The organism is Psychrobacter sp. C 20.9, from assembly GCF_001921765.1.
GTDB classification, from domain to species: domain Bacteria; phylum Pseudomonadota; class Gammaproteobacteria; order Pseudomonadales; family Moraxellaceae; genus Psychrobacter; species Psychrobacter piscatorii_B.
Window position 1 is genome coordinate 1 of sequence record NZ_MRYC01000002.1, and the last position, 115,343, is coordinate 115,343.

Consider the following 115,343-nt stretch of genomic DNA (forward strand, 5'->3'; position numbering starts at 1 on the left):
GGGCTGATGCTAAAATTGCCCCATACTGCGTTACAAATCTCGCTAAGGCATCTGCATTATCGTCGCTTTGTGCCTTGTCTGGAACAATTTTAGCGATCAGCAGTGCCTATTTGCGAATGTTCAACACGCCCTAGGCATTAATATAAAGTTATTGTCTTAAAAAATGACTGCATACCTGAATGAAAAGACACCAGTGCGTGTCTTTTTTTATGCCAGAGTGTTTACCAGTCATATGAGCAGTTAGAGGTATATAACCATGGTTGATAAAGGCGAACGCATGAGTATTTTGGCAATACGTCAGGCTGTGCTAATCTAATTTATCTTTTATTCATTATCAAATTTTTAGTTCTATTTATTTATAACCATATATTCATAACAATTTATCTATAACAACAATCGAGACCTGATTATGAGCAAGCAAACCTTTACCGGCACTCAAAATTATATCGCCACAGACGATTTACAACTGGCAGTGAATGCGGCCATGACGCTACAAAAACCCCTCCTGATTAAAGGGGAGCCGGGTACGGGTAAGACATTGCTTGCAGAAGAGGTTGCTGAGAGTCTAGGGATGCCGCTCATCACATGGCACATCAAGTCGACGACTAAAGCCGAGCAGGGTTTATACGAGTACGATGCGGTATCGCGCCTGCGTGACTCGCAGTTGGGTGATGACAAGGTTTATGAGATTGGCAATTACATCAAGCCGGGCAAGCTGTGGGATGCCTTTACTAGCACTGAGCGCAGCGTACTACTAATCGATGAGATCGATAAAGCCGATATCGAGTTTCCTAATGACTTGCTGCATGAGCTGGATAAGATGTCGTTTTATGTATATGAGACGGGCGAGACCATTACCGCCGCGCAGCGTCCAGTAGTAATCATTACATCAAACAATGAAAAAGAGCTGCCCGATGCGTTTTTGCGTCGTTGCTTCTTCCATTACATCGACTTTCCAGAAGAGCAAACCATGCGCCAAATCATAGAGGTGCATTTCCCCGATATTCAAGAAAAACTGGTCAACGACGCGTTGGATATATTCTACAAGCTGCGTAACATTCAAGGCCTTAAAAAACCACCATCAACGTCTGAGTTGGTCGATTGGTTGACATTATTGCTCGCTGATGACATGGCTCAGAATGAGCTAGAAGAAAACTTACGCGGTGAAAAATCTATCCCGCCATTATATGGTGCATTGCTGAAAAACGAAGCCGATGTGAATTTACTGCAGCGTTTTGCCAACATGATGCGTCGTTAAGCGCGTCTAAGTGTTCAGTGCTTTTTTTGTTTTACGTCAATCAGTGGTGCGTCTCTTATGTTCATAAAACTATTCTATACCTTGCGGACTTACGGCGTACCAGTCAGTACGCGTGAGCTGCTTGATCTCAATGCCGCGTTAGATAAGGGCCTGATGATGCAGCCGCATCCTGAAGATCCAGCACTGGCGACTTTTGCGAGCCGTGAGGATATGTATCGGTTGATTCGGCTGTGCATGGTCAAAGACGAGCGCCATTTTGATAAATTTGATCGGGCAATGGCGGACTATTTTGAAGGGGTGGATAGTCTCGATATGGATGCGCTGTTGGCTAAGCTGACGGACGTGCCAAAAGAGTGGCTGGATCTAAAGCTTGATCCAAAAAACTTGACCGAAGAGCAAAGACGCCTACTAAAAAAATACGGCTCGCTTGAGGAGCTGATGAAGGCGTTAGAAGAACGGTTAAAAGAGCAAAAAGAGCGTCATCAAGGTGGGAGTAAGTGGGTAGGAACGGGCGGCACCTCACCATTTGGTGCTTATGGCGACCATCCAGAAGGAGTACGCGTCGGCGGGGAATCTCGTAAACGTAGCGCTGCGAAAGTTTGGGAGCAGCGTAAATATAGCAATCTTGATGATGACAATCAACTGGGTACCCGTCAAATCCAAATGGCACTACGCAACCTACGTCAGTTTGCGCGCACAGGCAGTGCTGACGAGCTTGATATTCATGAAACGATTAAACGTACTGCCAAAAAGGGTGTGCTTGATATACATATGCAAGCTGAGCGCCGCAACCGTGTCAAAGTATTAATGCTATTTGACGTGGGCGGTAGTATGGACATCCATGTTGAAGCACTTGAGAAACTGTTCTCTGCGGCAAAGAATGAATTTAAAACATTAGAGTTCTTTTATTTTCATAACTGTCTATATGACTATGTATGGAAAGACAATAATCGTCGCCATAGCGCACCGATGCCAACGTTTGAGCTACTCAATAAATATGGGCGCGAGTATCGCGTCATCTTCGTCGGTGATGCATCGATGTCACCTTATGAGTTGATGACAGTCGGTGGTAGCGTAGAGTATATGAATAATGAAGCGGGCATCGTTTGGTTAAAGCGTGTACTGGAGCATTTTGATAAAGTCACTTGGCTCAATCCTGAAAACCCGTCGTATTGGCAATATACGCAAACCATCGTTGAAATTAAAAAGCTATTCGAAGATAAGATGTATCCGATGACGCTACATGGTGTTGAAGAAATGACTCAATATATGGCACGGTAATTTTGATATTCAGCCCGATTGATGAATAAATAAAGCCTGTTAACACAGAGTAAATCATTATAACAACAGCCGTTATGACAACATAGCGGCTGTTTTTTTATCGATGCAAATAAGCTCGATATTGATTGTATATTAGTATGCTTAGTAAAGTGTGATAAAATTCATTTAAAATGAATGTTATAAATATTCTGAATTGGGCGGTTAAAAATTTTGATGACTACTGTAAAAAGGTCTACTCATTATTGCTAGTTTAGACGGATTATGTTTAACATCTCAATTTATCAATGAAGTTAATGACTAAGAGAAACAACATGGCCTCACCAAAAACGTTAGAAATCGTCACCGCAACTGTTCCTGTACTTGAAGAGCATGGCGTTGCGATTACCACTGTGTTTTATAAAAATATGTTTAATGAGCATCCTGAGCTGTTAGATATTTTTAATGAAACCAATCAAAAATTGGGAAGACAGCAGACGGCGCTAGCAACGACAGTATTAGCCGCTGCCAAGCACTTGGACAAACTGGCTACGCTATTGCCACAAGTGACCCAGATTAGCCATAAGCATAGAGCGTTACAGATATTGCCTGAGCATTATCCTATCGTTGGTAAGCATCTAATTGGGGCGATAAAAGAAGTATTAGGTGAGGCGGCTACCGATGACATTATCGACGCTTGGACAGAAGCTTATGATGAAATTGCCTCAGTATTTATCCAAATTGAACATGGTATGTATGAAGAAGCAATGTGGCAGGGGTTTGCACTGTTTAAGGTCACTAAAAAAGAAGCAGTTGCTACAGATATCGCAGCCTTTACCGTGGTACCAGTCGATAAGAGTGAGAACAATTCGGGCAATGATTCAGCAAACGCTTTAGAGATTGATTTGAGCAAGTTGATCTTAACCGCTGGTCAATACATCACGGTGAAAACAGACCCAAAAGACAGCGACCATATAGCCTTACGTCATTATTCTTTATACTCTGCCAGTACCGATACGGGCATTCAGTTTGCGGTTCGACGTGATAACCGTAATGAACATCATGGGTTGGTTTCTAACTATATGCATGATCAACTAGAAGTAGGTGATACGGTTTTATTATCGGCGCCAGCTGGTGACTTTGCGCTCAATCAAGATTTGATACAGCAAAATGATATTCCATTGGTGTTGATGAGTGCAGGAGTCGGGGTGACGCCTGTACTGTCTATGCTAGAGGCGCAAGTATTAGCCAATCCTAAACGTCCTATTATTTGGGTTTATGCATGTCAAAATATCGCTCATCATGCTTTTTCTGATCAAGTTAGTAAGTTACTCGAACAGGCTGAGAGTGTAGAAAAGCATATATTTTACTTTGAGTCTGGGCAGTTATTGGATGCCGCGTGGCTTGCTACCTTGCCTAATCCTGCCGATATCTATGTGTGCGGCTCGATGCCATTTATGGAGAGCATGATTGATGGGTTAGTAGCATTAGATCATGGTGTCGATAGCGTCCACTACGAACCATTTGGCCCTAAGATGAGCTTGGGTGGCTAGTTTTTAACATATAGTCGGTGAACTACTAAACCGCTACGTCGTTACCCTCCTTAGATGGACTATTTGTACTATTTGCAGTCGGCTGCCTTGTACCCATTTTAGAGTTCTTTGACTATAATATTCAAAATAAACGTTTATAAAAAAGCACTTAGCGTGATTATTTTACGCTAAGTGCTTTTTTAATCTTAGTTGAAAATAAAGCGTATTAGGGTACATTACTCTTTATTTTCAACCAATCCAATCATTACGCCCATCTCTTTTTTGTCTTGCTTATCGATACTGGGTGCATACAGTGCTGAGGCAATGCCGCCATCCAAAAATAGCGCATTTGGACAACCTAACTCGTCTTTGAATAGAGTCGCAAACTGATAAAACGTCACAGGCTCATCTGTATTGACGAATTGTATGCTGCCATCTCGGCAAATGCCTGCACCATTACGCAGTTTGATGGATGTGCTATCAGGATTGAACTGCGGATGTATCTCATCATTGATGACTAGCATAGGACCAGATTGCGTCGCATACCAATGCTGTGCGTTGCCATTGTTTATCTGTTCATCTAAGGCGTGGCTTTCGGTGATTTGTACGTGACCAGCTTTGTCCCACCACATAACGCCATTGGGTAATAAATGAAAATTGCCACCACCTTCTTTTAGATTGAGCGATTTGACTTCTTCGCCTTTGATGACGGTGTAACCAATTGGTGCATAGTTTTCGTTGTACATTCCTGCGTTCATGGCAAAGTTTAGAGTTTCAGTCTTTGGTAAAGTGGACAACAATGTATCAAAGGTTAGTAGTGGTTGGTCATTAGAGGCTTGCCAAAACAGCTGCAGTGAATAACGATCGCTTGTTAATCCACTTGCATCCACACGGCAGACGCTATAAGTAAATGGCGAGTCTTTTGTCTGACACGACCAACTGTCTGTATCGAGGTTAGTCGTGTCAGTGTCTGTCTGCTGGCAAGCGCTAAGGCCAAGCGCAAGCACTATCAATGATAACGATAAGGTCAAAATGGAGGTTGGCATCAATCACACGTCTTTTACAGAGGGTATTTATGGTTTATTTGCTACTGCTTCATATATAAATCTTGGGTACTCGCTTTTAGTCGCTACTGGACGGATAGTCACGGAAAGTATTATTCACATTGCCGATGAGTTGTCCACCATCGGTCATGATCGAGTGGTCGGAGCTGTATGGAGAGCTATATCCAGCGCGGTGTTCGGTTGGTGCGCTAGTCTCTTTGCCTTTATCACGAGAGTCTTTGTTATAAGCAATTAGCGCATCATTATTGGCTAAGAAACTATCAGGATTGGCCATCACCCACATTTGATTGAAAATATCCGCACGCGCGCTATTATCAAGTAATGCGCCCTTATCCGTAAAGTAGAAAAACTTAGATAGCAGCTTAATCTGCCCGTCATCTAGACGGCGGGCGATATGATAAGGTTGCAGCTGACTCGGATGCTGTAAGCCCACCGCGCCGACGATGCTGGCCAATGATTTGAGTGTGTTTTTATGGAAGCTTGCCACGCGCTCTGCTTTACTAGGCACATCGAGCGCCTTTTGACGGTAAGGGTCTTGGGTAGCCACGCCTGTCGGGCAAGTATTGGTGTGACAAGAGCGCGACTGAATACAACCAACCGCAAACATAAAGCCACGCGCCGAGTTACACCAATCGGCACCTAGCGCAATCATCCGTGCAATATCAAACCCTGAGACAATCTTGCCACTGACACCAAGTCTGATCTTGTCACGAATGCCTGCACCGACCAAAGTATTGTGAACAAGCAAAAATCCTTCGACCATCGGCATGCCGACATTGTCCATAAACTCAACAGGCGCCGCACCTGTACCGCCTTCGGCACCATCAATAACAATAAAATCAGGATAGTTATCCGTCTCGATCATGGCTTTGACAATCGCCATAAACTGCCAAGGCTGACCCACGCATAGCTTAAAGCCAACAGGCTTGCCGCCAGATAATTCGCGTAGCTGCTGCCAAAAGGCGACAAGCTCACGCGGTGTACTAAACGCGGTGTGCGAAGCGGGCGAAATACAGTCTTGACCCGTCGGCACTTGGCGAGTATCGGCAATCTCTTGAGTGATTTTGCTCGATGGCAACACGCCGCCTTTACCCGGTTTGGCACCTTGCGACAGCTTGATCTCAATCATTTTGACTTGCGGATCGACGGCTTTTTCGGCGAAAGACTGTGGGTCAAAATTGCCTTCGGCATCACGGCAGCCAAAATACCCTGTACCCAACTCCCAAATCAGATCACCACCGAACTTACGATGATAAGGGCTGATCGCGCCTTCGCCCGTATCATGCGTAAATCCGCCTATTTTTGCGCCTTGATTGAGTGCCATAATGGCGTTTGCGGACAGACTGCCAAAACTCATCGCGGAGATGTTAAATACCGACATATCATGCGGCTGCTTACAACGCTCGCCGCCAACAGTGATACGAAAGTCTTTGTTTTTTAGCGGTTGACTGATGGCAGATTGCAAAAACCATTCTTTACCATGAGTATAAAGATTGTCTAGCGTACCAAACGCATTGGTATCGCTGACGTTCTTTGCCCGCTGATACACTAGCGCGCGCTGCTGGCGTGAAAATGGCACCTGCTCTTTGTCATCTTCAAGCAAATACTGACGAATCTCAGGACGAAAATCCTCTAGTACGTAGCGTATATGTCCTGCTATCGGGTAGTTTTTTAGCACTGAATGCTTGGACTGAATCAGATCATAAATACCGAGTCCTACGCCAAAACCTCCAATCACAATTAGCCAACCGTGCATCAGCAGCAATCCGGCTAATAATAGACAAATGGCTGCACCCAGCGTGCTATAGCGCAGCAGCAACCCGACAAAATACGGCGAGCTGGTTTTGGGTTCAGGGTGTAGATTGGTACGAGATTCAGGCATAACGAGGCTCAATAGTCATTGTAAATATAGATAAGACGATCAAATTTGTCGCGTATATCATACACCGATGCTATCGCCACGTCGGTATCATTGGGTAACAGTATACTAATGCTGGCAAATTTTAGCAGGTGATTCTGACTAATATTTGCTCATCGTCTATAGCATCAAACGTGATCGCAACGGGTAAAAATTGCTCAATGAGCCATGCTTGGGTTTTGCTATGCTCGCTAATAACCCGCGCGCTAAATGTACCACCGCCTGATAAGGCTAACGGTAATAGCAGCTGATCGGTTAAATATTCATCAATCAGCGCATCGGTGTCAAACAAATAACGCTTTACTAAGCCTGACAAACGACCACCTATCTTTTCTGCTGAGCTGCGTTTTTCTCCTAGTAACGTAAATATTTCAGAGTGATATTCTTTGTGATTTTGGATACTAATACTCTCGTGAGTGACTTTTGCATAGCAGGTATTGCCTTCACCAATGCCGTATAATTTATTACCGCGTGTTGTAATAAGCGCCTCATCCATACCCGCTTCAATCAACGCGGCCTTGGCGCTGGCAAGCTCGCGTTTGCAAATATCGTATTCTAGATTGAGCACGCTTGCGACCAGCTCCGTGCTGACAAGCTTACCGCGTTCCGTGAGGTCTAATCGTGAAGCATTAGCACGGCGCACAAATGGCGCAATAGTTGCTTTAATCGCGCCGCCGCCGATAGGGGCAAAGCCCGCTTGCAAGCATTCAATATCCACCTGCATGCTGAGCTTGGCAAGTAGCGGCACAAAGGCGTGCTGCAAAAAGTCGGTGGTTGGCGCTAACGGATTGTGCGTGCCGCCTATGATGGTAACGGTGGACTTGTTGCTTGAGTCAGCATTGGCAAAGAGTAGGGCAGGCAGTAGCGTCTGTAGCACCAGACTGGTACTGCCTGCCGAGCCGATATCAAAGGCATAATCGCCCGCCTGTACAGTACTTGGCGTAAAAGTAAATGCCATACTGCCCAAATGCGCGCCCGATACGCTAGCGTTTGATATCTGTTGTGACGCTTGTACACACATCAAATGCTGACGCATCAATCCGGGTTTGGCGCGTCCAGCACGAATATTGGTGATTTCAATTGGCGTACCAGTGAGCATCGATAATGACAGTGCCGTACGAATGATTTGTCCACCGCCTTCGCCTGTGCTGCCGTTAATTTTTAGGGTTTTATGTGTTGATGCTGGCATGATAAATGTCTTTATGATTTGTATGACTATTGATTGGTAGTGTTGTTAATGGACATAATAAAATGCTTCCCAATACTTTTCGGGTCGCATTTAAAATAAGATTGAAACCGACTGTCAGTGTCTGGTGCTAAGGTCTAAATGGTGCATTGTGCCAAGTGCCATGTGCGGGGCATAAGTGGTAAAAAATGCGCCTGCCCACAACGCGTAGCAGCCACGACAGTATATTTTCAACCCCCTGCTGTGGATACGCGGGGTCTGACACTCGCCCAATCGGTTCCAAAAGGGGAGTCTGTCCATTATCAGACAGACAAAGCTAAAAAAGGTTTACAAAGCTAATCCACAAGGTCAATCTGCCAGTTATTGGCTTGAATGACAATGTTAAGCTGACGCAGCTTCATGGCGATATCGTCCGCTTGCTTTTGCAATGCACCGACCGAGACCATCACTTGCCATTTAATCTCGCGCGGGCTATAGCGATCGACCTCGGTTTCGGTCGCCGCTATCGACTCGGTCAACAGCTTGTGGCGCATCTCAAGGGTATCGCGCGCAACGAGCAGCGCCAGCATCGATTGATTGTTGTCCGTCATCGCCACCGCGTTGGTGCGCTGAATGCGGGCGATAAGCGCGGACAGCTCAGTAATCAGCTGGCTCGCGTCCACTAACAGCTGATTGGGGTCTTCGCTTGGCGTATCGCCGTCTTGGACTTTGACATTATTGCGAATGCGTCCTTTGATTTGCGCCAGTTTTTTTTGCATATCGCTACGGATGAGTAGGGCTTCTGCAAGTTTCATATTGGTTTTCTCTTATTTTAATTTATTTTAAAATTTCATATGTATAATTGATATAAAGGAAGCTAAGTCTATATAAATAATGCATCTACTATTTTATTTAAAAACTCAGATTTTTTCTTATAAAAGATAGAAATACTATATTTAAATAAAAATTATGAGAGTGTACAAGAATATTTGGCTTGACTACCCATTGAGTAAAGAAATTTTCCATTTTTAGTGTTAATAAATGCAATTCCATTAATAATATTTCCCCAGTGTGTAGTTTTTATGCTATATTCATAAAAAATAAAATCATCTAGTTTTGTGTTTAAATTGTTATATATAATAAATCTAGAAATCATGTGAATGCAGCGATTTATTGTAGTCAACCCCATAGTGCTAGTCATTTTATTACCAGCTAATGAATAGCCACTATTAATTACCATATAAATATTCCCATTGTCTAATTTAATAGCTGAGTTTATATTGTCGTTTCTGAGGTGTTTTAATTCTTCGTCAGAAGGTGAATGGGAAATATCTATAGCATTAATTAGACCGTGACTAATTAATTCAGGTGTATGGCTGTCAAGTTTTTCTATTAACTTCTGTTTTGTCCAATCTCCATGTTTACCAATGGCAATGATATAAGCAGTTTTTTCGTGAAATTTTATAAATACTAGTTCTTTAGTTCGTCTAACATACTTTCATGTATTATCTAATTGGCTACCAAGATGGAAATGAAGTATACCCCAGTCATTAAACATAGCATCATTATTTCCTCTAAAAATACCTTTGCTCATGTATTTATCAATATCTTTTCCACTAGTAAGAGCTTTTTTAAGGTTTTCATAACCAGCTTTTAGTTCGGGAGGACATTTTAGGTTCGGAAGCTCTATGCATTGTCAAGGTTTATCCTTAATTCTCAATATATCTATAAAATCTAAATACTTAACTAGACTTAATTCGTAGGTATTTGGTAACGTAGAACTCCAGCCTTTAGATAATAAAAATTTATTGCAAGCTGTCTTTATTTTCAACTCTAAATGACTTTCAATCTCTTTTACTGTATTAGCCATGACTAATTTCCTTATTTCTTAATGTGGATATACCTGTTTTAAGTTTATATTATGAAATGTGGAACCAACTTTTGAGATTATATAGTCTTAAGTATCTCATGCTCACCCCTTAACACAAACCACTTGTCGCAAAGTATGCACCACTTCCACCAAGTCGTTTTGGGCTCTCATCACGTCTTCAATGTTTTTGTACGCCGCTGGGATTTCGTCAATCACGTCCGCGTCTTTACGACATTCTACGCCTTCGGTCTGGGCAATTTGGTCATCGATAGTAAAGACTTTTTTCGCCTCAGTGCGTGACATCACGCGGCCTGCGCCATGCGAGCAAGAGCAAAACGACTCTTGATTGCCTTTACCTTTGACGATAAAGGATTTTGCGCCCATCGACCCTGGAATGATACCGTATTCGCCGACGCGGGCACGTACCGCACCTTTACGTGTGACAAAGACTTCCTCGCCGTAGTGCTCTTCTTTTGCCACATAGTTGTGGTGACAGTTGACCGCTTTTACCGCAGCATCGAACGGTTTTGGCACGATAGTGCGTAGCGCTTGGATGGCTTTTTCCATCATGATTTCGCGGTTTTTAAAGGCAAAGCGCTGCGCCCAGCCAACCGCAAACCAATAATCATCAAAGTGCTCAGTGCCCTCGGCAAAGTACGCCAAGTCTTTATCAGGCAGGTTAATAAACCATTTGCGCATGTCTTCGCGCGCCAGCTCAATAAAGTAGCGCCCGATGGCATTGCCTACGCCGCGCGAGCCTGAATGCAGCATAATCCACACTTGATTGGTCTCATCAAGGCATACCTCAACAAAGTGATTGCCTGTGCCCAGCGTCCCCAAGTGGGTTAGGTTGTTGGTGTTTTTTAGTTTGGGATGCTTTTGGGTCAGATAATTAAAATCATCGACCAGCGTGCCCCAGCCATTCATCACGCTGTCATCAGGGTTCGCCCACGCGCCCACGTCACGGCGCGAACCGCGACCGCGCGTTTTGCTGCGACCGTGCGGAATGGCTTTTTCCAGCTCGGTGCGCAGTCCGTGCAAGTTGTCGGGCAAATCATCTGCGGTTAGCGTGGTTTGCACCGCCATCATCCCGCAGCCAATATCGACACCGACGGCCGCAGGGATGATCGCTTCTTTGGTCGGCAGCACCGTACCGATTGTCGCGCCAATACCGACATGGACATCAGGCATCACCGCGAGCCATTTATAAATAAAAGGCATCTGTGAGGCTTTGATCAGCTGGTCGTGGGCTTTTGGGTCGACAGGCACGCCTTTGGTCCATAGGCGGATAGGGGTACCACCGTCTTGAATGATGTTGTGATTGATAGGCTGCATAGTGTGCTCCTTAGCTTTTCATAAAAATGTTCTGTCTGTACTTTATATACTGCTAAGGGTGTGCCAGTTTTGCTAAAGATAAATTTTATTTTTATAAGTATTTGATATTGAATAATAAAAAATATTTTAAATTCTTTTTTTGTAAAATAATGAACTTTAATCAAGTAAACAAAGATATAATTTATTCTATAAATATAGTTTTTATTCTATTCTGACGTTTATAGAATTGTAAGATTTGGCTAGAAGGCTACTAGCGCATACGTGATGCCAATCAGTGAGCAGCAATGTGTTATTTATGAAGCGCAATGTGATACTCAAGATATAGCACACGTCTACGAGATGCTGCTAATGCTGACATCTGAGCTGGACTGTAGCGCATTGGGCGTGCTTAATCATGATGATGATTTGCTGCTTACCATATTGTGTAATAAAGGCAAGCTCATAGCAGATTATAGCTGCGGCATGAGCTTTGAAGAAATGTATGCTGAATATGATGACGAGCTGCCAGATATGGACGAAGAAGCAGATGAACCGCAGGGACAGCAAAAGGAAGAGCAAGCTCGTGTGATGGTTGATTCCTTATCTGAGGCATTTGATGAGGTGAATAAAGAGCCGCTACTTGAGGTACTGATGCAAGATTTCGTATTTGCTATTGAAGCGCACGAAAAGTTGGTCGAAGTAGTGGGGCTGCCTGAATGTTCGATTGGGTTGGGGTATAACCATATCAATGAAGGTCAGATAGAAGATCAATTGGACAGTAAGCAATTAATGCAAATTGGTAACTGATTAGAAAAGGTGTGATAAATAGAGGTTAATAAAGTGCAGCGTAAAAAATCCGCCGTTATCGGCTTTCTCGGTACGACCTTGGACAACGGCTTTAATGACAAGCGTTGGCAGCGCTGGCGTCCGACCGTCAGTCTGTGCCTGCATGATGACCTGCTGGTCGATGAGCTGCATATCCTCTATAGCAAGCGCGACAAGCGACTGTTTAACGTCATTGTTGATGATGTGGCGCAGGTCAGCGCCGATACCAAAGTCATTGGGCATCGGGTGACGCTGGCGAGCCCATGGGATTTTGCTGATGTCTATGCTGAGCTGTATGACTTTGTCACAGGCTTCGCCTTTCGTGAAGACACAGACTATCTGCTGCATCTGACCACAGGCACGCATGTCGCGCAGATTTGCTGGTTTTTGCTGGTTGAAGCGGGGTTTTTGCCTGCTGATTTGATTCAGACCTCGCCGTGTCCCAAGCCTGACCAATACGACCCACAAGGCCGCTACCAAATCATTGATTTAGACGTGTCGCGTTATGACAGCTTGCGCGCGCGTTTTGAAGCAGAAAAAGCTCAGCACTGGCAAACCCTGCAAGCCAATCTCGTCACCCAAAACGCCGCCTATCAACAGCTGATTGCGGATATTGAAAAGGTCGCCACGCGCTCTAACGCCCCGATTTTGCTGATGGGCGCGACAGGGGCAGGCAAGTCGCAACTGGCGACGCAAATCTACGCGCTCAAGAAAAACAAAGCCAACAACAAACAGCCACTCGGCGCGTTCGTCGAGGTCAACTGCGCCACCTTGCGCGGTGATACCGCTATGAGTGTGCTGTTCGGTCATGTCAAAGGCGCGTTTACGGGCGCGGCGTCGAGCCGTGAGGGTCTGCTCAAATCAGCGGACGGCGGCTTGCTGTTTTTGGATGAAATCGGCGAGCTGGGGCTGGACGAACAGGCGATGCTCTTGACCGCGCTTGAGGCACAGCGCTTTTATCCGCTTGGTAGCGATACGCCCATTGATGTGTCATTTCAGCTGATGGCAGGGACAAACAAGGACTTGCGCCAAGCGGTCGCGGATGGTGAATTCCGTGCCGACTTGTTTGCGCGCCTGAACACGTGGACGTTTTTTTTACCATCGTTAAAAGACCGTATCGAGGACTTGCCTGCCAATATTGATTACGAGCTGGCGCGTCTGGGCAGTGAGCAGCAGTACCAGTACCGCTTTGAGCCTGAGGCGCGGGCGTACTTTGAAGCCTTTGCCACAAGTTCTGAGGCGACGTGGCAGGGCAACTTTCGTGATTTGAGCGCCAGCATGACGCGCTTAACGACATTGTGCGAAGGCAAAGTGATTCGTATGCCCGATGTTAAGGCAGAAATTACCCGCCTTAAGCATTTGTGGGCATTGCCCAATAGCGCGCAGAATCAAGCGGACAAGGCGTATGCGCCCAGCCCAACCGAGCAGCAAGCGCACGCGGATACGGTGCTGAGTCGTCATCTATCAAGCGACGACAAAGACGCGCTCGACCCCTTTGATGCGGTGCAGCTGGCATATGTGATTGAGGACTGCTATCAGCATAGCAGCCAAGCGGCGGCAGGGCGCTATCTGTACGCCAACTCCCGCGACAAGCTGAAAAATCCTAATGATAGCGACAGACTGCGTAAGTATTTAATGAAATTTGGGCTAAGGTTTGATGAGCTGAAGTTTGATGGATTGGATAATGGCTTTAATCAGTCAGTAGGTCAATATAGATAATAAGCCTATAAAAGTACATGAAAAACGCTGCTAATTTCATTTCAAAAAACGATGACGTATTTGGTCGTATCGCTATCTAGAATGTCACAGAAAAATATTAAATCAGCCACCCAAACAGGTGGCTTTTTTATGTCCGATAAAACAGTTGGGTATGAGGCGGCTTATAAAACTAGTGCTTTAGCAGTAGTAGGCTTCTTTGTCTTTTAGCGCGTCTTGCAAATAAGCAACCAATAATTTGAGCTTTTGATCGGGCTGTTTTGATTTGGGATACACCGCAAACATCCCCATACGCTTGCGGGTAAAATCTTGCAAAATTTGGGTTAAAGTCTGGCGCTGAAAGGCTTTATACACTAGTGCTTGCGGCAAAAAAGCAATGCCCAAATCACTCAGCGCAGCATGTTTGATCGCGCTTAAATGATTGCTATAAAAGCGGCCACTGACGGGCAGCAGCAGCTCAGCACCATCCTCATATAACGGCCACAAGTCGCTACTGGTGTTATCAAATTTATAGATGAGGCAATCATGATTTTGCAGTTGGGCGGGGGTTTGCGGCGTACCATATTTGTTGAGGTAATTTTGGGTGGCGCAAATCACCCATTGACTGTCTATCAGGCGTTTGACAATCAAGGAGGAGTCTTCAAGCTCCGCCGTTCGGATGGCCAAATCAAAGCCATCTTCGACCAAATCAATCAAACGGTTGGTGATGTATAGCTCTACGGTTATCTCAGGATATTTTTTACAAAATTCAGCGATAGCCGTGCTGAGTAGTAAGTCAGAAGAGACCACAGGGGCGGTGACGCGGATATAGCCTTTCATGTTTTCGCCATAGCCGATGACAGCATTTTCCGCTTCTTGAAAGGCAAGCTGAGCCAATTTGGCTTTGTGATACAGCGTTCGGCCGGCATCGGTCAAGCTGAGTTTTCGGGTGGTTCGGTAGAGCAATTGTGCATTTAAGTTGGCTTCTAGGCGCGCGATACGTTTGCTCACTACAGAATTGGTCAGCGCCAGTTTGTCAGCAACTTTGGAAAAAGAGCCTTCATCGACCACCAAAACAAACAAAACCATGTCATCAGCTTTAATCATACCGATTCTCTAATCAGGGTAATATATTTCGCATTATAGCAAAAAAGGAAAATAACCTTGTCTGATCATGCTGTTTATCTTTGCCCTTGTAAAGCGTAGAGTGTGTGAATTCTACCCTAAGCACAATGAGGCTGTTAATCTGAGCGATTGAGTGGCTGTATGTAAGGACTGTGCTTAAGGGCGGCGTTTAAGAGTGGTGTTCAAGGATGCACAGACGATAACAGGGAGAGGGAATTTTGAATCAGACTGTCTATGGGTTACTTGCCCTATTGCCAATCATACTCAGTGGCGTATTTCTTATTGGTCTACAATGGTCGGCCAAAAAGACCATGCCGATCATTTTGGCGGTGACTGCCGCGCTCGCACTTTTTATTTGGGACATGACGTTTAACCGCGTGTCGTCCTCTATTCTTCAAGGGACCGTGATTACGATATCGGTATTGTGGATCGTATTTGGTGCCCTGTTCTTATTAAATACTCTAAAACACACGGGCGCTATTGCAGTGATTCGCGCAGGTTTTATCAACGTATCGCCTGACCGCCGAGTGCAAGCCATCATCATTGCATGGTGTTTTGGGACGTTTCTTGAAGGTGCGGCAGGCTTTGGCACACCGGCTGCAATTGCGGCACCGCTGCTGGTCGCGATAGGGTTCCCTGCATTGGGTGCGGTGCTTATGGGGATGATGATCCAAAGCACGCCCGTATCGTTCGGGGCGGTCGGTACGCCGATTGTCATTGGGGTGAATAAGGGTCTAGATACCGTGGCCATCAGTGCGCTGCTGGCGCAAGAAGGCATGCAATGGGAAGAATTTTTACAACTGATTACCACCCAAGTGGCGATTATTCACGGTGTGATTGGGACGTTTATGCCGCTCCTGATGGTGATGATGCTCACCCGCTTTTTTGGTAAAAATAAAAGCTGGAAAGAAGGCTTAGCCATTTGGCCCTTTGCCATCTTTGCAGGGTTGGCCTTCACTGTACCTTACGCTTTAACGGGTATTTTCTTGGGTCCTGAATTTCCATCGTTGGTTGGTGGACTGGTCAGTGTGGCGATTGTCATTCAGGCGGCTAAAAAAGGATTTTTGGTACCAAAGACCACGTGGGACTTTGAAGCCAAAAGCAGCTGGCCAAGCGATTGGATGGGTAAACTGGTGGTCAGCAAAGAAGATGTGGCCACCCCAGCAGGCAAGACCATGTCTACGCTGATGGCATGGTTTCCTTACTTGCTAGTGGCGCTGCTACTAGTGTGTTCGAGAATGTTTGCTGACTTTAAGGACTTGCTCAGCAGCGCCACGCTAGATTTTAATACGATTTTGGGCGAGGCCGATATCAGTGCAGGTTTTAGTCCTTTATATTTGCCCGGCGGCCTGTTGTTAATCAGCGCCTTAATCGCAGCTTTTGTGCAAACTAAAAATCCAACACGTGCGCTGGGTGATGCTTTGAGCGAATCAAGCAAAACCGTCTTAAGCGCTGGGTTTGTGCTTATTTTTACCATCCCTATGGTTCGGATTTTTATCAACTCTGGGGTCAATCTATCCGATGTCGCGAGTATGCCAGTTGCCAGTGCTGAGTTGTTTGCAGGCACGTTTGGCAGCGCCTTTCCGCTGATCAGCTCAACCATCGGTGCCCTAGGTGCGTTTATCGCAGGCTCGAATACCGTATCAAACATGATGTTCAGTCAGTTCCAGTATGAAGCGGCCATGAGCTTGCACATCTCGCCCTCACTCATCATCGCAGCACAAGCGGTTGGCGCCGCGGCGGGTAACATGATTGCCATTCACAATGTGGTGGCCGCATCAGCAACCGTTGGGCTGCTTGGGATGGAGGGCGCGACGCTGAGACGCACCATCTTACCAACCATCTATTATGTGTTGTTCAGTGGCATCATCGTTATGGCAGCCATTTATCTCTTTGGCTTTCAAGGACCGCTAACCTTATGAATGCACAGCAAAAAAAAGAGCAAGTAATGAACCGTTATCGATCGACCGCCTCCTATACAAGCCAGCTACCATCAGATCAGGTGTTGGTTAAATTGATCAAAATACTGGGCGCTGCCAATATACAGGCAGATCCAGCAAAAAATGAGCACTACCGCATGGGCTGGCGCTCAGGCGGCGGTATCGCGCTGGCAGTGTTGTTTCCGCAAACGCTGCTTGAGATTTGGCAATGTCTGGAAGTGTGTGTTGAGGGCAACTGTATTATCATTATGCAAGCGGCCAAAACAGGTCTGACAGAAGGCTCAACGCCCAGCGGTGATGACTACGATAGACCCGTGGTGGTCATCAATACGCTGGCGATAAATAAGCTGTATTTGATCAATGATAATGAGCAAATTATCAGCCTACCGGGTACGACTTTGCATCAACTGCAAAACGAGTTAAAAGCGGTCAATCGAGCGCCGCACTCGGTGATTGGCTCATCGACTTTGGGCGCGTCAATCGTCGGTGGTGTCTCCAATAATTCGGGCGGCGCGCTGGTCAAACGAGGCCCTGCTTACACAGAGCTGTCGCTGTTTGCTCAGATTAATGAACACGGTCAGCTGGTACTGGTGAATCATTTAGAGGTCGATTTGGGCGATACGCCCGAAGAAATCCTCACCAATTTACAAAACGGCTATTTTGACAAGTCACAGTTATCCCAAAGCAACAAACTGGCCTCAGACAAAGAGTATGTCGCCCGAATACAGGATGTCAATGCCGACACGCCGAGCCGCTTTAATGCGGATAAGCGCAGGCTGTATGAAGCCAGTGGCTGTGCAGGCAAGTTGGCCGTTTTTGCCGTTCGCCTGGATACGTATCCCACCGCGACCAAAGAGCAAACCTTTTATGTCGGTAGCAATAGTGTGCAGGAGTTGGCACTACTGAGACGACAAATACTATCGAGCTTTAAAAACGTCCCTGAAGTGGGCGAATATATGCACCGCGATATATTTGATGTGTCTGCCAAGTACGGCAAAGACACCTTTTTGAGCATCAAGCATCTGGGTACCAATGCTTTGCCCAAGCTGTTTTCTATCAAAGGCAGTATTGATGCCAAACTGAGTAAATGGTCATGGGTGCCCAATCATTTGACCGATAAAGTTATGCAAATGATCGCCCAAATATTGCCGCAGCATTTGCCCAAGCGCATGCTGGAGTACCGCAACCAGTATGAGCATCACCTGATTATCAAAATGAGTGATGAGGGCATCTATGAGGCGCAGTCTTTTTTAGAGTCGTTTTTTGCAGACTCAGAAACGGGTAGTTATTTTACCTGCACGCAAGCTGAGTCAGACAGCGCCTTTTTGCATCGCTTTGCTGCTGCAGGGGCCGCCATACGTTATGAGGTCATGCATGAAGAGACCGCCGGAGAGATACTGGCGCTCGATATTGCTATCCCGCGTAACACGCTTGATTGGCTGGAAAATTTGCCTGAGAGCATCACTCAGCACTTAGAAAAAAAGCTGTATTACGGTCACTTTTTTTGTTATGTGTTTCATCAAGATTATATTTTAAAAAAGGGCAGTGATGCCAAGCAGGTCAAAAAGATGATGCTTGAGCTATTAAACAAGCGCGGTGCCAAATACCCTGCTGAGCATAATGTCGGCCACTTATATGAAGCCGAACCTGATTTGCAGCAATTTTATGAGCGCCTAGATCCTACCAATACTTTTAACCCTGGTATCGGTCAAATGCCAAAAACCAAACGCAACTGCGCGTGCTGTTTATAGCCATTTATAATGGTGATGAGGCTTGAAGTGACAGTCGCTTACTTTTACGCATCACCACCGCCAATCCGCTCCGCCAACGCCTGCAATTTTGGCACTATGATTGCCGCATAGTCGTCCGCCTCCCAATTAGCGCTTGGTACACTGGCATTGAGCGAATAGGCGTATTGCCCAGTCGCGACATCGTATACCCCAACCGCGACTGCCAAGATATCAGTAGAGAACTCCCCATCAGAGACGGTATAGCCGTACTGCTCATAATGCTGGGCTGCTTGAGTGAGCGCTGACTGTGCGTGAATGTAATCTTCATCAGATAAATTCTCTTTCAAATTGCTAATAATCGTTGCCTGTCTCGCTTGAGAGCTTACTGCATAAAAAGCCCGTCCAATGGCAGTACGTGCCACCGGCACCGCTGAGCCAACCTGCAAGTTGACCGATAGGCGTGCAGGACTACGACAGCAGGCGTGATAGCGCATCTCTCCTTCAACTTCGGTCGCTAGATTTACCGATACCTCATTTTCGCTAGCGAACTGCCGTAATAGTGGCTCAGCATAGGCCACCATATCGTGACGACTCCACGCGGTCGCGCTTAGGCGTACTGCACTACTGCCCAGTTGATACTGTCCGTGCTCATTAGTACGCAAAAACCCAAGCGTGGTCAAGGTATGAATCAGGCGACTAATGGTCGCTTTTGGCAGTTTGGTCATCTGACATAGTTGCTGATGGGTAAGGCGCTCATGGTGTTCAAAGGCAGCCAGTATAACCAATCCACGACCTAGTGCCGTCACAAACTGTCGGTCATTATCATCCTTGCTTTGACCCATCAGGTGATCCATTCGTTCGAGTAGTGAGGTAGCTGCCGATGTAGATGTTGTCATTTTATCTCCATTTCCCTTAATGATTATCTCTTTTGATGCCTATTTTTTAATAAAGGTTTACAGGACGGCGAAAGTTTGTTTAAATAGTTTATATTATGAAACTAAGTTTCGCACAGCGGAATGACAAAGTCAATAACTTGTTAAACCAAATGATGTATCAACCACTATTCGTCAGTCAGGATGACTGATATCAAGGAGAGACACATGGCAACATCTACCAGCCCACGCTTTGATTGGGAAGATCCTTTCTTATTACGCGACCAGCTTACTGAAGAAGAGCGTATGGTCACTGACAGTGCCCGTCAATTTTTTCAAAAGGAATTGATGCCCGGTATTATCAATGCCAATCGCAATGAGCATTTTGATCGTAATATCATGCGTCAAATGGGTGAGATGGGTCTGCTTGGCGTGACCATCGAAGGTTACGGTTGTGCGGGTTTGTCCAGTGTCGCTTACGGTCTGATTGCCAAGGAAGTGGAAGCGGTCGACTCAGGCTACCGCTCAGCGATGAGTGTGCAGTCAAGCCTAGTGATGCATCCGATCTGGGCGTATGGAACAGAAGAGCAAAGAGAAAAGTATCTGCCAAAGCTTGCTACAGGTGAGTACGTCGGCTGCTTTGGTCTGACTGAGCCTGATTCGGGTTCTGATCCTGCCTCAATGTCGACACGTGCGCGTGCCGTTGATGGTGGTTATGAGCTGACGGGCAATAAAATGTGGATTACCAACAGTCCTATCGCGGATGTGTTTGTGGTCTGGGCAAAAGATGATGCAGGCGAGATTCGTGGTTTTGTCTTAGAAAAAGGCATGAAAGGCCTATCTGCGCCGAAAATCGAAGGCAAGTTCTCATTACGTGCGTCAGTCACTGGCGAGATCGTCATGGACAAAGTGTTTGTTCCTGAAGCCAATGCTTTCCCAGATATCCGTGGTCTAAAAGGGCCATTTGGCTGCTTGAACAAAGCCCGTTATGGTATCGCTTGGGGCTCGATGGGTGCGGCTGAATTCTGCTGGAAAGCAGCTCGTCAATACACGCTTGATCGTAAGCAGTTTGGTCGTCCACTAGCGGCAACGCAGCTGGTACAGTTAAAGCTTGCCAATATGCAAACCGAAATCAGCTTAGGTCTACAGGCCGCGCTACGTGTCGGTCGTTTGATGGATGAAGACAACGCTGCACCTGAGATGATCTCCATGATTAAGCGTAACAACTGCGGTAAAGCGCTCGATATCGCTCGTATTGCCCGCGATATGCATGGTGGTAATGGTATCTCTGATGAGTTCCACATCATCCGTCACGTGATGAACTTGGAAGCCGTCAATACTTACGAGGGCACGCATGATATTCATGCGCTTATCTTAGGCCGTGCACAGACAGGTATTCAAGCGTTCTTTTAAATATTTTTAGCTAAGAATATTTAACAAAGTTGTACTTCATGACGTACGTTACTGCTTGGCTTTTTGTAAAGAGTATCGACAGTGGCGTACGTTTTTCAGTTGTTACTCACCATTTATTTAACAGTGTGTCATTAAACAACGCAAAAAACTAAATGATGAATAGCAATTTTCTAATCAGAAAATCGAAGAATACGCCACAGAGTAAGGGAATTTCATGGCAGATATAACTGATATGACGGATATACCAAAAGGTGCATTGCATGGTATCAAGGTGCTCGATTTATCAAGAGTGTTGGCAGGTCCCTCTTGTACGCAAGTGCTCGCCGATCTGGGCGCAGACGTCATCAAAGTTGAGCGTCCACATATCGGTGATGAAACGCGCCACTGGGCACCGCCAACATTCAGCGATGACACCTCCGCTTATTACGCTACCATCAATCGCAACAAAAAATCGCTCACGGTAGACATCACCACGCCAGCAGGGCAGACCATAATCAAACAGCTCATCGCTGACAGTGATATTTTGGTAGAGAATTTCAAAGTCGGTGGTCTCAAAAAATACGGTTTAGATTACGACAGCCTCAAGCAAGACAATCCGCGCCTGATTTACGCGTCTTTGACAGGGTTTGGGCAGACAGGACCAGATGCCAAGCGTCCCGGTTATGATTATATTATTCAAGGGTTGTCAGGGTTGATGAGTATCACAGGACCAAGTGATGGCGAACCACACAAAGTTGGCGTCGCAGTGATTGATTTATTTGCAGGGTTGCAGCTGACGATTGGTATCCAAGCGGCGCTATTGGCGCGTCAACATACTGGCGTTGGTCAACACGTGGATGTCGCATTGCTCGACAGTGCGCTGTCTATGCTGGCCAATGTCGGCATGAATCATTTGGCATCAGATAAGATTCCACCAAGACTGGGCAATCAGCATCCCAACATTGTGCCTTATCAAGTATTTGCGGCTAAAGGGGAGGCGCACTTTATTTTGGCCTGCGGCAATGACCATCAGTTTGCCAAACTGTGCAACGTATTGTCAGTCGATTGGCATACTGATGCACGTTTTGCGACCAATCCTAATCGCGTTGCCAATCGTGGGCTGCTTTGTGCTGAGCTGACTAAAATATTTGCCAAACAGCCACGTGCTTACTGGCTTGCAGCTTTGGATCAGGTGGGCGTACCTTGCGGTGCGATTCATAACGTCGCCGAAGCTTTGGCGATGCCACAAGTCTCAGCTCGCGAGATGATTGTAGATTTTGCGACTCAAGGCAGCCCCGTTCGCGCCCTTGGCAATCCCATCAAATTATCGGCATCACCTGTCAGCTATCGCACACCGCCACCGCGTTTGAGCGAGCATACCGATAGTACGCTTGCTGATTTAGGCTACGACAGCGAGATAATCGACAAGCTAAAGGCGGACGGCATTGTTTAGTTCAATGCTTGCCACAGTATCTTTACAGTGATAAATACTAAAAAATGGAATTTTTAAACAAAACAATCTAAACCAAGTAGTGTAAAACAAGTAGTGTAAAACAAGGAATGTTAAGCATGAAAATATATAGCCATGAAAACCTAAGTCTGTATAGACCGTTGCCCTATTTTTCTTATGGCAAGATGCATGAGCCTTTAGAGATACCAGAGCGTATGGTGGAATTGTTAAAAGAACCAGCAGCATTGGGTTTAGAGGTTACCGCTGCCACCGATATCGGTATCGCGCCCATATTAGCCGTTCATGATAATGAATCCTGCAACTACGTCACATAAGCAATCAATTATGATTCAGCTATAAAACCTAAATGCCGCTCAATCTGTTCGGCCAACTCAATCAATACTGCACTGACCTCAGCCCGTTTAGCCTCATACTCTCCTTGCAAAAAACTCACTGCCATGCCAGCGACCGCCGTGCCTGACGCATTACGAATATAAGTACCTAAGCAGTACATCCCATCACGCAACTGTCCATCATCGAGTGACAATCGACTTTCCTGAGTCGCTGCAAGCTCGTTGGATAAATCCGCAAAGTTTTTGACGCCATGTTGGGTCATAGGTGTCGGAAACTTATCCTTATACAATGATTTTATGCTATCCATCGACAATGTTGAGAGCATGGCTTTGCCTGTTGCCGAAAATACCGCAGGCACGCGCACGCCTGCCCGAAAGGTAAAACCAAGCGGAGCAGGCGACTCATGGCAGGCCAAAAACACCACTTCTCCCAAATCCAGTTTTGACAACGTCACGGTATGTTGCAGTAGTACTGGATATTGCACAATCAAATCTTTGAATAATCGTACAACGCCTTGCTGCTGCTCATATTTTCCAGCCCAATACATTAGATATGAGCCCAAATAAAAGCGGCTTTCAGGATCTTTATAAATGACATGCTTAGTCAGCAAACTTTGCAAAATATTATGCGTAGAGCTGCGAGGAAGCCCAAGTTCTTTGGCAATATGAGCGGCGGTTAGCGGCTGTGCGCTATCGGTAATCAAGTCCAAAATTTGAAAGGTTTTGTCTAGTGCAGGCACGGCAGTCGAGCTCATAAGTAACCTATAAAAGTGAAATAAAATGAAAAAGTACAAGGTAATTATCAAAATAATGCGATTAAGGGTTGCAAATCGCGTCATATCGTTCTTATAATGATGTCTCGTATATAGAATACGTGTTCAGTATATTGAACAAAAAAACAATTATCAATAATTATTTAATAGTTACCATTATATCCATTCTTATAAACATACACTCTATATGACAAGGAGCGTCAACATGTCAAATACGCTACAGTTATCAAATCCAGACCTACTCAAACAATCTTGCTTCATTAAAGACGGCTGGCATGTCTCCAGTGACAATGAAACCCTCGATGTGGACAATCCTTTTAACGGCGAGCTCATTGGTACTGTACCAAGCCTTACGACAGAAGATGTCAATGACGCCGTTGCCTATGCTCATGAAGCGCAAGTTGCTTGGGCGGCAAAAACCGCCAAAGAGCGTGCAGAACTGCTGCAAAAGTGGGCCGATCTTATCGATGCCAATAAAGAAGATCTTGCGATCATCATGACCGCTGAGCAAGGTAAGCCGCTTACTGAGTCACGCGGCGAAATCGGTTATGCCAATAGCTTTATTCGCTGGTTTGCCGAAGAAGGCAAGCGCGTTTACGGTGATGTCATTCCTGCCAATAGTACGCAATTACGTCATGTTGTGCTCAAGCAACCCGTCGGTGTTTGTGCCGCCATCACCCCTTGGAACTTTCCAGCGGCGATGATCACGCGCAAAGTCGCTCCAGCGATGGCGGCAGGCTGTACAATTATCGTCAAACCAGCCACCGAAACGCCATTCTCAGCTTTGGCGTTGGGCGCTTTGGCAGAGCAAGCGGGCATTCCTTCAGGCGTGCTCCAGATTGTAACGGGCAAATCATCAACCATTGGTGAAATCTTAACTGGCGATGCACGTATTCATAAGCTGTCGTTCACCGGCTCTACAGAAGTCGGTCGTACGTTAATGGCGCAATGCGCGCCGACTATTAAAAAGCTATCACTCGAGCTGGGTGGCAACGCGCCATTTATCGTTTTTGATGATGCAGATTTAGAGAAAGCCGCTGCAGGTCTCATCGCTTCCAAATACCGCAATGCGGGTCAGACCTGTGTGTGCGCCAACCGTGTCTACGTGCAAGACAGCATCAAAGATGAATTCTTAGACGTCTTTGTCAAAAAAGTCGCTGAACTAAAAGTAGGTAACGGCTTAGAAGAAGGCGTCGATATTGGCCCGCTTATCAACAAAAAAGCATTAGATAAAGTTCAAGCCCTGCTAAAAGACGCCTTAGATAAAGGTGCCAAATTGGTCACGGGCGGTAGTGTCAATGACGCCTCAGAGCTGACGTATAACCCAACCGTTATTACCGATATCAGCAGTGATATGGATATCGCCTCTGAAGAAATCTTTGGACCAATTGCGACCATATTTACCTTCAAAGACGAAGCAGAAGTGATTCGTGCTGCCAACGATACCATTTATGGCTTGGCCGCTTACTTCTATAGTAGTGACTATGCACGCTCATGGCGCGTAACTGAAGGGTTAGAGTACGGCATGATCGGCCATAACACGGGTTTGATTTCTACAGAAGTTGCCCCATTTGGCGGCGTGAAGCAGTCTGGTTTTGGTCGCGAAGGTTCAAAATATGGTATCGAAGACTATATTACGACTAAATACTGGTGTTCTGACATCAGCTAATAAATAACTCGGCTAGCATTTAGCAGAACATTCGTTTAACAAAAAACTTAACGAAACATTTTAGATATCGAACGGTGTTTTATCTCAAACAAGCACCGTTTGATATCACTAAGTCTCAAATGAACCGCCAATCACTAGATGGCATTTATGTTACGAACACAGAAAAGGACATTCCCATGACTACCAATCAATCATTACTTGAGCGCCGCAAAGCTGTTTTACCAACAGGACTTGGGGTTGCCTTTCCTATCTTTGCAGAAAAAGCAAAGAACTCAGAGATTTGGGACATTGAAGGCAAGCGTTATATCGACTTTGTCGGTGGTATCTCAGTATTGAACACCGGTCACAGCCATCCAAAAATCACTCAGCGTGTGCATGAGCAGCTCGACAAATTTACGCACACTGCGGCGCAAATGATCAACTATGAGTGCTATGTGGATTTGGCAGAAAAGCTGTGTGAAAAAGCACCGATCAGCGGTGATAAAAAAGCGTTCTTTTTGACCACTGGCGCAGAAGCGGTAGAAAACTGCATCAAGATTGCACGTGCTAAAACCCGTCGTCCAGGTGTGATCTCTTTTGTTGGTGGCTGGCATGGTCGCACCATGATGTGTATGAGCCTAACAGGCAAAGTACTCCCATACAAAAAGAACTTCGGCCCAATGCCAGGACCTGTGTTCCATGCATTGTTCCCTGCAGAAGAGCTGAATGTGACCGAAGCACAAGCGCTACACAGCCTTGATATGATCTTCCAAGCAGATATCGATCCGAGTGAAGTGGCGGCGATGATTGTTGAGCCAGTCCAAGGCGAGGGTGGTTTCCATCAGGTAACGCCATCATTTGCCAAAGCACTACGCGAGATCTGTGATGAGCATGGCATCGTGCTTATTTTTGACGAAGTACAGTGTGGTTTTGCGCGTACAGGGACATTGTTCGCCACTGAACAGTTAGGTGTTGAGCCTGATTTGATGACTGCTGCAAAGAGCTTGGCGGGTGGTTATCCTATCTCTGCGGTCATCGGCCGTGCTGATATCATGGATGCGCCGCAAGTCGGCGGCTTAGGTGGCACTTACTCTGGTAACCCGCTCGCCTGTGTGGCTGCGCTTGCTGTCATGGAAGTGATCGAAGAAGAAAACTTACTGGAGCGTAGTGTCGAGATTGGCGATACCATCGCGTCGTTCTTAAAAGGCTTGAACCTAAGCAGCATCGGTCATATCCGTTATAAAGGGGCGATGCTAGCGTTTGAGCTAATCGATAGCGAAGGCAAACCTGATGCAGCAGCAGCAGCCAACTTAAAAGCAAAAGCATTTGAGCAAGGCTTGCTACTAGCGTCTTGTGGTATGTATGGCAATGCTATTCGTGTGATGGTGCCATTAACGGTTGAAGACGAGGTGCTACAAGAAGGTCTTGATATCATTAAAGGTATCCTTGCAGCTTAATAGTTATCGAGTGTCATAAAATTTAGCGATGGATCGCTTCTAATCAAACATTGATTTTGATTGAAAAGTTATAGTGAAGATAACGGCAAGGTTGCCCTTATGACACTCACATGGAGTGTGATTTTAAACGGTGCCTTGCAAGTCAAAGCGCCGTTTTTGCTATGTGAATATCAAACAACGAGCAATCGGCTTTCTTTGGCGGAAACGATATATAGTAAATATGATGAGTGATATCTCATTAAACAGAAATAGTGTAACCATAAAAGGTTCACACGGATGACACACAGACAAGGAGTAGGTTATGTCTGAATTAAAGAAAACGTTAGGTGTGTTCGATATCATTGCGCTGGCATTCGGCGCAATGGTTGGTTGGGGCTGGGTCGTGCTGGCGGGTGGTTGGATTATCTCGGCAGGCATCTGGGGCGCAATCAGTGCATTCTTGATTGGCGGTCTTGTGGTGGTTTTGATTGGTGTAACGTATGCTGAATTGGCGGCATCCATGCCTATCACAGGAGGCGAGCACACTTATACACACCGTGCACTGGGGGTAAATATATCCTTTATCTGCTCATGGAGTATTTTATTTGGTTATTTTTCCGTCGTGGCGTTTGAGGCGGTGGCACTGCCAACCGTTGTCGAATATGTCATTCCCAATTATAGTCAAGGCTATCTTTGGAATATTGCAGGCTGGGATGTTTATGCCACGTGGGTAGCTGTCGGTATGCTTGGCTCCATCATTGTCACCTGGCTCAATATACGCGGTATGGAAGTCAGTGCATGGTTCCAAAAGTTGGCCGTTGTCGGTATTTTCTGCGTCGGTATCTTACTATTCGTTGGTGCGTTATTATTCAATCCTGAAACCTCCAACTCAGTACAAGCACCAAACTTTATCGGTGGTATGGGCGGCATCATGACGGTGATGGTAATGGTACCGTTCTTATTTGTCGGCTTCGATGTGATTCCGCAGGCCGCAGAAGAGATCAATCTGACGCGTCCAAATATCGGCAAATTTTTGATTGTCTCTATTATCATTGCCGTGCTTTGGTACGTGGCTGTCGCTTGGAGTGTGGGCAAAACCTTGCCATTATTACAAGCGCAAGATTCGACATTGGCAACCGCTGATGCAATGACCAACGCTTGGAATGGTAAATGGGCAGGTACGCTGCTGGTTATCGGCGGTGTACTGGGTATTTTATCAAGCTGGAATGCATTTCTTATCGGTGGTAGCCGTCTGCTATACGCCATGGGTAAAACGCACATGTTGCCACAGTTCTTGTGCAAGCTACATCCTAAATACAACACCCCAGTCAATGCGATCTTGTTGATCGGTGGCCTTGCAACACTAGCGCCATTATTTGGTCGCAAAATGCTCGTGTGGATTGTTGATGCGGGCGGCTTTGGTATCGTTATCGCTTATACTTGTGTTGCATTGTCATTTTTAGTGCTACGCTACCGTGAGCCTAATATGATACGTCCATTTAGAGTACCAGCAGGTAAATTGGTTGGTGTCATCACAATCATACTCAGCCTTGGTATGTTGGCGCTTTATCTGCCAGGTATGCCGTCGGCATTGGTTCCTATCGAGTGGTGGATTTTCCTTGGCTGGACGGTTCTTGGCGGCGCAATGTATGGCTATGCGTCAATGAAAAACCCTGGTAAGAGTAAAGAGATTATGGATCATGAGCTGCATGAGCTCAAAATTGTTAATCAACAATGGTTAAAAGAAAATCCATATAAATAATAGTCTCATTTTAGTCAGTTAACCACCTTAAAAAGCCTAACGTCAAACGTTAGGCTTTTTTAGTGCATACAATCAAGTGCTTATACGATTAAGACTTATCACGGATAAGCTTATAGTTTAAGAACTCAGTGATACCAAGCGTACCAAGCTCGCGACCAAATCCTGAACGTTTAACGCCGCCAAACGGTGTGTTTGCTTCCGTACCAGACGGCGCGTTGATAGTGACCATGCCTACTTCTAATTTATCAGCAATATCAGCAGCTAGGGCAGCATCTTGCGTTTGGATAGAAGCACCAAGACCAAAAGGCACATCATTAGCAATCTTGATAGCGTGATCGACATCACGAGCCTTGTAGACGACGGCGACAGGACCAAACAACTCTTCACGGTAGACATCCATTGATTCAGTGACATCTGTTAGTACCGCAGGTTTGAACCATGCACCAGGCTTATCTTTGAGCAGTCCACCTTCTACTAGGACCGTCGCGCCTGCTTCAACGGCACTATCTAACTGCGCTTGCAGATTGACCGCGGCAGCCTTTGAAGACATTGGGCCGATAAAGGTTTTTTCATCAAGAGGATCGGCCAATGTCATACCACGTACAGCATCGGTAAAGCCCTCAACGAACTTGTCATAGACAGACTCAAGCACGATTAGGCGTTTGGCGGCGTTACAGGCTTGGCCGGCATTACCAAAACGACCAGAGATCGCGCCTTTTATCGCTTGTTTGATATCGGCATCTGCTGCAACGATAAAGGCATCGGAGCCGCCAAGCTCCAACACGACTTTTTTGAGTGCGCCGCCTGCTTCTTTGGCAACGGCTTGTCCAGCGCGCTCAGAGCCAGTGAGTGAGATACCTTGTACACGCTTGTCATGAATAATAGTCGCTGCCTGCTCGTTGGTGGCAAAGATATTGTTATAAACACCTTCAGGTACGCCGACCTCTTTGAACATATCAGCGATAACTTCTGCAGTCTTAGGGCATTGAGGCGCGTGCTTTAAGATAATAGTATTACCTGCCATAAAGTTTGGCGCGACAAAACGTGCCACTTGATAATGCGGATAATTCCACGGCATGATACCGAGTAGAACGCCAACAGGACGTTTTTCTACCGAAGCTGATCCTGAGTCAACGTCAATGGTATTCGGCGCGAGTAGCTGCTCAGCATTGTCTGCATAGTAACGATAGATCTCAGCGACCAGACCGATTTCACCCTTGGCTTGTGCAACGGGTTTACCCATCTCACCCGCCACGATACGAGCCAGCTCGTCTTGACGTTCCAGATAGCTATCGGCAATTTTATGCAGTAGTGCACTGCGCTCACTCAATGAGACTTGACGCCAGTCTTGATAGGCGTTGTCAGCCTGCTCGATGACTTGCTGGATGTCTTGTTCAGTGGCGGTAGGGTAAGTGGCTTCTAGTTCGCCAGTGGCTGGATTGTTGATTTGATAATCGCTCATAGCGCTGTCCTTGTTTTTGATGTGTTATTGGATTTGATATCCATTTATATTCGTCTTCTTATAAGTATACTTTTGCTTACTGCTAAGTATGCTTTATTATGGTTCATCCTATACCAAGCGGCACGCTTTAGAGTGACGATTTGGTCACAGGTTGTTGCTGAGTGATACAGTGGATATTGCCGCCGCCATAGACAATCTCGCGGATGCGTACGCCGATTACTTGATGCTGCGGAAAGATTTTTTCAAAGTGCACATACACCAATGACTTATTAGGCTCGTGTTCTGTAACTTTAAACTGAATACTCATCTTAATACAGATTGAAAATGCCACTTCCATTGCTGGAAATGGCATTTTTTTGCTTAATATATCTCATCATGACTGAGATTGGCTCCTGCACAGATAGAGGTAGGCAGTCAGCTTATGACTTTTGATCAGCGTCAGGTGCTTCTGATTTGATATCTACTTTTGTTGTTTCTTCTACTTTTATTTCATCTTCTATTTCTGGCGATTCCGCTTTTCTTGCTTTTTCTTTGATCAATTTGACTTTTGGGCGTTTGGGGATGGGTTCGACATGTTTGACCGCCGCACCAAAGGCAGGTTTATAGGTTTTTTTAAGGCTTCTTTTGATTCTTCGTACGGCGAGCGCATCGGCCTCAGCCTGTTCTTCTGCCAGCGCAGTATCGTACAATCCTTGGTATACCGCGATTGTCTTTTCGATCATCTCACGCATGGTGAATTTGTTGGTCATCTCAGGTCGCGTCACACTTTCTAATTGATTGCGCACCGCTTTACATAACGAGTTGGCATTGTGTTCTTTTACCAAACCTTGCGGATAGAGCGGTTGTAAGATTTCGCTAAAGGCGGCTTTATCCCAGCCAATGACAGGTGTGCCCAAATGAATCGCTTGCAGGGCATTAATGCCGATCGATTCTGGCTCATTGGCAAGTGCCATAACGATATTGGCCGCTGAGAGCCATTCACGCATGTCATTACGCTTGCTACCCACATAAGTAATGCGCTCAGCCAACCCCAGACTGTGAGTACGTTGACGAAAGTCTTCATGAGCGACATCACCATCTTTATAATCATCGTCCATAATGATGACATGAATATTGGGAAATTGCTCTTGTAGATTGCCCAAGATATCAATCAGCCACTCTTGACCATACTCATTGCCAATGACCGTTGGAAATACGAGCCACTTCTTGTGCTCAAGCTCAGGATATTCCGCAAAGGTATGACGCAACCAATAGACCGATGGATTGTGCCGATAAGGATAGCGCCGAGTATCGATGCCGCGGTAGATACGCGTGATGATTTTCGGATCGACTTCTTCACGGCGTAGGCCTTTTTTTAGGTATTGGGTGACGCTATCAGATACAGTGATAATTGTATCGACATTGAGCAATGCTTGAGAGTATTTATTGATGGGATAAAAGCCATACATGGTTGAGACCAGCTTTGGGAAACGTTTCACGCGCGCACGGCGCAATGCTAAATGCAATATCCATGCAGGGGTGCGCGAATGTACATGAATGACATCAGGCTCATACTTCTCAATCAAATGCCGCAGTGCTGAGACTTGCAGCAATGACAGCCACGATTTTTTGTTCATGTGGACTTGATGATAGTGATTGCCATCACGCTTCAGCCGTCTGACCAAGTCATTGCTCTCATCAGCGCTAGAAACAATGATCGAGGTATGCCCGTTTTTGACCAGTGCGCGCCCAAGATGAAAAATACCGCGCTCGGATTCATCATGCTTCAAAGACGACAGTAGGCGCATCACTTTCATAATAACATAGGTCACAGGTTAGGAGGATCAAGCTGCTATTGTCAGTTAAAAGCGCATAAAACTCAACCATCAAGATAAAAAGATGGCGTCAGATATGTGGCTTTTTGCCACATTATAATCATGATTGCGTTGGCAAAAATGCCTAAAATCTTTAGCGGCGCTTTTGTAGATGCTCAGCATTGGGCAACACTTGTTTTTCGCTTAAGTATTTCCAATATCGCTGCGGTAGATATTGCCTGTGTAGCTTAGGATTTTTGCGCTCCTTGATATTGACGTTGGTAAAGTAGCCTTGCCAAAACTTTTGATAACGCTGCTCATCAGGGCTATGAATGCTGGCAGGATTGCGTAGTACCGCATCATCGAGGTCGGTGATGGTTTGCAGGGGTGCAGGACGAGTAGGCGTGCTATTACTTTTATCATAATAAACGCCGTAGCCGCGTGTCAGATCATAAATCGCCCAGTGCTGATCTTGATAACGCTGACGGAAATGCTCTCCGATTAGTGGCAAGACATTAAAATCAGGCTCGACCCGTGCAAAATAAATATCATCGGTCGTGTGCTCAAAACGTACAAAGGCCTCCATGCGATGCTTTTCACGGCCGACGGATTTGACCGTCTGTACCAGCTCTAACACATCCAAGTGACCAAGATCTTGCATAATGTAACGGCTAGGGTAGTCAATGGCATACTTAACCACACGAAACAAAGTGGTGCCGATATCGTCCTTTTCTGACAAAAACCCCCACAAAATATTGCGCATACCTGAGCGACCAAGCAAACTATTGAGCTTTACCAGTACCCGCTCTGCATGGTCTTCATTGGTTGCAACACCAGTCGCTTGCGCAATCAAGGAGGGTATATAACAGTCTTGAGCGGTGAGTTTGAGTGAGGCGTCATCTTGCAATCGATTGGCATAGACATAAAACACCGCGCTGAGCCAGCCCTCAAAGCTTGGCTCATACAGCACAACGCTGGGCGTTAACTGACCGATAGTATAATTGTCGTTTTGCGCAAGTGCTGACATGGTTTATCCTGAAACGATGTGAAATGTATTTTGGCTCGTCATAAAATCTATGTAAGTATTGTCAAATGCTACTGTTGGATATTTTTCTTGCGTGCTGTTCGCATCGCATGACAGAGGCTGCAAAAAATATCACCAGTAGCGCTACCTTTTTATTTTATTGATTTTAGATTGATTTATATTTACGACAATGCCAAATTTAAAACAACGCTAGCTGTCCGCTACGTTGATCTTTAAACTTGGTCTGCGTTTGCGCCAGTACGTACTGGCGGAAGTTATCGCGTGTCAAATGGGCAAGGTGCTCGTTTTTGCCAGTGGTTGCGATAAAATACTTGGCACGGTTGACCGCGGCTCCCATCTTTTTTAGATGATAGAGCGTCAACTGGTTAAATTTGCGTGCTTTGATGATTTTTTTGGCAGTCTTGGTACCGATGCCAGGGATACGCACGATCATCTCATAAGTAGCTGTCTGAATATTGACGGGAAAATGCTCACGATGGCGTATCGCCCACGCCAGTTTTGGGTCGCAGTCTAAGTCCAAAAATGGCGATTCTGGCTCCACAATTTCATGCGCACCAAACCCATAAAAACGCATTAACCAATCTGCTTGATATAGACGGTTCTCACGTACCATCGGCACAGGGGTCCCAATCGCTGGCAAGCGATTATCAGAGAGCATCGGTACATAGCCTGAGTAATAGACGCGTTTTAGATCGTAGGTTTTATAAAAGTGACTTGATAATTGAATCACCTGTAAGTCAGTCTCGTTGCTAGCACCGACGATCATTTGACTGGTCTGACCGGCGGGCGTAAATTTAGGCGCTTTTTTATGAGTTTTGCGGCTCTCACGGATGGTGATGATTTCCTCTTTTACTGTTTCCATCGGCGCTTTTAATTGATCGTGTGATTTTTCTGGCGCGAGCAAAGCCAATCCTGATTTGGTTGGAATTTCGATGTTGACGCTCAGACGGTCTGCATATAGTCCTGCCTCTAACAATAGCTCTTTTGAAGCGCCAGGAATGGTTTTTAGATGAATATAACCATTGAAACGCTCGCGAGTACGCAGTATCTTTGCCACTTCGACCAGTCGCTCCATCGTATAGTCGCCACTTTTGAAGATACCAGAGCTGAGAAACAGCCCTTCGATATAGTTGCGGCGGTAGAATTGCATGGTCAAATCGACGACTTCTTCAACCGTAAAAGCCGCGCGCGGCGTGTCGTTGCTTTTACGCGAGGTGCAGTACGCGCAGTCATAGATGCAATGGTTGGTCAAAAGAATTTTTAGCAGACTGACACAGCGACCATCTTCGGTATAGCTGTGACAGATACCACTTCTTGAGGCATCGCCTAGAGCGCCGCCTTGGTTTTTGCGAGTACCAGCGGAGGATGAGCAGGAGACATCATATTTGGCAGCGTCGGCCAAAATATTGAGCTTGCCCTGTAATCTTTCATAATTGATGCTTGCCATAAGTCGGTTATTACCAATTAATTAATGAGTAACTATTTTACCAAAATATGTGTTAAGTCATTGTATTTATAAGAAAATTTAAAAAATAACACGACAAATAGTGTCGTATCCATCAAGAGGTTGTGAGCGAGCATACGTGCTACTCGATATGACACACATTAAAAAAGGCCTTGAATATTCAAGACCCTTTGCAACATGATACTGTTAAAGACGTGTATTTGTAGTGAACGAGTCATTTATTGAACCTTGGCACGTATCACGACGGTTTGATTGCCATTGGCATTAAGATTTGCTAAGTTCCATTTTAGGCCAGAGTAGTTTTCTTGCACAACAACGGTATTGCCAACTTGCTGAATGGTTTTATAAGTGTCACCGCCAGTGGTGGCAAACGTTGGTAATGGGCTATTTAACGATACCAGCTGGACGCCGCTCGGCAATGAAACCATAGCATTGATGTCATTAACTGGCTGTGCCGTGGTGTTGGTGTAGGTGGTGTGATACTCAATGACATCACCAGGGGCGATATGGTTGGCAGGCACCGCAACTTCACGTCCAGCACTATTCTTCATGATTTTCATGACCTTGGTGTTTGCATTGACGACACCCGGAGTGCTAAAAGTCGGGGTCAATTGCAAGGTATCTAACGTGGTCGTAGTGATTTGATTGGCGACAGGCTGGTTAGTGATGACGGTTGTCGCTGGCGCATTCATCACAGGTAACGGAGTAGCGGTAGTGACAGGCAGGGCTTGTGTCACAGTGCTAACTGGCGTAGTGATGACATCCACTTTAGTGACATTGTTGGTCACTCGATTGGTTACAGGTACGCTTGTGACAGTCGTGCTGCCTTGAACAACAGGAGATTGGCGAACGACATAGCGCGGCACAGTCGTCACTTGAGTCACGGCATAAGGCATGCCATCTTGCATGGTGATACCGTTAGGTGTCGCAGTAATAGTGGCTGTTTGCCCATTAGAATATTGTTCAACTACCGTCGTGCTACCACCAGCAGATGAGCTAATCGCAATCTCAGGAGCGGCATGGGCTGAGGATGCAAGCACCATACCTGCGAGTATTGCAGATACCGTGGTGGTTAGTGCTGATGGTGCATAAGATTTCATGGTCATAATAGACTCCTTAACAGTATCAATAAAAAAAAGCAGCAATAAGTAAAACAGCAATAATTAACATCTAAACAAGCAAAACCCCCGCTAAATGACACCAAAAAGTATGCCAAATAACGAGGGTATCAGTACTGACGATAGTCGGTGTCTATAATCAGACCATCATTATTTTGAGTAAAAGTGCTTCAGTATAAATTTACATCGATATTATGTGGGTAATATCACCTAATATAAAAATTACGATGCACTAAAAACTCAAATAATTATGCGCCAAAACAAATCGTGTATAAAAGCTGCATTGTGTAACCGAAACGGTATAAATGCTATCAATACGTAATGTTGCTTATATTCATGTTATTGGGTGGCGAGTAGCCAGTGGTATCTGCCACTGTCAAACATGTTTGCTATTTAAGAGAACTAGTATTTAAAGAGCTATTATTCAAAGCGCCTTTTATCCAGCCTTTAAAGCATCACGCCTACGGATGACCAGAAATAGTGAGTCTTATTAGTCGTATATGACTTTCATCACTTCATATTCAACCACGCCCTTTGGCGTTTCGATACGTACTTCGTCGCCTTCGAATTTACCGATGAGGCCACGAGCGATTGGTGAATTGACTGAGATTTTGCCAGCCTTGAAATCAGCCTCATCATCGCCGACGATTTTGTACTGTTTTTCTTCTTCAGTGTCCATATTTTCGATTATGACGCTGACGCCAAACACGACACGACCTTCTTTTGGCAATGTCGAGGGATCGATGACTTGTGCGCCGCCAAGTTTCGCTTCGATATCACGAATACGCGCTTCGCAAAAGCCTTGTTGCTCACGGGCAGCATGGTACTCAGCGTTTTCTTTTAAATCGCCGTGCTCGCGGGCTTCAGCAATCGATGCGGTGATGCGTGGACGGTCGACACTTTTTAACTGTTTTAATTCAGCTTCTAAAGCTGCATGTCCTTGCGGAGTCATGGGATAACGTTGCATGTTTTTTCCTTAAACCAATAACACCACACCATCTCATAAGGAGATGGTGTCAATGTTGTTGCAATGAGTATGAAATATAAAAAGAGCGGGGTTCAGATGGTGTCGTCAGTAAATAGGCTGTTGTGTGTTAGCACCTCTACTTTTAGCACCAAGCGCACTGAACCTTACGTAATAAAAAGCATAGTCGCAATTTAGCCACTATGCTTTTGTAGGTTTGTCTCTTTCAAGATATTGTTTTTTTAACGTATGATTATCACAAAATAATCAATAACAAGTCTTGGCTAAGCTTTTATATAAGCTTAGCGGTTATGCTTAATCTACTGAAATTATTTAGCCGCGTCAATAGACTTTGCTTGCTCATGCAAATCTTGTAACTTATAGACATCAAACGGTAAGTCAATCGCATAAGATTTACAGACGGCATCTGCCGCGCCTAACGTGGTGACATAGAACACTTTGCCTTGTAGCGCACTACGGCGAATAGAGAATGAATCCTCTTGTGCCTGCTTGCCTTCAGTCGTGTTAATGATAAGGTCGATTTTGCCGTTTTTCAAGGCATCAACGATATGCGGGCGACCTTCAGTGACCTTGTTGATTTGCTGACTTTCGATACCAGCGTCGCTCAGTACTTTTTGCGTCCCAGTCGTTGAGACGATTTTGAAGCCAAAGTCTACCAGTTGACGGGCGATCGGGGCGATTTGCGCTTTGTCACTGTCACGAACCGAAATAAAGACGGTTTTGGTCTCGCCTTCAGTTGGTAGGCCTGGTAGACGCTCGTTACTACCGATGATGGCTTTGTAAAATGCTTCGCCAAAGGTTTTGCCCACGCCCATGACTTCACCCGTCGATTTCATCTCAGGACTCAAGATTGGATCAACACCAGGGAATTTAGCAAATGGGAACACTGCTTCTTTGACCGCATAAAATGCTGGAACAATCTCAGTCGTAAAGCCTTGGTCTTTGAGCGAGGTGCCAGCCATACAGCGAGCCGCAACCTGTGCTAATGAAGTACCGATACACTTAGAGACAAAGGGTACGGTACGCGCAGCGCGTGGGTTCACTTCTAAGATGTAAACGGTTTCGCCTTTGACCGCGAACTGAACGTTCATCAGACCAACAACGCCAAGCTCTTTTGCCATCGCGACTGTTTGCGCGCGCATGACATCACATAGCTCTTTAGACAGTGAGTATGGCGGCAGTGAACATGCTGAGTCGCCTGAGTGGACACCTGCCTGTTCGATATGCTGCATGATACCGCCGATGACAACATCGGTACCATCACATACACAGTCAACATCAACTTCGATGGCGTCATCTAAGAAGCGATCGAGTAGGACAGGCGCTTCGTTTGAGGCTTGTACTGCAGTGCGCAGGTAATGTTTTAGCTCATCTTCGTTATAGACGATTTCCATCGCGCGGCCACCTAATACATAAGATGGACGTACCACCAATGGATAGCCTACGTCTTTTGCTTTAACCAAGCCGTCTTCTAAGCTGGTTGCTAAGGCGTTCGATGGTTGTACAAGGTTTAGCTGCTGAATCATATGCTGGAAGCGCTCACGGTCTTCAGCGCGGTCGATCGCATCAGGACTCGTACCGATGATTTTTACGCCTGCTGACTCTAACGCGCGGGCCAGTTTCAATGGCGTTTGGCCACCGAACTGTACAATCACGCCATCAGGGTTTTCGATACGGACGATCTCTAGCACGTCCTCTAACGTGATTGGCTCAAAATATAAACGGTCGGAGGTGTCATAATCGGTTGAAACCGTTTCAGGGTTACAGTTGACCATAATGGTCTCATAGCCGTCTTCACGCATGGCAAGCGCTGCATGTACACAGCAATAATCAAACTCGATACCTTGACCGATACGGTTAGGGCCGCCACCGATGACCATGATTTTTTTCTTGTCAGTTGGGTTGGCTTCACATTCGCTATCGTAGGTTGAGTACATATAAGCGGTGCTGGTCGCAAACTCTGCAGCGCACGTATCGACACGCTTATACACGGGATAGACGCCTAAATCCCAACGCTTTTTGCGTAGTTGCTTTTGTGAGATACCAAGCAATTTAGCCAAACGCAAATCTGACAAGCCTTTACGCTTAAAGCGACGTAGGTTGTTTTCGTTTAAGCCACCAAAGCCGAGTGATTTTACCGTCGCTTCAGTCTTAACGATGTCTTCGATTTGTACCAAGAACCATGGGTCAATCTTGGTGTAATTAAATACGTCATCAACGCTCATACCGACACGGAAGGCATCAGCAACGTAATAGATACGCTCAGGCGTTGGAATGGTTAAGCGGTTGATAATCTCACTACGAGCCTTCTCAGCACTGACTTTGGATAAATCAATTTGCTCATCGAAACCATCCGCGCCAGTTTCCATACCGCGTAATGCTTTTTGCATCGACTCTTGGAAGTTACGACCGATCGCCATGACTTCACCGACCGATTTCATCTGCGTCGAGAGGATATTGTCCGCTTGTGGGAATTTTTCAAAGTTGAAACGCGGTATCTTGGTGACAACGTAATCAAGCGCAGGCTCAAAGCTGGCTGGCGTTTTTCCGCCTGTGATGTCATTTTGCAATTCATCTAGGGTATAACCGATTGCCAGTTTTGCCGCGATTTTGGCAATTGGGAAGCCAGTCGCTTTTGAGGCGAGGGCAGACGAGCGTGATACGCGTGGATTCATCTCGATAACTACCATACGTCCCGTATCAGGGTTGATACCGAACTGGACGTTTGAGCCGCCTGTTTCAACACCGATCTCACGCAATACTGCGAGTGAGGCGTTACGCATGATTTGGTATTCTTTATCGGTCAACGTCTGCGCGGGTGCGACAGTGATTGAGTCGCCTGTATGTACGCCCATTGGGTCAAAGTTTTCGATGGCACAGATGATGATGCAGTTGTCGTTTTTGTCACGGACCACTTCCATCTCGTACTCTTTCCAGCCGATGAGTGACTCATCGATAAGTAGCTGATGGTTTGGTGATAGATCAAAACCACGCTCACAAATCTCGATAAACTCATCGCGGTTATAAGCGATACCACCGCCTGAACCACCCATGGTGAATGAGGGACGAATGATACACGGATAACCCATCTTTTCTTGAGTGGCAAAGGCTTCTTCCATCGTTTCAGCCGTTTCAGCGCGCGGGCACTCAAGGCCGATACGTTTCATCGCCTTGTCGAATAAGTCGCGATCTTCTGCCATCTCAATTGAGTCTTTGGTGGCGCCAATCAGCTCGCAGTCATACTTAGTCAGTACGCCATGTTTATCGAGATCTAGCGCACAGTTTAGCGCGGTCTGTCCGCCCATGGTTGGCAGGATTGCATCAGGACGCTCTTTGGCAATGATTTGCTCAACGGTCTGCCACGTGATCGGCTCGATATAGGTCGCATCTGCCATGACAGGGTCGGTCATGATGGTCGCAGGGTTTGAGTTGACCAAGATGACACGGTAGCCTTCTTCTTTTAGTGCTTTACACGCCTGTGCGCCTGAGTAGTCAAACTCACACGCTTGGCCGATAACGATGGGGCCTGCGCCAATGATAAGAATGCTTTTTATGTCGGTACGTTTTGGCATAGTTAGAGCTACCTTCGTTTGATGATATTTTAAGTAATCTTTATTTTTGATAACGCTTATGGCGTTTTATACTTACAATGCGTTGTTACAGTACTGCTCAAACCGCTTTTAGCGATTCAAGCATTGACTTATTATCAAGTTATAATGAATCGTTAAGCTTGAGCAGTTTTAGCCGCTTCCATCATCTCAGCAAACTTATCAAATAGCGGACCACAATCATGCGGGCCAGGGCTGGCCTCTGGGTGACCTTGGAAGCTAAATACTGGCTTGTTGGTCAGCTCGATGCCTTGGTTAGTACCATCGAATAATGAGCGATGCGTTGACTTAACGTTTTCTGGTAGCGTATCTTCATCAACCGCAAAGCCATGGTTTTGACTGGTGATCATCACTGTGCCAGTCGCTAGATCTTGCACCGGATGGTTGGCACCATGGTGGCCTGTTTTCATTTTGATGGTATTGGCGCCGCTGGCAAGACCAATTAGCTGATGACCTAAGCAGATGCCAAACGTTGGTACGTCTGTTTCTTCAATAATGTGACGTACGGCGTCGATTGCATAACCACAAGCGGCAGGATCGCCAGGGCCGTTTGATAAGAAGATACCGTCTGGGTTCATCGCTAGCACGTCTGCAATAGGCGTTTGTGCTGGGACAACCGTCACGTGGCAGCCGCGGTCGACGAGCATACGCAGAATATTGGTTTTGCTACCGAAGTCATAAGCGACGACGTTGAATTTGGCATCGATATGAATGCCGAGCTGCTTAAAGAAGCCGCCAGTACCACTGTCATGGCTACCCGCCACGTCACGGTTGAGTAGGGTGTCTGATAGATCCCATGTGCCCGCTGTCCATTCAAAGCTTTCTGTCGTGCAGCATTCTTTTGCCAGATCCATGCCCTTTAGACCTGCAAAGCCTTGTGCCAGCTCAATCGCTTTTTGCTCGTCGTCGCTTGTGATCGTCTCACCGTTTGATGCAGTCATGATACAACCGTTTTGTGCACCTTTATCGCGCAATAGGCGGGTCAACTGGCGTGTATCAATTTCAGCGATAGCGACGGTATTGTTACGTTGTAGATAGTCGCTTAGTGATTCTGAGTTGCGGAAGTTAGAGGTTGCCATGGTCGCGTCACGGATGATGAGACCGTCTGCCCATACTTTGTGACCGTTACCAGACTCGGTATCCTCGGCATTGGTACCTGTATTACCGATATGCGGATATGTCAAGGTCACCAGCTGTCGCGCATAACTTGGATCGGTTAGAATTTCTTGATACCCTGTCATGGCGGTATTAAATACCACTTCACCAACACGATGACCTAGGCTGCCGATACTGACACCGCGAAAAATTGTACCGTCTGCTAGTGCCAAAATTGCTTGTGTTTCTACCGATGAATTCAAGGATTGCCTCCGCTATTATTGGTGAGTGCCATCATGTTTTGTGGGTTAGGGTTTTGCTCTGTATCCTTTTATTTACCGCACCTGACTGTTGTCATATAGAAGTAATAAAAGGACGGCACACAAAAATTTCCCACAAAAAAGCGAGAAGACATTATTGATGAAAACTACAAAACTCACTCGATAGTGAATAGGTAACTTGCATCATGTCCGCTCGCTTAGGCACAGATTTTGCGTATTATATACAAAATAGTAACTTATGGCTAGTATCAAGGGCAAACTGAGTGATTAAAACTGGTAGTGGACAGACAGCCCGTAATAGTCAGGCGCAAGATTGGTTGTGATGAGAAGCTGATCGTTATAGCTTTTGGTCAAATACATACTACTGGCAACCCCTAGTGCTGCACCAGCAAATACATCAGCCACATCATGTTTTTCCGCTTTAACACGGCTATAACCCACAAAAGTTGCGCCAACATAAGCTGGAATACTATATTCTAATCCATAGCGTTTATGAATGAAGCTTGCGCCCTGAAATGCCAAAGAAGTATGTCCTGATGGGAAGGAGTCATTGTCGCTATGGTCAGGGCGCTCTTTATTAATGGTTGACTTCACAGCATAGGTCACGGCAAGATTGGTAGCAAATGATTGATAAAATTGCTGACGTCCCTCTTTATCATTCATATAATGCGTGCTGCCATAAGCAATGGCAGGTATGGCAACCGCAACAATGTCACCGGCTCTCTCCAAACTTGAGGTATCTTCAGCATAACTGGGCGCGGTGATGATCACACTACTTGCCAACAAGATAATAGGTACGTGTGTTTCGCGAAGCATGGATGCGTCCTTAGTAGGGTAGCGGTACTTGTTAGGGCAGGCGCTACGATAGCAAAATGAGAATGTTGGCCTTGCTAATTGTACTATAAAGTGGACACACGATAAGGTATTAAATGGGATTGTATACTGTAAAATATATTTTTTATGGCTATGGTCCAAAGTGAGATGGTTCTTTGACATGCGAATCAAATAAGCATAAAAATGATTGTGGTATAACCAATGACTTACTCCAAAATAACATTATCCTTACTAAGGAAAAACGATGATATTTAAATATTTAGACAAAACCCCTGAGTTTGCCGTACCGTTCAATGGTTGGGTGGCTGATTCAGCACAAGTAATCGGTGATGTGTATTTGGGTCATCAGGCCAATGTTTGGTTTGGTGCGGTGATACGCGGCGATAACGATCGTATTCATATCGGCGACTATAGTAATGTGCAAGAAAATAGTGTGATTCACACTGATGCAGGTATCAAAGTGACTATCGGTGATTACGTGACTATTGGCCATCTAGCGATGCTGCATGGCTGTGAGATCGGTGATAACAGTCTGGTTGGTATCGGTGCGGTGGTACTCAATAATGTCAAAATAGGTAAAAACTGCCTGATAGGGGCGAAAGCCTTAATTACTGAAGGTCAGGTTATTCCTGACAATTCCCTGGTGATGGGCGCGCCTGCAAAAGTGGTCAAGACGTTAACAGATGAGCAAGTAGCGATGTTGAAAATGTCAGCGCTGCATTATGCTGAGCGTTGTCAAAAATTCAAAACAGGTTTAACAGAAATAGCGATGCCTGACTAAAGGTAAATGGTTAAAGCAATTATAAGTGGACAGATCACAAGGTACGAGCTTTATCTAATTGATGTACTATTTAATTAATGTACTCCTCCTTAGTCGATAATCGTACCCAATTTTATTAAAAGATCCATATTTTTTCACAACCAACGATAAGGTCTCACCATGCAGGCAAATCCAGCACAAACACAACAAAAACAACTGGCGTTATTTGATTTAGATCATACCTTACTGGATGTCGATAGCGATTATCTTTGGGGCGAGTATATCGTCAAGCACGACCTTGTCGATGAGGCTGAGTATCGTACTGCCAATCAGAAATTTTACAATGACTATATCGAAGGGACGTTAGATGCGACAGAGTACAATGAATTCGTCGCGCAGTTTTTGAGTAGTCTGCCGCTTGATAGACTTGATGAGCTAAGAGAAGATTACATCAAAAGTGAAATCGAGCCACATATTCGCCCAAAAGCAATGGAAGCATTGTGCCAGCATATTGAGCAAGGGCACGACGTGGTGATTATTTCTGCAACCAATGATTTTGTGGTGTCCGCTATTGCCAAGCGCTTTGGCATTGAGTCAGCCAATGTATTGGCTACGCCGCTTGAGATAAAAGATGAGCGTTATACGGGCAAGCTGACTGATAAACCAAACTTTCAGGCAGGCAAGATCTACCATTTAGATAAGTGGCTCAATAAGCAGCAAGCAGCGGGCATCACCTTTGAAAAAACCTATGCCTATTCAGACTCCAAAAACGACATTCCATTGCTAGAATGGGCGGATGTGGCGATCTGTGTGTCACCTGATGAGGCGCTGCATGCTCATGCCTTGGCGCATCGCTGGGCAGTAGAAGATTGGTCAATCTAGATTGCTTAATCTAGTAATAGTAGGAACAAGAATAATTAGACAACCATTTATGATCAATCTCATTTAAAATAGCGCCAAATGCGTTATTTATTTTTTTAGAAAAACAGGAACACTTATGGAAATCAATCCGTATCAAGAACAGATTAAAAATTTATCAGAGCGCGGGCAGGATTTGCGGAGGTATCTTTGACTTCGATGGTAAGCAAGAACGCTTAGAGGAAGTCAATTTAGAGTTAGAAAACCCTGAGCTGTGGAATGATCCAGAACGCGCGACCAAAATTAATAAGGAAAAAAGCCACCTTGATGGTGTCATCGATGTGGTGGTCTCTCTTGAAACCACGCTAGCGGATGCGTCTGCCATGCTAGAGCTGGCAGTAGAGGCAGAAGATGAGTCCTTGCTAGCTGACGTGCAAAGCGAGCTAGATGATGCTGAGCAGCGCGTGGCTGATCTAGAGTTCCGCCGTATGTTTAGCGGCGAGATGGATCCAAACAACTGCTACTTGGATATCCAGTCGGGCAGTGGCGGCACCGAAGCGCAAGACTGGGCGGAGATGCTACTGCGTATGTATACACGCTGGGCGGAAGCGCATGGCTTTAAGGTAGATGTGATTGAAGTGTCTGCTGGCAGTGTCGCGGGTATCAAGTCGGCCACGATTGAGATCAAAGGCGACTACGCGTTTGGTTGGCTGCGTACTGAGATTGGCGTCCATCGTTTGGTACGTAAATCACCATTTGATAGCAATAACGGTCGTCATACCTCGTTTGCGGCGGTGTTTGTCTCGCCTGAGATTGATGATAATGTCGAGATTGACATCAACCCTGCCGACTTGCGCATCGATACCTATCGCTCCTCAGGAGCGGGCGGTCAGCACGTCAACACAACTGATTCTGCGGTACGTATTACCCATGAGCCAAGTGGTGTGGTGGTGACTTGTCAGAATGAGCGTAGTCAGCATGGCAACAAAGCCACGGCAATGAAGATGCTACGTGCTAAGCTCTATGAGCTTGAGATGCAAAAACGTATGGAAAAACAACAAGCGGTTGAAGACAATAAGTCTGATGTCGGCTGGGGCAGCCAGATTCGCTCGTACGTGCTCGATGACTCTCGTATCAAGGATCTGCGTACAGGCGTTGAAACCTTCAACACGGGCGCGGTACTAGATGGCGACCTCGATCAGTTTATCGAAGCCAGTCTAAAAGCAGGTCTATAAAATAGAATTCAAATACCAACTAACATGTAATTAAGGAAGATTATGCCAAGCGTAAATAATTATTTTGATGACAAAGTGACATCCATTGCTTTTCAAACAGCAACCAAGCCTGCAACGGTAGGTGTTATGGAAATTGGTGAGTATGAATTTGGCACTGGTGAGTTTGAGACTATGAGTGTGGTGAGCGGTGCATTGACGGTCAAGCTACCAGAGAGTGATGAGTGGCAAACGTTCAATGCTGGCGAGCAATTCACCGTTGAAGCCAATCAAAAATTCCAAGTAAAAGTTGACGTAGAAACCGCTTATTTATGTGTATACGGTAAATAATAGACTTCTTGCATAAGTCATCGTCAGCCCTTGTAACTCCGTCAGTGGAAGTCAATGAACTGGTACTTTTGCAAGAGATCTAATGACTTTTATTGTAAAGTAGTATCAAAATAAAAAAAGCCAAGTATTTTATGCTTGGCTTTTTTTGTAAGCATGTCATTCTCTAGCTCACTCTTTATAAGTCTTTACGGTACTGCACCATGTCTGTCTGAGTGGCAATGGCATCATAGAGTTTACGAGCGGCGGCGTTGCTCTCTTGCGTCGTCCAATAGACGCGGTTACAGTCTTGGTCCTTAGCAAAGGAGTAGACATATTCAATCAATGCGCGTCCTACGCCTTGACCACGGACATTATCCGCGACATATAAATCCTCTAAGTAACAACACGCGTTAGTATTCCATGTGTTGGGATGCAGTACCACATGGGTAATACCTACCAAAACATCCTCTCTCCACGCCCCAAATCCATAGATAGCAACGCTTTCATTTAACAAGTTGCGCCACGTCGTCTCCGTCGTGCTTGATGGCAAACTGGTTTCATAGAACATGAGATAGTTTTGCCACAATATTAACCACAACTCGTAATCGGTCTTAGAGAGTGGTGTTATCTTGATAGAAGAGTGGTTCATTTTTTATAAACTTAAGTCGTGAGTAGTGCTGAATTATGCCTCAGAAATGCAACATTTAGAACCCTTGTCCCTATTTTTATCACTGCTATATTTTACACAGGATTACACTTTGTCCGTGGCAAACAAACAGCAAAAATAAGCGCAGTTGATTATGCTAAAACCATAAAATTATTAGATGAGTTTTTTATGGGCAAAACAAATGAGCAGTCGACAACGCAGGATGTGCGCCATGACTATGAGCGTCTCGCACGCCGTGCCAATCTGCGTTATGTGAGTGACGACGAACCAGGTTATGAGCGTAGACGTTGGGGTCGCGGATTTACCTATCGCGATGCAACGGGCAAGACAGTCAAAGACAAAGCGCTGCGTCAGCGGTTTGATGCATTGGTGATACCGCCCATGTGGTCAGAGGTGTGGATATGTCAAGACGAAAAAGGCCATCTACAATCGACAGGACGCGATGAAAAATCACGCAAGCAGTACTTGTATCATCCCTCGTGGAATAATATTCGTGACCAAGCCAAGTTTGATGCAATGATAGGCTTTGCAGAGGCGCTGCCCAATCTACGCGCGCAGGTCGAGACAGATTTGGAAGCAGAATCATTGTCACGCACCAATGTACTCGCTGCCGTGGTCAAATTGCTTGAAACCACATTGATTCGTATTGGTAACAGCCGCTATGCCAAGCAAAATAAAAGCTATGGTCTGAGTACGTTACGTAGTAAGCATGTCAGCGAAACGGATAATGGACTGGCGTTTGATTTTGTCGGAAAAAGCGCAAAAGAACACCACATCGAGCTGCAAGACGAGCGCTTGATTGACATCGTGCAGGCATGTTCTGAGCTGCCGGGCTATCAAATATTCAAATACTTAGATGACAATGGACATAAACAAGTCGTCGACAGTAGCGATATCAACGACTACTTGCGAATGCATACATGCGGTATGGACTGCGAAAGCAAATTATATAGTGCAAAAGATTTTCGTACATGGATGGCAAGCGTGCTCGCGGCAAGTTATCTATATGATGAGCTGCAAACGACCGCAGGCGCTAGTATACTTGCCAGCGCACCAGAAAGCGCTGAGCGTCAGCAGCTGGTCACCGATATGGTAAAAAGCGTGGCGGCAGAGCTGGGTAATACGCCAACCGTATGCCGCGCGTCGTATATTCACCCCATCATTATTGAGCGTTTTTTGGCAGGGGAATTTTATGACGACTACAAACAAGCACGCCGCGGTCGTACAAAAAAATACCAAAGCTGTGAGGAGAAAGCCTTACTAGGTTTTCTCAGTGCTGATCGTTAAATACCGATACTTGAGAAAGTACTTCAAAATAACTTAAATATATGATCTTACAAGTTTTTTAAGTTTGCTAATGGCTATTTTATGATAAATAGTTATAGGTCATGCTTATTTATATAAAATAAAAATGATACGTTATGTATTGAAATAAGTATAAAAATGCGTTACTAATAGAGCATGTTAAATACAAAGATACTAAACGGTCTATAGGATGTGACCGTTTTACAATATGAATATCATTTTATCTGCTATTGCTAAAGGATTAGCTTATGAACACCGCCTCTCAAACTCCTACCATCAGTCACACAGATGCTTCAGCGACACCAAAAGAATATACCGATTATTATAATAATTTTGATATGGATACATTGCTGTCAGAAATTTTTGGCGAGCATGTCGATGATCGATTAAATGCTTATATGGCTTGCTGTGGTCGTCATGTACGTGATGGCCGCGCGGATAATGCCGCACTGGTACACGAAGATACGGCAGGCAATGTCACGCGCATGAGCTTTGGTGAGCTCGATAAAGCCAGTGCACAGGTTGCCAACTTACTACAGTCGTATGGCGTAAAAGCGGGGGACAAAGTAGCGACGATGCTGCCACGTACGCCTGAGCTGCTGACCGTTGTATTGGCAACATGGCGCATTGGCGCGGTATATCAGCCATTATTCACCGCTTTTGGTTATGACTCAATCAAATATCGCATGGATAAAGCCTTTACCAAAGTGGTCTTTACCAATGTAGAGAACCGCAGCAAGTTTGATGATTTGGCTGTGCAAACCAAAATGGTATTGGTCGGCAGTACTGAAGATGCTCAGACGTGGGGTGACGATCACTACCGTCAGTCCATGGAATCACAGGCGCAAATGATAGAACCCGTCACGCTCGATACGGATGCACCATTTTTGCAGATGTTTACCTCGGGGACAGTCGGTAAGTCAAAAGGCGTGAGTGTGCCATTATCAGCGTTACCTGCTTTTTACCTATATATGCGTTATGCCATTGATTTACGCGAAGACGATCAATATTGGAACATGGCAGATCCTGGCTGGGCATATGGCTTATATTACGCCATCACAGGGCCTCTGCTATTAGGGATCACGACTTATTTTAATGAAGCAGGATTTGACGCGACCAATACGCGCGACTTTATGATGCGTCATCAGATCACCAATTTGGCCTCTTCACCAACAGCATTTCGCATGATGAAATCCAGCGGCGTTTTTGACAACGTTAATGAAGACAATAACGCCAAACTCGCTTTGCGCTGTGCCAACTCGGCAGGGGAAACATTGAACACCGAAGTGGTCAACTGGGTTGAGACCTATCTGAACTGCCAAGTAAAAGATCAATACGGACAAACAGAAACAGGCATGACCTGCTGTGCGCATCATGCGCTGGCACATGAATCACCAGTCGGCTCGATGGGTATGGCACTACCAGGTCATACGCTGGTGGTATTAGATGACGATATGAATGTACTACCAGATGGTGAGCAAGGACAGCTAGCAGTCGTGGTCAGTCAGTCACCTGCGTTTTATTTCCATGGTTATAGCTGGAACGAAAAACAAGCTTTCGTTGATGATTACTATCTGACAGGCGACGTGGTCGAGCGTCATAGTGACGGCAGTTACTGGTTCTCAGGCCGTGATGATGACATTATTATTACCGCAGGTTACCGTGTAGGGCCCACCGATGTCGAAAACACTGTATTAGAGCATGAAGCAGTGGCAGAATCTGCAGCAGTAGGCGTGCCAGACGAAGTGCGTGGACATACCATCAAGTCTTATGTAGTGCTAAAAGATGGCATCGAAGGTAGCGAGCAAATCGCCAAAGAAATCCAAGAGCTGGTGCGCAAACGTCTATCAACTCATGCCTATCCACGTGAGGTCGAATTTGTGACCGAATTACCAAAAACACCAAGTGGCAAAATTCAACGCTTTTTGCTACGTAGTTTATCTGCTGCGTAACTACCCGATAGAGCGTTTATAGATAATTCATAGAAAACAGCTAATAAAAAATGAAGATTTAAAGGATTAATCATGCAAGTCAAACAACATAGCTTTTTGGTCACAGGCGGTGCATCAGGTTTGGGCGAGTCAGTGGCTCGTGCGATTGTCTATCAAGGCGGCAACGTCGTCATCGCTGATCTAAACGAATCAGCAGGGCAAGCATTAGTTGCTGAGCTGGGTGATAGCGCACGTTTTGTGCGCTGTGACATCACTAACGGCGATGAGGTGCAATCAGCGGTTGAGATGGCTGAGTCAGCTTTTGGCGGCTTACAAGGCTCAATCAACTGTGCGGGTATCGTAGTGGTACAAAAGCTACTGGATCGTGATAACAATCCGGCAGACCTTGAGTCATTTAGTCGCGGGGTCAATGTCAATCTGGTGGGTTCATTTAATGTCGCCCGTTTGGTCGCGGCTAGCATCGCCAAACGCATAGCGAATGATAGCAATGCAGGCGAGCATGTACAAAAGAATGTAGATCAAGGCATTATTATTAATACAGCTTCTATCGCAGCCTTTGATGGTCAAGTGGGTCAAGCCAGCTATTCTTCTTCCAAGGCAGGCGTGGTTGGTCTGACCTTGCCGCTTGCTCGCGAGCTGGCACGTCATGGCATACGCGTTATGACCATCGCACCGGGTGTCTTTGCCACACCGATGATGGAGAGCATTCCTGAAAAAGCCCGCGAGCAGCTAGAAGCAGGCGTGCCTTATCCCAAGCGTTTGGGCGCTCCCAATGAGTTTGCAAAATTGGTCACTCATATCATTGATAATGCTTATCTAAATGGCGAGGTGATCCGCTTAGATGGTGCAATTCGTATGGTGTAACATTTGAGTAATTCATTCGTTTTGCACAAAGTTTATCTACACAATCTGACATAGTGCTTTGATACATATGATTAATGACAAAAAACTCATTGTGAGGATCAAAGCCTATGTCATTTTTTTATAATAAATTTCACCCGTCAAATGAGCAGCGCATGTATTGGTTACTTATAGGCATTAGCCTTGCTGCTACTGTAAGCACCAGTGCTATTGCTTATGCCAAAACCACCTCAAAACCCAAAAATCCTATTCCTGCGTCGACAGTCATTGATCGAGTCTTCGTCGACAAATCAGATCGTGTCTTAACATTGATGAGCGATGGTAAAGCCATTAGGTCGTATCATATTGCGCTAGGGGGTAGTCCATCGGGACATAAGCAACAAGAAGGCGATCAGCGTACGCCCGTTGGGATTTATACCTTAGATTATAAAAACGAGAACTCTATTGCGCATCGTTCTATCCATACTAGCTATCCAAATGATGAAGACAAGGCACGAGCGAAGTCATTAGAGGTCAATCCGGGCGGCGACATTATGATTCATGGGCAAATGAATGGCTTTGGCGCTTTGGGATGGCTGAATCAACAACGCGACTGGACAGATGGCTGTATCGCCGTGACCAATGCCGAGATGGATGAGATTATGGTATCGGTGATACTTGGTACTCCTATTGAAATCGTGGAGTAGCATAGTCGGATTATGATTGGGTCTATACTCAATAAGTGCATTGCTTATTACCATATTCAACGGAGATTTCTCTTGAATTTACATCAATAAAATGGCATTTCTTACCTACTAACTTCCTTTATCTGGTATTAATAGCCCATTTAAATATTGTTAATAATAAATATCATTGTCTTAAGTAAGGTTTTATTGATTTATTGTCTTGAAATAACCGTATGCATACCTTATATAAATGACAGATAACAGTGGGCACTAGACTAGGAGAGTCCCTAGAAGTTCCACTGAAAATACTAATTATAAAAGGATATAAACATGAGATTTGAGAAGTTTACGCAAAAACTGCAATCAGCGATTCAAGAAGCTCAGAGCCTAGCGTTAGGTCGTGATCATACGGGCATTGATCCTGTGCATTTGCTTGCGGTATTGCTACAAGATGAGTCGAATTTATCTATCTGCCAACAAGCAGGCGCTTCTATTCCAGCGCTAAAAAATGGCGTTGCCAAAGCACTCGATAACCAAGCGACCATTTCGGAGCCGACAGGTGACGTCAATTTAAACCCAAACTCGGTAAAAATATTGAACTTGGCAGATCGTCAGGCGCAAAAAGAAGGCGATGATTTTATTGCGACTGAATGGGTCATGTTGGCACTCGCTGAGCAAGGCGAAACCAAAAAAATATTTGAAAGTGCAGGCGTGACGGCAAGCAAACTAAAAGCGGTCATTGAGCAGCTGCGCGGTGATGATACCGTCAATAACCAAAACGCTGAAGATCAGCGTGATGCACTCAACAAATACACGATTAACCTGACTGAACAAGCAGAGCTTGGCAAGCTAGACCCAGTCATTGGCCGTGACGAAGAGATTCGCCGTACTATTCAGGTACTGTCGCGCCGTACCAAAAACAACCCTGTGCTCATTGGTGAGCCGGGCGTTGGTAAAACAGCCATCGTAGAAGGCTTGGCACAAAAAATCATCAATGGCGACGTACCAGAAGGCTTGCGCCGCAAAGAAGTGTTGTCATTAGACTTGGGCGCGCTAATCGCTGGGGCAAAATTCCGCGGTGAGTTCGAAGAGCGTCTCAAAAGCGTATTGAGCGACTTGGCCAAACAAGAAGGCAATGTCATTCTGTTCATCGATGAGCTGCATACGATGGTTGGTGCAGGCAAGTCTGAAGGCGCGATGGACGCAGGCAATATGCTCAAACCTGCTTTGGCACGCGGTGAGCTGCACTGCGTTGGTGCGACCACCCTTGATGAGTATCGCCAGTACATCGAAAAAGACGCTGCGCTTGAACGTCGTTTTCAAAAGGTTTTGGTCGATGAGCCAACGGTCGAAGATACCATTGCGATATTACGGGGTTTAAAAGAGCGTTACGAGCTGCACCATGGCGTCGATATTCAAGATAGCGCCATCATTGCTGCTGCGCGCATGAGCCATCGCTATATCACTGACCGTAAGCTACCAGATAAGGCGATTGATTTAATTGACGAAGCAGCCAGCCGCCTGCGCATGGAGATGGACAGCAAGCCTGAATCATTAGGTAAGCTTGATAGTCGCCTCATTCAGCTAAAAATGCAGCGCGAGGTGCTCAAAAACGAAGAAGATGCTGGCGCGCAAGCTGAGCGTAAAGTACTCGATGCGCAAATAGCAGAATTGGAAAAAGAGTACGCTGATCTTAATGAAGTTTGGCAGGCAGAGAAAGCGTTGGTCAAAGGCAGTCAGCAGCTAAAAGATGAGCTAGATAAAGCCCGTATCGCTTATGACAAAGCCAGTCGTGAAGGCGATTATGAGACCATGAGTAAGCTGCAATATGAGACCATTCCGCAGCTTGAGCGCCGTATTCATGAGTCTGACTTGGCTGAGCAAAAAGAGCAGACTGGTGAAGGTGATGGTGTCAAATTGCTACGGAATAAGGTCACCGACAACGAGATTGCAGAAGTGGTAGCAGCCGCCACTGGTATCCCAGTCAGCAAGATGATGCAAGGCGAGCGTGATAAAATGATCGCAATGGAAGAAAAGCTCCATGAGCGTGTTATCGGTCAAAACGAAGCGGTCGAATCGGTGGCCAATGCGGTACGTCGTAGCCGTGCAGGATTATCTGATCCCAACCGTCCTTCAGGCTCGTTCTTATTCTTAGGACCTACAGGCGTTGGTAAGACAGAGCTGACCAAATCACTAGCGAACTTCTTGTTTGACTCTGAAGATGCAATCGTACGTATCGACATGAGTGAATATATGGAAAAACACAGTGTCAGTCGTCTTGTAGGGGCACCTCCAGGTTACGTTGGTTACGAAGAAGGCGGTACGTTGACTGAAGCGGTACGCCGTAAGCCATATAGCGTCATATTGTTCGATGAAGTGGAAAAAGCGCATCCAGATGTGTTCAACATCTTGCTACAAGTATTGGACGATGGTCGCTTAACCGATTCGCAAGGTCGGGTGGTAGATTTCAAAAACACCGTCATTATCATGACCAGTAACTTGGGTTCGCACAAGATTCAAGAAATGGTTGGCGAAAGTTACGAGGATATTAAAGCGGAAGTAATGGATTCTGTTGGGCAGCATTTCCGTCCAGAGTTCGTCAACCGTATTGATGAAATCGTAGTATTCCATCCGCTTGGTATGTCGCAGATGGCAGGTATTGCTGATATTCAATTGAATCGTTTGCGTCAGCGTATCCAAGAGCGTGAGATGGATATTGAGCTATCAGCCGACGCGATGAATAAATTGGTTGCCGTCGGTTATGATCCTGTTTATGGCGCTCGTCCTTTGAAGCGTGCTATTCAACAGGAGATCGAAAACCCATTATCATTGAAGCTACTAGCGGGCGATTTTGTGGCAGGTGATATTATCAAAGTCGATGTAGGTGCCGACGACAAGCTAACTTTTGACAAGCTTAGAATGAGCTAATCACATTGGATTTGATGTCTTTATGACCTAACTGTACGTTTAAAACAAACCCCTTATCTACAATCGTAGGTAAGGGGTTTTTCGTTTATGGTGGTATTTTGCGTTACTGTTTTTTTACCATTTAAATATCTCTTAAATATCAAGACTATGCTATAAATAAATGGATGACCAATAAAATAAATGCCAATTGGATAGAAAGGACAAAACCATGACAACCCCTATTGAACGTGCAAGTCTGCCCTTAACATCGCCGTTACTCATTGCGGCTTTATTGTTTAGCACATCAGCTTGCTCCAATCCTGCAACCGTCAATACCAGCAACAACGTACCAGAACAGAAAGAGAGCCAAACCTCTAAAGCAGATATGCGGACAAGTGATGCTCAAGTTAGCGCAGACAAGCCTGAATTTACAACCAAAGCGGTCGCCACTTTTGATGAGCCTTGGGCTATGACAGCACTACCCAGTATAGATGGCAAAGCGCCCAAACTACTAGTGACGCAAAAAACAGGAGAGCTGTTTATCGTAGATACCGCGACAGGTAATAAGAGCAAAGTTGAAGGCATGCCTACAGTCGCCTACGGTGGTCAAGGTGGTTTGGGAGATATTATATTAGCGCCAGATTATGCGACTTCGAATGCTGTATATATCAGCTACGCGGAAGCAGGCAAAGGGGATGATAGTAATAAATTTGGGGCAAAAGTAATCAAAGCGACATTGGCAGGATTGGGCACGAATACGCCGAAACTACAGGCCATCACACCTATCTGGGAGCAATCTCCAAAAGTCACGGGGCAAGGTCACTATAGCCATCGCTTATTGTTTTCACCTGATGGACAGTATCTATATATCAGCTCAGGAGAACGCCAGAAAAAAGAGCCTGCACAAAATATGAGCATGAATCTAGGTAAGATTATTAGATTGTATGCTGACGGCTCGGTGCCAAAAGACAATCCATTTGTCAATGATAGCAATGACATTGCCTCTCAGTTTTGGACAATGGGCAATCGCAATGTGCTCGGCATAAGATTTGATGAAAGCGGCAGGCTTTGGGCAAACGAGATGGGGCCAAAGGGCGGTGATGAATTTAATCTGATTGAAAAAGGCAAAAACTACGGCTGGCCGATTGTATCAAATGGCCGCAATTATTCAGGTACACCAATCCCAGATCACGACACTCGTCCTGAGTTTGAAATGCCCAAAATCACATGGACGCCCGTTATTTCACCGTCATCACTGAGTTTATATACGGCTGGTAGCCACAATGATTTTCCAGTATTACAAGGCGATTTTTTAATCAGTGGTTTATCATCAAAAGCGCTTATTGTCGTAAGTGTCGATGAAGATGATAATGCTATCGAACGCTATCGTTATGACATGGGTGAGCGTGTCCGCAGCGTGCTGGCAGTTGATGGACAAGTGTGGGCATTGGAAGATGGTGATGGTGGACGATTACTCAGATTATTGCCTAAGTAACATCGTGATAACGCTGCTTGCAAATATATATTTATGTAGACATTTTAAAAAAACTATCAATCTTATTAGAATAAGTTAAAGGTTTTATCAAGTTTTATTTTGTAATTGATTGATAGTTAAAGCCTATTTTGTTAAGGTAATATTCCTTAAATTTTGAGACTTGCACATGGAAGAAGTAAAAGTAGGCAGATTAGGACCTTTTCCACGGGTGAGTAAACCTGTGTTTATTACATCGTCACTGTTGATCGTTGGATTTATTATTTTCGGCGCGCTTTTCACTGAAACAGCAGGGGCGGTTTTTAGTTTTTTACAGAATTTTATTACCGATAAGTTCGGTTGGTTATTTATTATCTTAGTGAATACAGCGCTTGGGCTTTGCATTTACTTAGGAATGAGTCGCTATGGTGATATTCGTTTAGGCAACCAAACGGAGCGACCGCAGTACAATCTGTTTTCTTGGATTGGTATGTTGTTCTCCGCTGGTATTGGTATTGGTCTCGTTTATTGGGGTACAGCGGAGCCGTTGTATCACTTTATGGCACCACCAATGGGCGAGGCCGAAACGGTTGAAGCCGCAAAGCAAGCGATGAATATCTCATTTATGCATTGGGGTCTACACGCTTGGGGCATCTATACGATTGTGGCACTGTCGTTAGCGTATTTTCATTTTCGTCGCGGTTTGCCTTTATCGATTCGCTCAACTTTGTATCCTTTGCTCGGCAAAAGAATCTATGGTCGCTGGGGGCATACGGTCGATATCTTGGCCGTGTTCGGTACGATGTTTGGTGTGGTCACCTCACTCGGGCTTGGAGTGATGCAGATCAATGCGGGACTTGAGAAACTATTTGGCACGCCGAATAGTCTCACTGTACAGTTCGGTTTGATAGCTTTCATCACAGCGCTTGCAGCCGCTTCCGTTATGATGGGTTTGGATAAAGGTATTAAGCGCCTGAGTGATATCAATATCGGTTTTACAATCGTTTTATTGGTATTCATGGTGGCTTTAGGGCCAACGCTCTTTATCTTTGATAGCTTTATCGAAAATATCGGCAACTATCTGACCGTACTCGTCCCTTTGGGTACGTGGGGCGAGTCTTATAGTGGAACAGATTGGCAAAGTGCTTGGACGATATTTTATTGGGCATGGTGGGTGAGCTGGGCACCATTCGTTGGTATCTTTATTGCCCGTATCTCTCGTGGCCGTACCATCCGTGAGTTTACGTTTGGGGTACTGTTAATCCCTATGCTTATCTTGTTCTTTTGGTTCACGACCTTTGGTGGCGTAGCGATTCACATGGAGCTTGCCTCTGCTGTGACAGGTATTAGCCCAGGGTTGGTTGAAGCAGTACAAGCAGACACGGGTAGCGCAATCTTTAAGCTGGTTGAGTACTACCCACTAGCCAAACCGATTACGTTAATGATTGTTGTCATGATTATCCTTTGGTTTGTGACTTCGTCAGATTCAGCCAGTTTTGTTATCGATATGCTGACCGCTGGTGGCGATACCAATCCACCAAAGATTCAGCGTTTGTTTTGGGCAACCACAGAAGGCGTTATCGCTGCCATATTATTAGCGGCTGGTGGATTGTCTGCTTTGCAGGCAGCTGCCATCGTAGCAGGATTGCCATTTGCTTTAGTGGTTTTTGTCATAATGTATGCGTTGTTGCGGGGTCTTAGCCGTGACCGTTTGATTCTATATCGAGCGCAGCAAAGCTTTATTACAGATGAATCAGCAGATCATAACTCTGCAGATGAGTTTGTTGATGAGCATTTACTCAAAGGCCCACCCAAGATTGTTAAGGGTGACTAAGCAGTAAAATCGTTATCTTAACCGTTGTTCTAATCATTAATAGAAGCCCCAATTTATTGTTAAATTGGGGCTTTTTTGTGGCTACTCAAATCTCTTTTTTGGAATGAAGTATTCTCATGAATTAACTGCATTCGCCTTTTGTATAACCAATGGCTTCAGGAATATTACAAGCTGAGCAGGCATTACCAGCAGTACGATAGCTTATCACTGAGCCAACTTTCGTTTTCACACAGACAGGGTCATATTGCATGGTACACATGGTGCTCTCAGAGTGAGAGGTTGGACAGTGAGTTAGCGTGTTTTCAAGCATTTGGCTATTATTGTTCGTGCTTGATTGAGCAGGCACAGTAGTGGGCGTAGCTGTATTAAGTGTAGAGTTACAAGCTGTCAATGCAAGTACCAATGATAATATAAGTGATGATGGTTTTATTGCTGAGAGTCGTTTGGATAGATTTTTTTGCATGATTACATTTCCTTATTAATGGCTTTCGATAGCGTCCTGCTATCGCTCGTGAGTATTATTTTGAGATCGATAAAGTACTTCAAACATTATAATATCTAATCGATAGCTGTCTACTCAATCATTTTGCACAAAAAACCCAAGCTAAATTAAGCTTGGGTTTTTTGTACACTTTATTGGCTGCTCTGTCAATAAAAAAGCAGCCAAACGGACAAGATTTACCTATTCAGCTGGCTTATTATCTTTGTTTAGATGCACATATTTATCGAAGTTTTGTGCATAATCTGTCAAGTTGTCGCTTAGCATCTGGCGATACTGTTTGACATAAAACTCGACGATATCGTCTTTTTCTTTGGCAAAATCATCGGCTTTCACGAAGCCAATCGAGGCAACGGAGGCGCTATAGCGTGCCGCCGCATAGAGCAGTGATGCACCTACCTGTCCTGAATGGGCATCAGGGCCTAGCTGACTATTGGCGACACCGATGATGGCATCAGCGCGTTGGTAAAACGCCTGCATTTCAGGGGTGATTTCAATGCTTGCATCCACATTGTTGTCTTGAGTGTTGCTGTCTTGAGACATAAGCTGCTCCTAATAATAAGTGTCGATAATTTTAGTATATAAAGACGGTTTGTAAATGATTCAACGTAATGACTCTTATAAGCCAGCGTCTGCTTTTAAGATATCAGCTTTGTCTGTTTTTTCCCAAGTAAAGGCAGTTTCTGAGCCTTGACGACCAAAATGTCCAAAGGTAGCCGTCTGCTGATACATTGGTTGTAACAGGTTCAACATACGAGTGATGCCATAAGGACGCAAATCAAAGTGAGTACGAATCAGGCGAATGATCTCATCGTTACTGATTTTGCTCGTACCAAAAGTGTTGACAGAGATAGACGTTGGCTCAGCAACCCCAATCGCGTAACTGACTTGTACTTCACAGCGATCAGCAAGACCAGCTGCGACGATGTTTTTGGCCACATAACGTACGGCATAAGCAGCACTACGATCTACTTTTGAGGGATCTTTACCACTGAAAGCACCGCCACCATGACGTGCCATACCGCCGTAAGTATCGACAATGATTTTGCGGCCTGTTAAGCCTGCATCACCCACAGGACCACCAATGACAAACTTACCCGTTGGGTTGATATGATAGCGCGTACCTGCATGTAACAGATCAGCCGGTAGCACTTGCTTGATGATAGATTCCATCACTGCTTCTTGCAGATCAGACTGCGAGATGCTCGGATCATGCTGAGTTGATAGAACGACCGCATCGATTGCAGCAGGACGGTTGCCATCATACTTCAAGGTAACCTGCGCTTTGGCATCAGGACGGAGCCAAGGCAGCTCGCCTGCACGGCGCAGCTCAGACTGACGCTCCATCAAACGATGGGCATATTCAATAGGGGCCGGCATTAATACATCAGTTTCATTACTGGCGTAACCAAACATTAAACCTTGATCGCCTGCACCTTGCTCCTCAGGATCATGACGATCGACACCTTGCGCGATTTCAGGAGACTGCTTACCCAGCATATTGATGACAGCACAAGTCTCGCCATCAAAACCCAAATCTGAGTGGTGATAACCAATGCCGTTGACCGTGTCACGCACTAGACGCTCTAAATCAATATTGGCAGTTGTGGTGATTTCACCGGCAAGTATCACCGCGCCTGTTTTTACTAAAGTTTCGCAGGCCACACGTGCGTGTAAGTCTTCACGTAAGATAGCATCAAGGATGGCGTCTGATATTTGGTCAGCCATTTTGTCAGGGTGGCCTTCGCTCACAGATTCGGAGGTAAATAAGTTGTATTCACGCATAATGGGATCGCTTAATTGAATCAATAAAGGTAGGAAAAGCAACACTCTGGGTGCTGCTCTAATTAATGTTGACCACGCATTTACGCGGCAGATAATCGGTATTTCTCAATGCTAAAAATCGGTGTTGAACAAAGTTTTTGTCATCAATTTGGCTAAAATCTAGACCTACTATCATTCAACCAATTCATATATGGAGCAATGATAATAAGCTTTTATGGCTATGGCAGTAGAGAGTTAGGTCAATGTTCGCTCTAATAGGCTACTCTCAGTGTGCAGATTGCCTTATCAGAAGCGGGATAATTGCCAAAATCTCTTAACGCAAAATAGGGTTATTCTACCCTGAAACGTTATAAAACTCTAGTGAGCAGCACTTTCTATACTATAAGAAATGCTCAACAAGTGATTCACTGTCGTAAAACGTAGGTACTTGCCAGTGCATGGCTACATAAGTTTGTTTTTGAGACAGGATTGTCACTACGTTATAGTTCTAAAAAGGTCGCTTTATCTTTAAACATACACTCTTCATAGACGGGGCATGCGCCGCATTTGGGTGTACGCGCTTGGCAGGTATAACGCCCATGTAAAATCAGATAATGATGGGCATCAACGATAAAATCATCGGGTATACGCTCGACCAGTTTGTTTTCGACGATGAGCACCGTTTTACCAGTAGCGAGTCCAGTACGATTGCCGACGCGAAAGATATGCGTGTCGACCGCCATGGTTGGCTGACCAAAAGCAGTATTCAAAACTACGTTGGCGGTTTTACGCCCCACACCAGCTAATGATTCTAGATCTTTGCGGTTGTCAGGGACGGTGCTATCAAACTTTTCAATCAAATCGCGGCAAGTCTTGAGGACATTTTTGGCTTTTGCGTTATATAAGCCAATATTTTTGATATACGTCTTTAGACCTTCTTCGCCTAGTGCCAGTATAGCTTCAGGTGTGTTCGCCACGGGGTACAACTGCTGGGTGGCAATATTGACGCTCACATCAGTTGCCTGTGCAGATAAGATAACGGCGATGAGCAGCTCGAAATTACTGCCGTAATTTAGCTCGGTGACAGGCTCGTCAATCGTCGCCGCTAGCTTTTCAAAAAATGGACGCACATCGCGATTGGGCATTCTTCTAGAGGGCGGTGTATCGGCTGTTTTGTGTTTGACCGTTTTACTCATGGTGTTTTAACTATTATTTTAGTGAGTGGTGTTGCAAAATTATATGCTAGCGATGGCATTTATATGAGTTATTAAAGTATCAATCACGTAATCACAGCACCGCTTGTAATGCGTCGAGCTCTGCTTGCAAGCCTTCAAGCTCCATTTGTTTTTTATCATTGGCGCGCACGCTGAGCTGCTTTTCGAGTTTTTTAATTTTGGTACGTAGTTTAGCCGCTGCAATGGTATTCTTTGCTTGTGCTTCGCTAATATTTAGCGATTGGCTCGCTGCATTGTTGAGCTTGGCCTCTACCATGCTGACCACAGGTTTGCTATTGCTAGTATCAGCCAGTTGTTCTGTCACGCGTTTGAGATGCGTGTGGTAGCGCTGTCTTAAATCTTCTTGTTCGGCTACTCTCTCAAAGGGAGAAAGCTCACGCTCGACAATGACCAAGTCGATACAATCAACAGGGCAGGGTGCGATACATAGCTCACAGCCTGTGCACAAATCGGTAAAAATCGTATGCATGTGTTTGCCAGTACCGACGATAGCATCCACTGGACAAGCCGGAATACATTTGGTACAGCCGATACAGTCGTCTTCACGAATCACAGCACGAACCTCTGTTGGACGTCCTGATGTCATGTCTATCGGCCATTGTGATGGTGCGGCTGTCAGATGAGTATCTATCCCAATCGTCTGAGCGATAGCGTCCGTTACTGGCTGGCCACCAGGGACACATTTATTGTAAGGCTCACTCTCTAATACGATAGCAGCGGCGTAAGGCAAGCAGCCATCTGGATGCTCACAAAGCCCGCATTGTGTTTGCGGCAGACAAGCATCCACGCGTGCAATTTTTGTCTGTACATCATTTGGCAGAGTGTCAATGTTCAGCGACTCAAACAAGATCGGTAAGTCTGCCAAGCGTGTCTGTGTAACATTTTGAGGATGGGTGTCGGTTTGGGACATGGTATTACTGGCCTTAGTATCGGTCATCATTAGCGATTGTCACTTATGTCTGTCAGTGGCTAGGTAGATAAGTGACTATTGATTGCATATTTTATAGGCAAATTATGGATCTTTGTACTGACGTTCTATGTCAAATAGTCAATCACCCAGCCGTGTCGATCGCTGTTGCGCTGCGAAGATTAACACATTTAAAGCCGTAAAACATCAGGGTCGAAAACCTAGTCTTTAACATTAAAAATTAAAGCATAAGATCAATGATATTGTGATGCATTTATTCTAAAAACGGTGAGCGTTTGCGGAATGTCTACTTACCAAAACGCTTGAGGATAAAATCAATCAATAGATGCATGCGATGAGGCATGTTATCACGGTCGCGATAGAGCATCTGGCAGCCTCTAGGTTGGTTATTCCAATCAGGCAATACTTGCTGCAAACCGCCTGATGTGATCAAAGGCTGTGCATCATAATCGGGGATGAAACCTAGACCGATGCCATCCGCAATAGCCCCCGTTAGTAAACTAATATTATCAACTTTTAGACGGATATTATTTGTTGGCTGATGCGTCTGTACCTCGCCCGTTATACGATGCTGTAGATGCCAAGTAGACATAGGGGTGCACAGTACCGTAGGGTAGCCTGCCAAATCATTGGGCGTTTGGATATCGGATACATCGATATCGCTGGCTGCACAAATCATAAAGCGAATATTGGTCAGCTGCCGCCCAATCCAATGATTGGCACTGTGTTCACCAATACGAAAAGCGACATCAATAGCTTGCGCGTCAATATCAATGGCCTGATTGGACAGACGCAAATCTAAATGGATATCTGGATATTGTTTTAAAAAAGCATTGAAATGCGGCGCTAAAATATCACTACCAAAATTGACAGGGGCGCTGATTCTGATTGTGCCTTTGGCCTCATTTTTATCTTGTAGTAAGCAACACGCGACGTTTTCTAACTCATAAAAGAGATGGGCGCTGCTCTTATAATATTGTTGCCCTGCATGGGTCAACTGTACGCGGTGCGCATCTCGGTTGAGCAACCTAAGTGCCAGATCTGCTTCTAGTTTGGCAACTCGGCGACTCAATGTCGATAGGGGCATGTCAAGCATTATAGAGGCTTGGCGAAAGCTGCCGTAGCGGACAACCGCGCAAAAACTGCGCATGTCATCGAGGGAGTAGTTAAATTTCATATTCAGAATCTATGCTCTCGTTATTGCTTGTTTATACCGTATTTAAAATATATACACTGGTGGTTATCTTTTCGCAAGTTTTTTGGGTGCAATATGAGCCGTTCAGCGAACACCACCGCCGTCCTATATTTATTACTGTGTACGTTTCTCTGGGGCGCAAGTTTTCCTGTCGGCAAGCATGCCTTGAGTGAAGTAAATGCATTAACCTTAGTCATGTGGCGTTTTAGCATTGCCTCGGTGTGTCTGTATCTTTATACAAAATATAAGCACATGCCAATCCCTAATCTCACACCCAAACAATGGGCGTGGGCGATTGGTGTATCCATCATTGGTGTTGGTGGCTTAAACTTGGGGCTGTTTACTGGGCTTGAACAGACCAATGCTAACAATGGTGCGTTGATTATGGCGCTTAGCCCGCTGGTGACTTCTTTGATTGGTTCTATAGCGCAGCGCCAGTTTCCTACCAAAGGCGCGCTGTTTAGTTTGGTGGTTTGTCTCTCTGGCGTACTGCTGGTACTGACCGATGGCGCATTTGCCAAACTGCTAGGGTTTGAATTTAACCATGGCGATCAAATGATTTTTTTAGGTATGCTGTGCTGGAGTCTCTATACTTATCTGACTCAAGGTATCAGTCGCTGGATGCCAATGATTCCTTATACCTTGGTCGGTATGCTGTCAGGTCTTGGGGTGATATCGCTCATGGTGTTATTTAGTGCAGAGGTACATCCATTGCAAGAAAGCTTAGCCATCAGTCGCAGTGTCTTTGGCGACTTGATATTTATTGGCGTCTTCGGCACGGTTGGCGGTTATCTATTGTGGATCTCTGGCGTCAAGCAGTTGGGCGCTGCTAATGCGTCATTATTCTTTAATTTTGTGCCAGTGTTTGCTGCGCTCACGGCCTTTGCTTACGGTCAGCAAGTGACCGCCTTGCAATTATTAGGTATGGCGATTGTGATTGCAGGGCTATTAATACCCAGACTCGTCAAATGGCAACATCAGCGTCTGACCGTCCATAATGTCTAAGTGAGACGCAGTAGGTACTGACATTAGCCGCTAAAATGAGCTGCCAGTGTCAGTGTCAGTGTCAGTGTCATTTAATTTTATAATAAAATGCCTTGTTCTTTGGCAATCTGATCGATCAATTCTCGAGCGATACTGCCCTTTGGTGGAATCTTTGGCAGGTTAGAGAGATCAAAAAAATCAGCATGCGCCAGTTCATCTTCTTGAATAATAATATCGCCACTGGCATAAGAGGCACGGAACCCAAGCATCAAATTGGAGGGAAATGGCCAAGGCTGGCTACTCACATAACGAATATCTGATACGCTGATATTGACCTCTTCTGCCACCTCACGTACCACCGCATGCTCAAGGTTTTCACCCACCTCAACAAACCCTGCGATCAAACCATACATGGGCGGCAGTTTTTGCTGTCCGTGACGGTGATGGTGAGCGAGTAAGATTTGCATTTCATCTGTTACTGGGTTTGGGCGGGTAATCGCCGTAATCACACATGGCTGGACGCGAGGATACTGGCGCAGCTGGCATACTGGACAAACCATGGCGCGCTCGCCTTGGTCAGCATGTACGGTAGGACTGGCACAGCGACTACAGAACTGCGTATCTGCTTGCCATCGTAGCAGCTGTATCGCTTGACTGATCTGGTCAGATAGGGCAACAGGTATGTTATTTATAAGCTGTCGATAAGGGACAAAGGTATCAGTACTGCTTTCGGCGATGATAGGCAGCGTCACGTTATGAGCGACTGCGTAATCATAAGTCATGGCAGTGGTGGACGGCGCAGTGAAGGTTTGGGCAGTGTTTTCATTGATCAAATCAGATGAAAGGCTATCCATATTATTATTATCATCAGATTGCCAGTGATTTGGCGATAGACTCTCATGTAGCGTCACGTGACCGAGCCGATAAGCTTGTTCGTCTGAACCAGTACTACTCTGTGGTAGTTGGATTTGTAATGGCCACCAACCATCTGGCATTTGACGGCATAAAACAGTGTCATCACTCAATATAAAAGCATGGGCCATAAAAGATTCCAAACAGTTTGAAGCAAATCCGTATCGATTTAGATACAGACTTATTTAACGTGAAGTATTCTGATTAAGTTTTATCACCGCAAAATGACAAAATGGCGACGATAAAACCTGTGCAAGCAGTACTAAGCAGCAAGTAGATGACTTAAGCTTTGCTGGCCAACGTCAAGCGCTTGTTTACTGACAGGACGATTGTTCTCAAAACCATCCAGATGATGATCGACCGCCATAATAACATCAGCAATATAAGCCAGTGTATCGTCTTCGATACGTCGTCCACTCTCTATGCGCTTTTCGATATAAATGGCTAATTGACCAAGCATGCTGGCGGGTGTTGGCAAATGTAAGAAGCGCAATGCACCTGCCACTTGGCGCATCATTCCCGGTATATTCTGAATATTAAGCATGTCGCGTTCAGGCTCTGCCAAATAGTCGTTAATTGCTTGCTCGGCACTTGCAATGGCGGTACGGCTTTCTTGTATGAGGGTATCGTATGATGTATTGAGCTGATGCAATGAGATATGCTGATTATTCAGTGGTAAGTAGATCGCCCCTGGGGTATGCATCTCTGCCATTGCAATTGTAGCATTCTCTGCATGCATCAATGCCAGTAATAAGTGATCAAAATCATCCGGCGAAGGCGCCTGCCAATGGCTGACCGCACCCGCCGCTGTGATAAGACTATCAGCTGCATTGGACAATCCTAGCAGGCGCAGTGCTGAGCTCAGTTCAGTCAACTCTTCGATAATCTGGGCAGTTTGCATATCAACAGGGTTTATGGAGTCGCCGCGGGCGTAGCTATCCACGTTTTCTTTGATGGTATTAATTTGAGATTGAATGATGTCGTTCAGCGTATCGGTCAGCGCGCGATTGGGACCAAACAAGAAACGCTTCATCTCCTCGAGCTGAGCACCTTCTAGATGGTTGCTTGCATACTGCTCACGAAGCTGCTGCGCCTCAACCGTATCACGCTGACAGGCAAAATTGACCAAGTCTGCGAAACGCGTGTCCATCACTGGTAAGTAGCTTTGAAATTGCTGCTCTAAGTAAATTAGTGTGTGCTTTTGGCTCAAGTTCAATGGCAAGACCGCTGCGATATCAGTCACGGCAGTAGTCGCTGCCTGCCAAAACAGACTGTTGGTATTTGCTGCGATCAACGCACAGGCAGCACTCATGGCATCGAGTTTTTGCTGATCGTTTGAGTCAATATTGCCATCTTGGTTGAGTAGGGCAACGCCAAGACCGCTACGATAGGCGTAAGTTAGCAGCTCTGTGTCTAGGTTAAGTGTGCTTAGTGGTTCGAAGTTTTTTTCAGGGTTGGCAATGATGACGCTACTGCTCCCAAAAGTAGAAAAGTCCTCGATCGTCATTGGTGGTTTTTGTCCATGCGCATTGAGCTTGTTAACCACTGGCAATAACAAAGTAGGCTCTACCGACTCAGTCAATAATACAAACTCGACATAGCGATCTAAAGTCATGATGGCTTCTGATAAATCCATGATGAGAGCCGTGTCATTGTTGTCGCCGTTGTCATAAAGGCGCTGTAGACCGTCAACGATCGCATTGTTTAACACTTCTGCACCAACAAGAGAAATCAGTTTAAAAATACAAGACAGCTGCTTTAAAACGCTAATAGAATCTGACAATAAAGGTGCTTGGCTACTATCGTCATTGAACTCGCTCAGATGAATCTCAGTATCTTTGAGCGTTGCGATAATCTCATCATGCAATAAGTGGAGTGACGGTAGGTTGAAATCAGTAACACTAAGCGTGGGGGCGGTTAACTTCATTTGCGCAGACTGGTCCATAAGTATTTTTCCATAATGTACTGATGAGAATGACGATGGTATCAATGGGGTAGTAAAAATATTGGTTAATGATGTTTTAACGTTTTATATGATAATAATCAAGGCTATATTGTACAAATGTTGGTGTAATTCAGGCTTGATGTAGCGACTACATATTGGCTTTTAGCTCAGGGTAGTCCTCTGCAAGAGAAGCGTACCAGCTTTGATTGGTGGTCTCATCTGACGTCGATGCTAGCAATAAATTGGCCAAATTGGCAAAACTGGTATGGGCAGTTTGCCCGCCCTCTGTGGGTGCGTCTTCTTCAATGGCAAGCGTCACTTGACCGCCAGTCATCGCCAAGTAAACTTCGGCTAAAATCTCTGAATCAAGTAAGGCGCCGTGAAAGGTACGGTCTTGCTTACCAACGTCCAGACGACGTACGAGGGCATCCAACGTGTTCTTTTGTCCAGGATATTGCTGCTTTGCCATGACCAGTGAATCAGTTACTTGTACGCGCTCAGCAAAGTCATTGAGACCGACTTTCGCAAACTCCATGTTTAAGAAGTTCATATCAAAGGTGGCGTTGTGAGCGATAATCTCAGCACCATCCATAAAGTCGTATAATGACTGGGCAACTTGATCAAAAGTAGGCTTGTCCGCCAAAAATGCCTCAGAGATCCCATGAATACGAATAACTTCATCATCCATGCCACGCTGCGGATTGATATAGACGTGCAGCTTTTCACCAGTAAATTTACGCCCAACCATCTCAACAATACCGACCTCGATGACACGGTCGCCTTTTAATGCGTCCAGTCCTGTGGTCTCTGTATCCATGATGAGCTGACGATTTGCTTCATGACGATGTATCGGTTTTGGCAATAGCGGTTTGAAATGAGGATTGGCACGGCTAGTATCCCCATCAAACTTGGGTGTATCAGTATCTATAGGTGGGATATCACTAGTCATGTCGGTATCATTCATGGGTACTTGGGCTTCTGGCATGGCTTTATTACTCATCATTTTGGGTGCGTGGTATTGATCGTGGTCAGGCGCTATCAGAGTATCATCAGGTATCATACGTTTTTCATGATGAGAATGACTGTCATTGATTCGTAACTTAGCTTCTGACACATCTTCGTCAAACTCGTCATCTACCATATCTAGACCCAATGGGTCGAACTTTAGCCAATCATCATTGGCGACAGGTTTTTTATCAGTCGCTATGCGGTCTTTTTTTTTAGGGGCGTCTGATTCGTTTATCACACAGGCTTTTATTATAGGTTCTTTTACCCTAGAGTCGTGACCACTGTTCGATGTGACACCTAAGTTTGCCAGTTCGTCTGCTTTTTCATTACCGGCATGTCCAGCGTGACCCTTAACCCAGTGCCAATCAACATCACGCTGTTGGCATAGCTTGTCTAATTGTTGCCAAAGATCTTGATTGGCGACGGGCTTTTTGCTCGCTGTTTTCCAGCCTTTTTTCTTCCAGCCCTCAATCCATTCGGTGATGCCTTTTTTGACATAACTTGAGTCTGTCCAAATCTCAATTTTTTGTGTAGGCGCGCTATGGGTTAGGGCTTGTATGGCGCCCATCAGCTCCATGCGATTATTGGTGGTTTCCGTATCACCGCCATATAAATCCTGCGTGCTACCATCGCTAAATATAAGGTGCGCGCCCCAACCGCCAGCGCCGGGATTACCTTTGCAGGCACCATCAGTGTACGCTACCGTTGTGTTTTTCTTGGCGGCTAGCGGATCAGTTGCGTTGCTTGTGTTAGAGTGTGGCATGGCGTTACGGTTGTCTGACATAGAGATGTATAAACCTGATAAATAGTAAGTATAAAAGTAGTATTAGAGCATCACGCTCATGCTAATTGAACAATGCTAGTGCCGCTGTGAGTATAACAAATCTATCGTAAATATGGGTGGTCGTGACGCACAAAATCATAAAACTAGCGATGGCAACGCATAACACAATAGTAACCTGATTGTTTTCTGTTAAAATAGCTTGGCTCGCTAAAAAACGTCTATTTTTTAGCGAAAATGCTTTTAAAGAAGCCAATACCAGCGCGCTGTCTTTGTCACATTTGTCACAATAGTATCCACAGAAAATATTTGTAGATAGCTATTTGATAGTTTTCTTATGACAACGCGCTCAGTGCAAGTCTCCCATACATGACCGCAGGATAGCTTTATTATGTCTTTATGCTCAAGTATTTTTTATAAGCGACTGACGTATCTGATGCTCAGTGCTACGGCCAGCACAGTGCTCCTTTTGAGTGGCTGTAGTGATAACAGTAGCACTCAAGCAGATACCGAAGTTGCAGCAGATTTATCTGTCTTTGCAGGTTGTTATACGGTGAGTCAAGATGAGCCTGCGCAAATAAAGGTTAGCCAACAAAAAGGCGCTTGGGTGATGCAGATGAAAGAGCCTGCAAGTGCTAAGCGTGTGTGGGATGAGCCTGAAGCGTTAGAAGTGATTAAAAATAGTGATATACCGCAGTTTTTCTCTATTGATCCAGATAATGTCGATGCGGTCATTGGACGTCCTGATCGAGTGCTAGTATTGGCGCATGTCAAGCCTGCCTATGCCAATATCGACCCACTCTTAGACAGTGAGTATCTGTCTTATATTTACCGAGGTGCTAACACCATCTATCGAGTAGCGTGTGACGACGTCAATACCGATATATTGGCCAATCCACACGCCAACATCATTATCGATAATGTGAATGAGAGTAGTTAGATAAGTATTGCTCATAGGTAGCATAAATATCGTTGATGATCAATCGTATTTGTCCAAAACGATCTTGCTACAAGCCTTTAAATCAGTAGAGTCAAGCTATATGAATTTTTTTAGTTATGTCGTGTTAGGTGGGTTTTCTTATGCCGCGGGTTGGGCGATAAGAACGTATGTATTAGAAAAGCAGCCGAAGACTGACCAACCTTATAATCTCAAGCATCCTGCTATTTTGGCGTTCTTGGGTGGGTTTTTTATCGTTATGCTGATTGTTTCGTGGTTGATTGGTCGCTATGCGCTTGGTCATGTGGCGATTGACTTACCATTTATTATTGTCAATAGTCTGGTTGCAACTTTCGTGTACTCGTTTGGCCTCAATCCAGAAAAAGCGAGCTATGATGTGCCTGATTAATTATTGATGTGAGGTTGATTCAAATAGCAAAAGCCACAACCAGTATGATGGTTGTGGCTTTTTTTATATTACAGTGATGTTAGCACTTAAGGCATGAGCAATTATGATGCTTTTTTGAGATCAGTACTGGTTTCATTGTCATCTTCATCATCAGTGCTGCTTTTATCATGACTGATCTTGTCCGTGTGTTTGTCATTTTCCGATGTGCTTTTGGTGTCTGATTGTTGTTGTTTCCACGACTTGTATTTTTGCAAATCTTTTCTTGCCTGTTTTAGGCAGAACTTGAGTACAAGCGCATCATCGATATAACCGATAAACGGAATAGAGTCTGGAACAAGGTCAATAGGGTTTAGTGTGTATATTGCCCCAACCACGCCAGCTGAGAGGGTTCTAAAAGGAATCTTACGATAGTCACCTTTATAGTAGTCTTTGATTAGACTCATAAATAGCATCAAATCATCGCTAAAAGGTTCAAGATAACTATTGTCCTCTAGCTTTTCTTTAAGTTTGTCTTCTTTTCCAATCAAGTATTTCAAATTAGAAACGAGTGTTTTTTCTTTATCATTTTTCTTGGTAAACATAATTGTTGCCTTTATTTTTGTGCGATGAATTTGTATCTACAGTAACAAACATACTCGCCCCATGTTGTGTGTCTCGGTAGCGAAAAAGTAAATATAGGTAAAGGCTTGGGTAACTTGACTGCTGGCAAGATGCGTTACAATGTTTGAGTATGACGGCGTCATTTGTGATGTGCGCTACTGCAAAAGATGACAATGTATAAGTCATAAAAACAAAAATGTATAGGTAGTAAAAACGTATGGGTTTAAAAATACTGTCCATCCAGCAATCAATAGAAGATAAAAACCTACAGTCAAACCTAGCTGATGAGCTTAATGTTGGCCTAAACCGTCGACAGTTTTTGCGCCGAATAGGTGTTGGCGCAGGTGCTGCGGCATTAGCAGCGCAAAGTATTCCTCACGCATTGGCTGCCAGCCTCATTGAGGCAGATAATAGCTCGCAGCTGACCAAAGACGATCTGCCGACTGCATTGTTGGATGAGCGCTCAGCGCAAACTTCTCTAATAACAAGCTGCACTACGCCCACGATTGAGACCAGACTGTTTGCCAGCTCCAATGTGGGCGGCAGTGATGAGCGCAATCAGCTGGCATTAGATCGTATGAGCTGTGCTGGGTTTAAAATAAGTAATCCCGATATTACCAATCGTCAATATTTGCGCTTTGCAGGTACGGACTCGCAGCGTGCCAGTGACTTCCAAAACCTCGCGACCGGAGCGATAGCAGCGCCAAAACTGCTTTTGGGTGTGCGCGGTGGTTATGGTGCTATGCGTATATTACCCATGGTTGATTGGACAACGCTTGGGCGTATTATGAAAGAGCGCGGCACGATACTCGCAGGGTTCAGTGATGTGACTGCGATCCAATGTGCGCTATTGGCGAAAGGGGCGATGAGTTCGCTTGCGGCACCGATGCTCTATAGCGAGTTTGGCAAAACTGCCCCCGATCAAATCAGCTGTCACCAGTTCGCTAAAGCCTTAACAGATTCTAATTTAACGATCACCATACAAGATGCTGCTCTAACCAGTCAGCAACTGCCGACCATACTCACAGCGGGCGAGCCCAAAGTGCTCACTGGTACGATTTGGGGTGGTAACCTAAGCGTGGTCTCTGCGCTAGCAGGTAGCGAGTATTTACCGCGCATTGAGGGCGGTATTGTGTTTTTAGAGGATGTGGGCGAGCAGGCGTATCGCCTTGAGCGTATGCTGTATGATTTATATCTAGCCGGTGTGTTTAAAGGTCAACAAGCGATTATGTTTGGGGCGTTGTCTGGTTCAGGTGAGGACAGCTACGACAAGCGTTATGATGTTGCCACAGTGATTCGTCAATTACATAAGCTGACTGGGTTACCAATTTATAGTGGCATGCAATTTGGTCATATCGGCAAAAAACACAGCTTTCCGCTTGGCGCAATGTGTCAACTGACGCCCAATACATCAGGCGGCTACGAGTTGTCCTTTAGCGATTATCCAATCATCAAGGCGGATGCTATCCATGTCGAAGGCCTATGGCAGAATATGTAAACATGCATGAGCACTAACTAACAGACTCTAAATCGCCAGCCGTGAAAACTTATCTTGATATTCCTTAGGCGTCAACTCTGTTGCCCGTTTGAACAGGCGTGTGAACGAAGAGATATCATCATAACCGACTTGATCGGCAAGAGACTTGATACTCACATCCCCCAACTCGAGCAAGCGCTTGGCTTGCTCAATTCTCACTGCCTGAATATATTCAACGGGTCGCATCGCGACGCTGGCCTGAAAGCGTCTATTCAAAGTGCGTGGAGTGATATTTGCCATGGCAGCTAGGCTGCTGACTTGTATTGGCTGACGAAAGTTTTGCTCGATAAATTCTTGGACTTGTTTGACCAACTGATCGGAATGTGGCTTGTGCAAAGTCACGTTGGTATAGCTATTCTGATTGCCTCGTTTGCTATCAATAATCTGAGTTTTTGCCACTTGTGTAGAGATCTCCCGCCCGCAGTAGCGCTCTATTAGTAACAGTCCTAAGTCATAAAAAGCACTGCCGCCTGCCGCACAAAATATATTGCCAGACTCATTACTTGAATGAGTAACAAACTGGTTCTCTTGTAAGTCCACCAGTGGAAAGTCTGCCTTAAATTTATTGGCATAGCCCCAATGGGTGGTGGCGACTTTATGATCTAATAACCCTGCCTCCGCCAAGAAGAAAGCCCCGCTACAGTTGCTCGCTATATCGGCCTTGGTATTGGCAAGCCGTACTAAATGTGGCAGCAGCTCATTATTTTGCTTCAATACCTTATCAATAGAGTCGCCAATGGTGGGCACCAGTAACAAGTCGCACTCCATCACGTCTCGAATATCACAATGGGCATGAACCATTAGGCGATTACTACATCTGATATCACCGCCACCCAAGCTTGCGATCTGTACCTTAAATCTAGGTTCAACCGCTTCATCTAAAAATCGCTGCCAGCTGACCCCTGTAAATGAAAAAAGATCTAAGGCGCCAGCGAGCACACTACCAAGCACGCCATCGAAGCCAAGAATGATTACATTAAATGGTTTGAAATAGGGCATCAGTTACTCGCATTTGTTATTTTTCTCACTAATCATAACGTCCATAGGAGAAATTATTTCCAAATTTATGTCACATTTGACCATGATTATGTCATAAATGACAATACGGCAGTGCGCTAATTTAGATTAATATCAATTGATAAGCATTAACCCCCTTTGTGTTGCCTGACTCAATGATGTCGTAAATATTACAGATAGGGTCATGACAGAGGATGATAATACAAACGGATTTGCCTGATTTACGATCGTTACATGTAATCAAGAGAAACTAAAAGAGACGACTATGGCCGCAGACACCCTTATCAACGACTTTGAGTTACCGTTCCAGCTGTACGATGTGCTAGGAACACAAACCCTCACCAAACACGCAAAGTTCTCAGAGCACAGCCGCGAGACCTTTGATGCGGTATTAGATACCGCAAATAAGATCGCAACAGATTTGTTCTTGCCGCACAATCATCTGGCAGATAAGAACGAGCCGCAGTTTGATGGCAAAAAAGTCAGCATGATAAGCGATGTCAAAGTCGCTTTTGATGCGTTTCGTGACTCAGGTTTTATCGCTGGTCGTTACAGTTTTGAAGACGGTGGTATGCAGCTGCCTGAGACAATCATGACCGCGGTGGCAGGCTATTTTATGGCAGCCAACCCGTCGACGACCGCCTATCCATTTTTGACCACTGCAGCCATCAATGTCATCTCTCACTTTGCTAGCGATGATATCAAAGCCGCCTTTATGCCGCGTATGCTCACGGGTGAGTTCACTGGAACCATGGCGCTGACAGAGCCGCACGCGGGCTCGTCACTTGCTGACATCAAAACCACCGCTGTCAAACAAGACGATGGCTCGTATCGTGTCAAGGGCAGCAAGATTTATATCTCAGCAGGGGACCATGAACTGTCTGACAATATTGTCCATTTGGTATTGGCCAAGATTCCAGGTGGCCCTAGTGGGGTAAAAGGCATCTCCTTATTTGCGGTGCCAAAGTACCGTTTGAACGATGATATGTCTGTCGGCGAGCGCAATGACGTGCATTTGACGGGTCTGATTCATAAACTTGGCTATCGAGGGGCAACCTCGACGGCATTGAGCTTTGGTGACGCGGGCGATTGTCACGGCTACCTGATCGGTGATGAGCATTTTGGCTTGCGTTATATGTTCAAAATGATGAACGAGGCGCGTATTGCAGTTGGATTTGGTGCGGCGATGATTGGCTATCGCGGTTATCAGTATTCGCTCGATTACGCCAAAGATCGTACGCAGGGGCGCATTGCACCGAACAATAAACCTGAAGATGATGCGACTGCCATTATCCAGCATGGTGACGTAAAGCGCATGCTATTGGCACAAAAAGCCTATTCTGAAGGCGGTATTTCCTTGTGCTTATACGGCTCAAACCTAATCGACCGTATCAATACTTGCGAAGACGACACCCTAAAAAACGAGCTAACCGAATTGTTAGATCTGCTTACGCCCGTACTAAAAGCATGGCCGTCTGAATATGGGCCAAAAGCCAATGATTTGGGTATTCAAGTACTAGGCGGCGCTGGTTATACGCGTGAATATCATGCTGAGCAGTTTTGGCGTGACAATCGTCTCAATCCTATTCACGAAGGCACAAATGGCGTACAGGCATTGGATTTGTCATTCCGCAAGTTATGGCAAAAAGGTGGTCTTGGCATTCAAATATTAAAGCGTGAAATCACGCAGGATCTAGAAAATATTACTACACCTGAGAGTGCGGCACTGGCGGGTAAATTAACGCCTTACATGGGTCAGCTGCACGAAGTACTGGTGCATCTAGGCAAAGTGTTGCAGACAGAAGAGGCCATTACGCTTACTGGTAACGCCCAAGCGCTAATGAATATTTTTGCCTCGATCGTGCTTAGCTGGATTTGGATTCGCCAAGCCAGTAAAGCCGAGCAGCTATTAAGCATGACGCAAGATATTGAGCAACAAAACTTTTATAAAGGCAAGATACAAGCAGCGAAATACTTTATCGATTGGGAACTACCATTAATCAACCGTGATATAGCCATTTTAAACAACACCAATTCTGTTTGCACTGATATGCAAGCGGACTGGTTCTAAGAACAACGCTAAGGAAAGAGCAATGACAACCATAAATAAGCAGTGGCGACTAAAAACAAGACCAGTTGGCGCACCAAGTGCTGAAACTTGGGAGTATACTGAGACAGAAATACCGACTATCACCGATGGTCAATTACTGATTAAAATTGATTATATCTCTATCGATCCTGCAATGCGCGGCTGGCTAAATGATGCCAAATCATATATCAAACCTGTCCAGATTGGGGACGTCATGCGTGCCGGTACGGTGGGCGAGGTGATTGAAAGTAAGCATGAGAAATTTGCCGTTGGGGATTATGTCGCAGGTCACGATGGCGTGCAGTCATATGCGGTCAGTGATGGCACAGGATTGCATAAAGTTGATCCAAATCTTGCACCGCTACCTTACTATTTAGGCGTACTTGGGATGCCGGGTATGACAGGGTATTTTGGTTTGCTCAAAACAGGTCAACCAAAAGCAGGCGAGACCGTTGTGGTATCAGGTGCTGCGGGTGCCGTTGGTAGTTTGGTCGGTCAGATTGCCAAAATCAAAGGCTGCCGCGTCGTTGGTATTGCAGGCGGTAGCGAGAAATGCAAATTCTTAGTTGATGAGCTTGGGTTTGATGCAACGATCGATTATAAAAACGAAAACGTCAAAAAAGCCTTGAAGCAAACTTGTCCAAATGGCGTCGATGTCTATTTTGATAACGTTGGCGGTGACATTTTAAATGACGTACTTACTCAAATAAACCTACATGCGCGTATCGTCATCTGCGGTGCGATCAGTCAATACAACAACACGGAAGCCGTCAAAGGCCCATCGAACTATTTATCACTACTGGTCAACCGCGCCCGTATGGAAGGCATTGTGGTGTTTGATAATATCAAAGAATATCCAATCGCCATGAAAGAGATTGCAGGCTGGATTCAGTCAGGCGACATCAAAGTAAAAGATCATATCGTTAAGGGGATTGAGACATTCCCTGAGACGCTTATGATGCTCTTTAACGGTGAAAACTTCGGCAAACTGGTACTTAAAGTAGAGGAATAACTCATGACACTGAATACAAACGGAATTGCATCAGATGTAACAGGTAAGCGTATTTTGATCACAGGCGGCGCATCAGGCATCGGTGCGGCAAGCGCGCTGCTACTGGCCAGTCGCGGAGCAAAAGTCGTGATCGGTGATATGGCAGAAGAGATGGGTGAGTCTGTTGCCCAGCAAGGCCGAGATGCTGGCAACAGTATCGTCTTCAAAAAAGTAGACGTGACCAGTGGTGATGAAGTGCGTGCGTTGTTTGACTTTGCGGTAGAGACGCTAGGCGGTCTAGATGTGGTGGTCAATAACGCGGGTATCGACCACAAGCCTTCGCCCATGCATGAGCTGAGTGATGAGGACTTTGATCGCAATATCGCTGTGAACCTAAAAGGGGTCTGGCACTGTATGCGTGCTGCTGTCAATTGTATGATACCGAACGGCGGTGGTCATGTGATCAATGTGGCGTCTATCGCTGGTCTGCGTTCTGCGCCCATGATCTCAGCCTATAGTGCAGCAAAGCATGGCGTGATGGGTCTGACCAAGTCGGCAGCCCACGAGTACGCCCGCGCCAATATCCGTTTTAATGCAGTCTGTCCAAGCTTTATTGATACGCCAATGGTACGCAATACCATGGCAGCCATGAATGAACGCGCACAGCAAGCAACCGTCAAAGCCAGTCCGCTGCGCCGTTTAGGCAAGGTGGACGAGGTGTCTGCCGCGATTGCATGGCTTGCAAGCGACGAGAGCAGCTTTATGAATGGTCATGCCTTTACCTTGGATGGCGGCATGTTGGCATAATTTGTGCGAAAAACGTCTAGAATATTTAAAACTATAAGGAATAACGATGAAGGATTTATTTGATTTAACCGGTAAGGTTGCACTAGTGACAGGTGCGAGCCGCGGTATTGGTGAGTCTATTGCTCGTCTGCTGGCCTCAAGAGGCGCGCATGTGATTGTCTCTAGCCGCAAGATCGACGCTTGCCAAGCGGTAGCAGATAGCATCAAATCTGACGGTCATAAAGCCAGTGCCTTTGCCTGTCATGTGGGAGACATGGAGCAGATTGATGCGGTTTTTGAGCATATTAAAAGTGAGTTTGGTCAAATTGACATTTTGGTCAATAACGCTGCAGCCAACCCGTATTATGGCCATATTTTAGATACAGACTTAGCCGCTTTTGATAAAACGGTTGAAGTAAATATTCGTGGTTACTTCTTTATGTCAACGGCCGCTGGCAAAATGATGAAAAAGCAAGGCGGCGGTGTTATCTTGAATACGGCTTCGGTCAATGGATTGGTGGCAGGTGACAAGCAAGGCATTTACTCAATTACTAAAGCGGCAGTTATTAGCATGACCAAGGCCTTTGCCAAAGAATGTGGTCCACTTAATATCCGTGTGAATGCGTTATTACCAGGCTTAACAGATACCAAGTTTGCCTCAGCCTTGACGACCAATGATAAAGTCTTAAAAATGGCACTACATTCGATCCCGCTAGGGCGCGTGGCGGAACCTGATGAAATGGCTGGTACTGTATTGTATCTGGTGTCGGATGCGTCAAGCTATACCACAGGCGCGACTATCGTTGTCGATGGTGGTATGCTGGCTTAATTAGCTAATCTATAAGACATAGGTTAGATAAGAAAGTAATTGTTTAAAACTGCATGAGATAAATTTTCATGCGGTTTTTTTGTTTTCATTTTTAATGAATTGCATAGCTACTCTTCATACCTTGTCATTGAATAGACGGTTAGTGTGAAGAAAAAATAGGCGGCATCGTGTCATAATACTGTCAAATAATTAAAAGGCGTCAAGCATGGACTCAGTGACCAATCATAAAATAAATACTATTTCGCACAATAAAACATGGCTGTTCGTGCCAGCGACTCGCATCGATAGGATAGAAAAAGCCTTTGCTAGTGGCGCCGATGCCGTCATCGTAGATTTAGAAGATGCCGTTGCCAAACAAAACAAAGCGGCGGCTCGAGAGGCGTTAAAAAACTACTACGATGAGCAAAATTCAAAGCAAACTTATCGGCCCATTTGGCTGCGTATCAATCAAGCGGGTAGTGAGGAGTTTTTCAAAGACATCGTGCTTCGTCAGAGAATGTCTAACTTGGCTGGTGTGTTATTGGCTAAGGCCGAGCGCGCTGAAGATATCGACAGCATACATCAGCTGACAGGTTTACCTGTAATCGCTTTGATAGAGAGTGCCATCGGGCTATACCAAGTCGATAGTATGGCAAAAGCAGGCGGGCTGGCGGCGTTTAGCTATGGGTTTTTGGATCTGTGTAATGATCTACAAGTACAAGTAGGGACGCCATCAGCCGAGATAGTTGCCAATCAGATTCGCTATCAGCTTATTTTGACCTCAAAAGTACATCAGCTATCGCCGCCAATCGATACCATTTATCCTGATTTTAAAGATGAGTCAGGGTTAAGTAATCGAGTAAACTTGTGGTCAAAAATGGGTATGGCAGGGATGTTATGCATTCATCCTAAGCAGGTTGCCACTGTGCAGCAAGCCTTGCAGCCGATAGACAAAGCGCTTGCGTTTGCAACGCGGGTGATAGAAGCGTATGAAAAAAGCGGGCAAGCGGTGTTTAAAATAGATGGTGAGATGGTCGATGCGCCAGTGATTGCGCGCAGTCGTCAACTTTTGGAAAAGCAGCGGTTATTAGCAAAGTAGCAGGCAAAGCTATAATGCTTTATTATGAGCCATATCTATTTGTATATAAAAGCACACTATGATTTTTATCAATAACCAGATTAGCCTCAATGATAATGAGGTAGAGATTAGTGCCATGCGCGCACAAGGCGCAGGCGGGCAGAATGTCAATAAAGTCTCCTCTGCCATCCATCTACGCTTTAATATTCACATCTCAAGCCTGAGTGACGAGTACAAACAACGATTGCTAGATAGCAAAGACAGTCGTATCACCAAAGAGGGCGTACTTATCATTAAAGCACAGCAGTTTCGTACGCAAGAGCGCAATAAAATCGATGCGCTTGAACGGCTGCAAAGCTTTATCAATAAAGCCACGCATGTCAATAAAACCAGACGGCCCACCAAACCAAGTCGGAATGCCAAACGCAAACGGGTGGATCAAAAAACCCAGCGCGGCAAAACCAAAGCTTTACGCGGTAAAGTAGATTTCTAGAGAATTTGTGATACTAGCTTTTGTCATTGAGAGGTTTTGCGACAGAACAGCTATACAGCAAAAGTCATCGTAGATTATGGCGGTTTTTGAGTTTATAGTGGTATAGGCGAGAAATTATCACCTATACCGTTATGCTAGATTACATAGTTATTTAGAATGCGCCATTAAGTCCAATAAATAGGCTGGTTAAGTCATCGTCATCACCTTGTGAATGTGTGACACCAGCATTAGCGTTTAATAGACCAAAGTTTCTAGACACTCCAAGTGTCATGGCAACGTTATCATCATCAGTTTCGACCATAGGTGTCTCAAAACTAATATTAGATAGCGTATTCAAACTTGCTGTTACCGCTTCGCGATTGTCACTCAGCTGCTTTTGATAATGAATATCACCAAATAAGTTGAGGTTCTCCATTAAGGTATGATTGGCTTTGAGACCAATCTTGCCATATGTCGTAGAGTACTTCTGCTCATCGAACTGCATGGCAACGCCAGACATCTCTTTTTCTTTGAGTCCGTCAATTTTTACGCGGCTCGCTGTTGCACCGATATAAGGTGAGACGGCAATATTACTTACCTGCAATGGGTAGCCTGCCTGCAGGTTGGCATAATAACGTTTACCATCAGCATTTGACTTGAACTGTTGTTGGTTGCTACCAAGTGTGACAGCACGTGTGACATCGACATCCATGTTGCCAAATCCTGCAGCACCATTTATCTGTAAACCACCAAACTTGTTGCTATGATAGACACCAAAACCAACTTCTCCTAGATCAATATCACTTAAACCTGTGCCGACATCTGAGTTTTTAAAGTCTTTTTGGGTGATGTTACCGTATAAGCCTGTCACGGCATTGGCTGAATTAGGATGAGCAAAATCTACACCAAGTAATACTTGGGTATTATTATCACCATCAAACCCTGCAATGTCTTGATTGGCGACTTCACCGACAGCCCATAGTGTACGAGCAGGTTTTTGCTCACTGCTTTGGATTTGGTTGACGTGTGACTGTAAGCGCTCATTGGTTGCAAGTCCGGTTGTCGTTGCAATATGTGGCAGCACACCGATTAAGCTAGGCGCAGTGACTACAGCGTTTGCATAGTCAGCAATCATTTGATGCGCCTGACCGGTCGGGTGAATGCCATCAGCGAAAAAGTAGGTTTCGTTGGCATCAGGTGTTTCTAGATTGCTTGACCCGCAAAATAGTGAGCTATCAGTAACCAAGTTTTCAGTACAGGCTGGCGTGGTCATATTAGTAAATCCATAAGCCGTAGGATTACTAGCGATTTGTTGTAATAAGCTAAACATATCTAGCGGTATGATGTTCGCACCAGTAGCTGCTACGCCACTAAGCATAAATTGATTATATAGACTAGTAGCGCCAGTACTTTGCGCTTGTGCCACAGGCCCTTGATCAATAGCTCTAGGCGTCAGACCGATATCAGGAATATTAGGTACTAAAATGTAGTTTGCGCCATTGTCTTTCAGTGTATTAATCGTTTCGGCCTGGCTCGCTACTGCGCCAAGTATCGTAGCTTGGGCATTAGCAGGATCTTCAGCCGCCGCAAGCAAGTCATTTGCACCTGCCCACACGACATAAAGTCCATTAGGATCTACTTGATTATTATCAATATAATTATTAACTTGGCTATTGGCAGAGGCCACCGGAATACCAAAAGCAGTGACATCTACGCCTGCTCTTGCACCACCAATTGCATAATTATTACCCGTCTGACTACCATCATAAGTATTGGCGACAGCAGTAGTACCTAGTTGTTCAGCGAATGACGTTGCCCATGTATTATCAGGGTTAGTAGTAAATTGACCTGACTCTTCAAGCCCAAACGCACCTTGAGTGAGGGGACTAAAATATCCGCCATCCGTTAAACTGTCGCCAAAAAAGGTGACACTGTCATAAGCATTTGCGTGAGAAATACCAGCGATAGATAGGCTGATGGCAAGCATGCTTTTAGTGAAAGTTTTGAGAGTAGTATGACCAACTATGGAGCGAGCGGTATTACGGGGCATAGCGACATCCTTGTCATTAATGTAATAGATTGTCAATCGAGTGTAACTATTTTTTAGAAGGCTAGCAATCATTTTGATTACAACATCAAAATAATATTGTCTTATTTTTACAACTTTTTTATAGTCAATCAATATTAAAAGTGGTGCAAGGCAGACGAGTGCAAGTACTACAGTAGTAGGCTAAACGAGTCTAACGCTGTAACATTTTAATAGTGATTCGACTATATCCTTAAAAGAAATCTAGCAAGCCTTGCAAGGCTGTACTATTACCTAACCATTTTATTACATACATCACTACTTTTAATCATTCACAAAGCATCGGTATCAATAGATAGATTACACTTAGCCAAGTCGCCGACTCAACTCAGGGAAGCGCTTTATCATAAATAACATCAGCAGGAGCGCCACACTGGCAATAGCCGCGCCGACATAACCCACGCTTGATATCGAGATATGCGTCACTGCATAGCCACCAAACAGCGCGCCTGTACCAATGCCTAAATTGATAATACCTGAGAACATCGCCATCAGCATGTCTTGTGCATTGACATCGACCATGATGACTTTTGCCTGCATTGAGATAATCAGTAGCATGAGTGCCGCGCCCCAAAGCAGTGCACTAACACTAAGCGCCCAAACGGACGTCACGACAAACAGCAATGTCAGCATAGAGACAAGTATTAATATCGTAGATACCAGCATCAATTGGGTATTATATCTATCACCCCAACGACTGAATATCACACTGCCTACAATGCCTGCTGCCCCAAATAGAAGTAATACAAAAGTAGCCGCGTTTTCGCTGATGTTGCCGACCTGACGCATGAATGGTTCAATATAAGAGTAGGCCGTATAGTGTGCGGTAAAGACGAGCAAGATAAGCAAATATAGACAGACCAATAAGGGGTTTTTGAGTAGTTCTGGAATCTTTCTAAAAGACCCCTCAAACATACTTGGTAAGGTAGGTAATAGTCTCGCTTGCAAAATAAAGACGACAAGCGCAATGACACCAATGCCGCCAAATGTCGCGCGCCAACCAAACCATTGACCAACCAACCGTCCCAACGGCACACCGAGTACCATCGCAAGCGACGTCCCAGTCGCGAGCACACTCAGCGCCATGGCTTTCTTGCCTTCGGGTGCCACACGTATGGCGATTGCTGCTGTGATGGACCAAAATATCGCATGCGACAGCGCAATCCCAACTCGGCTAATGAGCAGTACGTCAAAACTCCATGCAAATACAGATAGCATATGACTGGCAATAAAGACGGCAAACAGCCCTAAGAGTAACCGTTTACGCTCAAATCGACTGGTCAATAGCATCAGCGGCAATGACATCGCTGCCACAATCCAAGCATAGAGCGTCAACATCCAGCCCGTTTCTGCTGTGGTAATAGAGAAGTCTTGGGCGATATCGCTCAATAGCGCCACAGGGACAAATTCTGTGGTGTTCATAATAAAGGCACTAACGCCCATCAAAAATACTTGAAAATACTGAGTTCGGCGAGCGTTCGCGCTCGCCTCAAGGTTATTTTTCATAAAATCCAATACAAAGCAGGTGCTAGGGCGTGTCCCTAATTCAAACGTTTATCACTAAATGGGCTAAAAATGGCTAAATCTTTGACAAACGGCGTCAAATAGCTAGTCAATATCTCGATATTAACCAGCTATTTTCCTTGTTTGCCTGCGATTTATATTATCTTTATCACCATTTTTAAAATAGGGACACGCCCTAATACAGCGGGTGATAAGTCAAGGTGGGGCAGGTATTCTTGGAATACAAGCGTCGCGAGGCAAGATAGCAAGCCAAAGTCGATTGTAAAAGATGTTTTTTGATAAGGATTGTTAACCTAAAGCTCAGCATGAAAGGCCTAGGAAAAGAGAGTTAATAAAAAATACGCAATAGATATAGGAAAATAAAATTCAATATGAGGTGCTTTTAATTTAAAAACCTAACCATTTACTATTGAAAAATAAGTAAACATATCGGTATTTATTTTCTGCTGTCTGTTGTGCTATCATCATTGAACGATCTATCGTGGGTTTAACAGTTTTGTTATCGCCGTCCGTGACAACCGTTTCATGGCAGCGTGATAAACCTTGCAACTTCCAGCACGATATAAAATAACCTTGGTAAAGCGCATGAGCCTGTACTCCGACAACCTCATTTGTGCCTGATTTTTTGCCTATTTGGGCGTATATCAACCTTTTTCGTCGGAGTTATAGGAGTCTAAGGTGTTCAATATCATGAGCCACATTGCCAACCAATCTCAATATACCCGTCGTTATCACCCACGCCATCTCTTAGCACAATATGCGATCAATCAGATAGCCACACTTGAGCTACGTTCGCAAGATATTGTCAGCGCCATGGGTTATCCTATCAAGCATACCATTCCTGCCTGTGACCGCCTGCGCCATGTACTGTCGCATAGGTATCTTGGACTTGATAGCAGCTATATGGACAAATACTTTACCGCTGATGAGTTTTTGGCAAAGCTATTTGTCGTGCTTGAGATACCGTATCAACCATTCGCAGAAGATATTGCTCAGATTAAAAATGACTTGACGAACCACTCCACTACGCTACCTAGATATAGCTTACGAGCGGAAGTGGATTTTACCTTTACGAGTGTCGATAATTGGGTGTCTCGTGGTAATGCTGCACGTTTGGCTCACATACGTCTCCCAGATGGATTTGCCAAATTAGACGATGCTCAACGTAAATCAGTGATTCAAGACAGCATCTGCGAGCATTATCAGCAGTATGAGGGCAGTTTGCCATACGATGGTGTTATCAAAGGTTATCGACTGACGATTGAACAAAACAACCATGTGGTTGATCATGCAGATTATGGCTTACCAAAATCCAGCAGTATCTAAAATGCTGTGAGTATATGAAGAGTGTAATAATCTAAGCTCATCGACTAAGAAGCCTTAGTATAAATTAGAAGACTCAGTATAAAAAAGCCTCACTTTATCGTGGGGCTTTTTGGTTCTTTGCATTAAATTTTTTGTTTAATGCTTCAGGTTTAGAGATGGCGCGCCATAAAATCACAAATAGCGCATCAAACTCTGCATTTAATGGCGTCTCTGTTTGGCGAATGGTATGCATTAAGCCAAGTCGACTAATAAATCCCATAAACACATCGAAGAGTATGTGCAGTGGGACAGTGTCATTGAGCACCCCACGATTTTGACCATCTTCTAATACCGCCAAAAACGCGCCAATTAACTCTTTGTTTTCATAGATTGCGATATTACGTATACGCGAGGCCGAGACAGAAGACAGCACCATCACCGCATCTGGATGCGAGTCTACAAAATCAAAGCAGACCCACAGCGTCTTACGTAGACGATCTTGTACGCTATCAATCCCTTGCAGATGATCCATGATGCGAGCGGCTAATCTGCCGAGCACAATATCCATAATGGTATAAAACAGCGTTTGCTTATCCCCGAAGTACTTGTAGAGCGTTTGCAAGGAAACATTTGCAGACTTTGCAATCTGCGCCATCGTCACCTCATTAGCATCAAATCCTGCAAAGACCTTACGAACGGCTTGCTCAATTTTATCCAAAGTTGCGGGTCGCATATCGGATAGGGGTGCTAGCGATCGCGTTTGCGTGGGGCTATCTGACTGATTAAAGGTTTTCATATTTATCGCTTCTTAAAGTATTGGTTATTTGATACGTCCTATCAGTTAAGTGATTTTCTCGATAATCTAACGTGATTAAATTAATAAGTAATTTGAATTACCATTTTTATTTAATGGATTGCGAAGTGGTTTTTCATAGCCTAGTATAAGACTCGTATATTAATAAATACAAAGAATTTATGGCATATCTATAACGGTAATATATATTACCATAACTTCTAAGAAGGACTTAGATATAGCTGTTATTCATACAATATTGTCAAGGATAGACATCATGAGTATCGAAAAATTTACCCCAAACTGGATGACCGAAGAACATCAGATGGTGTATGACAGCGCCTTGAAAATGTTTCAATCTTGGGAGCCAAAGGATGAGCAGTGGCGCAAAAATGGCATGATCGATCGTGCTGCGTGGGAAGAGGCGGGCGAGATGGGGTTTTTGTGTGCGGCAATACCAAGCGAGTATGGCGGCGGCGGCGGGGATTTCGGTCACGAAGCCGCACTCATCTACGCACAGACTGAGGCCAATCAGTCAGGATTTGGCGGTATGGTGCATTCAGGTATTGTCGCGCCTTATATTTTAGACCACGGTACTGAAGAACAAAAACAAGCGTGGCTACCAAAAATGGCAACGGGCGAATATATTGGCGCTATCGCCATGACTGAGCCTGGCACTGGCTCCGACCTACAAAACATCAAAACCTATGCAGTAAAAGACGGTGATGATTACATTATCAATGGCTCTAAGACTTTTATCACTAATGGTCAGCACGCCAATCTTATCTTATTAGCATGCAAAACAGATCGTGAAAAAGGCGCGCAAGGTGTCTCACTTATCATCGTAGAAACGGACAACGTAGAAGGGTTTGAACGTGGGCGCAATCTCGATAAGATTGGTCTGACCTCTCAAGACACCTCAGAGCTTTTCTTTAGCAATGTCCGTGTACCGCAAACCAACCTGTTGGGTACGGTAGAAGGTATGGGCTTTATACAGATGATGCAAGAGCTGCCACGTGAGCGCCTCATCATTGCGCTATCAGGGGTCGGCTCAATGAAGCTGGCTATCAATCTAACACTAGATTATGTAAAGGGCCGTGAAGCCTTTGGCAAACCTATTTGGAAGTTTCAAAATACCCGCTTCAAGATGGCTGAATGCTATGCCGATTATCTTGCTGCCAGTACCATGTGTGATGTGGCAGTCGATGCGATGTTAGATGGCAAACTGTCTGTACCGCATGCTTCATTGATCAAATACTGGGTCACCGAAAAACAGTGCGAAGTCATCGATGAATGCGTGCAACTGTTTGGTGGCTATGGCTATATGACCGAGTATCCTATCGCCCGTTTATATGCTGATGCGCGCGTGCAAAAAATCTATGGCGGCACCAATGAGATTATGAAAGAGCTGGCTTCACGCTTTATGTAAACGCTTATATTATAAAACTACGATAGTTATTGTTTATTTAAAAAATAAAAAAAGGATTTTTTATGACTGAGACTGCTTACATTTATGATGCTATCCGCACGCCACGCGGCAAAGGAAAAAAGGACGGCTCTTTGTATCAGGCGTCACCAATCTGGCTGACACGTACCTTATTAAAGGAGATGGAGCAGCGTCATAACTTGGATACCAGTTTGGTCGATGATGTGGTGCTTGGCTGCGTGACCCCAGTGGGCGAGCAAGGCTCTGATATTGCGCGTATCGCCGTCATTGATGCTGGTTGGGCACAAAATGTGGCAGGTCTTACCTTGTCTCGTTTTTGTGCCTCTGGTCTAGAATCTATCAATCTGGCAGCGGCCAAAATCATGTCAGGTATGGAAGACATGGTGGTGGCGGGCGGTGTTGAGTCAATGAGCCGTGTGCCGATGGGCTCTGATGGCGGTGCTTGGTACATGGATCCGCGCGTCAATGAAGCGACGCATTTCGTACCGCAAGGGGTGGGCGCAGATACCATTGCAACGCTTAAAGGCTTTAGCCGTAGCGATGTCGATGCTTTTGCTACCGAATCACATCGCCGCGCGGCACAGGCTTGGGAGAACGGCTATTACGACAAATCTGTTGTCCCTGTCACCGATATCAACGGCATGATGCTATTGGATAAAGACGAAACCATCCGTCCTAATACCAATGTCGAAACCTTAGCGGGTCTTAAACCTTCTTTTATTATGCCGGGAAAAATGGGCTTTGATAGTGTGATATTAGACCGATACACCACGATTGAAACCGTGAGTCATGTGCATCATGCGGGTAATTCTTCTGGCATCGTTGATGGGGCGGCGATTTGTTTGGTCGGTAGCGCGGCGGCTGGGCAAAAAGCAGGACTAAAACCACGCGCCAAAATCACAATGGCCTCAGTCATTGGTTCAGAGCCTGCCATTATGCTGACAGGTCCAACGCCAGCTTGCCAAAAAGCCCTCGATAAAGCGGGCATGCAAGCCTCTGACATAGACCTTTGGGAGATTAATGAAGCATTCGCTGCTGTGCCGATGAATACCGCTGATGATTTTGGAATCTCGCTTGATATTGTCAACGTCAATGGTGGTGCAATCGCTATGGGTCATCCGCTTGGGGCAACGGGCGCGATGCTAATGACGACAGTCCTTGATGAGTTGGAACGCCGCAACTTACAGACTGCTATGATTACGCTATGTGTGGGCGGTGGTATGGGAATTGCCACTATTATCGAGCGTGTTTAACTTTCCTCTAAAAAAGACTAAAACACAATTAGATTAAGAAATAATAGATAAAGAATCATTTAAGGGATAAAAATGATGACAAATAACCAAACAGTAGATAGCGTAATAGCCATTAACGCATTAGATAACTTCTCCGTCCAGCGTGATGACGAGGGTGTCGTCACCGTTACGATTGACCAAAGCAAACGCAAAATGAATGTCATTGGTGATGGCTTTACGGAGGCATTCGCCACGATAGTTGATAGTTTTATCAATGATGACGCCGCCACAGGCTTAATTCTCACATCGGCCAAAGACACCTTTGTGGTTGGCGCAGATATTGATCAATTGAACCAGATAGAGACAGCGGAGCAAGCATTTACATTGACCGAGGAATTAAAAGGGAGTTTGCGTACGCTTGAGACCTCAGGTAAACCCGTCGTCGCTGCTATGACAGGAACCGCATTAGGCGGTGGTTTAGAGTTGGCACTTGCCTGTCATTATCGTATTACCATTGACACGCCTAAGACCAAGCTTGGTTTGCCTGAGGTGAAACTGGGCTTGTTACCTGGCGGCGGCGGTACTCAGCGCTTACCAAGGTTGGTCGGTATTCAAGTAGCACTGGAGCTGATGACGCAAGGCAAAGAATTGCGACCAGCAGCGGCAAAAGATATTGGACTTATTGATGCAATAGCCACTGATCGAGCAGATATGCTGAAGCAAGCAAAAAACTGGATTCAAAACAATCCAAGCGCTCAGCAGCCATGGGATGAGAAGGGTTTTAAAATTCCTGGCGGCGATAGTAAGCATCCTAGCGTTGTACCGATATTCTCTATCGCCCCAGCCATGGCCAATCAAAAATCTCACGGCAACTATCCAGCGATTATTCATATCATGTCTTGTGTGTTTGAAGGATGCCTAGTTGATATCGATACAGGGCTTGAGATTGAGTCGCGTTATTTTGCCGCTTGCGTACTGTCGACTGAATCAAAAAACATGATTAACACCTTATGGACGCAGCTGAATAGCATCAAAAAAGGTCAGTCTCGACCTCAAGGGTTTGAGCAGACCCAAACCAAAAAAGTCGGTATCTTGGGGGCTGGCATGATGGGCGCTGGCATCGCTTATGTCACTGCCAAAGCAGGTATAGATGTCGTGTTATTGGACACGGAAATTGCCAATGCAGAAAAAGGCAAAGCGTACTCTGCTAATATTTTGGATAAAGCCATCAGCCGAAAGCGCGCTACCGAAGAGAAAAAACAAGCGCTCCTAAAACGTATCACGCCAACCGTCTCTTACGATGATTTAGCTGATTGTGATCTCATCATCGAAGCGGTGTTCGAAAATCGAGAAATCAAAGCCAAATGTACCCAGCAGAGTGAAGCAGTGATTTCAAACACGGCTATTTATGCGTCTAATACCTCAACATTACCGATTACTGGACTAGCAAAAGCCAGTACACGACCAAACCAGTTTATCGGTCTGCATTTTTTCTCGCCAGTAGATAAGATGCCGCTCGTTGAGATTATCGTAGGCGCGCAAACTGATGATGAAACGTTGGCCAAAGCCTTTGATTATGTTGTGCAAATAGGCAAAACGCCTATCGTCGTCAATGACAGTCATGGCTTTTATACCTCGCGGGTATTCGGCACCTATGTATCAGAGGGTATCGCAATGCTAGGAGAGGGTGTGCATCCGCGTAGCATCGAAGTTGCCGGACTAAAAACAGGTATGCCGATGCCGCCCTTAGCATTACAAGATGAAGTGTCGTTAAGCCTAGCATTACATGTCAGCGAGCAACAGCAGGTAGATATGGCAGCCGAAGGCAAGTCCGTTGCTGTGCGCCCTTCTTACGAGATACTAAAGACGCTGGTCAATGAGCATGGGCGCGAGGGCAAGAAAAATGGCAAAGGGTTTTATGATTATCCAGAAGACGGTGATAAGCATCTATGGCCTGAGCTGATAAACTTATATCCGCCAAAGTCAGAGCAACCATCGCAGCAAGATTTGGTGGATCGGCTAATGTTTATTCAAGCCAATGAATCTGCCAAATGCTATGAGGAAAACGTCGTGCGCTCAGTTGCCGACACCAATATAGGGTCTATCTTTGGCTGGGGGTTTGCACCGCAGCACGGTGGTACACTACAGTTTATCAATGCAATGGGCGTGAGTGCGTTTGTTAAGCGGAGTCGTGAGCTGGCTGCGAAATATGGCGAACGGTTTGAGCCTGCTCAGATTTTGCTAGATATGGCAGCCAAAGGCGAGGCGTTCTCTGATGACTGACATGCATGTATCAAACCATGATCAAATGGCGGACTGTCTACAAGGGTTACGAGTGATCGATCTGACTCGTAACCTACCTGGGCCATTTGCCACGCGTTTGCTTGCGGATTTGGGCGCGGACGTCCTTAAAATCGAACCCAAACAAGGTGATCCTGCTCGCGTATTTGGTGAGTTATTCGCTGCTTTGAACCACGGTAAGACGACTGAAAAGCATGATTTTCATGATCCCGAAGCGATTGCAACTATAAAGGCTCACCTTAAGGAAGCTGATGTGATGTTGGACAGCTTTCGCCCAGGTGTCTTGGCAGAAATGGGACTAGATGCTAAAACCCTGCATGCCATCAACCCAAAGCTGGTAATGGTATCTATTACTGGCTATGGTATCGCAGGCAGTTACGCAAAAGAAGGTGTCTACTTAGAAAGTGCTGAGTCAAAAAATAGCTCTCAAATAAATCATAATTGGTCTGATAAGGCCGGTCACGATATTAATTTTATGGCTATGAGTGGTGTGCTTGATCAGTTAAAAACAGCTCAGGGTGAGCAGGCTATGCCCAATGTCCAGTTTGCGGACTTGGCAGGTGGTAGTGATACAGCAGTGATAGCACTGTTGGCTGCTGTATTTGCCGCGCAACGTACCGGAAAAGGACGACATATTGCGATTAGCATGACGCACAGTTTGTACAATCATATGGTCATGCCAAAGGTGACGGGTAAGCTAATCAGTCGTTTTTCAGGTGACAATTCAAATAGTGCTTCAAATAATACTTCAAGTACAGCTCCCATGCCACAGCATGACTTTTTAGGCGGTGCATTACCATGTTATCGACTGTACCAAACCGCTGACCAGCGACATATGGCGGTTGGTTCGTTAGAGTTGAAATTTTGGCAAGGTCTATGTGAGGTATTGGAGTTGCCAGCGCTTACAGACGTACATTGGCAGCTTGGCATCATGCCCAATAGGCCTGAGAGTCAAACAGCGACTAAAACAATGGCGGAAAAATTCGCCAGTCAAACGCTTGAGCATTGGCAAGGCGTATTTGCGGCAACGGATGTCTGTGTGACCCCCGTGCTGAATTTACAGGAAGCCAAGGCTCACCCTTTGTTTGCACATCAAGATGAATATCAGGCAACCTCAGGATGGCAGCAAATTAGCTAGTCACTGGTATGGAGATACCTTTTTAGTCTGTGTTATTTAGCCTGTCTGTCTAAATCAGAGTGATTGAACTTGTATATCTGTCTATCTAAAATTGCCTGGATAAGAGACAATATGCGCATAAAATCTAGAGCACCGTGATATTAAGAAAGTATCATGTACTAAGGCTCTTAAAGATTGAGCCACACAGACATTTCACAAATTTAACTCAAGCAAAAAGGCCGTTTTGAATGACCAAACATAACCCGTATAATTTTTTACCTTTGCAGCCTACTGGTAGAAACGAGAACGACACTGCCAATACCTATGCGCCTGAAGATATGATTAAAATATATGAGCAGCAGTTTCTCATTCAAGTACCTGAAGAGGAGCTGACAGGGTTTTTGCCTGCCCTAAAAGCATTTTATGATATTGATAATCATACTTTAGATGTCAGCGCCGTTATTTTTGATGCAATTGCAGACTCATCTATTATTTATAATCACAAAATCAAAGTGGGCGGCTATCAGTTGCTAGGTGGATTGGTAGAGGAAGCGATTGAATATGATGAGGATACTCAAAGTGACGACAGCACTGACAGCGAAGAGATTCAGGCCTATACACTAGAGTGCCAGCGCGCTTTCTTCATCAATGATGTAGAAATACCGTATCATTTTAATCTGTTCATTTATGGCGATGGCTATTCTACTTTGACCAAAAAAGAAACCGTGCTAGAAAAAATGTATTGGTTTGTCAGAGGCAGGTTTGAAGAAGAGTTGTTGGACGACTCCAAAGATAATGATAGCTTGGACTCAATCAATGAGCAGCTAGCCAGCTTGGGCATTGCGGCCATGGATCTAACGACTGTAGATGAGATTGTAAGTTATATTGAAGGCAGCATCATAGATGACGCAATGGTTGATGAGCTAAATAAGCTATTGGATGATGCCGAGTAGAGCAAACGCTAAAATGACAGTACGCCATGCAGGTCAAATAATTGGGTCAAAGTGAATGAAAAGCTGCGTGACTGATAGAACTGGGAAGCATTTTTTGCTTGGTCAATAATGACGTAGCAAACAAGTAAAAAATAAATATATAAACATAATGATCAGTCACGCTTGATCAATGGGCGCTCACATCTTTGACATTAAAAGTGTTCTAAACTTTCTAATAATGAGGTTTTAAATACCTCGCCATGGGACTGCTCAAACGTTTGATAGCGACAGTTGTCCTGAAAATAAGAACAGACTTCTTCAGCAAATGCCTGTTTGCTAAGAGCAGCACCCACCAGATTGGGCCGTTTGTCTGATAGGGCAGCAGTTTGTTTTGGCGATTGACTAAAACTGAGGCGCAATTGCTTGGTTTTAGCCAGTTCAGCCAGTCTCGATGGGGGCAGGTCTTGATATGCTTGCCAGTATTTTATCATCTCTCCTTCTTGCCACCACAGCGACGGATCAGCGCTAAAGTACTGCTGATAAGCATCTGGATGCGCAAATAAATTGTACAGCACAAACAAACCGCCGTACGAGTGACCCCAAAGCGCTTCTTGCTCGGGCTTGGTACCCAACTGCTCATACACCCAAGGTTTTACTTGCTGCTCAATCGTGTCATAAAACTGCGCCGCGCCGCCATTCAATCTGTCTCTGCCATCTTCTTTAAAGAGATCTTTTTTACCTGCTGTTGCTGATAGCAACGGCGGGGTGTAATCGTATGCCCTGGCATCAACATCAAAACGATAAGGCGTCTGGTAACCAATGAAAACCAAGATGGGCGCGTACTCTGGCGGTGAAGCGTGAGAAATCGCACGTAAAAAATCTTTATCGAGGTCATCAATGGCGGCGTTACCGTCGAGCATGTAGATTACCTTGCCCGCGTTTTTTGGCGTCTTTATAGGGTGAGCATCAGCTTGCGTTTTAGGGATGCCCAACCACACTTGATAGTGGCGCGGTTTGGCATAATTTTGCCATTGTGCTGATAATTCATTGTCTGTGCCTGAGACGGTGATATTAGGGGCAGGCGCGCTAAAAGTGTGATGGGTAAAATGATAGCCGCTGTCCTTTGCGTGCAACACACTCATATCGACAGGGGTTTCTAGATCGGGTTTGGCATGGCTTACGGACATGATGGCTCCTAGGAGGATAGCCGCTACTACAAGGTTTTTAAGGCGTTTTGACATTATTATCCTTTGTGATGAATTTGGGGAGGGCTGAGACACTGAGTGAGCGTTTGCAGGAATTGATAAAAGTAAAAGATAGACATTAATCAGTGCCAGTTGCTGGCGAGTAAGGATTGACAACCAGTTACAATGTCGTAATAATAATGCACATGATAATCATTATCAATACTATTATTTGTTGATGTCTTATCCTGTATGCTCAATCTAACCCATTATTCTATGAGATTCGCTTATGTCATATATCAGTCCAGCCTCTTTGGGGGAAAACCTACTATCTAAAACCATACTTGCCTCTATTGCTGTCTTCTCTCTTGGAATAGTAGGGTGTCAAAGCACGTCCGCTGTGTCCGCACAAACGGCCACTGCTCATCTGACGCCCACTGGGATTATGCAAACACAAAGCAGCTATGCAGACACGCGTTATTTAACCATTGCTGGCAAGGACTATCCTGTATCTGAAACCTCAGCGCGCATCGTGATTAATGACGCTAGCAACGCTCCAGAACTGGTCGATGATATATTTGATGGAAAGGGTAAAGCAGCTGTACCAGGTTATAAAGTCATGCTGATGAATCGTACCAGCTCAATTGCTGCTGAAGCACGAGCGCTGGATAATGGCAAAGTGATAGACAATCGCATGATTCACCGCGGCAGTAAGTCGCTCATCGGTATCCCTGTCGTTAATGGACAAGCTCAGCTTAAGCAGGCGCAGTTATTAGACTTTGACATTATTTATGATGATTTGTCTAAAGCAGTGATCAAAGGGGAGGTCGTCAAACCGCGCGGTACGAAGCTGACCAAACCAGACACCGCGGTGACTGATAAAAAAGTGGTGTTGCGCTCACTGACGCTACCCAATATTGCCAGTGGTGAAAGCGCAGGTGGCGGCGTTGATTTTGAGGCCAGTGCCTTGATAGATGGCAAAGTGGTCAAGACTGGGGCAAACAGTGCGTTTAATATTTTTTATACCACTACGGCTGATAAGGCCAGGGGGTTTTAGAGTAAACCCTGCAAATAGGGTCGTCTAACAGATGCTGCTAAAAAAATCCTAACAGACTCTGGCCTCTGATAAGAGACCAGAGCGTTTTTCGTTTGTCTTTAGCATTATTGGATACGCCTTTATTTTTAGCACATCCATTTTTAATACAACAATGAGTAGATAAGACGCCCGAGTGACTCAAGCGCCTTATCGCGTCTTTTTTATACCATCAATTTTAAAATAAGGGGTCTGTTATGTCCCAAATCTGTGATAGCGTTTATACTGATAAAGTACCACTGCCCGTGGCAACCAAAATCAAGTTTATGAATCATGTGAATGACGAGCATCAAGATGAGCTGGCGATGTTTGTGGAAGCCTTTGATAATACCAAGGTTGGTGACGATCTGCTGGTTCAGATCGCAGAGGTTTATCATGATGGGTTGTTATTACAAACCTGTAAGCATCCTTTAGAAAAACTATCAATAGACAATCCAGCACATTATCAGGCTCGATCTGAAGCGGCAGCGCTCAATCGTTATTTTATTGCATTTGATGACTTCGTTGATGAGACTGTCACTATTAAGTCGCAATACATTCACCTATTGCAAGTGGCGGCAAAAAAGCTTGGTAAACTTGCAATAAAGCAGCAAGAGCGTGACTTCACGGTGATTGATGGGTATTATGCCAGTCCAAATATGTTTCGGTTGGTCGTCGGCGCACCGAGCGACACGCCACTGAATCATGCCGGCTACGCGTATCTGTTTGAGCTGAATGCGGACACCCAAAAGAGGGATCAAGCTATCAGTGCATCAGCAAAACTGCAGCGTTATTATACGCTCAGAAAAGCGTGGCAAGATGCCAATAGCCAAACGGTCTATGGCTGGGTTGATACCTATATTCATGGAGATACGCCAGGGGGTAACTGGGCAAGAGCATTACAAGCTGATAGCAAGATCAAAAGCGTGCGTGATTATCCTGAAAAGGTTGCCCATCTTGAGACCGGACAGTGTTTGCTGATCTGTGATGAAACCTCAATGCCGACCGTGGCCAATTTGTTAGAGGTTTGGCAAAATCCGATAGCGCCAATTGTCATTGCTGTCACCAATGATGCCGCAGATATTGACTATTTAAACAATCTTGAGCTGAGCGCATCATTGACAAAAACCACCAACTTTAAACAAACCAACATCCGCCATATTGTAAACTCATCCGCCATGGACCTTGCTCAGGTCATCTCATCGACAATAGATATATTGCTCAGTGAGTTGTCCCTCAGTATTGATAAGTTGTGGGGCGCACTTGAAGCGTCTGATGCCAAAACGTTAAGACGTCAGCTCAAAGCTCAATTTGGCTTACCTCGGCAAGACATGGTGATGAAGGTCTATTGGCGATCGTCCTAGAAGGCAGATATAAAGACAGAGACTCAAACCCCATTAGTGTTTAGAAGATATCCTTCGACAACTGCGTTACAGCGTTTTGAGACAGCGGCGCGGCACTTGAGCTTTACTCTTACTCATGCTGCATAAGAGATGCATATGACTCAAAGCGCCATCAGTAAGTAAGTGGCTCAGCTGGAGGAGATGCTAAACTTATCACTTTTTTATCGTACACCGCATCGAATATCTCTCACACCTGCTGGCAAGACTTACTATCTTGAGGTGCTGGGGATTCTCAAACATATCGAAGCGGCCACGACCAGTCTTATGTCAAACAGTGACAACTCAGAAGTGCTAAAAATTGCTTCACATCCAACGTTTTGCGCGCTGGCTGATACCGGCACTGGCGGGTTTGGTCAAGCCTATCCGCTACTCAACCTAGACATCAAAGAACACAAAACCCTCAACGAGTTAACCGCAGAATATGGGGTTCATGCAACCCAAATCAGCAACTGGAAAAAGCAGGCTTTGGCAGTTATTCCTACTGCATTCAATACCAAACAGCAAGCCAACGAACAAGCCCAGCAAGCTATTATCGATGAACTACATAGGCAACTAGGGCAAGTCATAAGTGAAAGAGACTGGCTTAAAAAAAGTCCTCACAGCTACCCTGAGCACTCGTAAACAACTGCTAGAACCTGATAACAAGGGTTTTAGTACACCAAGACCCCATTTTATGGGGTTAAACGCATGACAGCGTATTTGAGGCAACTATGCTATCAAGTGGGAGAAAAGCGAGTTAGGCGATTACTACGGCAAATGGGACTAGATGCTATTTATCAGCATCTATTTGCGACAGTTTGAGACAGTCAGTCAGGCAAGAGCAGGTTTGAAAGAGTATTTCGAGTTTTACAATCATGAGCGTTTATATCAGTCGCTCGATTACCATACTCCTGCACAGGTTTATCTGGCTAACAATAGTTCGGATAATGAATCGTTTTATTAATCCAATTCTATCTTAATTTTATGATAATTGGGTCTAGACATTGGGGAGTACTTTAAACTTAAACACCAGCCATAATAACTATGGCTGGTGTTTTGCTGATATGAAGTTGTATTTTTAATAAATCTGATGACTTATCTTATTTATTGAGCAGGCTGGACATCAAATTTAAATACCCAAGAGGTGGCTTTGGTGGTGGTAGCATCAGGATAATTAATCTGTGTCAGACGCATGCGCGCATAACTATCACCACTGTTTGAGCGGATCAGCGCGCCTTGAGCTTTGTCATCAGGTTTTGCACTGAGTTGATGAGTCATGCCATTATAAGTGTACCAGCCAAAATCAAGGTTTGGATAAGTGCCGGTGTAGCCTGGATTTAGATCTGAGCTGTCGCTATCCACCATCCAGCTGCCTGCTGATTTTGGCGTATCAAAGTCTGTGACATTCAATAGATTGGCAAGGCTTTGCTCTTTATTGTCAGTCATGAACTTAGCTTTGATAGGCTCGTCTTTATCATCATAGTAGCCGTCTGGAGTATTGGCGACAAAACCACCGACCTTACCGGTACCGGATGCGCCGCCATTGAGTTTGACACTGTCACGCCTAAATGCCACCTGCCACTGTTTTGTAGCATCATCAACGATGTTACCCGTTTTTAAATTCAGATAAGTCCACTCCGTGTTGCTAGTGGCGTCAATGGTCTTGGTTTTGACTTGATCGGCGCGCGGCATTGCGGTATCAATCCAGCGCACGGTTGGGTGGCCAGATACTCCAGCTTCATTGTAGTAGTTGATAATCTGCATGGCATAAATGGGCTGCTGCACACTGCTCGAAGTGGCCGGATCGGTATGGTCTGTTGTGATAAGGTACACACGGTTATTAGGATATAGTTTATGATTTTCTGCAATATTATAAGCGTACCATGAGTGACTATCAAAAATACCGCCGCTGTTATCTTCGTTATAATGGTGCGTGATGTCACTACCGGTTTTTGGGTCTTGCATACCGTTGTTATAAGCGCTTAGCTCTGACCAATCCATCAATCCAAACACGCCGCCATCACCGTCGCCTGAGCTGCCACTGTTTGACCAAAGACTGACCCCGCGTTGTTGATTATCAAATTTAACGTCCCACGTGGCGCTACTACAGTCCACCTCGCTATCACTGTCAAAATCAAAACAAGTCTGCACATTAGGGTTGAGACTCGCGCCACTGATCGTCCATTCAGCGCTTTGACTAAAGCTCGCCGTAGCCGTGGGTGGTGCCGTAGTTGAACCGCCACTACTACTGTTATCGCTATCACTACCGCAGCCGGTTAGCGCAACTAATATGGCGGCACTGAGTGCGCCTAAGGCAGATGTTTTGGTCAGGCGTAAATAAGATGACATAAAAAGCTCCTGTTGAATAAAACGATGATATTAAGTAAAACGATGATATTAAGTAAAACGATGATATTAAGTAAAACGATGAAAGTAAGGGTTAAAGATTTTGTGATCCAGCTTATTGCCAGTTAAAACGTGCGCCAATTAGCCACTCACGGTTGTCAATCGGGCGATAATCACTGGTATCGCGTACATCACGCTGGGTATCAAAGATGTTATTCACCGCGCCATATAGACTAAAATTATCATCAATCTTGTAGTTCAATTGACTATCAAGCGTCCACCATGATGGTGAGTAGGACTGCGCGGCAGTATCAATCAGCTGCTTAGACTCGTAGTTCAACCTAGGAATAAGCTGCAATGTATCACTCAATTGATAATCGAGTGCCAGCATGACTTTATGATTAGGACGGTAAGTTAATTCGCTGTTGGCGCTCTCATTTTTGGTTTTTAGATAGGCGTATGTGGCTTGTAGGGTGGCGCGATCATCCACTTGCCAATCGATGCCAATATCGCCGCCATAAGTGTAGGCACTATCGATATTGGTATATTGAAAAATACTGATGCCATTTTCGATAATGGCGTTTTCGTTATCAGTTTGGATTAAGTCCTCCACATCGTTATAAAAGCCGTTAATGGATAGGTTTAAATCATCACCAATCTGCCCTTGATAACCGACTTGATAGCTCGTTGAGGTTTCAGGTTGTAAGCTAGGGTTGCCCATGACTTTATAGCCCAAATTACTGTGGTCAAAGACGTAATAGCGCTCTTTTAAGTTGGGCACACGGTAGCCGCTGCCGACGCTGGCGCGAAAGATATGATCGCGTCCACTTGCGTCCGTACGGTTGTATTTGACAGCTACTTTTGGTGCCACATGATCTCCAAAGTCTTGATCATCTTGATAACGAATGCCCGTGAGTATCTCCCAATGATCACCAATCAGCCAGTCATCTTGGAGGTATAGCTCGCCCACATCACGGCTGACCTCATCGCTGATAAGCTCGCTAATACTGTTTTTGGTTTGAGATAGGGTGTCGCGCTGCACCTGTCCGCCTACTTGCAATAAGTGCATATGCGCACCTGAATCGATGGCTGGTAAATCAAGCTGCACCTGACCTAGCGCGGTGGTTATGTTTGTATTTCGCGATGATGCAAGCACCTCATTGGATAGGGTATCTGAGTCGCTTTGATAGTCTTCATATAATGCTTGCGCAGATAACTGATAGGTTTGCGTATTTTTATTGAGATGAATATCAGTGCTACCACCGATGCTGATACGATCCTTGTTAATCGACTCCTCACGCTGCTGGGGCAAAATATTTTGCGCCACGCGGAGATTAAAGCGGCTGGTATCGTCCTCACTATAGCGGCTCGCCTCAGCCCACAGCTTTGAGTGCGTAAGCATAGTACGATCATCAGGAGTATAGCTGAGACGTCCTGTTACCTGCGTTTGTTCGCTAGCGTCTTTGATTCGTGGCCAGCGCGCGGTATCGGTATTTAGGCCATCATCATCTAAATAAGAAGCAGACAGACGGGCCTGCAGGCGCTGCGCTGGATCCAGTGCTCCTTCGATACCGGCAGCGATAAAGCGTTTATTGGCATCAATATCATCACCTGAAGGGTTTTGATCGCCATTGGTGGCAAGCTCGGTATTGACATAAGCTTTGGTTTTGTTAATAGGTTTGGTAATAATATTAATCACTCCGCCCATTGCTGCACTGCCAAATTGCGCGGACGCCGCTCCTTGAACCACCTCAATTTGTTCGATATCCATGGTCATATACTGATTGAGATTGACTGTCGAGCCTGTACTGGCGGTGATAGGCAGACCATCAATTAATACTAAAACCTGATCGCCTGTAAAACCCTGCATACTGATTTCATAGCCCGTCTTGCCATGTACTTGCTTGAGATAAACGTTAGGCAATAGTTCTAGCGCCTCTTTTAGGGTATGCGCATGATTATCCTCGATTTGTTTGCTGCTAATGACATCTACTTTGACAGGGGCATCGCTAAGAGCTCGGTGTGAACGGGTGGCAGTTACCACAATAGGATCAAGTACGGTGCTAGGCATGGCGCTATTTGCCAAGCTTTGCTCGCTATCAGCAAGACTATTGAGCTGATAAGGATCTGCTGCTTTCGCGTTTGCCGTTATCGTGACGGCTAATACAAGCGTTATAGCGGCACTCAAAGGCTTGTAAGAAACTTTAAAAGTATTAGATATTGGCATAAGTTTACACAGTAAGAATAAGGAAGTTTGAGTAAATATAAGTTACATAATTCTTAGTTTTGAGTAACAAAGTAAGCATAGATTAATACAAATGAGATTGGTTATCAATGAGCAAATAATAATTATTATCATTTACAAATAAAAAAAAGTTGGTCATAATGCGTTTTGTCAGTGAGCGCTCCGGCATTTTATTGAAAAAACATAGAGACGCCGCTTTTATATTTGCTTAATAGAGGATACGACCATGACTCACCCCATTCAGCTTGGCCAAAAAGACTCGGTACTTTGGCAGGCCTACCAAGATAAAAAAACGGTGACACCGATGTTATTTCCGACCGAAGGCGCGGCGGTATTGGGTGTAAGTGAGTTTGAGCTGTTACTTGCCTCACCGTATAGCCAATATATTGGTGGCCAATGCAGAGCAGTGCTTGAGCAGCTAGAGAATTTCGGTGCTGTTGAGAGTATCGTACGTAACGCCTTAGCCGTCCATGAAAAAACCGCACCATATCACAATCTAAAACTTGGCGAAAAAAGGGGCATTGCCCTCAATGTTGGTGGTTTAGATTTGCGCTTTTTTATGGGACGCTGGCAGCATATGCTTGCTGTGACAGATCTTAGCAAGAGTGATAAGCCCTCTTATAGCATTCAGTTTTTTGATGAGGAGGGCGCTGCGATCGATAAGGTGTTTTTACGCGATTTAAGCGATGACAATATCGCGCGCTGGCAAAAGTTAGTCGATAAGCATGCGCAAGCGGTCGATATAACCGAGCTGACGCTTGATGAGGCAACCGTACCCAAGACTTGGCAGTATAAAGAATTGAGTGATGATAACCGTGACAAGTTGCAGCGTCGATGGCGAAAGATGACGGACGTCCATCAGTTTTATCACATTTTAAATAAGCTTGAGGTTGATCGCGCCAGTAGCTACCGTCAAGCGCCTACAGGGTCTGCATATTCGCTCAGCCTTGATGCGATGAGTGCTGTTTTTGAGCAAGCGCGTGATAGCGAGTGTCCTATTATGATATTTGTTGGCAATTCAGGGCTGGTACAAATTCAAACCGGTACAGTAAAAACCATCAAACGCATGGGCGACTGGATCAACATCTTAGATAAGAGTCACAATAACTTCACTTTGCATCTAAAAGACAAGCAGCTGGCGCAATTGTGGTGCGTCAAGCGTCCAACGGCTGATGGTATCGTCACGTGTATCGAAGGTTTCGATCAGTTTGGCAGCAGTATTTTGACTGTATTTGGTCAGCGTATGGAAGGCACTAGTGAGCTTGCAGCATGGCAAAAAATCACTGCTGATATTGTGGCTAAATTCTCACAAGGGCTGAATGAAGAGGCGCAGCATACTGCCATGCACAATAATCCGGCTCAGCCTGCTTAATGAAAGGGCTGTTAGCCACTCATGACTCCTATTTTATGATTCACAGTTACAAGGAACGTTTATGTTCGCGCAATTATCATCTTCTTTTTCTCGCTCCCGCCTCATATCATCTTTTTTTGTTGGCAGTATCTGCGCGCTGACTGCCTTATCGGCACAAGCTTATGAGCGCATCGTCGCCATGAGTCCTGATGTGGCAGATATCATCGTCGCGCTTGGTGCGACCGACAAGCTGGTGGGCAAAGATGCGACCAATAGCCATCCTGCCTTAAAAGATGTGCCAAAAGTGGGGATGCACCGCAACATTACCGCAGAGTCCGTGTTGGCAGTTAAGCCTGATTTGGTACTTGGTAGTTATATGGTGCAGCCGGTTAGTGTCTATCAGCGCCTCAATGACTTAAATGTCAAAGCCGCTAACGTAGCGCCAAAAGAGGGCGTCGATTATTTTGCCAATAGCATCAAAGCGACGGGTATCTATATCGGTAACCGCAGTGAAGCTGCACAACTTGCAGATCGTTGGTCTCAGGACATGCAGCCGTTAGCAAAAACGGGCAAACGCTATATCTTAAGCTATGATGGGCGCATTGTCGCAGGCAAAGGGACGGTGGGGGATGAGCTGATTCGCCGGGCAGGCGGGATTAATGCGGCGAATGTCTCAGGACTCAAACCTATGTCGCGTGAAGGCTGGCTGGCTGCCAAGCCTGATGTGATTATCATCGCCGATCATAATCAAAAGGTCATCGGCGGCGTCAGTAAGTTTAGTAAGCGTCCTGAAATTGCCGTAAGTAATGCCGCCAAAAATAATAAGGTTGAGTTTTGGCCTGTCGATAAGTTTTTACGCTACGGCCTAAACTCTCCAAAGGTCATCAAATCGCTACACGATATGGCAAAGTAGCGGGCACTCTAAACCTCTACTGTCATGATTCATCGGTTTAATTCCTCATTTATCCGCTACAGACGATATCCTTATGTCAAACAGTGCCACTTCCAAAAGTCAGAGTCGCTCTCATGTCGGCGCGTTGAATATACCTTCTAAATATAAGCAGAGCGTCTACTATGTCTTAGCAGCTCTAGCGTCATTGCTGCTGGTTTGGTTGGGATTGGGTATTGGCTTTGGTGAGTGGTCAAGCCCGGTGCACTTAGATGAGACCATTTGGCAATTGCGCTATCCGCGTGTGGTTACAGCGTTGCTTGTTGGTATGGCACTATCGGTGAGCGGCGCTGCATTGCAAGCATTATTTGAAAACCCGCTGGCTGATCCAAGTCTTATCGGTACCTCAGGCGGTGCGGCACTGGGCGTGGTGCTAGTGCTTGCTTTTGGGGTCAGCGGTATTGGTATTCCCTTTGCCGCCTTTATGGGTAGTGTGATTGTCTGTTTGTTTATCCTAGGCTGTCATAGGTTTTTGGGCGGCGGTCAGATGGGGCTACTGATTTTAGGCTTTGTCATTAGTGCCTTTTGCGCGGCAGTGGTGAGCCTAATCTTATTTATGTCTGATGATATGGTACTTAGGTCCGCGACCAACTGGCTATCGGGCAGTATGGCAGAAGCAGGCTTTGTACCGCTACGTTATTCGATTATCTCCATGGTGCTAGGACTCATTATTTTATTGCCTTTGGGTCGTCAACTAGATGGGTTAATGCTAGGTGAAACAACGGCAAAATCTTTAGGGATAAAGGTTGGCTTGAGCCGCTGTCTGGTAATTATTGCCTCAGCTTTGTTAACAGGAGCAGCAGTATCTTTGGCCGGCGTGATTGGCTTTATTGGCATGATGGTGCCCAACTTGCTAGCTATCTTGTTTGGCGGTGGACGGATGCGGCTAATGATATGGTCGGGCTGGCTGGGCGCGATGCTGCTACTCGTGATTGACGGTATGGCACGGCATGTGGCTTATCCAATAGATGTGCCCGTTGGCATTGTGCTGGCGCTGTTAGGCGGCCCGTTTTTTATCTGGCTGTTTGTACGTAGTAGCCGTCGTTAATCAAGTAATTATCAAGGATGCCCTCTATGTTCAATTCAACTGCTATGGCAGCTACAACCACTACCATAGACTATCATGAGCATGAAGATAATACTGAGCTGCTACGCTTACAAGGTATTCATATTGCTCATGGCGCTAAAGTGCTATTAAGCGTCGATTCACTGACGCTACCTAGCCACAAGTTAGTGGCTTTTATTGGCCCTAATGGAGCGGGAAAAAGCACTTTGCTACATGCTATATTAGGGCAGCATACCGGATCAGGTCTTAAAACTGATGGACAGATTAGCGTTCATGGTCAGCCCATTGATGAGGTCATGCGCCATGGTCATATCGCTTGGGTCGGACAGCATGAGCGTTTTGAGTTGCCATTGACCGTATTAGATTATGTGCTGCTAGGCGTATCCCCTAATCTAGCTTGGTATCAACGACCAAAGGCTCAGCATGTGAGTCAGGCTAGACGCTTGCTTGAGGATTTTGAGCTATGTAATTTGCTATCAGCGCGAGTACACACTCTATCAGGGGGCGAAAAACAGCGTTTAGCTATCGTGCGCGCGCTGATGCAAGACACGCACATTATGATGCTCGATGAGCCAACCAACCATTTAGACATTCGCCATCAGCGTTTTTTATTAACCTATTTGCGTGATCTGGCGCGCCGTCAACATAAAAGCATCTTAGTCGTATTACATGACTTGACTCATGCACATCGCTATGCCGATGCCGTTGTGCTATTACATAATGGACAAGTTGTGGCTCAAGGCTCGCCTAATGCGGTTATGAATTGCGAGCAATTAAGCGCGGTTTATGATGTCGATATAAAGGCGCATCAAACCGAGGACGGTGTGCTATTTGTTTAGCAAATAAAACAGTGTAAATAAAATTTAGCGGCGTCTATCACGATTGCGCCGCTCTTCACGCCGAGCTTTGCCTTTCGGACTGACACGATAAGTTAAATAGCCAAAAAATACCAGAACGATAATAAAGGCGACTATATATAAAAATATAGAGCTGCCAATAAACAACGATGCTGCAATCACAGGGGTAGCTTCCATGTCAGGTTTCCAATTAGTGCTTTTGATTATTATGCAACGGCGGCATCACCTCGTAAAGTAAACAAATTTAACTGAGAGATGAGCTCAAATGAGCGTAGATGTGCTGCTTAGTCATAGACGTTAGCGGTAACAATCAGCTCATCAGGTTGGTAGTGGTCGATAAACACAGCAAGCTTTGGCTGAACCGTCTCCACAGATCCTATAAATGACACAGATAGCGCATTATCAACCATCGCTTTCTCGCTTGGACTCCAAATAGAGCTCATATCGGCAACAGGTTTTGGCATTTGACCTTTTTCACCGCGGCGTAGGCGTACAAAACTGAACCGCCCCCGAAAAATGGACAAAAAAAAGCCTCACTATTAAGTGAGGCTTTTTAAATATTTGGAGCGGGATAAGAGATTCGAACTCTCGACCCCAACCTTGGCAAGGTTATGCTCTACCACTGAGCTAATCCCGCTAAATCATCTGATAAACAATCTATCGTCTAGATGATGACGAGGTATTATACGCAGTTTTTTTGATGTGTCAACACTTAGAGTAAAAAAAATTAAAGTTATTAAAATAGGCGTATTCTCTATCTACAAATGTATGTTATAACGGTTCATTATAATATGTATTCCAAAAGCTTTGCATACATAAATAAGCTGGTATACATATTATGATTTAATCACATTCACAATTATCAATACTTACGAAGATAAGTTATAAGGATAAAAAATGAGTCAACAGTATACTATCGCTGATTATTTGTTTGATCGTGTCGCAGAAGCGGGTGCCTCTGAGATATTCGGCGTACCAGGCGATTTTAACTTAACCTTTTTGGACAATGTTCTTGCTTCTGATAAGCTGCGCTGGGTGGGTAACACCAATGAGCTAAATGCTGGCTATGCGGCTGATGGCTACGCCCGCGAGCGTGGGTTTGCCGCTATGGTGACGACTTTTGGCGTAGGCGAGCTGTCAGCGATTAACGCGACCGCAGGCTCTTTTGCTGAGTACGCGCCAGTATTGCACATCGTAGGTGCACCAAGCACAGCTTTGCAAGACGCAAAACGCCGTATTCATCATTCGCTTGGCGATGGCGTATTTAATCATTTTATTAAGATGGTTGAGCCCGTGACGGTAGCACGAGCGCAGCTTACTCCTGAAAATGCCGCCTCAGAAATTGATCGAGTAATTCGATTGATTCTCAAAAAGCATCGCCCTGGCTATTTATTACTATCACCTGACGTTGCGCGTCAGCCTATTTATCCGCCAACAACCAAGCTGGTTGATAGCCAAGAAGACATCACCAGTCAAGCGGCATTGGCAGATTTCAAGCAAGCGCTCACCGAGTTTTTGCCAAACAAAACCACGACGCTCATGGCAGATTTGATGGTGCATCGTTTGGGGTTGCAGTCACAGCTCAAAGCACTGATTGCTGATACAGACATTCCTTATACCACGCTATCGTGGGGCAAAACGCTACTTGATGAAAACAGCGAGCGCTGGGCCGGTACCTATGCAGGCGTTGCCTCGCGTCCCATTGTCAAAGACGCGGTAGAAAACTGCGAATGTCTGATCAAAGTAGGGGTGCAATATACCGACACGACCACCGCGGGATTTAGCCAAGATATTGACGAGAGTATAGTAGTAGACTTGCATTATGAGCGTGCTTCTATTAGTGGTAAGAACTTTGCACCGATTGCCTTGCAAGATGCATTACAGGCCCTGCACGAAGTCATGACCTCTGGTATCAACATCGTACCAAAACCTTTCTGTGAGCCAGTCAAACCACATGAGCAGAAGGGTAGGGATGATGAGGCGATTCGCCAAGATGACCTATGGCATATCATTGCTGATTGCTTAGATCGTAATAACCTAGTGTTCTCTGAGCAAGGAACGGCCTATTTTGGCATCAGTGATGTGCGCTTGCCAGAAGGGGTGACGTCATATGGGCAGCCAATGTGGGGATCAATCGGCTATACATTACCAGCCAGCTTAGGTGCAGCAGTTGCATCGCCAGATAAGCGCAGTGTTTTATTGATTGGTGATGGTTCAGCACTGCTCACTATCCAAGAGCTGGCGGTCATGATTCAAGAGCGTATCAATCCAGTCATCGTCCTAATCAATAACGACGGCTATACCGTAGAGCGTGCGATTCATGGTGAAAACCAATACTACAACGATATCCCAAAATGCGATTGGCAGATCATGCCAAAAGCGTTTGGCGCAACCGAAGCGAATAGCTTACTACTCAAAGCAGAAACAGCAGGTGAGCTAAAAGCGGCTTTAAACAAAGCTGCCGAGACTACCGATAAGCTAGTAATGATTGAGGTCATCGCAGATAAGCATGATATACCCCCATTGCTAGCAGACATCAGCGCGGCACTAAAGCCAAAAAAGGATTGAGTAATTCGTAAAAGCTTTCTTAATAAAAGTACTAGCCCCATTTAGCAGCGTAGCTAAATGGGGTTTTTTGCGTTTTTTTTATCACACGGGTCAATTAATCAGCGATGCCTCTTATGTCAATTTGTAGACTCTAGTATGATGGCTGATTGGGCTATGTTCAGCCCGTCATACTCAATAGGAGAGTGATCCATCATGATCTGGCTAAAAATGCTCATTGGCGCTTTGATGGTATTGGCAATTCAATTATTTGCACAAACGCGATTTTTTTATCTGGCGGCACTTGCGCCTCTTTTCCCCACGTTTACGCTCATCAGTCACTTCATTGTCGGTACTGAGCGCAGTTCTACTGATTTAAGGGTTGCCCTGATATTTAGTATGCTGGGTGTGATACCGCATTTGATTTATACCTTGGTGGTATTTTTTAGCATCAGTTATATGAGCTTATATAAGGCATTATTGTTAGGCGTTGTCGCTTGGACAGTAGCCGCCGCCATTTTGGTACTGACATGGCAGTATATTCAGGGCTAAATAGTCAAGCGTAACTATTTAAATTTAATTGTGTAGGCCTAAATACTGTCAAAAGTTAGGATAAAAAATGGCTAAACAAAGGTTATAAGTTCATAGGTACGCGCTGGTATATTCGATAACTTTTCTCGAAATATTGTCTATAAATTTAGTAGCAGATGTTACTCTTAATACCGATATAGAGTCAGTGTAAATTGCTTTTATTAATAGCTCTGACAATCGTTGCTGATGAGAAACTCTCTGGCGTGATATCTAATAACAGTGCGATAACGGAAATATTTTCGCAATCAAGTACTATTAGGCTTCATTCAATATTGATGCAATAACTATAAAAAACAGGGCTTTAAAAAATGGATACCTTAAATATCCTATACCTCGTAGGGGCAGTACTTATTTTCGCCAGTATCATGGCGAGCACGTTATCGGCGCGTTTGGGTGTGCCCTTGCTATTGCTGTTTTTGATCGTCGGTATGTTGGCAGGCGAGCAGGGTATCTTGGGTATTGAGTTTTCTCAATATGGGCTGGCCAATTTTGTGGGACAAGCGGCGCTGGCTTGTATTCTATTAGATGGTGGTCTACGTACGTCTTTTAAGTCGTTTCGGGTCGGTCTAAAACCTGCGATTACCTTGGCTACTTGGGGCGTACTGGTCACGGTTTTGGTGCTCGGGGTATTTGTTACTTGGTTGCTCGATGTCGACTGGCGCTTTGGGCTATTGATGGCTGCGATTGTGGGCTCAACCGATGCGGCCGCTGTATTCTCTCTACTACGTAATGGCGGGGTCAAGCTCAACGACCGCGTTCAAGCCACGCTTGAGCTAGAGTCTGGTGCCAACGATCCCTTGGCTATTTTATTAGTAACAGGTCTCATTGCCCTAAACGTCGACCCTGCTGGTCAGACAGCATTTGGCTTTTTGGTTTTACTGTTTCAACAGTTGAGCTTTGGATTGGGCATGGGCTTGCTCTTTGGTTATTTGCTCTCTCGATTATTACCCAAGATACATTTGGCAGAGGGCATGTACGCTATTTTGATACTCTCAGCGGGCTTAGCTGTATTTGCTGCGACCAACTTGATTGGCGGCAGTGGGTTTTTGGCGGTGTATCTCACAGGGGTGCTGATAGGCAATTATAAGGTACGTTCAACCGAGCATGTCATGCGCGTGATGGATAGCTTCGCTTGGCTGTCGCAAGCAGTATTGTTTGTGGTATTGGGGCTATTGGTCACGCCATCAAACGTTCTTAATGTCTGGCATTATTCGGTGGCGATAGCGGCGTTCATGATCTTCGTTGCCCGTCCTATCGCGGTCTATACTAGTGTGAAACCATTTAAATTTAAAGATCGAGAGATTGGGTTTATCTCTTGGGTTGGATTGCGCGGTGCGGTGCCCATTACCCTTGCGATTTTGCCCGTCATGGCAGGGATAGATAACGCCTTTATGCTGTTTGATATTGCGTTTGGGGTTGTGGTGCTGTCACTGATTTTGCAAGGCACGACCATTCCTACTATGGCGAATTTATTTAAGGTACGTATTCCAACCAATAAAGATCCCAAAGAAGAACACGAGGTTTGGGTATCGGATAAGGCGAGTATTACCTTATACGAGTTTGAGGCGCAATCAGGCGCATTTGCTATTGGCCGCCATCCTATGGGTATCTCTAAAGGCATTAGCCCTGATGAGATTAGTATATTTGCGCTGGTGCGCGGTCAACAAATCGTCGTCGTTGATGAAAATACGAAAATAAAATTTGGTGATAGTGTTTGGTACGCCATGCGAGGTAATCATGCCAGCAAAATTGCCAAGATTTTTAATGACACAACGTTAGATCGTAAGGCTATTGATGACTTTTATGGTGATTGGTTGCTATCACCCAGTGTAAAACTCGGAGATTTGCCATTTTTTTCAGAAGCCATGGTCGCCAAACCTTTGGTAAAAACGCTGAAAACGACCGAAGCGGACATTCCCAAAGATATGTGGGAGCAGACAGTCGCTGAGTATGTGACCTCACATTTAGGTACCGCACCCGTTTCAGGCGATACGGTTGTGGTGAACGATGAGTGGTCACTGGTCATCAAAGAAGTAGGCGAAAAAGGTAAGCTTAGAAGCATTGGTCTCAAGCATCAACGACCGTCCGTAGCAGTGCAGTGATATTCGTATTCTCTTTATAGTAAGTTCATCATCTTATTTAAAAAGTCAGCGGTTTGTTTTTGCTGATTTTCCCGATATGCCCAGTGGTGCTCGACGTCGTAGCTTGCTTCATTGGGCAGGAGTATTTTCATCAGTCCCATGCCCTCATAACGTCTCGCCAAATCACGCGGTAAGTACCCCACATGATGGCCTGCAAGGATCAGCTGCGCGGTTGCCTCCATGTGATAAGTGGTGGCGCTTAGGGTTTTTGGGCGGATATGATTGATATGATGCTCGACCACGTAGCCCCTTTTTATCCACGGATAATTCTGCTCTAAATCCTCAAAAGTCAATCCTTCTGAGTTATAAAATAGCTTATGCTCACGTCCGCAGCAGACCACTTGTTTTTCGACAAATGCTGGCTTAAACGTCAGGAACGGCGGAAAGCTACCAAAATAACTCACACCAATGTCACTCTCGTTACTTAAGAGCTTTTCTAGCATGCTCTCAGGGCTTTGCACATCGATAGAAGGTGGTGTTCTAAAAAGTATGCTGACATCAGACATAGCCATCATTAATATAAAAGAATACCAAATCAAACACTTTTAAGTGATTATGGAGCTTCTTAGAGAAACAACAGGTTCTTCTAACGGCTCGTTTTAGTCGGTGTCTAAGACGGCAATTATTGCCTTCAATACCTATCGTATGCTGTTTGCCAACTTGTTTGTTATCTGGTTTAAAGGCCGTTATGAGACTGTCCCAATTGTCCATGCTAATAGAGTCATAGCTCACTTTAAGTTGCTTAAGACGCGCTCTTAGTTTCTGAGCCGTTTTTAAGTCGCGTTTGCCCCAAACATAAGCGACAATCTCATTAGTAGCCCGGTCATAAGCGTAGATGAGCCAGACTTTACGCTTCTTGCGATATACGTAAGTCCAAAACTCATCAACTTCTAAGCGTTCATAGTAGCGCTTATTAGGCAGGATCTTATAAACGGATGAGCTTATGGTGCTGAGCACTTTACCAATACTCACCGAGGTAATGATGGCTATGTCTCTAACACCGCAGCCTCGAGCAGTCATCAGCCGTATGATGTCTTCTATTTGAGAGTGACAGCCTTGGTAGCTTAAGGCATGGTCACCAATGAATTGTCGTTTGCAGTCCTTACATTGGTAGTTCTGCTTGCCATAGCTTTTTATACCATTTTTCTTTAGACTAAGACTGTGACAGTCTGGGCAATTGATCTGTATTTGTGTCTTCATAACCTCAAATATATCATTTTGCTTCGGCTGTCACCCTTCCTTTATTACCCCAGCATACTTTTTGATACACCACCTTATATTGTACTGAGTGTTGAGTGACTGTTCAATTAAAAGCCCTATCCATTCAATAAAGTAGACAATCTGATAAAGTAGAATGAGAGGCACGATGCTTAAGTATTTTCTGTCATTAACTGGCTGATGATTTCCATAACAAACTGTCTATTAAACTGAAAATAGCAAAACCCCTTCATAGAATGGTCGCTCTATGAAGGGGTTTTGCTTGTAGGCTTATGCAATTCGCTAAGCGATTAGGCAAGTGATTACCACATCAAATCGTCTGGAATCACATAAGCGGCGTAAGGATCATCTTCTTCTGGCGTGTCTTCAGCGGTATCGTTGGACACGACCATAAACCCTTGCATTTTTGTATCGATACGATCTGCGAGTGGGCGCGGCAGTAACGCGTAGCTGTCCTCTAAGCGTGCAATTACGACATGACCGGCGACGATTTGATCGTATAGCTTTTGCGTGATGGATATTTTTTTCACTTTAGACGCATCGACGAATTGATAGCTAACGTCACCATCCGTATCGGCTATCTGATGCTGCTTAATCATTTGAATGATGTTAGCCCTCAGCGCCTTTTCTTCTAAAGCTTGCTGTTTTTGCTGATTGAGCTTTTGGTCTTTCTCAAGCTTTTGCGCTTGAGCCTCTGCCAATGCTTTTTTGGTCTCTAAACTCTCTGAGTCGCCAATACGCTTGGCATGCTGCGTTTGCTTGCTGATTTTTTTGGCTTTTTTACTATCGACCAATCCAGCCTTTAATAGTTGAGCCTGTAGGGCGTTCTTTGCCATAATTCAATCACCTAAATAACGATACGTAAGTCTTAAATACTGAATCATAAATACTAAAAGAGGTATTGTAGCAAACTTTACTAACGCTTGTGGTTAGACAATGACCAGAGTTCATCGGGGTGTTAAAACAATACTCTTGTAAACTATATAAAATAATAGTGCTAGCACGTTTGTGATTTTACAAAAGCGTGTACATCGCTGGATGAAACCGACCAAATTGGGTATCATCCAATTAAGAGAGCAGTTTTTAGAAACATCTCCAAACAATGGGCATAGCTTGGTCATATATAACAAGCTGTATGGGATTAAATAACATATCTAAGGACAGATTATGACAACATCACAGCACATTCTAGCCTGTATTGACGGCTCAGCAGTGACTGAATCGGTTTGTGACTATGCCGCATGGTATGCCAGCAAACTGAACTTGCCTGTTGGGTTGCTGCATGTCAGCGACGTCCCTGCTTCAGTCAGACGTGATCTGTCAGGCGCGATAGGGATAAACAGTCGCCAGTTTTTGTTAGAAGAGTTGTCCCAGCTAGATGAGCAAAGGGCAAAAGTCGTCAATAGCTATAGCAACGCCTTAGTACAAGATGCAAAAAGCCATATCAAAGACAGCTTTGCGGATGTCAATGTGCGCATTTATCAACGTCATGGTAAATTGCTTCCTAGCATCGAGCATTTCAAAGAAGAAAATCGCGCGATCGTCATGGGACGCCGCGGCGAAGACCACAAAAATAGCCGCATCAATATCGGCAGCCAAATCGAAACGGTGGCTCGCGCATCGGATATCCCTATCCTGATTTGTTCAGAGACTTTTAAAGAGCCTAGCTCATATATGATTGCTTTTGATGGTAGCAAAACCGCTATAAAAGCGGCATGGATGGTGTCAAAAAGCCCATTATTGAAAGGTTTGAAAGGCCACATCGTGATGGTCGGCAATCATAATGAAGCCGCCAAGCAAAGCATGAGCGCGGCTGCTGCAAAATTGGAAGATGCAGGTTATATCGTTGAGGCGCATCATCTGTCTGCTTCTGATGCGGTCGATGGGTTATTAACGTTTCAAGTAGACAATAACATTGACGTTATGGTGGTCGGTGCTTATGGACACTCTAAATGGCAGCAGTTGTTCCTTGGTAGTACAACGACAGAGATCATTGCAAGTACCTTATCCCCTGTAATTTTGGTACGCTAATGGATGCATTAATAAATTGTCATGAGTCGCTTGTTTTTCGATAAAGCGACACTAAATTAAGGCCGTGCCTTGTTCGAGACACGAGCGAGCAGTGTATCGCTCTCAGCAGCGCAATATTCATAAAGAGGATTGGTTATCGATATTTTAGATAACCAATCTATATCTCATAACGGCTCACTTGCTGACGCCACTCATTCTATCTTTGGAACCCCTTATGCGTATCAATGCAGATTTTTCACGTCGTGCTTCGCTAGTACCTGAAGACCACGGGTGGGTCAAATCACCACAGAATGGCGTGGAGCGAGTGATGCTTGACCGCATCGGTGAAGAGAAGGCGCGTGCGACGAGCCTAGTACGTTATGCACCGAACTCTTATTTTCCGCACCATCAGCATCCAGGTGGCGAGGAGATACTCGTACTGTCAGGGACTTTTTCTGCAGACGATATCCATTATCCGGCAGGTTGGTACGTGCGCAATCCACCAGCATCCGGTCATAGGCCTTATAGTGATGAAGGCGCAGTGATTTTCGTTAAACTACGGCAGATGTCACCTGATGAAGCGCATCATGTGGCTATCGATACTCACGATGGTGCCAATTGGCAGCGACAAGGTGACCGTGACGTTTGTGCTCTGTTCTCAGATGATGTCGAGCAGGTGAGCTTGCAACGTATAGAGGCAGGAGAGTTGTTATTCAATGAGCCAATCCTTAATGGCGCAGAGCTGTTAGTCATTGCAGGCGAGCTGGTAGATGATGACCGAGTCTATCAGCGTTGGGGGTGGTTACGTCTGCCTGCAGGTGAGTACGCGCAAATCACAGCAGGACGAGAGGGCGCGACGATATATCTAAAAACAGGTCATCTCAGCCAAGTCATCGGAGACAAGCCAGACGATACCTAAAGACCTATGATCAATAACACTGCGCTGATTGCTAATCATAGATTGACCCTGATTGCTTATTAATTTGACTCATCAATTTGAATGGTTAGCGCCAGCATGAAGTGACCTATTTAGCTGATTTATATAACGTATCACCTCGTCTCAAGCCAGATAAACGGCTCTATATCAATACAGCCCTTTCTTATACAACATCACAAGTCCGCTTCTAAAAATAGTTGATTTCTTCGATCCATGTCTTATAGTCAATCCATAATAAAATTAGCACAGCTCATATCATTGAACAGTTTAGGTAGATTATTCTCCATCCAGCCTTGTCGTAGAAACTTAGCCTGTGCCCACTTTTTTTCAATAGGGTTTAAATCAGGGCTGTAAGGCGGTAGAAATAACAAGCGATGACCATGCCTGTTGAGTAATCTCTGAACGCGCTTATGAAAGCTGGCGTTATCCATGACGATTACGCATCTCGTTTTGAGGCATGGTATTAGCGTGTTTTTGCACCATTGGTAGAAAAGGCTCTACTATATATTAGTACACGCGCAGAACACCTCGAGGTTATCAAATACTAAGCATTATTGGTATAAAGAATTTACTCAGTCTGTTGAACTATCTATTTGTAGACTAAGCCTCTTTCATCGGCTCTTCATTCTCAAAGTCAGCCAGCATCTCTGTGATTAGCTGGTCTTTTTTGTGCCATACCTGCTCAACCCAGTCAAACATCTGCGCTTTTACCGCGTCATTTGTTTCATAACCACCATTTTTGATTGCCGTAAATAAGTCTTCAGGTATTTCGATATGACGCACATCGACGCCTAGACGTTTGATGTTGCCTTTCCATAAGTCACTATAAGTGGGTATGCCGTCAGGATAGACGATCGTCATGTCCAAGATACCATCGATCTCTGAGCCTAGGGCGCTCAAAGCAAGTGATAATCCGCCAGCACGGGGCTTGAGCAAGTGCTTATAGGGTGAATTTTGCTTATCACGTTTGCTAGGGGTGAAGCGCGTTCCTTCCAAATAATTTAGCAAAGTAAAAGGCTTGTCCTTTAATAGCGCACAGGCTCGTTTGGCCTCTTCGATGTCTTTGCCCTTTAAAGCAGGATTTTTGGCAATGGCTTCTTTAGAATGTCGACGCATCATAGGGAAGTCGAGAAAGTAGAAAGCCTGCCCAATCACCGGAATATAGATGAGCTCAAACTTGGTAAAAAAGCGCGTCAATGGTAGGCGCTTTTCACTGATATATTGCATGATGCTGGTATCGACCCACGATTGGTGATTGCTGATCAGCAGGTATTGACCGTCTGTGTGTACATCATCAGGCAAGCTTATACGCCAGTCTTTACGTGGTAGGATATTGTCGATGACGGCATTGTTACTGTTGATCCAGTAATTGGTGACATCGATAACGGCTTTGTCAGCGATAGCAGCTCCAGTGATGGCTTTGGCAGCGCCCATTATCCATACAGGAGGTCCTGCCAAGATACTATTAAAGGTAATCACACCCGTGGCTGTGGTGAGTGATGCGGCTTTGCCCAGTTTTGGGGCGCGTTCATGTAGTTTTTGAACGATTGATTTCAATCGCATAGTAAGTCCTTTTTCTCATACCAGTGATGAGGTATTGATAATATTACTGCATGATTTTAGCAGAAATAAATCTCAGTATACGAATGTTAACAACAAATAATACACAGCACCTTTAGTAAAAAGTATTATTTTTGCCATAAAAAAGCGTACTAAGGCATGACCTTGTAAATACCCCATTCTTAACACAACATCATCGTAGAATAATTAAGCCACCTGCCTGTACTCGGCAGGTGTCATATCATTAAGTGAATCATGGGGTCTTTCGTTGTTATAAACCTTGATCCAGTCT

Annotated in this window: 93 protein-coding genes, 1 tRNA gene and 4 pseudogenes (1 of these 98 running past the window's edge); 52 read left to right on the plus strand and 46 right to left on the minus strand. The window is 45.1% G+C overall.

Annotated features, from left to right (window positions below):
* Nucleotides 1–409 precede the first annotated feature (409 nt).
* From BTW00_RS01480 to BTW00_RS01490, 3 genes are all read left to right on the plus strand, one after another.
* The gene (locus BTW00_RS01480) at nucleotides 410–1,258 is read left to right on the plus strand and encodes a MoxR family ATPase (protein ID WP_075105913.1); all 849 of its coding nucleotides are present in this window, start codon (nucleotides 410–412) and stop codon (nucleotides 1,256–1,258) included.
* Between the two features lie 57 nt (nucleotides 1,259–1,315).
* Nucleotides 1,316–2,539 carry a VWA domain-containing protein gene (locus tag BTW00_RS01485; RefSeq protein ID WP_075105914.1) on the plus strand — a complete coding sequence of 408 codons (1,224 nt, stop codon included), beginning with the start codon at nucleotides 1,316–1,318 and terminating at the stop codon, nucleotides 2,537–2,539.
* A gap of 311 nt (nucleotides 2,540–2,850) precedes the next feature.
* On the plus strand, nucleotides 2,851–4,068 hold the full coding sequence (locus tag BTW00_RS01490; RefSeq protein WP_075105915.1) for a globin domain-containing protein: 1,218 nt from the start codon (nucleotides 2,851–2,853) through the stop codon (nucleotides 4,066–4,068).
* Between the two features lie 215 nt (nucleotides 4,069–4,283).
* Here the strand turns inward: BTW00_RS01490 and BTW00_RS01495 are convergent, their stop codons facing one another.
* The 6 genes from BTW00_RS01495 to BTW00_RS01520 form a co-directional block, all read right to left on the minus strand.
* Nucleotides 4,284–5,093, minus strand: a complete 810-nt coding sequence (locus BTW00_RS01495) for a phosphodiester glycosidase family protein (protein WP_075105916.1) — start codon at nucleotides 5,091–5,093, stop codon at nucleotides 4,284–4,286.
* 76 nt (nucleotides 5,094–5,169) lie between these two features.
* Entirely contained in the window at nucleotides 5,170–6,993 is a 1,824-nt protein-coding gene (locus tag BTW00_RS01500; protein WP_075105917.1) for an FMN-binding glutamate synthase family protein, read from the minus strand.
* 121 nt (nucleotides 6,994–7,114) lie between these two features.
* The gene (gene rtcA / locus BTW00_RS01505; protein WP_075105918.1) at nucleotides 7,115–8,218 is read right to left on the minus strand and encodes an RNA 3'-terminal phosphate cyclase; all 1,104 of its coding nucleotides are present in this window, start codon (nucleotides 8,216–8,218) and stop codon (nucleotides 7,115–7,117) included.
* Between the two features lie 332 nt (nucleotides 8,219–8,550).
* Nucleotides 8,551–9,009, minus strand: coding sequence for a DIP1984 family protein (locus BTW00_RS01510; protein ID WP_075105919.1), 459 nt, complete (start codon nucleotides 9,007–9,009; stop codon nucleotides 8,551–8,553).
* Between the two features lie 881 nt (nucleotides 9,010–9,890).
* Nucleotides 9,891–10,064, minus strand: coding sequence for a hypothetical protein (locus BTW00_RS14000; RefSeq protein WP_178379230.1), 174 nt, complete (start codon nucleotides 10,062–10,064; stop codon nucleotides 9,891–9,893).
* A 102-nt stretch (nucleotides 10,065–10,166) separates the two neighbouring features.
* Nucleotides 10,167–11,399 carry an RtcB family protein gene (locus tag BTW00_RS01520; protein ID WP_075105921.1) on the minus strand — a complete coding sequence of 411 codons (1,233 nt, stop codon included), beginning with the start codon at nucleotides 11,397–11,399 and terminating at the stop codon, nucleotides 10,167–10,169.
* Nucleotides 11,400–11,660: 261 nt separating this feature from the next.
* Between BTW00_RS01520 and BTW00_RS01525 the strand changes: the two genes are divergently transcribed.
* Together BTW00_RS01525 and rtcR are read left to right on the plus strand one after the other, a co-directional pair.
* Nucleotides 11,661–12,185 (plus strand): hypothetical protein, encoded by a 525-nt coding sequence (locus BTW00_RS01525; protein ID WP_143506468.1) that lies wholly within the window; start codon nucleotides 11,661–11,663, stop codon nucleotides 12,183–12,185.
* Nucleotides 12,186–12,218: 33 nt separating this feature from the next.
* Nucleotides 12,219–13,922 carry an RNA repair transcriptional activator RtcR gene (gene rtcR / locus BTW00_RS01530; RefSeq protein ID WP_075105923.1) on the plus strand — a complete coding sequence of 568 codons (1,704 nt, stop codon included), beginning with the start codon at nucleotides 12,219–12,221 and terminating at the stop codon, nucleotides 13,920–13,922.
* Nucleotides 13,923–14,099: 177 nt separating this feature from the next.
* Here rtcR and BTW00_RS01535 read toward each other — a convergent pair whose 3' ends face one another.
* On the minus strand, nucleotides 14,100–15,005 hold the full coding sequence (locus BTW00_RS01535; protein WP_083603523.1) for a LysR family transcriptional regulator: 906 nt from the start codon (nucleotides 15,003–15,005) through the stop codon (nucleotides 14,100–14,102).
* A gap of 236 nt (nucleotides 15,006–15,241) precedes the next feature.
* On the opposite strand from BTW00_RS01535, the gene BTW00_RS01540 reads away from it, so the two are divergent.
* Together BTW00_RS01540 and dld are read left to right on the plus strand one after the other, a co-directional pair.
* Nucleotides 15,242–16,945, plus strand: coding sequence for an L-lactate permease (locus BTW00_RS01540; protein WP_075105924.1), 1,704 nt, complete (start codon nucleotides 15,242–15,244; stop codon nucleotides 16,943–16,945).
* 26 nt (nucleotides 16,946–16,971) lie between these two features.
* Complete coding sequence (gene dld / locus BTW00_RS01545) at nucleotides 16,972–18,714, plus strand: D-lactate dehydrogenase (protein ID WP_075106074.1); 1,743 nt, start codon at nucleotides 16,972–16,974, stop codon at nucleotides 18,712–18,714.
* A 44-nt stretch (nucleotides 18,715–18,758) separates the two neighbouring features.
* On the opposite strand, the gene BTW00_RS01550 is transcribed toward dld, so the two are convergent.
* Nucleotides 18,759–19,589 carry an IclR family transcriptional regulator gene (locus BTW00_RS01550; protein WP_075105925.1) on the minus strand — a complete coding sequence of 277 codons (831 nt, stop codon included), beginning with the start codon at nucleotides 19,587–19,589 and terminating at the stop codon, nucleotides 18,759–18,761.
* 204 nt (nucleotides 19,590–19,793) lie between these two features.
* Between BTW00_RS01550 and BTW00_RS01555 the strand changes: the two genes are divergently transcribed.
* The 3 genes from BTW00_RS01555 to BTW00_RS01565 all read left to right on the plus strand — a co-directional run bounded on the left by BTW00_RS01555 (nucleotide 19,794) and on the right by BTW00_RS01565 (nucleotide 22,742).
* Nucleotides 19,794–20,978, plus strand: coding sequence for an acyl-CoA dehydrogenase (locus BTW00_RS01555; RefSeq protein WP_075105926.1), 1,185 nt, complete (start codon nucleotides 19,794–19,796; stop codon nucleotides 20,976–20,978).
* A gap of 214 nt (nucleotides 20,979–21,192) precedes the next feature.
* A complete protein-coding gene (locus BTW00_RS01560; RefSeq protein WP_075105927.1) occupies nucleotides 21,193–22,410 on the plus strand; it encodes a CaiB/BaiF CoA-transferase family protein in 1,218 nt (405 codons plus the stop codon).
* A 116-nt stretch (nucleotides 22,411–22,526) separates the two neighbouring features.
* Complete coding sequence (locus BTW00_RS01565) at nucleotides 22,527–22,742, plus strand: hypothetical protein (protein WP_075105928.1); 216 nt, start codon at nucleotides 22,527–22,529, stop codon at nucleotides 22,740–22,742.
* A gap of 8 nt (nucleotides 22,743–22,750) precedes the next feature.
* Here BTW00_RS01565 and BTW00_RS01570 read toward each other — a convergent pair whose 3' ends face one another.
* Nucleotides 22,751–23,515 (minus strand): IclR family transcriptional regulator, encoded by a 765-nt coding sequence (locus BTW00_RS01570; protein WP_075105929.1) that lies wholly within the window; start codon nucleotides 23,513–23,515, stop codon nucleotides 22,751–22,753.
* Between the two features lie 223 nt (nucleotides 23,516–23,738).
* Between BTW00_RS01570 and BTW00_RS01575 the strand changes: the two genes are divergently transcribed.
* The 3 genes from BTW00_RS01575 (at nucleotide 23,739) to BTW00_RS01585 (ending at nucleotide 28,379) form a co-directional block, all read left to right on the plus strand.
* On the plus strand, nucleotides 23,739–25,202 hold the full coding sequence (locus BTW00_RS01575) for an NAD-dependent succinate-semialdehyde dehydrogenase (protein WP_143506471.1): 1,464 nt from the start codon (nucleotides 23,739–23,741) through the stop codon (nucleotides 25,200–25,202).
* A 176-nt stretch (nucleotides 25,203–25,378) separates the two neighbouring features.
* Entirely contained in the window at nucleotides 25,379–26,638 is a 1,260-nt protein-coding gene (gabT, locus tag BTW00_RS01580; RefSeq protein WP_075105931.1) for a 4-aminobutyrate--2-oxoglutarate transaminase, read from the plus strand.
* Nucleotides 26,639–26,939: 301 nt separating this feature from the next.
* Complete coding sequence (locus BTW00_RS01585; RefSeq protein WP_075105932.1) at nucleotides 26,940–28,379, plus strand: APC family permease; 1,440 nt, start codon at nucleotides 26,940–26,942, stop codon at nucleotides 28,377–28,379.
* 88 nt (nucleotides 28,380–28,467) lie between these two features.
* Here the strand turns inward: BTW00_RS01585 and BTW00_RS01590 are convergent, their stop codons facing one another.
* From BTW00_RS01590 to BTW00_RS01635, 10 genes and pseudogenes are all read right to left on the minus strand, one after another.
* On the minus strand, nucleotides 28,468–29,841 hold the full coding sequence (locus BTW00_RS01590) for an NAD-dependent succinate-semialdehyde dehydrogenase (protein ID WP_075105933.1): 1,374 nt from the start codon (nucleotides 29,839–29,841) through the stop codon (nucleotides 28,468–28,470).
* Between the two features lie 127 nt (nucleotides 29,842–29,968).
* Nucleotides 29,969–30,097 (minus strand): annotated as a pseudogene (locus tag BTW00_RS13880) (agmatine deiminase family protein); the annotation flags it as partial.
* Between the two features lie 163 nt (nucleotides 30,098–30,260).
* Nucleotides 30,261–31,637, minus strand: a complete 1,377-nt coding sequence (locus BTW00_RS01600) for a glycosyltransferase (protein WP_083603525.1) — start codon at nucleotides 31,635–31,637, stop codon at nucleotides 30,261–30,263.
* Between the two features lie 151 nt (nucleotides 31,638–31,788).
* A complete protein-coding gene (locus tag BTW00_RS01605) occupies nucleotides 31,789–32,661 on the minus strand; it encodes a TIGR03915 family putative DNA repair protein (RefSeq protein ID WP_075105934.1) in 873 nt (290 codons plus the stop codon).
* 196 nt (nucleotides 32,662–32,857) lie between these two features.
* A complete protein-coding gene (locus BTW00_RS01610) occupies nucleotides 32,858–34,126 on the minus strand; it encodes a putative DNA modification/repair radical SAM protein (RefSeq protein ID WP_075105935.1) in 1,269 nt (422 codons plus the stop codon).
* Nucleotides 34,127–34,362: 236 nt separating this feature from the next.
* Nucleotides 34,363–35,250 carry a hypothetical protein gene (locus BTW00_RS01615; RefSeq protein WP_075105936.1) on the minus strand — a complete coding sequence of 296 codons (888 nt, stop codon included), beginning with the start codon at nucleotides 35,248–35,250 and terminating at the stop codon, nucleotides 34,363–34,365.
* A gap of 502 nt (nucleotides 35,251–35,752) precedes the next feature.
* Nucleotides 35,753–36,229 (minus strand): transcription elongation factor GreA, encoded by a 477-nt coding sequence (gene greA, locus BTW00_RS01620; protein ID WP_058025194.1) that lies wholly within the window; start codon nucleotides 36,227–36,229, stop codon nucleotides 35,753–35,755.
* A gap of 326 nt (nucleotides 36,230–36,555) precedes the next feature.
* Nucleotides 36,556–39,819 (minus strand): carbamoyl-phosphate synthase large subunit, encoded by a 3,264-nt coding sequence (gene carB, locus BTW00_RS01625; RefSeq protein WP_075105937.1) that lies wholly within the window; start codon nucleotides 39,817–39,819, stop codon nucleotides 36,556–36,558.
* Between the two features lie 152 nt (nucleotides 39,820–39,971).
* Nucleotides 39,972–41,213 carry a glutamine-hydrolyzing carbamoyl-phosphate synthase small subunit gene (gene carA / locus BTW00_RS01630; protein WP_075105938.1) on the minus strand — a complete coding sequence of 414 codons (1,242 nt, stop codon included), beginning with the start codon at nucleotides 41,211–41,213 and terminating at the stop codon, nucleotides 39,972–39,974.
* 285 nt (nucleotides 41,214–41,498) lie between these two features.
* A complete protein-coding gene (locus BTW00_RS01635) occupies nucleotides 41,499–42,047 on the minus strand; it encodes a phosphatase PAP2 family protein (protein WP_058025191.1) in 549 nt (182 codons plus the stop codon).
* A gap of 262 nt (nucleotides 42,048–42,309) precedes the next feature.
* Here BTW00_RS01635 and BTW00_RS01640 point away from each other — a divergent pair, with 262 nt between their 5' ends.
* The 4 genes from BTW00_RS01640 (at nucleotide 42,310) to BTW00_RS01655 (ending at nucleotide 45,245) form a co-directional block, all read left to right on the plus strand.
* Nucleotides 42,310–42,846 (plus strand): gamma carbonic anhydrase family protein, encoded by a 537-nt coding sequence (locus BTW00_RS01640; protein ID WP_058025190.1) that lies wholly within the window; start codon nucleotides 42,310–42,312, stop codon nucleotides 42,844–42,846.
* A 159-nt stretch (nucleotides 42,847–43,005) separates the two neighbouring features.
* Nucleotides 43,006–43,707 carry an HAD family phosphatase gene (locus BTW00_RS01645; RefSeq protein WP_075105939.1) on the plus strand — a complete coding sequence of 234 codons (702 nt, stop codon included), beginning with the start codon at nucleotides 43,006–43,008 and terminating at the stop codon, nucleotides 43,705–43,707.
* Nucleotides 43,708–43,822: 115 nt separating this feature from the next.
* A protein-coding gene (prfB, locus tag BTW00_RS01650; protein WP_143506473.1) for a peptide chain release factor 2 occupies nucleotides 43,823–44,918 on the plus strand; the annotation gives its coding sequence in 2 pieces (ribosomal slippage) (nucleotides 43,823–43,894 and nucleotides 43,896–44,918; 1,095 coding nt in all).
* 42 nt (nucleotides 44,919–44,960) lie between these two features.
* The gene (locus tag BTW00_RS01655) at nucleotides 44,961–45,245 is read left to right on the plus strand and encodes a pyrimidine/purine nucleoside phosphorylase (protein WP_075105941.1); all 285 of its coding nucleotides are present in this window, start codon (nucleotides 44,961–44,963) and stop codon (nucleotides 45,243–45,245) included.
* A gap of 175 nt (nucleotides 45,246–45,420) precedes the next feature.
* On the opposite strand, the gene BTW00_RS01660 is transcribed toward BTW00_RS01655, so the two are convergent.
* On the minus strand, nucleotides 45,421–45,873 hold the full coding sequence (locus tag BTW00_RS01660) for a GNAT family N-acetyltransferase (protein WP_075105942.1): 453 nt from the start codon (nucleotides 45,871–45,873) through the stop codon (nucleotides 45,421–45,423).
* A gap of 186 nt (nucleotides 45,874–46,059) precedes the next feature.
* Here BTW00_RS01660 and BTW00_RS01665 point away from each other — a divergent pair, with 186 nt between their 5' ends.
* The 7 genes from BTW00_RS01665 (at nucleotide 46,060) to BTW00_RS01695 (ending at nucleotide 56,886) form a co-directional block, all read left to right on the plus strand.
* Nucleotides 46,060–47,178: a DNA topoisomerase IB gene (locus BTW00_RS01665; protein ID WP_075105943.1), complete on the plus strand. Its 1,119-nt coding sequence runs from the start codon at nucleotides 46,060–46,062 to the stop codon at nucleotides 47,176–47,178.
* A 266-nt stretch (nucleotides 47,179–47,444) separates the two neighbouring features.
* Entirely contained in the window at nucleotides 47,445–49,148 is a 1,704-nt protein-coding gene (locus tag BTW00_RS01670) for an AMP-binding protein (RefSeq protein ID WP_075105944.1), read from the plus strand.
* Between the two features lie 72 nt (nucleotides 49,149–49,220).
* The gene (locus BTW00_RS01675; protein ID WP_075105945.1) at nucleotides 49,221–50,012 is read left to right on the plus strand and encodes an SDR family NAD(P)-dependent oxidoreductase; all 792 of its coding nucleotides are present in this window, start codon (nucleotides 49,221–49,223) and stop codon (nucleotides 50,010–50,012) included.
* 107 nt (nucleotides 50,013–50,119) lie between these two features.
* Entirely contained in the window at nucleotides 50,120–50,695 is a 576-nt protein-coding gene (locus BTW00_RS01680; protein WP_075105946.1) for a murein L,D-transpeptidase family protein, read from the plus strand.
* 309 nt (nucleotides 50,696–51,004) lie between these two features.
* Nucleotides 51,005–53,602 carry an ATP-dependent chaperone ClpB gene (gene clpB / locus BTW00_RS01685; protein WP_075105947.1) on the plus strand — a complete coding sequence of 866 codons (2,598 nt, stop codon included), beginning with the start codon at nucleotides 51,005–51,007 and terminating at the stop codon, nucleotides 53,600–53,602.
* Between the two features lie 208 nt (nucleotides 53,603–53,810).
* A complete protein-coding gene (locus BTW00_RS01690) occupies nucleotides 53,811–55,076 on the plus strand; it encodes a PQQ-dependent sugar dehydrogenase (protein WP_075105948.1) in 1,266 nt (421 codons plus the stop codon).
* A 166-nt stretch (nucleotides 55,077–55,242) separates the two neighbouring features.
* Nucleotides 55,243–56,886: a BCCT family transporter gene (locus tag BTW00_RS01695; protein ID WP_075105949.1), complete on the plus strand. Its 1,644-nt coding sequence runs from the start codon at nucleotides 55,243–55,245 to the stop codon at nucleotides 56,884–56,886.
* Between the two features lie 121 nt (nucleotides 56,887–57,007).
* Here the strand turns inward: BTW00_RS01695 and BTW00_RS01700 are convergent, their stop codons facing one another.
* The 6 genes from BTW00_RS01700 to BTW00_RS01725 form a co-directional block, all read right to left on the minus strand.
* Nucleotides 57,008–57,349 carry a hypothetical protein gene (locus BTW00_RS01700; protein ID WP_075105950.1) on the minus strand — a complete coding sequence of 114 codons (342 nt, stop codon included), beginning with the start codon at nucleotides 57,347–57,349 and terminating at the stop codon, nucleotides 57,008–57,010.
* A gap of 219 nt (nucleotides 57,350–57,568) precedes the next feature.
* Entirely contained in the window at nucleotides 57,569–57,928 is a 360-nt protein-coding gene (locus BTW00_RS01705; RefSeq protein WP_075105951.1) for a DUF3144 domain-containing protein, read from the minus strand.
* A gap of 75 nt (nucleotides 57,929–58,003) precedes the next feature.
* Nucleotides 58,004–59,170 (minus strand): methionine adenosyltransferase, encoded by a 1,167-nt coding sequence (metK, locus tag BTW00_RS01710; protein WP_075105952.1) that lies wholly within the window; start codon nucleotides 59,168–59,170, stop codon nucleotides 58,004–58,006.
* A gap of 479 nt (nucleotides 59,171–59,649) precedes the next feature.
* On the minus strand, nucleotides 59,650–60,345 hold the full coding sequence (nth, locus tag BTW00_RS01715) for an endonuclease III (protein ID WP_075105953.1): 696 nt from the start codon (nucleotides 60,343–60,345) through the stop codon (nucleotides 59,650–59,652).
* A gap of 91 nt (nucleotides 60,346–60,436) precedes the next feature.
* Nucleotides 60,437–61,294, minus strand: coding sequence for an RnfABCDGE type electron transport complex subunit B (locus BTW00_RS01720; protein WP_075106075.1), 858 nt, complete (start codon nucleotides 61,292–61,294; stop codon nucleotides 60,437–60,439).
* Nucleotides 61,295–61,598: 304 nt separating this feature from the next.
* A complete protein-coding gene (locus tag BTW00_RS01725) occupies nucleotides 61,599–62,489 on the minus strand; it encodes a LysR family transcriptional regulator (RefSeq protein WP_075105954.1) in 891 nt (296 codons plus the stop codon).
* A 93-nt stretch (nucleotides 62,490–62,582) separates the two neighbouring features.
* Here BTW00_RS01725 and BTW00_RS01730 point away from each other — a divergent pair, with 93 nt between their 5' ends.
* Nucleotides 62,583–63,512, plus strand: a complete 930-nt coding sequence (locus BTW00_RS01730) for a DMT family transporter (RefSeq protein ID WP_075105955.1) — start codon at nucleotides 62,583–62,585, stop codon at nucleotides 63,510–63,512.
* A 77-nt stretch (nucleotides 63,513–63,589) separates the two neighbouring features.
* Here BTW00_RS01730 and nudC read toward each other — a convergent pair whose 3' ends face one another.
* The 3 genes from nudC to dnaQ form a co-directional block, all read right to left on the minus strand.
* Nucleotides 63,590–64,534 (minus strand): NAD(+) diphosphatase, encoded by a 945-nt coding sequence (gene nudC / locus BTW00_RS01735; RefSeq protein WP_075105956.1) that lies wholly within the window; start codon nucleotides 64,532–64,534, stop codon nucleotides 63,590–63,592.
* A gap of 131 nt (nucleotides 64,535–64,665) precedes the next feature.
* The gene (locus BTW00_RS01740; protein ID WP_075105957.1) at nucleotides 64,666–66,348 is read right to left on the minus strand and encodes a hypothetical protein; all 1,683 of its coding nucleotides are present in this window, start codon (nucleotides 66,346–66,348) and stop codon (nucleotides 64,666–64,668) included.
* Between the two features lie 148 nt (nucleotides 66,349–66,496).
* Nucleotides 66,497–68,140 carry a DNA polymerase III subunit epsilon gene (gene dnaQ, locus BTW00_RS01745; RefSeq protein WP_075105958.1) on the minus strand — a complete coding sequence of 548 codons (1,644 nt, stop codon included), beginning with the start codon at nucleotides 68,138–68,140 and terminating at the stop codon, nucleotides 66,497–66,499.
* A gap of 388 nt (nucleotides 68,141–68,528) precedes the next feature.
* Here dnaQ and BTW00_RS01750 point away from each other — a divergent pair, with 388 nt between their 5' ends.
* Nucleotides 68,529–69,077: a hypothetical protein gene (locus BTW00_RS01750; RefSeq protein ID WP_256713956.1), complete on the plus strand. Its 549-nt coding sequence runs from the start codon at nucleotides 68,529–68,531 to the stop codon at nucleotides 69,075–69,077.
* Nucleotides 69,078–69,177: 100 nt separating this feature from the next.
* On the plus strand, nucleotides 69,178–69,483 hold the full coding sequence (locus BTW00_RS01755) for a hypothetical protein (protein ID WP_058025396.1): 306 nt from the start codon (nucleotides 69,178–69,180) through the stop codon (nucleotides 69,481–69,483).
* Between the two features lie 101 nt (nucleotides 69,484–69,584).
* Here BTW00_RS01755 and BTW00_RS01760 read toward each other — a convergent pair whose 3' ends face one another.
* Nucleotides 69,585–70,064: a YkvA family protein gene (locus tag BTW00_RS01760; RefSeq protein ID WP_058025390.1), complete on the minus strand. Its 480-nt coding sequence runs from the start codon at nucleotides 70,062–70,064 to the stop codon at nucleotides 69,585–69,587.
* A gap of 236 nt (nucleotides 70,065–70,300) precedes the next feature.
* Between BTW00_RS01760 and BTW00_RS01765 the strand changes: the two genes are divergently transcribed.
* A complete protein-coding gene (locus tag BTW00_RS01765; RefSeq protein ID WP_083603526.1) occupies nucleotides 70,301–71,581 on the plus strand; it encodes an LD-carboxypeptidase in 1,281 nt (426 codons plus the stop codon).
* 27 nt (nucleotides 71,582–71,608) lie between these two features.
* On the opposite strand, the gene BTW00_RS01770 is transcribed toward BTW00_RS01765, so the two are convergent.
* Nucleotides 71,609–72,619: a GlxA family transcriptional regulator gene (locus BTW00_RS01770; protein WP_075105960.1), complete on the minus strand. Its 1,011-nt coding sequence runs from the start codon at nucleotides 72,617–72,619 to the stop codon at nucleotides 71,609–71,611.
* Between the two features lie 283 nt (nucleotides 72,620–72,902).
* Here BTW00_RS01770 and BTW00_RS01775 point away from each other — a divergent pair, with 283 nt between their 5' ends.
* From BTW00_RS01775 to arfB, 6 genes are all read left to right on the plus strand, one after another.
* Nucleotides 72,903–74,708 (plus strand): acyl-CoA dehydrogenase, encoded by a 1,806-nt coding sequence (locus BTW00_RS01775; RefSeq protein WP_075105961.1) that lies wholly within the window; start codon nucleotides 72,903–72,905, stop codon nucleotides 74,706–74,708.
* Between the two features lie 22 nt (nucleotides 74,709–74,730).
* Nucleotides 74,731–75,738, plus strand: coding sequence for an NADP-dependent oxidoreductase (locus BTW00_RS01780; RefSeq protein ID WP_075105962.1), 1,008 nt, complete (start codon nucleotides 74,731–74,733; stop codon nucleotides 75,736–75,738).
* A gap of 3 nt (nucleotides 75,739–75,741) precedes the next feature.
* Nucleotides 75,742–76,524 carry an SDR family NAD(P)-dependent oxidoreductase gene (locus BTW00_RS01785; protein ID WP_075105963.1) on the plus strand — a complete coding sequence of 261 codons (783 nt, stop codon included), beginning with the start codon at nucleotides 75,742–75,744 and terminating at the stop codon, nucleotides 76,522–76,524.
* Nucleotides 76,525–76,570: 46 nt separating this feature from the next.
* Nucleotides 76,571–77,332 carry an SDR family oxidoreductase gene (locus BTW00_RS01790; RefSeq protein ID WP_075105964.1) on the plus strand — a complete coding sequence of 254 codons (762 nt, stop codon included), beginning with the start codon at nucleotides 76,571–76,573 and terminating at the stop codon, nucleotides 77,330–77,332.
* 205 nt (nucleotides 77,333–77,537) lie between these two features.
* Nucleotides 77,538–78,410, plus strand: a complete 873-nt coding sequence (locus BTW00_RS01795; RefSeq protein WP_075105965.1) for a CoA ester lyase — start codon at nucleotides 77,538–77,540, stop codon at nucleotides 78,408–78,410.
* Nucleotides 78,411–78,468: 58 nt separating this feature from the next.
* Nucleotides 78,469–78,882 (plus strand): alternative ribosome rescue aminoacyl-tRNA hydrolase ArfB, encoded by a 414-nt coding sequence (gene arfB / locus BTW00_RS01800; protein WP_075105966.1) that lies wholly within the window; start codon nucleotides 78,469–78,471, stop codon nucleotides 78,880–78,882.
* A 151-nt stretch (nucleotides 78,883–79,033) separates the two neighbouring features.
* Here arfB and BTW00_RS01805 read toward each other — a convergent pair whose 3' ends face one another.
* Nucleotides 79,034–80,911 carry an autotransporter domain-containing protein gene (locus BTW00_RS01805; RefSeq protein ID WP_075105967.1) on the minus strand — a complete coding sequence of 626 codons (1,878 nt, stop codon included), beginning with the start codon at nucleotides 80,909–80,911 and terminating at the stop codon, nucleotides 79,034–79,036.
* Nucleotides 80,912–81,253: 342 nt separating this feature from the next.
* A complete protein-coding gene (locus tag BTW00_RS01810; protein WP_075105968.1) occupies nucleotides 81,254–82,453 on the minus strand; it encodes a sugar transporter in 1,200 nt (399 codons plus the stop codon).
* Nucleotides 82,454–83,161: 708 nt separating this feature from the next.
* Here BTW00_RS01810 and BTW00_RS01815 point away from each other — a divergent pair.
* Nucleotides 83,162–83,797, plus strand: coding sequence for a hypothetical protein (locus tag BTW00_RS01815; protein WP_143506475.1), 636 nt, complete (start codon nucleotides 83,162–83,164; stop codon nucleotides 83,795–83,797).
* Between the two features lie 94 nt (nucleotides 83,798–83,891).
* Here the strand turns inward: BTW00_RS01815 and BTW00_RS01820 are convergent, their stop codons facing one another.
* Nucleotides 83,892–84,572 carry a TetR/AcrR family transcriptional regulator gene (locus tag BTW00_RS01820; protein WP_058025725.1) on the minus strand — a complete coding sequence of 227 codons (681 nt, stop codon included), beginning with the start codon at nucleotides 84,570–84,572 and terminating at the stop codon, nucleotides 83,892–83,894.
* Between the two features lie 274 nt (nucleotides 84,573–84,846).
* Between BTW00_RS01820 and BTW00_RS01825 the strand changes: the two genes are divergently transcribed.
* The 5 genes from BTW00_RS01825 (at nucleotide 84,847) to BTW00_RS01845 (ending at nucleotide 91,619) form a co-directional block, all read left to right on the plus strand.
* On the plus strand, nucleotides 84,847–85,998 hold the full coding sequence (locus BTW00_RS01825; protein ID WP_075105970.1) for an acyl-CoA dehydrogenase family protein: 1,152 nt from the start codon (nucleotides 84,847–84,849) through the stop codon (nucleotides 85,996–85,998).
* Between the two features lie 62 nt (nucleotides 85,999–86,060).
* Nucleotides 86,061–87,269: an acetyl-CoA C-acetyltransferase gene (locus BTW00_RS01830; RefSeq protein ID WP_075105971.1), complete on the plus strand. Its 1,209-nt coding sequence runs from the start codon at nucleotides 86,061–86,063 to the stop codon at nucleotides 87,267–87,269.
* Nucleotides 87,270–87,341: 72 nt separating this feature from the next.
* Nucleotides 87,342–89,531: a 3-hydroxyacyl-CoA dehydrogenase NAD-binding domain-containing protein gene (locus tag BTW00_RS01835; RefSeq protein ID WP_256713957.1), complete on the plus strand. Its 2,190-nt coding sequence runs from the start codon at nucleotides 87,342–87,344 to the stop codon at nucleotides 89,529–89,531.
* Nucleotides 89,524–90,687 (plus strand): CaiB/BaiF CoA-transferase family protein, encoded by a 1,164-nt coding sequence (locus tag BTW00_RS01840; protein WP_256713958.1) that lies wholly within the window; start codon nucleotides 89,524–89,526, stop codon nucleotides 90,685–90,687. Before BTW00_RS01835 ends, BTW00_RS01840 begins: the two co-directional genes overlap by 8 nt.
* 227 nt (nucleotides 90,688–90,914) lie before the next feature.
* Entirely contained in the window at nucleotides 90,915–91,619 is a 705-nt protein-coding gene (locus BTW00_RS01845; protein WP_075105973.1) for a hypothetical protein, read from the plus strand.
* Nucleotides 91,620–91,810: 191 nt separating this feature from the next.
* On the opposite strand, the gene BTW00_RS01850 is transcribed toward BTW00_RS01845, so the two are convergent.
* A complete protein-coding gene (locus tag BTW00_RS01850) occupies nucleotides 91,811–92,785 on the minus strand; it encodes an alpha/beta hydrolase (RefSeq protein ID WP_075105974.1) in 975 nt (324 codons plus the stop codon).
* A gap of 286 nt (nucleotides 92,786–93,071) precedes the next feature.
* On the opposite strand from BTW00_RS01850, the gene BTW00_RS01855 reads away from it, so the two are divergent.
* The 3 genes and pseudogenes from BTW00_RS01855 to BTW00_RS14095 all read left to right on the plus strand — a co-directional run bounded on the left by BTW00_RS01855 (nucleotide 93,072) and on the right by BTW00_RS14095 (nucleotide 96,200).
* The gene (locus BTW00_RS01855) at nucleotides 93,072–93,839 is read left to right on the plus strand and encodes a hypothetical protein (RefSeq protein ID WP_083603528.1); all 768 of its coding nucleotides are present in this window, start codon (nucleotides 93,072–93,074) and stop codon (nucleotides 93,837–93,839) included.
* A 233-nt stretch (nucleotides 93,840–94,072) separates the two neighbouring features.
* On the plus strand, nucleotides 94,073–95,218 hold the full coding sequence (locus tag BTW00_RS01860; protein WP_075105975.1) for a siderophore-interacting protein: 1,146 nt from the start codon (nucleotides 94,073–94,075) through the stop codon (nucleotides 95,216–95,218).
* Nucleotides 95,219–95,581: 363 nt separating this feature from the next.
* Nucleotides 95,582–96,200, plus strand: a pseudogene (locus tag BTW00_RS14095) (IS3 family transposase).
* 140 nt (nucleotides 96,201–96,340) lie between these two features.
* On the opposite strand, the gene BTW00_RS01880 reads toward BTW00_RS14095, so the two are convergent.
* Nucleotides 96,341–97,585: an HmuY family protein gene (locus tag BTW00_RS01880; protein ID WP_075105976.1), complete on the minus strand. Its 1,245-nt coding sequence runs from the start codon at nucleotides 97,583–97,585 to the stop codon at nucleotides 96,341–96,343.
* 112 nt (nucleotides 97,586–97,697) lie between these two features.
* Complete coding sequence (locus tag BTW00_RS01885; RefSeq protein ID WP_083603529.1) at nucleotides 97,698–99,809, minus strand: TonB-dependent siderophore receptor; 2,112 nt, start codon at nucleotides 99,807–99,809, stop codon at nucleotides 97,698–97,700.
* Between the two features lie 244 nt (nucleotides 99,810–100,053).
* Between BTW00_RS01885 and BTW00_RS01890 the strand changes: the two genes are divergently transcribed.
* The 4 genes from BTW00_RS01890 (at nucleotide 100,054) to BTW00_RS01905 (ending at nucleotide 104,032) form a co-directional block, all read left to right on the plus strand.
* Nucleotides 100,054–101,199, plus strand: coding sequence for a ChuX/HutX family heme-like substrate-binding protein (locus tag BTW00_RS01890; RefSeq protein WP_075105977.1), 1,146 nt, complete (start codon nucleotides 100,054–100,056; stop codon nucleotides 101,197–101,199).
* Nucleotides 101,200–101,260: 61 nt separating this feature from the next.
* Nucleotides 101,261–102,091: a hemin ABC transporter substrate-binding protein gene (locus tag BTW00_RS01895; RefSeq protein ID WP_083603530.1), complete on the plus strand. Its 831-nt coding sequence runs from the start codon at nucleotides 101,261–101,263 to the stop codon at nucleotides 102,089–102,091.
* A gap of 73 nt (nucleotides 102,092–102,164) precedes the next feature.
* Nucleotides 102,165–103,175: an iron ABC transporter permease gene (locus BTW00_RS01900; protein WP_083603531.1), complete on the plus strand. Its 1,011-nt coding sequence runs from the start codon at nucleotides 102,165–102,167 to the stop codon at nucleotides 103,173–103,175.
* A 26-nt stretch (nucleotides 103,176–103,201) separates the two neighbouring features.
* Entirely contained in the window at nucleotides 103,202–104,032 is an 831-nt protein-coding gene (locus BTW00_RS01905; protein WP_083603532.1) for an ABC transporter ATP-binding protein, read from the plus strand.
* A 24-nt stretch (nucleotides 104,033–104,056) separates the two neighbouring features.
* Here the strand turns inward: BTW00_RS01905 and BTW00_RS14010 are convergent, their stop codons facing one another.
* The 3 genes from BTW00_RS14010 to BTW00_RS01915 form a co-directional block, all read right to left on the minus strand.
* Nucleotides 104,057–104,227 (minus strand): hypothetical protein, encoded by a 171-nt coding sequence (locus BTW00_RS14010; protein WP_156923993.1) that lies wholly within the window; start codon nucleotides 104,225–104,227, stop codon nucleotides 104,057–104,059.
* A gap of 107 nt (nucleotides 104,228–104,334) precedes the next feature.
* The gene (locus BTW00_RS01910) at nucleotides 104,335–104,574 is read right to left on the minus strand and encodes a hypothetical protein (RefSeq protein ID WP_256713959.1); all 240 of its coding nucleotides are present in this window, start codon (nucleotides 104,572–104,574) and stop codon (nucleotides 104,335–104,337) included.
* Nucleotides 104,575–104,612: 38 nt separating this feature from the next.
* Nucleotides 104,613–104,687: transfer RNA gene (locus tag BTW00_RS01915), tRNA-Gly, on the minus strand.
* Nucleotides 104,688–104,947: 260 nt separating this feature from the next.
* On the opposite strand from BTW00_RS01915, the gene BTW00_RS01920 reads away from it, so the two are divergent.
* The 3 genes from BTW00_RS01920 to BTW00_RS01930 all read left to right on the plus strand — a co-directional run bounded on the left by BTW00_RS01920 (nucleotide 104,948) and on the right by BTW00_RS01930 (nucleotide 109,287).
* The gene (locus BTW00_RS01920) at nucleotides 104,948–106,618 is read left to right on the plus strand and encodes an alpha-keto acid decarboxylase family protein (RefSeq protein ID WP_075105978.1); all 1,671 of its coding nucleotides are present in this window, start codon (nucleotides 104,948–104,950) and stop codon (nucleotides 106,616–106,618) included.
* Nucleotides 106,619–106,810: 192 nt separating this feature from the next.
* Nucleotides 106,811–107,146, plus strand: coding sequence for a GlpM family protein (locus BTW00_RS01925; protein ID WP_083603533.1), 336 nt, complete (start codon nucleotides 106,811–106,813; stop codon nucleotides 107,144–107,146).
* A gap of 347 nt (nucleotides 107,147–107,493) precedes the next feature.
* Nucleotides 107,494–109,287 (plus strand): potassium/proton antiporter, encoded by a 1,794-nt coding sequence (locus tag BTW00_RS01930; protein ID WP_075105980.1) that lies wholly within the window; start codon nucleotides 107,494–107,496, stop codon nucleotides 109,285–109,287.
* Nucleotides 109,288–109,301: 14 nt separating this feature from the next.
* Here BTW00_RS01930 and BTW00_RS01935 read toward each other — a convergent pair whose 3' ends face one another.
* From BTW00_RS01935 to BTW00_RS01945, 3 genes are all read right to left on the minus strand, one after another.
* Nucleotides 109,302–109,832 (minus strand): substrate-binding domain-containing protein, encoded by a 531-nt coding sequence (locus tag BTW00_RS01935; RefSeq protein ID WP_256713960.1) that lies wholly within the window; start codon nucleotides 109,830–109,832, stop codon nucleotides 109,302–109,304.
* Nucleotides 109,825–110,526 carry an IS1 family transposase gene (locus BTW00_RS01940; RefSeq protein ID WP_075105981.1) on the minus strand — a complete coding sequence of 234 codons (702 nt, stop codon included), beginning with the start codon at nucleotides 110,524–110,526 and terminating at the stop codon, nucleotides 109,825–109,827. The genes BTW00_RS01935 and BTW00_RS01940 overlap by 8 nt, the downstream gene beginning before the upstream one ends.
* A gap of 320 nt (nucleotides 110,527–110,846) precedes the next feature.
* Nucleotides 110,847–111,380, minus strand: a complete 534-nt coding sequence (locus BTW00_RS01945) for a DUF2058 domain-containing protein (RefSeq protein ID WP_075105982.1) — start codon at nucleotides 111,378–111,380, stop codon at nucleotides 110,847–110,849.
* Between the two features lie 331 nt (nucleotides 111,381–111,711).
* On the opposite strand from BTW00_RS01945, the gene BTW00_RS01950 reads away from it, so the two are divergent.
* The gene (locus BTW00_RS01950; RefSeq protein WP_075105983.1) at nucleotides 111,712–112,575 is read left to right on the plus strand and encodes a universal stress protein; all 864 of its coding nucleotides are present in this window, start codon (nucleotides 111,712–111,714) and stop codon (nucleotides 112,573–112,575) included.
* Nucleotides 112,576–112,789: 214 nt separating this feature from the next.
* The gene (locus BTW00_RS01955; protein WP_075105984.1) at nucleotides 112,790–113,473 is read left to right on the plus strand and encodes a cupin domain-containing protein; all 684 of its coding nucleotides are present in this window, start codon (nucleotides 112,790–112,792) and stop codon (nucleotides 113,471–113,473) included.
* Nucleotides 113,474–113,715: 242 nt separating this feature from the next.
* Here the strand turns inward: BTW00_RS01955 and BTW00_RS01960 are convergent.
* From BTW00_RS01960 to BTW00_RS01970, 3 genes and pseudogenes are all read right to left on the minus strand, one after another.
* Nucleotides 113,716–113,970, minus strand: a pseudogene (locus tag BTW00_RS01960) (transposase); the annotation flags it as partial.
* 121 nt (nucleotides 113,971–114,091) lie between these two features.
* Nucleotides 114,092–115,054 carry an acyltransferase gene (locus BTW00_RS01965; protein ID WP_075105985.1) on the minus strand — a complete coding sequence of 321 codons (963 nt, stop codon included), beginning with the start codon at nucleotides 115,052–115,054 and terminating at the stop codon, nucleotides 114,092–114,094.
* Between the two features lie 204 nt (nucleotides 115,055–115,258).
* Nucleotides 115,259–115,343 (minus strand): annotated as a pseudogene (locus BTW00_RS01970) (integrase core domain-containing protein); its annotated part runs 110 nt beyond the window's last position; the annotation flags it as partial.

Bases quoted from the DNA above. Each gene is read 5' to 3' on its own strand.
- BTW00_RS01480 (WP_075105913.1), top strand. From the start codon at position 410: ATGAGCAAGCAAACCTTTACCGGCACTCAAAATTATATCGCCACAGAC.
- BTW00_RS01485 (WP_075105914.1), top strand. From the start codon at position 1,316: ATGTTCATAAAACTATTCTATACCTTGCGGACTTACGGCGTACCAGTC.
- BTW00_RS01490 (WP_075105915.1), top strand. From the start codon at position 2,851: ATGGCCTCACCAAAAACGTTAGAAATCGTCACCGCAACTGTTCCTGTA.
- BTW00_RS01495 (WP_075105916.1), bottom strand. From the start codon at position 5,093: ATGCCAACCTCCATTTTGACCTTATCGTTATCATTGATAGTGCTTGCG.
- BTW00_RS01500 (WP_075105917.1), bottom strand. From the start codon at position 6,993: ATGCCTGAATCTCGTACCAATCTACACCCTGAACCCAAAACCAGCTCG.
- rtcA (WP_075105918.1), bottom strand. From the start codon at position 8,218: ATGCCAGCATCAACACATAAAACCCTAAAAATTAACGGCAGCACAGGC.
- BTW00_RS01510 (WP_075105919.1), bottom strand. From the start codon at position 9,009: ATGAAACTTGCAGAAGCCCTACTCATCCGTAGCGATATGCAAAAAAAA.
- BTW00_RS14000 (WP_178379230.1), bottom strand. From the start codon at position 10,064: ATGGCTAATACAGTAAAAGAGATTGAAAGTCATTTAGAGTTGAAAATA.
- BTW00_RS01520 (WP_075105921.1), bottom strand. From the start codon at position 11,399: ATGCAGCCTATCAATCACAACATCATTCAAGACGGTGGTACCCCTATC.
- BTW00_RS01535 (WP_083603523.1), bottom strand. From the start codon at position 15,005: ATGATTAAAGCTGATGACATGGTTTTGTTTGTTTTGGTGGTCGATGAA.
- dld (WP_075106074.1), top strand. From the start codon at position 16,972: ATGAACCGTTATCGATCGACCGCCTCCTATACAAGCCAGCTACCATCA.
- BTW00_RS01550 (WP_075105925.1), bottom strand. From the start codon at position 19,589: ATGACAACATCTACATCGGCAGCTACCTCACTACTCGAACGAATGGAT.
- BTW00_RS01555 (WP_075105926.1), top strand. From the start codon at position 19,794: ATGGCAACATCTACCAGCCCACGCTTTGATTGGGAAGATCCTTTCTTA.
- BTW00_RS01560 (WP_075105927.1), top strand. From the start codon at position 21,193: ATGGCAGATATAACTGATATGACGGATATACCAAAAGGTGCATTGCAT.
- BTW00_RS01565 (WP_075105928.1), top strand. From the start codon at position 22,527: ATGAAAATATATAGCCATGAAAACCTAAGTCTGTATAGACCGTTGCCC.
- BTW00_RS01570 (WP_075105929.1), bottom strand. From the start codon at position 23,515: ATGAGCTCGACTGCCGTGCCTGCACTAGACAAAACCTTTCAAATTTTG.
- BTW00_RS01575 (WP_143506471.1), top strand. From the start codon at position 23,739: ATGTCAAATACGCTACAGTTATCAAATCCAGACCTACTCAAACAATCT.
- gabT (WP_075105931.1), top strand. From the start codon at position 25,379: ATGACTACCAATCAATCATTACTTGAGCGCCGCAAAGCTGTTTTACCA.
- BTW00_RS01585 (WP_075105932.1), top strand. From the start codon at position 26,940: ATGTCTGAATTAAAGAAAACGTTAGGTGTGTTCGATATCATTGCGCTG.
- BTW00_RS01590 (WP_075105933.1), bottom strand. From the start codon at position 29,841: ATGAGCGATTATCAAATCAACAATCCAGCCACTGGCGAACTAGAAGCC.
- BTW00_RS01600 (WP_083603525.1), bottom strand. From the start codon at position 31,637: ATGAAAGTGATGCGCCTACTGTCGTCTTTGAAGCATGATGAATCCGAG.
- BTW00_RS01605 (WP_075105934.1), bottom strand. From the start codon at position 32,661: ATGTCAGCACTTGCGCAAAACGACAATTATACTATCGGTCAGTTAACG.
- BTW00_RS01610 (WP_075105935.1), bottom strand. From the start codon at position 34,126: ATGGCAAGCATCAATTATGAAAGATTACAGGGCAAGCTCAATATTTTG.
- BTW00_RS01615 (WP_075105936.1), bottom strand. From the start codon at position 35,250: ATGACCATGAAATCTTATGCACCATCAGCACTAACCACCACGGTATCT.
- greA (WP_058025194.1), bottom strand. From the start codon at position 36,229: ATGCAACGTTATCCCATGACTCCGCAAGGACATGCAGCTTTAGAAGCT.
- carB (WP_075105937.1), bottom strand. From the start codon at position 39,819: ATGCCAAAACGTACCGACATAAAAAGCATTCTTATCATTGGCGCAGGC.
- BTW00_RS01635 (WP_058025191.1), bottom strand. From the start codon at position 42,047: ATGCTTCGCGAAACACACGTACCTATTATCTTGTTGGCAAGTAGTGTG.
- BTW00_RS01640 (WP_058025190.1), top strand. From the start codon at position 42,310: ATGATATTTAAATATTTAGACAAAACCCCTGAGTTTGCCGTACCGTTC.
- BTW00_RS01645 (WP_075105939.1), top strand. From the start codon at position 43,006: ATGCAGGCAAATCCAGCACAAACACAACAAAAACAACTGGCGTTATTT.
- BTW00_RS01655 (WP_075105941.1), top strand. From the start codon at position 44,961: ATGCCAAGCGTAAATAATTATTTTGATGACAAAGTGACATCCATTGCT.
- BTW00_RS01660 (WP_075105942.1), bottom strand. From the start codon at position 45,873: ATGAACCACTCTTCTATCAAGATAACACCACTCTCTAAGACCGATTAC.
- BTW00_RS01665 (WP_075105943.1), top strand. From the start codon at position 46,060: ATGGGCAAAACAAATGAGCAGTCGACAACGCAGGATGTGCGCCATGAC.
- BTW00_RS01670 (WP_075105944.1), top strand. From the start codon at position 47,445: ATGAACACCGCCTCTCAAACTCCTACCATCAGTCACACAGATGCTTCA.
- BTW00_RS01675 (WP_075105945.1), top strand. From the start codon at position 49,221: ATGCAAGTCAAACAACATAGCTTTTTGGTCACAGGCGGTGCATCAGGT.
- BTW00_RS01680 (WP_075105946.1), top strand. From the start codon at position 50,120: ATGTCATTTTTTTATAATAAATTTCACCCGTCAAATGAGCAGCGCATG.
- clpB (WP_075105947.1), top strand. From the start codon at position 51,005: ATGAGATTTGAGAAGTTTACGCAAAAACTGCAATCAGCGATTCAAGAA.
- BTW00_RS01690 (WP_075105948.1), top strand. From the start codon at position 53,811: ATGACAACCCCTATTGAACGTGCAAGTCTGCCCTTAACATCGCCGTTA.
- BTW00_RS01695 (WP_075105949.1), top strand. From the start codon at position 55,243: ATGGAAGAAGTAAAAGTAGGCAGATTAGGACCTTTTCCACGGGTGAGT.
- BTW00_RS01700 (WP_075105950.1), bottom strand. From the start codon at position 57,349: ATGCAAAAAAATCTATCCAAACGACTCTCAGCAATAAAACCATCATCA.
- BTW00_RS01705 (WP_075105951.1), bottom strand. From the start codon at position 57,928: ATGTCTCAAGACAGCAACACTCAAGACAACAATGTGGATGCAAGCATT.
- metK (WP_075105952.1), bottom strand. From the start codon at position 59,170: ATGCGTGAATACAACTTATTTACCTCCGAATCTGTGAGCGAAGGCCAC.
- nth (WP_075105953.1), bottom strand. From the start codon at position 60,345: ATGAGTAAAACGGTCAAACACAAAACAGCCGATACACCGCCCTCTAGA.
- BTW00_RS01720 (WP_075106075.1), bottom strand. From the start codon at position 61,294: ATGTCCCAAACCGACACCCATCCTCAAAATGTTACACAGACACGCTTG.
- BTW00_RS01725 (WP_075105954.1), bottom strand. From the start codon at position 62,489: ATGAAATTTAACTACTCCCTCGATGACATGCGCAGTTTTTGCGCGGTT.
- BTW00_RS01730 (WP_075105955.1), top strand. From the start codon at position 62,583: ATGAGCCGTTCAGCGAACACCACCGCCGTCCTATATTTATTACTGTGT.
- nudC (WP_075105956.1), bottom strand. From the start codon at position 64,534: ATGGCCCATGCTTTTATATTGAGTGATGACACTGTTTTATGCCGTCAA.
- BTW00_RS01740 (WP_075105957.1), bottom strand. From the start codon at position 66,348: ATGGACCAGTCTGCGCAAATGAAGTTAACCGCCCCCACGCTTAGTGTT.
- dnaQ (WP_075105958.1), bottom strand. From the start codon at position 68,140: ATGTCAGACAACCGTAACGCCATGCCACACTCTAACACAAGCAACGCA.
- BTW00_RS01750 (WP_256713956.1), top strand. From the start codon at position 68,529: ATGTCTTTATGCTCAAGTATTTTTTATAAGCGACTGACGTATCTGATG.
- BTW00_RS01755 (WP_058025396.1), top strand. From the start codon at position 69,178: ATGAATTTTTTTAGTTATGTCGTGTTAGGTGGGTTTTCTTATGCCGCG.
- BTW00_RS01760 (WP_058025390.1), bottom strand. From the start codon at position 70,064: ATGTTTACCAAGAAAAATGATAAAGAAAAAACACTCGTTTCTAATTTG.
- BTW00_RS01765 (WP_083603526.1), top strand. From the start codon at position 70,301: ATGGGTTTAAAAATACTGTCCATCCAGCAATCAATAGAAGATAAAAAC.
- BTW00_RS01770 (WP_075105960.1), bottom strand. From the start codon at position 72,619: ATGCCCTATTTCAAACCATTTAATGTAATCATTCTTGGCTTCGATGGC.
- BTW00_RS01775 (WP_075105961.1), top strand. From the start codon at position 72,903: ATGGCCGCAGACACCCTTATCAACGACTTTGAGTTACCGTTCCAGCTG.
- BTW00_RS01780 (WP_075105962.1), top strand. From the start codon at position 74,731: ATGACAACCATAAATAAGCAGTGGCGACTAAAAACAAGACCAGTTGGC.
- BTW00_RS01785 (WP_075105963.1), top strand. From the start codon at position 75,742: ATGACACTGAATACAAACGGAATTGCATCAGATGTAACAGGTAAGCGT.
- BTW00_RS01790 (WP_075105964.1), top strand. From the start codon at position 76,571: ATGAAGGATTTATTTGATTTAACCGGTAAGGTTGCACTAGTGACAGGT.
- BTW00_RS01795 (WP_075105965.1), top strand. From the start codon at position 77,538: ATGGACTCAGTGACCAATCATAAAATAAATACTATTTCGCACAATAAA.
- arfB (WP_075105966.1), top strand. From the start codon at position 78,469: ATGATTTTTATCAATAACCAGATTAGCCTCAATGATAATGAGGTAGAG.
- BTW00_RS01805 (WP_075105967.1), bottom strand. From the start codon at position 80,911: ATGCCCCGTAATACCGCTCGCTCCATAGTTGGTCATACTACTCTCAAA.
- BTW00_RS01810 (WP_075105968.1), bottom strand. From the start codon at position 82,453: ATGAAAAATAACCTTGAGGCGAGCGCGAACGCTCGCCGAACTCAGTAT.
- BTW00_RS01815 (WP_143506475.1), top strand. From the start codon at position 83,162: ATGAGCCACATTGCCAACCAATCTCAATATACCCGTCGTTATCACCCA.
- BTW00_RS01820 (WP_058025725.1), bottom strand. From the start codon at position 84,572: ATGAAAACCTTTAATCAGTCAGATAGCCCCACGCAAACGCGATCGCTA.
- BTW00_RS01825 (WP_075105970.1), top strand. From the start codon at position 84,847: ATGAGTATCGAAAAATTTACCCCAAACTGGATGACCGAAGAACATCAG.
- BTW00_RS01830 (WP_075105971.1), top strand. From the start codon at position 86,061: ATGACTGAGACTGCTTACATTTATGATGCTATCCGCACGCCACGCGGC.
- BTW00_RS01835 (WP_256713957.1), top strand. From the start codon at position 87,342: ATGATGACAAATAACCAAACAGTAGATAGCGTAATAGCCATTAACGCA.
- BTW00_RS01840 (WP_256713958.1), top strand. From the start codon at position 89,524: ATGACTGACATGCATGTATCAAACCATGATCAAATGGCGGACTGTCTA.
- BTW00_RS01845 (WP_075105973.1), top strand. From the start codon at position 90,915: ATGACCAAACATAACCCGTATAATTTTTTACCTTTGCAGCCTACTGGT.
- BTW00_RS01850 (WP_075105974.1), bottom strand. From the start codon at position 92,785: ATGTCCGTAAGCCATGCCAAACCCGATCTAGAAACCCCTGTCGATATG.
- BTW00_RS01855 (WP_083603528.1), top strand. From the start codon at position 93,072: ATGTCATATATCAGTCCAGCCTCTTTGGGGGAAAACCTACTATCTAAA.
- BTW00_RS01860 (WP_075105975.1), top strand. From the start codon at position 94,073: ATGTCCCAAATCTGTGATAGCGTTTATACTGATAAAGTACCACTGCCC.
- BTW00_RS01880 (WP_075105976.1), bottom strand. From the start codon at position 97,585: ATGTCATCTTATTTACGCCTGACCAAAACATCTGCCTTAGGCGCACTC.
- BTW00_RS01885 (WP_083603529.1), bottom strand. From the start codon at position 99,809: ATGCCAATATCTAATACTTTTAAAGTTTCTTACAAGCCTTTGAGTGCC.
- BTW00_RS01890 (WP_075105977.1), top strand. From the start codon at position 100,054: ATGACTCACCCCATTCAGCTTGGCCAAAAAGACTCGGTACTTTGGCAG.
- BTW00_RS01895 (WP_083603530.1), top strand. From the start codon at position 101,261: ATGTTCGCGCAATTATCATCTTCTTTTTCTCGCTCCCGCCTCATATCA.
- BTW00_RS01900 (WP_083603531.1), top strand. From the start codon at position 102,165: ATGTCAAACAGTGCCACTTCCAAAAGTCAGAGTCGCTCTCATGTCGGC.
- BTW00_RS01905 (WP_083603532.1), top strand. From the start codon at position 103,202: ATGTTCAATTCAACTGCTATGGCAGCTACAACCACTACCATAGACTAT.
- BTW00_RS14010 (WP_156923993.1), bottom strand. From the start codon at position 104,227: ATGGAAGCTACCCCTGTGATTGCAGCATCGTTGTTTATTGGCAGCTCT.
- BTW00_RS01920 (WP_075105978.1), top strand. From the start codon at position 104,948: ATGAGTCAACAGTATACTATCGCTGATTATTTGTTTGATCGTGTCGCA.
- BTW00_RS01925 (WP_083603533.1), top strand. From the start codon at position 106,811: ATGATCTGGCTAAAAATGCTCATTGGCGCTTTGATGGTATTGGCAATT.
- BTW00_RS01930 (WP_075105980.1), top strand. From the start codon at position 107,494: ATGGATACCTTAAATATCCTATACCTCGTAGGGGCAGTACTTATTTTC.
- BTW00_RS01935 (WP_256713960.1), bottom strand. From the start codon at position 109,832: ATGTCTGATGTCAGCATACTTTTTAGAACACCACCTTCTATCGATGTG.
- BTW00_RS01940 (WP_075105981.1), bottom strand. From the start codon at position 110,526: ATGAAGACACAAATACAGATCAATTGCCCAGACTGTCACAGTCTTAGT.
- BTW00_RS01945 (WP_075105982.1), bottom strand. From the start codon at position 111,380: ATGGCAAAGAACGCCCTACAGGCTCAACTATTAAAGGCTGGATTGGTC.
- BTW00_RS01950 (WP_075105983.1), top strand. From the start codon at position 111,712: ATGACAACATCACAGCACATTCTAGCCTGTATTGACGGCTCAGCAGTG.
- BTW00_RS01955 (WP_075105984.1), top strand. From the start codon at position 112,790: ATGCGTATCAATGCAGATTTTTCACGTCGTGCTTCGCTAGTACCTGAA.
- BTW00_RS01965 (WP_075105985.1), bottom strand. From the start codon at position 115,054: ATGCGATTGAAATCAATCGTTCAAAAACTACATGAACGCGCCCCAAAA.